General features: G+C 67.7%; 97 protein-coding genes, 3 tRNA genes and 1 other RNA gene (2 of these 101 cut by a window edge). 23 read left to right on the forward strand and 78 right to left on the reverse strand.

Annotated features, from left to right (window positions below):
• The 8 genes from trxA to HD599_RS13660 form a co-directional block, all read right to left on the reverse strand.
• Positions 1-18: the 5' portion of a thioredoxin gene (gene trxA / locus HD599_RS13625; protein WP_184238473.1), read on the reverse strand. Its footprint begins 483 nt before the window's first position; 18 of the gene's 501 nt are visible here — the first part of the coding sequence; the start codon lies at positions 16-18; its stop codon lies beyond the left edge, outside the window.
• A complete protein-coding gene (gene clpB, locus HD599_RS13630; RefSeq protein WP_184238475.1) occupies positions 15-2,648 on the reverse strand; it encodes an ATP-dependent chaperone ClpB in 2,634 nt (877 codons plus the stop codon). Before clpB ends, trxA begins: the two co-directional genes overlap by 4 nt.
• The gene (locus HD599_RS13635) at positions 2,639-2,965 is read right to left on the reverse strand and encodes a chaperone modulator CbpM (RefSeq protein ID WP_184238477.1); all 327 of its coding nucleotides are present in this window, start codon (positions 2,963-2,965) and stop codon (positions 2,639-2,641) included. Before HD599_RS13635 ends, clpB begins: the two co-directional genes overlap by 10 nt.
• Positions 2,962-3,924 (reverse strand): DnaJ C-terminal domain-containing protein, encoded by a 963-nt coding sequence (locus HD599_RS13640; protein ID WP_184238479.1) that lies wholly within the window; start codon positions 3,922-3,924, stop codon positions 2,962-2,964. The genes HD599_RS13635 and HD599_RS13640 overlap by 4 nt, the downstream gene beginning before the upstream one ends.
• Positions 3,924-4,427: a nucleotide exchange factor GrpE gene (locus HD599_RS13645; RefSeq protein WP_184238481.1), complete on the reverse strand. Its 504-nt coding sequence runs from the start codon at positions 4,425-4,427 to the stop codon at positions 3,924-3,926. The genes HD599_RS13640 and HD599_RS13645 overlap by 1 nt, the downstream gene beginning before the upstream one ends.
• 11 nt (positions 4,428-4,438) lie before the next feature.
• The gene (dnaK, locus tag HD599_RS13650; RefSeq protein ID WP_184238490.1) at positions 4,439-6,337 is read right to left on the reverse strand and encodes a molecular chaperone DnaK; all 1,899 of its coding nucleotides are present in this window, start codon (positions 6,335-6,337) and stop codon (positions 4,439-4,441) included.
• Positions 6,338-6,464: 127 nt separating this feature from the next.
• Positions 6,465-7,322 carry an MEDS domain-containing protein gene (locus HD599_RS17820; protein ID WP_221420509.1) on the reverse strand — a complete coding sequence of 286 codons (858 nt, stop codon included), beginning with the start codon at positions 7,320-7,322 and terminating at the stop codon, positions 6,465-6,467.
• A gap of 107 nt (positions 7,323-7,429) precedes the next feature.
• On the reverse strand, positions 7,430-8,428 hold the full coding sequence (locus HD599_RS13660; RefSeq protein WP_184238492.1) for a hypothetical protein: 999 nt from the start codon (positions 8,426-8,428) through the stop codon (positions 7,430-7,432).
• A 34-nt stretch (positions 8,429-8,462) separates the two neighbouring features.
• Between HD599_RS13660 and HD599_RS13665 the strand changes: the two genes are divergently transcribed.
• A complete protein-coding gene (locus HD599_RS13665; RefSeq protein ID WP_184238494.1) occupies positions 8,463-8,726 on the forward strand; it encodes a type 2 periplasmic-binding domain-containing protein in 264 nt (87 codons plus the stop codon).
• Positions 8,727-8,759: 33 nt separating this feature from the next.
• Here the strand turns inward: HD599_RS13665 and HD599_RS13670 are convergent, their stop codons facing one another.
• A complete protein-coding gene (locus tag HD599_RS13670; protein WP_343062163.1) occupies positions 8,760-9,083 on the reverse strand; it encodes a winged helix-turn-helix transcriptional regulator in 324 nt (107 codons plus the stop codon).
• A gap of 64 nt (positions 9,084-9,147) precedes the next feature.
• Here HD599_RS13670 and HD599_RS13675 point away from each other — a divergent pair, with 64 nt between their 5' ends.
• Positions 9,148-10,317 carry a trans-sulfuration enzyme family protein gene (locus HD599_RS13675; RefSeq protein WP_184238498.1) on the forward strand — a complete coding sequence of 390 codons (1,170 nt, stop codon included), beginning with the start codon at positions 9,148-9,150 and terminating at the stop codon, positions 10,315-10,317.
• A gap of 539 nt (positions 10,318-10,856) precedes the next feature.
• On the opposite strand, the gene HD599_RS13680 is transcribed toward HD599_RS13675, so the two are convergent.
• The 7 genes from HD599_RS13680 to HD599_RS13710 form a co-directional block, all read right to left on the reverse strand.
• Positions 10,857-11,015 carry a hypothetical protein gene (locus HD599_RS13680; protein WP_184238500.1) on the reverse strand — a complete coding sequence of 53 codons (159 nt, stop codon included), beginning with the start codon at positions 11,013-11,015 and terminating at the stop codon, positions 10,857-10,859.
• Positions 11,016-11,626: 611 nt separating this feature from the next.
• On the reverse strand, positions 11,627-12,430 hold the full coding sequence (locus HD599_RS13685) for an aldo/keto reductase (RefSeq protein WP_184238502.1): 804 nt from the start codon (positions 12,428-12,430) through the stop codon (positions 11,627-11,629).
• A gap of 91 nt (positions 12,431-12,521) precedes the next feature.
• On the reverse strand, positions 12,522-13,835 hold the full coding sequence (locus tag HD599_RS13690) for a DUF2254 domain-containing protein (protein ID WP_246376789.1): 1,314 nt from the start codon (positions 13,833-13,835) through the stop codon (positions 12,522-12,524).
• A 74-nt stretch (positions 13,836-13,909) separates the two neighbouring features.
• Complete coding sequence (locus HD599_RS13695; RefSeq protein WP_184238506.1) at positions 13,910-15,103, reverse strand: alcohol dehydrogenase catalytic domain-containing protein; 1,194 nt, start codon at positions 15,101-15,103, stop codon at positions 13,910-13,912.
• Entirely contained in the window at positions 15,100-15,459 is a 360-nt protein-coding gene (locus tag HD599_RS13700; protein WP_184238508.1) for a hypothetical protein, read from the reverse strand. Before HD599_RS13700 ends, HD599_RS13695 begins: the two co-directional genes overlap by 4 nt.
• 125 nt (positions 15,460-15,584) lie before the next feature.
• The gene (locus HD599_RS13705) at positions 15,585-16,154 is read right to left on the reverse strand and encodes a type 1 glutamine amidotransferase domain-containing protein (protein ID WP_184238510.1); all 570 of its coding nucleotides are present in this window, start codon (positions 16,152-16,154) and stop codon (positions 15,585-15,587) included.
• A 131-nt stretch (positions 16,155-16,285) separates the two neighbouring features.
• The gene (locus HD599_RS13710) at positions 16,286-17,440 is read right to left on the reverse strand and encodes a glutathione-independent formaldehyde dehydrogenase (RefSeq protein WP_184238512.1); all 1,155 of its coding nucleotides are present in this window, start codon (positions 17,438-17,440) and stop codon (positions 16,286-16,288) included.
• A gap of 165 nt (positions 17,441-17,605) precedes the next feature.
• Here HD599_RS13710 and HD599_RS13715 point away from each other — a divergent pair, with 165 nt between their 5' ends.
• Complete coding sequence (locus HD599_RS13715) at positions 17,606-18,628, forward strand: helix-turn-helix transcriptional regulator (protein ID WP_184238514.1); 1,023 nt, start codon at positions 17,606-17,608, stop codon at positions 18,626-18,628.
• Positions 18,629-18,743: 115 nt separating this feature from the next.
• On the opposite strand, the gene HD599_RS13720 is transcribed toward HD599_RS13715, so the two are convergent.
• From HD599_RS13720 to HD599_RS13765, 10 genes are all read right to left on the reverse strand, one after another.
• On the reverse strand, positions 18,744-19,043 hold the full coding sequence (locus HD599_RS13720; protein WP_184238516.1) for a putative quinol monooxygenase: 300 nt from the start codon (positions 19,041-19,043) through the stop codon (positions 18,744-18,746).
• A 421-nt stretch (positions 19,044-19,464) separates the two neighbouring features.
• Positions 19,465-20,580, reverse strand: a complete 1,116-nt coding sequence (locus tag HD599_RS13725; protein ID WP_184238518.1) for a Gfo/Idh/MocA family oxidoreductase — start codon at positions 20,578-20,580, stop codon at positions 19,465-19,467.
• A complete protein-coding gene (locus tag HD599_RS13730) occupies positions 20,577-21,548 on the reverse strand; it encodes an ABC transporter permease (RefSeq protein WP_184238520.1) in 972 nt (323 codons plus the stop codon). The genes HD599_RS13725 and HD599_RS13730 overlap by 4 nt, the downstream gene beginning before the upstream one ends.
• Entirely contained in the window at positions 21,545-23,065 is a 1,521-nt protein-coding gene (locus HD599_RS13735; protein ID WP_221420510.1) for a sugar ABC transporter ATP-binding protein, read from the reverse strand. The genes HD599_RS13730 and HD599_RS13735 overlap by 4 nt, the downstream gene beginning before the upstream one ends.
• The gene (locus HD599_RS13740) at positions 23,058-24,248 is read right to left on the reverse strand and encodes a levoglucosan dehydrogenase (RefSeq protein WP_184238522.1); all 1,191 of its coding nucleotides are present in this window, start codon (positions 24,246-24,248) and stop codon (positions 23,058-23,060) included. The genes HD599_RS13735 and HD599_RS13740 overlap by 8 nt, the downstream gene beginning before the upstream one ends.
• A gap of 95 nt (positions 24,249-24,343) precedes the next feature.
• Positions 24,344-25,510, reverse strand: a complete 1,167-nt coding sequence (locus HD599_RS13745) for a substrate-binding domain-containing protein (protein WP_184238524.1) — start codon at positions 25,508-25,510, stop codon at positions 24,344-24,346.
• A gap of 60 nt (positions 25,511-25,570) precedes the next feature.
• On the reverse strand, positions 25,571-26,389 hold the full coding sequence (locus HD599_RS13750; protein WP_184238526.1) for a sugar phosphate isomerase/epimerase family protein: 819 nt from the start codon (positions 26,387-26,389) through the stop codon (positions 25,571-25,573).
• Positions 26,390-26,515: 126 nt separating this feature from the next.
• Positions 26,516-27,802, reverse strand: coding sequence for a LacI family DNA-binding transcriptional regulator (locus tag HD599_RS13755; protein ID WP_343062076.1), 1,287 nt, complete (start codon positions 27,800-27,802; stop codon positions 26,516-26,518).
• A gap of 319 nt (positions 27,803-28,121) precedes the next feature.
• The gene (locus HD599_RS13760; protein ID WP_184238528.1) at positions 28,122-29,135 is read right to left on the reverse strand and encodes a sugar phosphate isomerase/epimerase family protein; all 1,014 of its coding nucleotides are present in this window, start codon (positions 29,133-29,135) and stop codon (positions 28,122-28,124) included.
• A complete protein-coding gene (locus HD599_RS13765) occupies positions 29,132-29,368 on the reverse strand; it encodes a hypothetical protein (protein WP_221420511.1) in 237 nt (78 codons plus the stop codon). Before HD599_RS13765 ends, HD599_RS13760 begins: the two co-directional genes overlap by 4 nt.
• Positions 29,369-29,577: 209 nt before the next feature.
• On the opposite strand from HD599_RS13765, the gene HD599_RS13770 reads away from it, so the two are divergent.
• Positions 29,578-30,015, forward strand: a complete 438-nt coding sequence (locus tag HD599_RS13770; protein WP_184238530.1) for a tyrosine-type recombinase/integrase — start codon at positions 29,578-29,580, stop codon at positions 30,013-30,015.
• A gap of 15 nt (positions 30,016-30,030) precedes the next feature.
• Here the strand turns inward: HD599_RS13770 and HD599_RS13775 are convergent.
• The 11 genes from HD599_RS13775 to HD599_RS13825 form a co-directional block, all read right to left on the reverse strand.
• Positions 30,031-30,106: transfer RNA gene (locus HD599_RS13775), tRNA-Thr, on the reverse strand.
• Between the two features lie 40 nt (positions 30,107-30,146).
• Entirely contained in the window at positions 30,147-30,794 is a 648-nt protein-coding gene (locus tag HD599_RS13780; protein WP_184238532.1) for a TetR/AcrR family transcriptional regulator, read from the reverse strand.
• Between the two features lie 65 nt (positions 30,795-30,859).
• Positions 30,860-32,293 (reverse strand): alpha/beta fold hydrolase, encoded by a 1,434-nt coding sequence (locus tag HD599_RS13785; protein ID WP_184238534.1) that lies wholly within the window; start codon positions 32,291-32,293, stop codon positions 30,860-30,862.
• Positions 32,293-33,459, reverse strand: a complete 1,167-nt coding sequence (locus HD599_RS13790) for a DNA polymerase III subunit delta' (RefSeq protein WP_184238536.1) — start codon at positions 33,457-33,459, stop codon at positions 32,293-32,295. The genes HD599_RS13785 and HD599_RS13790 overlap by 1 nt, the downstream gene beginning before the upstream one ends.
• Before the next feature lie 9 nt (positions 33,460-33,468).
• A complete protein-coding gene (gene tmk / locus HD599_RS13795; protein WP_184238538.1) occupies positions 33,469-34,089 on the reverse strand; it encodes a dTMP kinase in 621 nt (206 codons plus the stop codon).
• Positions 34,089-37,031 (reverse strand): type I DNA topoisomerase, encoded by a 2,943-nt coding sequence (gene topA / locus HD599_RS13800; protein ID WP_184238540.1) that lies wholly within the window; start codon positions 37,029-37,031, stop codon positions 34,089-34,091. Before topA ends, tmk begins: the two co-directional genes overlap by 1 nt.
• A gap of 82 nt (positions 37,032-37,113) precedes the next feature.
• Positions 37,114-37,509, reverse strand: coding sequence for an Rv3654c family TadE-like protein (locus HD599_RS13805; RefSeq protein ID WP_184240627.1), 396 nt, complete (start codon positions 37,507-37,509; stop codon positions 37,114-37,116).
• On the reverse strand, positions 37,509-37,943 hold the full coding sequence (locus tag HD599_RS13810; protein WP_184240702.1) for a TadE/TadG family type IV pilus assembly protein: 435 nt from the start codon (positions 37,941-37,943) through the stop codon (positions 37,509-37,511). The genes HD599_RS13805 and HD599_RS13810 overlap by 1 nt, the downstream gene beginning before the upstream one ends.
• Positions 37,927-38,136 (reverse strand): DUF4244 domain-containing protein, encoded by a 210-nt coding sequence (locus tag HD599_RS13815; protein ID WP_184238542.1) that lies wholly within the window; start codon positions 38,134-38,136, stop codon positions 37,927-37,929. Before HD599_RS13815 ends, HD599_RS13810 begins: the two co-directional genes overlap by 17 nt.
• A 121-nt stretch (positions 38,137-38,257) precedes the next feature.
• Complete coding sequence (locus tag HD599_RS13820) at positions 38,258-39,145, reverse strand: type II secretion system F family protein (protein ID WP_343062078.1); 888 nt, start codon at positions 39,143-39,145, stop codon at positions 38,258-38,260.
• 50 nt (positions 39,146-39,195) lie between these two features.
• Entirely contained in the window at positions 39,196-40,194 is a 999-nt protein-coding gene (locus HD599_RS13825) for a TadA family conjugal transfer-associated ATPase (RefSeq protein WP_184238544.1), read from the reverse strand.
• A 344-nt stretch (positions 40,195-40,538) separates the two neighbouring features.
• Here HD599_RS13825 and acs point away from each other — a divergent pair, with 344 nt between their 5' ends.
• A complete protein-coding gene (gene acs / locus HD599_RS13830; protein WP_184238546.1) occupies positions 40,539-42,512 on the forward strand; it encodes an acetate--CoA ligase in 1,974 nt (657 codons plus the stop codon).
• A gap of 112 nt (positions 42,513-42,624) precedes the next feature.
• Here the strand turns inward: acs and HD599_RS13835 are convergent, their stop codons facing one another.
• The gene (locus HD599_RS13835; RefSeq protein WP_184238548.1) at positions 42,625-43,086 is read right to left on the reverse strand and encodes a RidA family protein; all 462 of its coding nucleotides are present in this window, start codon (positions 43,084-43,086) and stop codon (positions 42,625-42,627) included.
• A gap of 3 nt (positions 43,087-43,089) precedes the next feature.
• Positions 43,090-43,248: a Sp36 family protein gene (gene sp36 / locus HD599_RS13840; RefSeq protein WP_184238550.1), complete on the reverse strand. Its 159-nt coding sequence runs from the start codon at positions 43,246-43,248 to the stop codon at positions 43,090-43,092.
• A gap of 53 nt (positions 43,249-43,301) precedes the next feature.
• On the opposite strand from sp36, the gene HD599_RS13845 reads away from it, so the two are divergent.
• The 3 genes from HD599_RS13845 to HD599_RS13855 all read left to right on the forward strand — a co-directional run bounded on the left by HD599_RS13845 (position 43,302) and on the right by HD599_RS13855 (position 46,971).
• Positions 43,302-45,902 carry a transglycosylase domain-containing protein gene (locus HD599_RS13845; RefSeq protein WP_221420512.1) on the forward strand — a complete coding sequence of 867 codons (2,601 nt, stop codon included), beginning with the start codon at positions 43,302-43,304 and terminating at the stop codon, positions 45,900-45,902.
• Positions 45,902-46,867 (forward strand): metallophosphoesterase, encoded by a 966-nt coding sequence (locus HD599_RS13850; RefSeq protein WP_184238552.1) that lies wholly within the window; start codon positions 45,902-45,904, stop codon positions 46,865-46,867. The genes HD599_RS13845 and HD599_RS13850 overlap by 1 nt, the downstream gene beginning before the upstream one ends.
• A gap of 30 nt (positions 46,868-46,897) precedes the next feature.
• Positions 46,898-46,971: transfer RNA gene (locus HD599_RS13855), tRNA-Pro, on the forward strand.
• Positions 46,972-47,092: 121 nt separating this feature from the next.
• On the opposite strand, the gene HD599_RS13860 is transcribed toward HD599_RS13855, so the two are convergent.
• Both HD599_RS13860 and HD599_RS13865 read right to left on the reverse strand, forming a co-directional pair.
• Positions 47,093-48,415: an SLC13 family permease gene (locus tag HD599_RS13860; protein ID WP_184238554.1), complete on the reverse strand. Its 1,323-nt coding sequence runs from the start codon at positions 48,413-48,415 to the stop codon at positions 47,093-47,095.
• An 84-nt stretch (positions 48,416-48,499) separates the two neighbouring features.
• Positions 48,500-49,864: a homoserine dehydrogenase gene (locus tag HD599_RS13865; RefSeq protein WP_184238555.1), complete on the reverse strand. Its 1,365-nt coding sequence runs from the start codon at positions 49,862-49,864 to the stop codon at positions 48,500-48,502.
• A gap of 145 nt (positions 49,865-50,009) precedes the next feature.
• On the opposite strand from HD599_RS13865, the gene otnK reads away from it, so the two are divergent.
• Genes otnK through HD599_RS13880 form a run of 3 tightly spaced genes read left to right on the forward strand, consistent with a single transcriptional unit; the run spans position 50,010 to position 52,713 of the window.
• Positions 50,010-51,260 carry a 3-oxo-tetronate kinase gene (gene otnK / locus HD599_RS13870; RefSeq protein WP_246376202.1) on the forward strand — a complete coding sequence of 417 codons (1,251 nt, stop codon included), beginning with the start codon at positions 50,010-50,012 and terminating at the stop codon, positions 51,258-51,260.
• Positions 51,257-51,892: a class II aldolase/adducin family protein gene (locus tag HD599_RS13875; protein ID WP_184238557.1), complete on the forward strand. Its 636-nt coding sequence runs from the start codon at positions 51,257-51,259 to the stop codon at positions 51,890-51,892. The genes otnK and HD599_RS13875 overlap by 4 nt, the downstream gene beginning before the upstream one ends.
• A 38-nt stretch (positions 51,893-51,930) precedes the next feature.
• Positions 51,931-52,713 (forward strand): DeoR/GlpR family DNA-binding transcription regulator, encoded by a 783-nt coding sequence (locus HD599_RS13880; protein WP_184238559.1) that lies wholly within the window; start codon positions 51,931-51,933, stop codon positions 52,711-52,713.
• 111 nt (positions 52,714-52,824) lie between these two features.
• Here HD599_RS13880 and HD599_RS13885 read toward each other — a convergent pair whose 3' ends face one another.
• The 5 genes from HD599_RS13885 to HD599_RS13905 form a co-directional block, all read right to left on the reverse strand.
• The gene (locus HD599_RS13885) at positions 52,825-53,490 is read right to left on the reverse strand and encodes a thymidine kinase (RefSeq protein WP_184238561.1); all 666 of its coding nucleotides are present in this window, start codon (positions 53,488-53,490) and stop codon (positions 52,825-52,827) included.
• The gene (locus HD599_RS13890; protein ID WP_343062079.1) at positions 53,491-54,123 is read right to left on the reverse strand and encodes a response regulator transcription factor; all 633 of its coding nucleotides are present in this window, start codon (positions 54,121-54,123) and stop codon (positions 53,491-53,493) included.
• A gap of 43 nt (positions 54,124-54,166) precedes the next feature.
• Positions 54,167-55,333, reverse strand: coding sequence for a hypothetical protein (locus HD599_RS13895; protein ID WP_184238565.1), 1,167 nt, complete (start codon positions 55,331-55,333; stop codon positions 54,167-54,169).
• Positions 55,330-56,475, reverse strand: a complete 1,146-nt coding sequence (locus HD599_RS13900; RefSeq protein WP_184238567.1) for a sensor histidine kinase — start codon at positions 56,473-56,475, stop codon at positions 55,330-55,332. Before HD599_RS13900 ends, HD599_RS13895 begins: the two co-directional genes overlap by 4 nt.
• Positions 56,476-56,678: 203 nt before the next feature.
• Positions 56,679-58,160 (reverse strand): malate:quinone oxidoreductase, encoded by a 1,482-nt coding sequence (locus HD599_RS13905; RefSeq protein ID WP_343062080.1) that lies wholly within the window; start codon positions 58,158-58,160, stop codon positions 56,679-56,681.
• A 103-nt stretch (positions 58,161-58,263) separates the two neighbouring features.
• On the opposite strand from HD599_RS13905, the gene HD599_RS13910 reads away from it, so the two are divergent.
• On the forward strand, positions 58,264-59,046 hold the full coding sequence (locus HD599_RS13910) for a TSUP family transporter (protein ID WP_184238569.1): 783 nt from the start codon (positions 58,264-58,266) through the stop codon (positions 59,044-59,046).
• Positions 59,047-59,087: 41 nt separating this feature from the next.
• Positions 59,088-60,341, forward strand: a complete 1,254-nt coding sequence (locus tag HD599_RS17825) for a hypothetical protein (protein ID WP_221420513.1) — start codon at positions 59,088-59,090, stop codon at positions 60,339-60,341.
• Positions 60,342-60,349: 8 nt separating this feature from the next.
• On the opposite strand, the gene HD599_RS13920 is transcribed toward HD599_RS17825, so the two are convergent.
• On the reverse strand, positions 60,350-61,027 hold the full coding sequence (locus tag HD599_RS13920) for an SGNH/GDSL hydrolase family protein (protein ID WP_184238571.1): 678 nt from the start codon (positions 61,025-61,027) through the stop codon (positions 60,350-60,352).
• A 194-nt stretch (positions 61,028-61,221) separates the two neighbouring features.
• Between HD599_RS13920 and HD599_RS13925 the strand changes: the two genes are divergently transcribed.
• Positions 61,222-61,566: a hypothetical protein gene (locus HD599_RS13925; RefSeq protein WP_184238573.1), complete on the forward strand. Its 345-nt coding sequence runs from the start codon at positions 61,222-61,224 to the stop codon at positions 61,564-61,566.
• Positions 61,567-61,631: 65 nt separating this feature from the next.
• Here the strand turns inward: HD599_RS13925 and HD599_RS13930 are convergent, their stop codons facing one another.
• The 7 genes from HD599_RS13930 to HD599_RS13960 all read right to left on the reverse strand — a co-directional run bounded on the left by HD599_RS13930 (position 61,632) and on the right by HD599_RS13960 (position 75,552).
• Entirely contained in the window at positions 61,632-62,690 is a 1,059-nt protein-coding gene (locus tag HD599_RS13930) for an aspartate-semialdehyde dehydrogenase (protein WP_184238580.1), read from the reverse strand.
• 170 nt (positions 62,691-62,860) lie between these two features.
• On the reverse strand, positions 62,861-64,123 hold the full coding sequence (locus tag HD599_RS13935; RefSeq protein WP_184238582.1) for an aspartate kinase: 1,263 nt from the start codon (positions 64,121-64,123) through the stop codon (positions 62,861-62,863).
• A gap of 94 nt (positions 64,124-64,217) precedes the next feature.
• Positions 64,218-64,817, reverse strand: coding sequence for a recombination mediator RecR (gene recR, locus HD599_RS13940; RefSeq protein WP_184238584.1), 600 nt, complete (start codon positions 64,815-64,817; stop codon positions 64,218-64,220).
• A gap of 3 nt (positions 64,818-64,820) precedes the next feature.
• Positions 64,821-67,247, reverse strand: coding sequence for a DNA polymerase III subunit gamma and tau (locus HD599_RS13945; RefSeq protein WP_184238586.1), 2,427 nt, complete (start codon positions 67,245-67,247; stop codon positions 64,821-64,823).
• A gap of 145 nt (positions 67,248-67,392) precedes the next feature.
• Positions 67,393-68,625, reverse strand: coding sequence for an HTTM domain-containing protein (locus tag HD599_RS13950; protein WP_184238588.1), 1,233 nt, complete (start codon positions 68,623-68,625; stop codon positions 67,393-67,395).
• A 2-nt stretch (positions 68,626-68,627) separates the two neighbouring features.
• Complete coding sequence (locus tag HD599_RS13955; RefSeq protein WP_184238590.1) at positions 68,628-69,410, reverse strand: DUF5819 family protein; 783 nt, start codon at positions 69,408-69,410, stop codon at positions 68,628-68,630.
• Positions 69,411-69,570: 160 nt separating this feature from the next.
• Positions 69,571-75,552: a choice-of-anchor G family protein gene (locus tag HD599_RS13960; protein ID WP_184238592.1), complete on the reverse strand. Its 5,982-nt coding sequence runs from the start codon at positions 75,550-75,552 to the stop codon at positions 69,571-69,573.
• A 566-nt stretch (positions 75,553-76,118) separates the two neighbouring features.
• Here HD599_RS13960 and HD599_RS13965 point away from each other — a divergent pair.
• A complete protein-coding gene (locus HD599_RS13965; RefSeq protein WP_184238594.1) occupies positions 76,119-78,698 on the forward strand; it encodes a helix-turn-helix transcriptional regulator in 2,580 nt (859 codons plus the stop codon).
• Between the two features lie 70 nt (positions 78,699-78,768).
• On the opposite strand, the gene HD599_RS13970 is transcribed toward HD599_RS13965, so the two are convergent.
• The 4 genes from HD599_RS13970 to HD599_RS13985 form a co-directional block, all read right to left on the reverse strand.
• Entirely contained in the window at positions 78,769-80,574 is a 1,806-nt protein-coding gene (locus tag HD599_RS13970) for a beta-galactosidase (protein WP_184238596.1), read from the reverse strand.
• An 83-nt stretch (positions 80,575-80,657) separates the two neighbouring features.
• Positions 80,658-82,001 carry an ABC transporter substrate-binding protein gene (locus HD599_RS13975; protein WP_184238605.1) on the reverse strand — a complete coding sequence of 448 codons (1,344 nt, stop codon included), beginning with the start codon at positions 81,999-82,001 and terminating at the stop codon, positions 80,658-80,660.
• Between the two features lie 104 nt (positions 82,002-82,105).
• Positions 82,106-83,047 (reverse strand): carbohydrate ABC transporter permease, encoded by a 942-nt coding sequence (locus tag HD599_RS13980; RefSeq protein WP_184238608.1) that lies wholly within the window; start codon positions 83,045-83,047, stop codon positions 82,106-82,108.
• Between the two features lie 2 nt (positions 83,048-83,049).
• Complete coding sequence (locus HD599_RS13985; RefSeq protein ID WP_184238610.1) at positions 83,050-83,964, reverse strand: carbohydrate ABC transporter permease; 915 nt, start codon at positions 83,962-83,964, stop codon at positions 83,050-83,052.
• Between the two features lie 152 nt (positions 83,965-84,116).
• Here HD599_RS13985 and HD599_RS13990 point away from each other — a divergent pair, with 152 nt between their 5' ends.
• A complete protein-coding gene (locus HD599_RS13990) occupies positions 84,117-85,145 on the forward strand; it encodes a LacI family DNA-binding transcriptional regulator (RefSeq protein WP_184238612.1) in 1,029 nt (342 codons plus the stop codon).
• 189 nt (positions 85,146-85,334) lie between these two features.
• Here the strand turns inward: HD599_RS13990 and HD599_RS13995 are convergent, their stop codons facing one another.
• The 6 genes from HD599_RS13995 to HD599_RS14020 all read right to left on the reverse strand — a co-directional run bounded on the left by HD599_RS13995 (position 85,335) and on the right by HD599_RS14020 (position 90,705).
• Positions 85,335-86,525: an acetate/propionate family kinase gene (locus HD599_RS13995; RefSeq protein ID WP_184238614.1), complete on the reverse strand. Its 1,191-nt coding sequence runs from the start codon at positions 86,523-86,525 to the stop codon at positions 85,335-85,337.
• The gene (gene pta, locus HD599_RS14000) at positions 86,525-88,696 is read right to left on the reverse strand and encodes a phosphate acetyltransferase (RefSeq protein ID WP_184238616.1); all 2,172 of its coding nucleotides are present in this window, start codon (positions 88,694-88,696) and stop codon (positions 86,525-86,527) included. The genes HD599_RS13995 and pta overlap by 1 nt, the downstream gene beginning before the upstream one ends.
• 187 nt (positions 88,697-88,883) lie before the next feature.
• Positions 88,884-88,980: signal recognition particle sRNA small type (ffs, locus tag HD599_RS14005), an RNA gene on the reverse strand.
• A 74-nt stretch (positions 88,981-89,054) separates the two neighbouring features.
• A tRNA-Ser gene (locus tag HD599_RS14010) sits at positions 89,055-89,142 on the reverse strand.
• A gap of 43 nt (positions 89,143-89,185) precedes the next feature.
• Positions 89,186-90,193, reverse strand: coding sequence for a hypothetical protein (locus HD599_RS14015; protein WP_184238618.1), 1,008 nt, complete (start codon positions 90,191-90,193; stop codon positions 89,186-89,188).
• 2 nt (positions 90,194-90,195) lie between these two features.
• A complete protein-coding gene (locus HD599_RS14020) occupies positions 90,196-90,705 on the reverse strand; it encodes a septum formation family protein (RefSeq protein WP_184238620.1) in 510 nt (169 codons plus the stop codon).
• A 316-nt stretch (positions 90,706-91,021) separates the two neighbouring features.
• On the opposite strand from HD599_RS14020, the gene HD599_RS14025 reads away from it, so the two are divergent.
• Complete coding sequence (locus HD599_RS14025; protein ID WP_184238622.1) at positions 91,022-91,645, forward strand: hypothetical protein; 624 nt, start codon at positions 91,022-91,024, stop codon at positions 91,643-91,645.
• On the opposite strand, the gene menC is transcribed toward HD599_RS14025, so the two are convergent.
• From menC to HD599_RS14090, 13 genes are all read right to left on the reverse strand, one after another.
• Entirely contained in the window at positions 91,642-92,745 is a 1,104-nt protein-coding gene (menC, locus tag HD599_RS14030) for an o-succinylbenzoate synthase (protein WP_184238624.1), read from the reverse strand. The genes HD599_RS14025 and menC overlap by 4 nt on opposite strands.
• A gap of 4 nt (positions 92,746-92,749) precedes the next feature.
• Entirely contained in the window at positions 92,750-93,283 is a 534-nt protein-coding gene (locus tag HD599_RS14035; RefSeq protein ID WP_184238625.1) for a WHG domain-containing protein, read from the reverse strand.
• On the reverse strand, positions 93,280-94,560 hold the full coding sequence (locus HD599_RS14040) for a saccharopine dehydrogenase family protein (protein WP_184238627.1): 1,281 nt from the start codon (positions 94,558-94,560) through the stop codon (positions 93,280-93,282). The genes HD599_RS14035 and HD599_RS14040 overlap by 4 nt, the downstream gene beginning before the upstream one ends.
• 17 nt (positions 94,561-94,577) lie before the next feature.
• Entirely contained in the window at positions 94,578-95,219 is a 642-nt protein-coding gene (locus HD599_RS14045; protein WP_184238629.1) for a phosphatase PAP2 family protein, read from the reverse strand.
• Positions 95,216-96,334 carry a hypothetical protein gene (locus HD599_RS14050; RefSeq protein ID WP_184238631.1) on the reverse strand — a complete coding sequence of 373 codons (1,119 nt, stop codon included), beginning with the start codon at positions 96,332-96,334 and terminating at the stop codon, positions 95,216-95,218. Before HD599_RS14050 ends, HD599_RS14045 begins: the two co-directional genes overlap by 4 nt.
• Positions 96,334-97,503: a sensor histidine kinase gene (locus HD599_RS14055; protein ID WP_184238633.1), complete on the reverse strand. Its 1,170-nt coding sequence runs from the start codon at positions 97,501-97,503 to the stop codon at positions 96,334-96,336. The genes HD599_RS14050 and HD599_RS14055 overlap by 1 nt, the downstream gene beginning before the upstream one ends.
• Positions 97,504-97,572: 69 nt before the next feature.
• On the reverse strand, positions 97,573-98,802 hold the full coding sequence (locus HD599_RS14060; RefSeq protein WP_246376204.1) for a multidrug effflux MFS transporter: 1,230 nt from the start codon (positions 98,800-98,802) through the stop codon (positions 97,573-97,575).
• Positions 98,803-99,269: 467 nt separating this feature from the next.
• Complete coding sequence (locus HD599_RS14065; RefSeq protein ID WP_184238637.1) at positions 99,270-100,280, reverse strand: LacI family DNA-binding transcriptional regulator; 1,011 nt, start codon at positions 100,278-100,280, stop codon at positions 99,270-99,272.
• The gene (locus HD599_RS14070) at positions 100,277-101,467 is read right to left on the reverse strand and encodes an ROK family transcriptional regulator (RefSeq protein ID WP_343062084.1); all 1,191 of its coding nucleotides are present in this window, start codon (positions 101,465-101,467) and stop codon (positions 100,277-100,279) included. Before HD599_RS14070 ends, HD599_RS14065 begins: the two co-directional genes overlap by 4 nt.
• A gap of 76 nt (positions 101,468-101,543) precedes the next feature.
• Positions 101,544-103,874, reverse strand: a complete 2,331-nt coding sequence (yicI, locus tag HD599_RS14075; protein WP_184238647.1) for an alpha-xylosidase — start codon at positions 103,872-103,874, stop codon at positions 101,544-101,546.
• Positions 103,874-104,767 (reverse strand): carbohydrate ABC transporter permease, encoded by an 894-nt coding sequence (locus HD599_RS14080; protein WP_184238649.1) that lies wholly within the window; start codon positions 104,765-104,767, stop codon positions 103,874-103,876. Before HD599_RS14080 ends, yicI begins: the two co-directional genes overlap by 1 nt.
• Complete coding sequence (locus HD599_RS14085) at positions 104,767-105,741, reverse strand: carbohydrate ABC transporter permease (protein WP_184238651.1); 975 nt, start codon at positions 105,739-105,741, stop codon at positions 104,767-104,769. The genes HD599_RS14080 and HD599_RS14085 overlap by 1 nt, the downstream gene beginning before the upstream one ends.
• Positions 105,742-105,795: 54 nt before the next feature.
• Complete coding sequence (locus tag HD599_RS14090; protein ID WP_184238653.1) at positions 105,796-107,109, reverse strand: ABC transporter substrate-binding protein; 1,314 nt, start codon at positions 107,107-107,109, stop codon at positions 105,796-105,798.
• A 192-nt stretch (positions 107,110-107,301) separates the two neighbouring features.
• Here HD599_RS14090 and xylA point away from each other — a divergent pair, with 192 nt between their 5' ends.
• The 3 genes from xylA (at position 107,302) to HD599_RS14105 (ending at position 111,514) form a co-directional block, all read left to right on the forward strand.
• Positions 107,302-108,492, forward strand: a complete 1,191-nt coding sequence (gene xylA / locus HD599_RS14095) for a xylose isomerase (RefSeq protein WP_184238655.1) — start codon at positions 107,302-107,304, stop codon at positions 108,490-108,492.
• Between the two features lie 93 nt (positions 108,493-108,585).
• Positions 108,586-110,040, forward strand: a complete 1,455-nt coding sequence (gene xylB, locus HD599_RS14100; RefSeq protein ID WP_184238657.1) for a xylulokinase — start codon at positions 108,586-108,588, stop codon at positions 110,038-110,040.
• A complete protein-coding gene (locus HD599_RS14105; protein ID WP_184238659.1) occupies positions 110,033-111,514 on the forward strand; it encodes a family 43 glycosylhydrolase in 1,482 nt (493 codons plus the stop codon). The genes xylB and HD599_RS14105 overlap by 8 nt, the downstream gene beginning before the upstream one ends.
• On the opposite strand, the gene HD599_RS14110 is transcribed toward HD599_RS14105, so the two are convergent.
• Positions 111,511-112,512, reverse strand: coding sequence for a LacI family DNA-binding transcriptional regulator (locus HD599_RS14110; RefSeq protein WP_343062085.1), 1,002 nt, complete (start codon positions 112,510-112,512; stop codon positions 111,511-111,513). The genes HD599_RS14105 and HD599_RS14110 overlap by 4 nt on opposite strands.
• A 150-nt stretch (positions 112,513-112,662) precedes the next feature.
• On the opposite strand from HD599_RS14110, the gene HD599_RS14115 reads away from it, so the two are divergent.
• The 3 genes in view from HD599_RS14115 to HD599_RS14125 are tightly spaced (at most 2 nt apart) and all read left to right on the forward strand, a layout consistent with a single transcriptional unit that may run on beyond the window.
• Positions 112,663-113,943, forward strand: a complete 1,281-nt coding sequence (locus HD599_RS14115; RefSeq protein ID WP_221420516.1) for an ABC transporter substrate-binding protein — start codon at positions 112,663-112,665, stop codon at positions 113,941-113,943.
• Positions 113,944-113,945: 2 nt separating this feature from the next.
• Entirely contained in the window at positions 113,946-114,932 is a 987-nt protein-coding gene (locus HD599_RS14120; RefSeq protein ID WP_184238663.1) for a carbohydrate ABC transporter permease, read from the forward strand.
• Position 114,933: 1 nt separating this feature from the next.
• Positions 114,934-115,343 carry the start of a carbohydrate ABC transporter permease gene (locus HD599_RS14125; protein ID WP_184238665.1) on the forward strand. 442 nt of this gene lie beyond the right edge of the window, so only the first 410 of its 852 coding nucleotides appear in the window; it begins with the start codon at positions 114,934-114,936; its stop codon lies off the right edge, out of view.

A 115,343-nucleotide genomic window follows, 5' to 3' on the forward strand; every position in this document is an offset into this window, starting at 1 on the left:
ATGCGCGGTCGTCGTCACGCTACTGCCTCACTGTGGTGGTCCGCCGCCGGTACGACGGTGAGCTCTCCTGCATGGAGATCGACGACGATCGTCGAGTCATCGGGAAGATCGCCGCGCAGAAGCGCCCGCGCCACCCGGGTCTCGACCTCGCGGGAGATGTACCGCCGCAGTGGACGGGCCCCGTACGCCGGGTCGAAACCCTGTTCCGCGATGAAGCGCCGAGCTCGTTGTGTGGTGTCGAGCGCAATCCTCTGCTCCGCCAGCCGCTCCCGCAGCTCGGTGAGCTGCAGGTCGACGATGCGTTCGATTTCGGCGAACGTCAACGGTTTGAAGAGAACGATCTCGTCGATCCGGTTCAGGAACTCGGGTCGGAAGTGTGACCGCAGCGAGCTCATCACCAAGTTCTGCGCATCGGACGTCGTCTCGCCGTTCGGGCCGATACCCTCGAGCAGGTGCTGGGACCCGATGTTGGAGGTCATGATGATGACCGTGTTACGGAAGTCGACTGTACGACCGTGGGAGTCGGTGAGACGCCCGTCGTCGAGCACCTGGAGCAAGATGTTGAAAACATCAGCGTGGGCCTTTTCGATTTCGTCAAGCAGGACGACCGAATAGTGCTTCCGCCTGACTGCCTCGGTCAGCTGCCCTCCCTCTTCGAATCCGACGTACCCGGGAGGGGCCCCGACCAGCCGGCTGACAGTGTGCGGCTCCTGGTACTCGCTCATGTCGATGCGGACGATGTTCTCCTCGCTGTCGAAAAGGGTTTGGGCGAGGGCCTTGGCGAGTTCGGTCTTGCCGACTCCTGTCGGTCCCAAGAAGATGAAGGAGCCGATCGGACGGGTCGGGTTCTTGATTCCGGAGCGCGCTCGGACGACCGCGTCGGTCACCAACTGCACCGCTTCGTCCTGACCGATCACTCGTTCGTGGAGTACCTCGTCAAGGCGTAGGATTTTCCCCCGCTCGCCCTCTTGGAGACGGCTCACGGGGATACCGGTCCACCGGGCCACGATGGAGGCGATCTCGTCGGCTGTGACGATTTCACGGAGTAGTCGCCTCCCTCCCTGTTTGGTCTGGAGCCGCTCCTCGCCGGCCACGAGCCGACGCTCGAGTTCGGGCAACTTCCCGTGGCGCAGGCTGGCCGCCCTGCTCAGGTCATATTCCCGCTCGGCCCGTTCGCTCTCCAGCCGCACCTGCTCGATCTCCTGCCGGAGCGCCTGGACCTCGCGAAGCGCTTGGCGTTCCGCTTCCCACTGGGCACGCATGGCGTCGGCTTCCGCTTTCAGGTCCGCGAGTTCCTTCCGTAGTTCTTCGAGGCGACGACGGCTGGCAGGGTCCGTCTCTTCGGCAAGCGCGGCCTCCTCGATCTCCAGGCGAGTGACGCGCCGGGTGAGCTCGTCGAGCTCCGCTGGCATCGAGTCGATTTCCGTGCGCAGCATGGCACAGGCTTCGTCGACCAGGTCTATGGCTTTGTCTGGCAGGAACCGGTCCGAGATATAGCGGTGGCTCAGGGTCACAGCGGCCGCCAGAGCAGCGTCGTAGATCTTGACGCCATGGAAGACTTCGAATCGTTCTCGCAATCCACGGAGAATTGACAGAGCGTCTTCGACGCTCGGTTCGTCGACGACAACCGGCTGGAATCGACGCTCGAGGGCCGCGTCCTTCTCAATATGGGTGCGGTACTCGTCGAGCGTCGTGGCGCCGATCATGTGCAGTTCGCCGCGGGCCAGCATGGGCTTCAGCATCTGGCCCGCGTCCATGGCCCCGTCGGATGCGCCAGCTCCAACTACGGTGTGCAATTCGTCGACGAATAGCAGAATCTTCCCTTCCGCAGCCAGTACTTCGTTGAGTACGGCCTTGAGTCGTTCCTCGAATTCGCCGCGGTATTTCGCGCCGGCGACGAGGGAACCCATGTCCAGGGCGAAAAGAATCTTGTCCCTCAAGCCCTCGGGTACGTCGCCGTTATGGATCCGCTGCGCCAGGCCTTCGACAATGGCTGTCTTCCCAACGCCGGGCTCACCGATCAGCACCGGGTTGTTCTTGCTCTTGCGGGACAAGATCTGGACTGTGCGGCGGATTTCCGAGTCCCGGCCGATCACCGGCTCCAGTCGCCCCGCGGCCGCCTCCGCGACGAGGTCGCGACCGTACTTGGCGAGGGCTTCGTAGGTCCCTTCCGGAGTGGCAGATGTGATCCTCTGGGCTCCTCTCACTCCGGCCAGCATCTGCAGGAATGAGTCGCGAGTCACGCCGTGCCGCGCCAGAAGCCGACCGGCTGCCGAGCCGGATTCTTCGTCGAGGAGCGCAATTACGAGGTGTTCCACGGACACGTATTCGTCCTTGAGCCTGCGGGCCTCCCTATCGGCAGCATCCAGGAGGCGGTTCAACCGCTGGGTGACGTACACCTTCCCGGGCTCGGCGCCGGAACCCGTCACGCGGGGGCGTTTCTCGAGCTCGTCAGCCAGGTCTTCCCGGAGTTGGTCTACATCCGCCCCCGATCGGCCGAGCAGCGGCAGCAATAGCCCATCGCTCTGCTCCACCAGAGCCAACAGCAGATGCTCGCCGTCGACCTCCTGATGGCCGAACCGGAGCGCCGTTGTCTGCGCATCGTGTAATGCTTCCTGCGACTTCTGCGTGAGCCTGTTCATGTCCATGGGATTCCCCTATCTGAGCGCGTTCGCCGTTGCAATCTCTCGAGGTCGGAAATCCGCTCGAGCAGATCCATCACCAGACCAAGCGACGCGTAAGAGAGGTTCAGCCGTAGGTGGAGCCGTTGGATCGTCGCCATCTCGCGCACCTGGGACGGGTCGAACCAGAGTCTCCCCTCCGCGTCCCGGCTGATTTCGAGCAAGCCGAGCGCGACTAGCCGCCGGACCAGGTCGGGGTGCACACCGGTTATCCGGGCGTAGCTGTCAAGACTCAGGCGATAGGGCCGTGCCAGTGGCGAGTTCGTCCCACCGGTCTCGGTCACGACGAGCTCCTCGGGTCGAATGTGGAAACCTTGCGGAGCTCCTCGAACAGCTCGCGCTCCTCCGCGGACGGCGATGGAGGCACCTTGATCTGGGTTTCGGCGAAGAGGTTTCCCGGCATTCCGCCTTTGTTCGGCAGCCCTCGCCCTTTCAGCCGCAGCCGCCGGTGGCTCGATGTGCCTGCAGGTACCTTCACAGTGGCGCGGCCGCCGGGAGTCTCGACGGGGACCGACGAACCGAGTGCTGCTTCCCACGGACTGATGGGCAGAACCACGTGCAGGTCGCGGCCCTCCAGCCGGTAGCGGGGATGCGGCTCGATATGGACGACGAGGTACAGGTCCCCCGCGGGGCCACCACCTGTTCCCTGTCCGCCCTGAGCGCGCAGCCTGATTCGCTGCCCGTCCACGACGCCGGCGGGGATAACGACATCGATGGTGCGCGGCCCATCCGAGTCGCGGAGCGACAGTGTTCGCCGGGTCCCGGCGAAAGCCTCCTCGACCGTCAGGTTCACCTCTGTTTCGTGGTCGGAACCGGAGACTGGCCCCCATCCGCTTCTGCCGCGTCCACGAGCGCCGAAAATGCCGCCGAGCAGGTCGTCGAGATCGATGTCGTCGCCGGCGCCAGAGTAGTTGAACCCGCCAGCGCCGTCTCCGCCCCACCCGCCGGACCTCCTGCCAGCAGCGCCGGCTCCCGCATAGGCGCGCTCCCGGCGGTAGGCGTCTGGATCCACGTCGGCACCGACCCGTCGGAAATTCTCGCCGAACGCGTCGTATCGTTTACGTTGCTCGGGGTCGGAGAGCACGTCGTACGCCGCGGAAAGATCCTTGAACCTGTCTTCCGCGCCCGGGTCCTTGTTGACGTCGGGGTGCAGCTTTCGGGCGAGCCTGCGATAGGCGCGTTGGATCTCCGACTGGTCGGCATCGCGGGAGACCCCGAGGACTTCATAGGCGTCGAGCGGCATTACTCGCTCCTGGTCGCTACTACGACCGACGCGGGGCGCAGGATTTCGCTGTCTTGCCCATAGCCAGCTCGGAGTACGTGAGCCACGGTGCCGGGGGCGAGTTCCTCGTCGACGAGTGTGCTGACCGCTTCGTGGCGGGCGGGGTCGAATGCTTCGCCGATTTCGTCCTCCCGCCGCGGGTATCCCAGTCCGGCGAGGACCGTGAGGGCCTGCTCGTGCACGGCGCGGAGCCCGTCGACGACCTGTTCGGGGTGCGAGGTAGCGTGTTCGAGTGCTCGCTCGAGGTTGTCGAGGACGGGCAGCCAACGGGATGCCACGGAGGCACGTTCCTGCCGGCGAGCGCTAGCTACGTCCTTTGAGAATCGTTTGCGGAGGTTGTCCAGTTCCGCGGCGGTGCGGCGCCACGCGTCATCGAGTTCGGCGATCTGGCTCGCTGCCTCGGCGGCGCCGTCATCAGTTCCGTCGTCGGCCGTCTGGGATTCGGTATCTTCTTGTCCGGACATGACGTCGTCGATCAGTGTGCCGTGAACTCGGCGTCGATCACATCGTCGGAGTCGTCGCTAGGACGGGGTTCGCCGGTGTCTGCCGAGGGGTCGGCGGAGCGGGCACTGTTCTGGCTCCGCGCAGTCGCGCTCAGGGCTTGCGCCATCTGGTGCAGTTCGCCCGTGAGAGACCGTAGACGGTCGACCGGCTCCTGCTCTTCGATGGCACTCCGTGCGTCGTTGATCAGAATCTCGGCGCGGGCGCGGTCGTGCTCTTGGACTGCATCCCCGGCCTCGGTGAGTGCCCGTCGCACCTGGTAGGCGACGGAGTCGAGTTCGTTTCGGGCATCGACGAGTTCCCGGAGCTGGGCGTCTTCGCTTCGGTGCGCCTCGGCATCGGAGACCATGCGCTCGACCTCGTCCGGTGCGAGCGTCGACGTCTCACTGATGGTGACTTGTTGCTCGGTGCCCGTGTCCTTGTCCTTCGCGGAAACGTGCAGGATGCCGTTGGCGTCGATGTCGAAAGTGACCTCGATCTGGGGTTCGCCCCGGGGCGCAGGTCTGATGTCCTCGAGTCGGAAGCGGGCGAGAGAGCGGTTGTCGCTTGCGAGTTCGCGCTCTCCCTGGAGGACTACAACGTCCACCGCCTGCTGATCGTCGCCGGCCGTGCTGAAGACTTCGGTGCGACGCGCGGGGATGGTCGTGTTGCGTTCGATGACCGTGGTCATCACCCCGCCCTGGGTTTCCAGCCCGAGCGAAAGCGGTGTGACGTCGAGCAAGAGCACGTCCTTGACGTCCCCCTTGATGATCGCCGCCTGGACGGCTGCGCCGAGCGCGACGACTTCGTCCGGATTGACGGTCATGTTGGGGTCCTTGCCTCCGGTCATCCGACGGACCAGATTCTGCACCGCGGGTATACGCGTGGAACCGCCGACGAGGATGACCTCGTCGATGTCGTCGGAGGTTGCTCTCGCGTCATCCAAAGCCTGCTTCACCGGGCCCATACAGCGTTCGACGAGGTCCGCGGTCAGTTGGTCGAATGTCGACCGCATGAGGTTGACGTTGAGGTGCTTCGGTCCTGATGCGTCGGCCGTCACGAATGGGAGGTTCACCGCGGTCTGGGCGACGGACGACAGTTCGACTTTGGCCTTCTCTGCCGCCTCGAAGAGGCGTTGCAACGCTTGCGGGTCCTGGCGTAGGTCGATGCCGATTTCCTTCTTGAATTCGTCCGCGAGGTAGTCGACGACGCGGCGGTCGAAGTCGTCCCCTCCGAGATGAGTGTCACCGGCCGTCGAGCGGACCTCGACGACGCCTTCACCGACCGTGAGGAGGCTGACATCGAAGGTTCCCCCACCGAGGTCGAAGACGAGGATGGTTTCGTTCTCCAGTTTCTCCATCCCATACGCCAGAGCGGCGGCAGTGGGTTCATTGATGATGCGGAGGACCTCGAGGCCCGCGATCTTGCCCGCGTCCTTGGTGGCCTGCCGCTGGGCGTCGTTGAAGTGCGCCGGCACCGTGATCACGGCCTCTGTGACCCGCTCGCCGAGCGCCTTGCTCGCATCGTCTGCCAGCTTGCGCAGAATCTGCGCCGAGATCTCTTCAGGCGCGTACAGCTTGCCGTGGACCGAGAACCGGACCGCTCCGTCCGGCCCGGAAACGACGTCGTAGGACACGGTGTGGATTTCGCTCTGTACTTCGTCGTAATTTCGTCCGACGAACCGTTTGGCCGAGTAGATCGTGCCCTTAGGGTTGAGGATCGCCTGACGTCGGGCCATCTGGCCAACGAGGCGTTCACCGGTTTCAAGGAAGGCAACCACTGATGGAGTGGTCCTGTTCCCTTCGATATTGGCGACGACTTGGGGCTGGCCGCCCTCCATCGCGGCGATGACCGAATTTGTCGTCCCCAGATCGATACCCACTGACCTGCCCATGCTGTGCTCCTTCGCTCGATGCCTGCCTTCGCCATGCTTCCGCTGCGCAGAGCCCGCGACATCCCCTAAACAGGGGATTTCGGTGGGACGCGACGATTCGGCCGCGGCAGGAAACGCGCAGCGGCTGTCAGGCGGACGACGGGAAGTGACGGAACGCGAACACGGCGAGTTCCGCCCTCGTGTGAATGCCGAGTTTCTGGTAGATGTGTTTCATATGCGTGTCCACGGTGTGGGTCGACACTGTCAGCTGCAGCGCCGTCGCCCGGTTCGTCATTCCGTTGCCCACGAGTCGCGCTACCCGGTCCTCCGCGTTGGTCAGAGACCGCCACCGGTCGCCGCCGTCCACGGTGCGTGTGCGCGACGGGGCCGACGGATGAGCAGGGTCGTCGTCGGCTTCCATGCCCGGGTCGTACACCGGGGCCAGGCTGAGAGGGTTCTGGAGCACCGTGCCGTCGACCATCACCATGGAGTGAATCTTCAGCACGCCCGCGAGGGTGCCCGCGTCGAGAAGCTCGATGTCGTACATGCAGAGGAAGACGGCGGGGAGCTCGGAGAGTATTCGTATGACGGCGGTTTCGTGCAGGAAAACGTTCTTGGCACCAGACTCGATCGGTCCTCGGGACATCTGTCCGGCGGCGCGAAGTAGCGGGAAAGCGCCGACCACCGACGATCCGTCGTCGACGGGAAACGGCGTCGACTGTGCGGGGGCGGGTTCGCGAGTTCGAATGTACGTGTCAGGCGCTGAGAAGAAATCGATGTTCCGACGGGCGCTGTCGGACGCTGTTGTTCCCGTCACGCGCTGCCGCATGGTCCCAGACCCGAGTCCGTCGATGAGGAAGACGCATTGGTCGCCGTGACGCAATCCCTCCTGCATGAATGACACCAGCAGCAGGTCTCTCTCGAGGGTTCCCGAGAACAGGGCGCAGACATGAAGCCCCGGATGAACTTCGCCGACTCCAGGGATTCCCATGAGAAGCGCATTCACCGGGGAATCGCCTTCTCGTGGCCCCATTTGTCGACCATACGCGCGTCACCATGCCGCGGTCAACGGGGCCGGAGGTCAAAGACGACTTTTTATCGGGATTGCCCCTTCTAAGGACGCTCGTCAGCAAGTCGGGCGCGGCGCTCTTCCTCGCGTTTCGAGTACGCGGCGGCACGAATCGCTTCGTCCGATTCCAATCCCGTGCCGAGCGCACCCCCGATTGTCGCCGCGGAGGCGACAAACCATACGAGCACGAACAGATCGCCGTAATCGAGCGACGAGCCGAGCGAATCTCCCATCACGGCAGGGTCGAGGATAAAAAGCGCCCACGCGAGGTTGACGACGTAGAGCGCCAAATAGCAGATGAGCACCCCGATCGTCAGCGTCACGAGTGTCGAGGTGTTGTAGAGACGTGATCTATCCCGCGCCTCGGTCGAACCGTCGGCGGGGCGGTCCCATAGTTCTCCGTCGACCACGATCCACCCCACGACTATCGAGATCGAGGCAATAGTCGCGACGCCGAGGCGCCAGCCCGACAAGGACCCGGCCAAAAGCCAAACCGTGGAGTCGACCGTGGCCACAGCTCCGGTTGCCAAGGCTGCGACGAGTGCGGACTTGAGCCCCGAGGCGAGGAGCCACGGTCGGTTGGCGAGCACCATGCCAGCGAGCACCCGCCCGCGGCCGCTAATGCCGGGGAGGGGCACGCGCTCCTCATCGTGCGACGAGTCTTCGGTCATACCGCTCATGAGCCCGAGCACGGCGTGGCGTGCACGCGTGCGCACGCGCAGCCCTCCGAGCGCGGGTAGCGACAAGACTGCAGTGGCTCGCTGCGGGTCGATGGCGGCCAGAAGATACCGGCCGTCGTCGGCGCGCAGGGGAAGTTCCGTCACCCCGATGACGAGGTCCCATTCGTGCTGTATGGCACGGGCTCTCAGTCGCGCCAGCGCGGTTTCGACATCCTCGTATCCCAAGGTGAAAGGCTCACTCAGGACCTCGATATCCCAGCCGTCGCGGTCATCGCCGTCCAGCGGCCGGAGATCGGTCATCGCGCGCGCCATGGCCGTGGGCGAAGCGGGATCGGCCACGAGACCCACGCGGATCTGGTTCATCTCCGCAGCTTACACACACAGTCAAAATGCCAGTATGACTTTCCCCACCGGGCGGAGACGACGATTGGGCGCTGCGATGGCCGCGTCCGATGGCACGGGCGCATTCGAGAAGATATGTTGCTACTTAGCGGGGGGTGACGTGGCCGCGCCCGAAGTGAGTGGACGTCCAGTCGAGATCTCTCTGCGCGTCGATTTCTTTGATCAGCCCGAGCATCTCACGGCTGTTCTCGACCCAGTAGTGCTTGATGGTCGTCGCGCGGCCATTGATCTCGTCGAAGTGCTGGTCAGGCGCTGGTGAAGGACGGCAAACAGGTGGCCGAACTCGGGATCGTCATAGATCCGAGCAAACGCTGGCGATCATTGATTCGTCGTCGCGGCGAGCCTCAGACCAGAGCTTGAGCTGCCTGACCGTCTGGTGAGGAGAGAGCCCGAGGTCGGTGAGTTCGTAGGTCACTGTTACTGGGACGGTCGCTGTCGCAGTCCGGTCGATCAGACCGTCGCGTTCTAGCGATTTCAACGTCTGCGACAGCATCTTCGGGCTGACACCGGCTAGGACCCGCGCCAACTCGGAGTAGCGCATCGGTCGCGGATCGTCGTCGCAGTCAGGTCCGCTACTCAATGCGGAGAGCACCAGAGTCACCCACTTACCGGACACCAGCGCGAGCAACTGCTGACTCGCACACGCGGCGAGGCCGTTTGTGGGTGTTTAGCATTGGAGCATGGCCAATGACGAGACGCGACCGGAGAGCATCGCCGCACAGGCTCTCGGCTGGATAGACCAGACCACCCGGGCAATCAACCCACCCATCCACATGTCGAGCACCTTCCTGCGCGACGCGGACAACCAGTACAGCTCGGGCCGCGTGTACATTCGCGACCAGAACCCGGCATTCGATCAGGCCGAGGCCGTTATCACCGCCCTCGAGGGCGGACACGAGACGCTTCTGTTCGCGAGCGGCATGGCGGCGGCGACCGCAGTGTTCCAAGGCCTGCGGCCGGGCGACCACGTGCTCGCACCGCACGTCATGTACTGGAGCCTGCGTAACTGGCTGCTCGGGTTCGCCACCTCGTGGGGACTCGAGGTCGAGCTGATCGACATGACCGATCCGTCTTCGGTAGCTGCGGCGCTGCGCCCCGGTCAGACAAAGCTTGTCTGGGTCGAGACCCCGGCCAACCCCCTATGGACCATCACCGACATTGCGGCAACCGCGGAACTCGCGCACGGTGTCGGCGCCCTGCTCGCGGTCGATTCGACGGCCGCGACCCCGGTGCTTACGAGGCCCCTGGAACTCGGCGCGGACCTCGTCATGCACTCGGCGACCAAGTACCTCAATGGTCACTCAGACCTCACCGCCGGAACCGTGACGACACGAGCAGAGAACGAACACTGGCAGCGGGTACGCGCCGTGCGGGCCCAGAACGGCGGGACGCTCGGTTCGTTCGAATCCTGGTTGCTCCTGCGCGGGCTACGCACTCTCTACCTGCGCGTCCGTGCGGCAAGCACCTCTGCACAACTTATCGCCGAGTACTTCTACGGTCACCCGTTGGTTGCCGAGGTGCTCTACCCCGGGCTCGCCTCGGCCCACGGCCACGAGATCGCATCGCGGCAGATGCACGACGGCTACGGCGGGATGCTGTCGATCAGAACCGCAGGAGGCGAGGCGGCAGCGATTGCCACCGCTGCCACCACCACCCTCTGGAAGCGCGCCACCTCTCTCGGCGGCGTGGAAAGCCTCATCGAGCACCGTGCCAGCGTCGAGGGCCCCGGCTCGCCAGTGCCCGCCGACTTGCTGCGGCTCTCCGTTGGCATCGAGCACGTCGACGACCTCATCACCGACCTCGAACACGCTCTGACAGTTGCCCACAACGGCATCGAACTCCGCGTCTGATGGGACAAGCGGGGCTCCCCCACCAGAGCACCTCCTACCGAGGGGTTCCCGGCGCACGCCCGGGGCAGCCTCTCAGCCAGAGAACCCTCATGACACGTCTTCGCGACGCAGGCATCAACCTCCGCGCAGCGCACAACGCAGCCATGCGCGCTCTGGTGCTCGACATCCCGCCACGGTCACAGAATCACCTGGTCGGCGAAACCTGAGGGCAGCCTTGGCCCGACACCGGCCGAACTCGAACTGTGTCGGCAGCCGATACGCCGGTCATGAATACGCCGGTCCGTCGCTGATTGCTGACGCGTCCGTGGCTAGTGCAAGCTGGCCGGCCCTCTCCACTTAACTGCTAAGTCGCGGCAATAGTTGAGTCTGGGCAGAGGCGAATGCGTGACCCGGGCCGATTGAGAAGAGCACTGAGGACTAGCAGTAGAACCGCCTGTCTGGGGGCTCCGGGACGGAGCACCCGCGCCCTCGGTGCGGATCGCACAGAGCACTTGAAGGCCGACTCGACGGGTGCCGGCTCTGTATTACGCGACTGATTCTCAGACGAAGAAGCGCCCACAGAACTCATTCCAGACGCCCCGAACATCGAAAACGGGATCGCGCAGCCACGCGAGCTCTAGGCCCTGCCAGAACGAATAGAGCCCGACGGCGGCGGAGAGCGAGTCCGGCATCCACGCGAGCGTCTCCGTGAGGGTCACACGGACGTTCCTCGGTCGTCCCGCGAAGAACCGATGAGCGGGGTGTTCAGGAGTAAGGGCCACGGCACTGAGGATCGACGTCTAGGCGGCCGGGCCGGAAGTCTCTGTGAACCGGGGCAGTGGCACACAAGCGCGATCAGCGCGCCGACGAATATTGCAAGCCGACGATCTCCGAAACTGGCGAGCGACGCAAGCGCTACCGAATATCAGTAGCCACGCGGATTTTTGTCGAGCCGCCTGTCAGAATCGAACTGACGACCTTCTCATTACGAGTGATTTCCAGGCTCTCAAGACGACTGCGTCCCGTACACCGATCCCAATAAAACACTGGTATCGAGGCCCTAGATGATCATGTGAGAACGGCCTTGATTTTCCTCAAGTGTGGGCAAAATGTGGGCAAATCTGAGGGCTCGCGCAACGCAGTCTCGAGCCGCCTACTCAAGGGTCAGCGCTGGGCTCTGGCCCCCGCAGATTGTGCAGCAACTTGCTGCACCGCTCGGCAGCAGGCGCTCACCTGGCGGATCCGTAGATAGCGCTGCTTCAACAATCGACGTTGTCGAGAGAGGTCAGAGCATTTCCAGCGGCTCCTTGCTAGACGGCGGTGGGAAGATCTAGTCGAGCTGTTTCAGCTCGTCGTTACCGAAGCTGATCTCTATCGCGGCGCGGTTCTCCTCCACCCGTGCCGGGGTGGACGCTTTCACGATGGCAAAGACGTCGGGATGTCTAAGCACCCAGGCCAGCGCCAACTGAGCTGGGGTTACTTCCTTTGCGCCGGCCATGTCGTGGACCATGGGGTGTTCGAGCAATCGGCCGTGGTCGACCGGGGAGTAGGCCATCAACGGAATCCCAGCCTGGCGGCATCTCGGAAGTAGGTCGTACTCAGGCCCGCGGCGGGCGAGGTTGTAGAGCACCTGATCGGTCTGCGCCCGCGATCCGCCCGGCACCGAGGCCAGTTGGTCGAGGTCATCGGTGTCGAAATTGCTGACGCCCCAACTGCGTATCAGCCCCGCCTGCACTAGTTCTTCGAACCCCGCCACTGTTTCGGCCAGCGGCACTCGTCCGCGCCAGTGCAGCAGGTACATGTCGAGGTAGTCGGTGCCCAACCGCCGCAGACTGGCTTGACAGGCTTCTACCGTCCCTCGTCGTGTGGCGTGGCTGGGCACGACCTTGCTGACGAGGTAAATACTGTCTCGCTGTCCCGCGATAGCCTCACTGACGAGCTCCTCTGCGGCGCCGTCGCCGTACATCTCGGCAGTGTCGATCAGCGTCAAGCCGTTCTCGATGCCTGTGCGCAGGGCGGCTAGCTCCGTCGGGCGCTGGTCGGGTCGCTCGCCCATGTACCAGGTGCCCAGACCCAGGGCCGGGACAGTGCCTGCGTCGGGCAGAGACACGGCACGGATGGTTGGTGTACTCATGTACCGGTGCCTCCGGGGTGTGGCGGACCTGAGGCCGCAAGAGAGCGCTTCCGATGATTTAGACAAGGCGGTTGCAAGTTCGGCGGCGTCGTCATGGGCTGCGCAGGGGGTCGGGTGCCGCGTGAGAGCCGCTCATGCCTCCGCCGTGGATCAGGTCGGGTCCGGAGCCAAGGCCTTGCTGGTCGGCATTGAGGGCGTTGGTGATGTCGCTGTCGTTGTCGAAGGACCGTTGCACGTCGAGGGTCAGCAGTTCGAGCTGCCGGTTGAGTTCGGGTTGGCGCGGCGCGGGGGCGACGGTTTGGAGGTCTTCCAGCGCTGCACGGAGCCGGCGGGCGACCTGTGGGGAGCCGGCTCCGGCTATGCGGATCTCGTCGAAGGCGAGGCGGACGTATCCGGTCCAGTCCAGGGCGGGGGTGACGAGGCGCAACGTCCCGAGCTTGTCGTGGTGGTCTCCGGTGGGGATTGTGCGGGTGGCGAGTTGGCGCAGCGCGTCGTGCAGCCGGTCGACAGCCTGCACCGTCGTGGTGGGGTCGCTGAACGGGTCGCTGACGCCGCGTTCGGCGATGTCCACGAGCTGACGGAATCCGTACGCTGGGTCGTCGCGGTAGGAGCGTTCGTCTCCGAGAAAGACCAGGCTGGCGATGTGCGGGGCGTCCGCGCGGACGTGCTCGTTGCCGTCGATGAGCAGCAGCGGTGCGTTGGCGCAGACGAAATCGCCCATGGCGGGGAGCAGCCGCAGCGTGCAGCCGGCGTCGGTGGCGGCCGAGACCAGGCCCGGAACGTCGATCTGGACGACGACCCCCGGCTCGGGGGCCAAGATCACTCGCGGGTCCAGGTCGGCGGGAGCCGTGGGATTGGCGGGGTAGGCGCGGTTCAGTTCCTCGTGCAGGTGGTCACCGACCAGGTCGATCAGGCCGGCGACCCGGAGGGTTTGCCCGGCGTGGTGCACGTAGAGCACGAGAGCGACGATGCTGGCCAGCATGAGAAGGTAGGCGAGCAGCATGGTCAGCCCGGGCACGTGGCCGCCGTCGGCGGAGTCGTCCACTTGGGGGATCGCGAGCAGGGCGTAGACGAGAGTAGCCGCGAAGAGGCCGTGGGTGTACTGGCTGAGGCGGTCGTGGAGCAGCGCCCCGACGATCCGTGGCGAGAATTGTCCCATCGCCAGTTGCACGGCGACGGTGATGACGGTGAGCACCAGCGTGATCAGCGTGACGAGCGATGTGACGATTGTGCTCAGTACGGTCTGTGCGGCGCTGGGGGTGCCCGTCAACCAACTCGGGACCAGTGCGTTGCCGGTGGCCCGGTCGATGGTGGCGGCGCCGACGCAGAGACCGGCGCCGCCGATCATGCACAGCAGCGGCACCAGCCACAGGCTGTCCCGCAGAGCAAGCAGTACCTTCTGCATCGTCACCGGGGTCCTTCCGGACGGCCGGGACCGTCGGCCCGGCCGCCGTGCCGGCATGCCCAGGGCAGGCTGAATCATGTCGGGGAGCTGGTTGCCCCGTTGGGCTGGAACACAGCCCGGACGCAGCCGTCCTTCTTGTTCTTGAACATCTGATAGCCCTGCGGGCCCTGGTCCAGCGGCATCACGTGGGTGGCGAGGTGCTCGGTGCTCAGTTCTCCGTTGTCGATGTGCTGCAGGATTCGGGGGATGTAGCGGTGTCCGTGTTGTTGCGCCCCGCGGACGGTCATGCCCTTATTCATGATCGCGCCGACAGGAAACTTGTCCACGACCCCGCCGAAGACTCCGAGGATGAACATGTTGCCGCCCTTGCGGCAGGCGTAGATGGCTTCGCGGAGTGCGGTGGGCCGATCGGATTGCAGCCGCAGCTGTTGCTTCACCTGGTCGTACAGGTACGACGGTCCGGTGCCGTGCGCTTCCATGCCGACGGCCTCGATGACGACGTCCGGGCCGCGGCCGCCGGTGCGCTCCTTCAGCTCGGCGACGATGTTGTCGTCGGTGTAGTCCAAGGTCTCAGCGCCGATGTGCTGGCGTACCTGCTGGAGGCGTTCGGGGAGCCTGTCGATGACGATTACTTGCTCGGCGCCCATGAGCATCGCGCCGCGGGCGGCCATCTGACCCACCCCGCCAGCCCCCCAGACTGCGACGGTGTCGCCTGGGGTGATGCCAGCGCCGTCGGCGCCGGTCCATCCGGTGGGGGCGGCGTCGGAGGCGAACAGCGCCGCCATGTCGGACACCCCGTCCGGGACGGTGAACGCGCCCTGGTCGGCGTAGGGGACCCGGACGTACTCGGCGTGGCTGCCGGCGAACCCGCCCAGCAGGTGGCTGTAGGCGAAGCAGCCGCCGATCGCGCTGCCCCACATTCCCTCGGTCAGTGCCGGGTTGGGGTTGCCGTTGTCGCAGAGCGAGAACAGCTGCTGCGAGCAGTACCAGCACTGCCCGCAGGCGATAAACGAGCACACCGTGACCCGGTCGCCGATGGTGTGTCTGCGGACGGCATTGCCGACTTCTACGACCTCGCCCATGAACTCGTGGCCGAGCACATCCCCGGCGCGCATGCCCGGGATGTAGCCGCCGAGCAGATGCAGGTCGGAGCCGCATGTCGTGGTCAATCGCACTTTGACGATGATGTCCCGGTCGTTGAGGATGGTTGGGTCATCTACCGTCTCGACGGCGGTCTTGTTGATTCCAGTCCAGCACAGAGCTTTCACAGCACTCCCTCCCCGGGCGCAAGTTCGGTGGCGAATTCGACGAGTTTGCCGGCCGGGGTCGGCGGGCGGCGCCCGTGCGGGGCCGGGTCGACGCGCAACACCTCTCCGACCTCGATCACCTGCTTGGCTTCACGCAAAGCCGCTCGGACCCGCTGGCGTGGGTCGTCACCGGACAGCCGGGCGGCCGCGGACGCCGCCCCAGTCGGTTCGGGGTTGCGCAGCCGGGCACGCACCTCGCTGCCCTTGCCGCCCGGTGCAGGCCGCACCTCCACTTCGACCAGGTCGCCGAGCTCGGCCAGCGGCCGGGGAAGGCGGTCCTCAGGCATGACGTCTGCGGGCCCGCGGTTGATGGTCACCGCCCGCCACCTCGGTTCAGTCGCTTCGCGGGCACCTGCGGCCGGCCGACGTTGCAGCTGTCTAGCGACCACGAACGCGCCTGCTCCGACCACCAACACCCCCACCACGCGGTTTCTGGGACGAGTCACCGGGCACCACCGGCGGCAGCACCGACGGAAGCGAACGCTTCCACGATCGCTTCGCAGAACGCGGGCAGGTCCTCGGGGGACCTGCTGGTGATGAGATTGCCGTCGATGGCGACCTCCTCGTCGACCACGGTGGCGCCGGCGTTGCGCAGGTCGGTGCGGATGCTGGGGAACGACGTCAGGGTCCGGCCGGACACGACGCCCGCTTCCAGGAGTGTCCAGGGGCCATGGCAGATCGAGGCGACGGGTTTGCCGGACGCCACGAAGTCGCGCACGAAGTCCACCGCTGCTTGGTCGACGCGCAGTTTGTCGGGGTTGACCGTTCCGCCCGGCAGCAGTAGTGCGTCGTAGTCGTCAACCGCAGCGGAACGCACCAGCGCGTCGACGTCGAACGTGCCGGCCGCATCGAGGTCGTTGGTGCGCGCCTGGATCTGCCCGTCGTGCAGCGAGAGCAGTTCGGTGACCGCGCCGGCCTCATCCAGCGCCTGCCGGGGTTGTTCCAGTTCGACGCGTTCCACACCGTCTGCAGCCAGGATCGCCACCCGCTTGCCGTTCAGTTCGTTTGCCATGATTTCTCCGTTATTCGTGGGGGACGGCCGCAGCTGAGCGCGACCGGAGGGTGCAGGGCGCTATCGATGCGGTGCGTTGGGCGGCGGTTTTATCCGCCGCCCGCATCAGCACCCCGACGAGTCCCTGCCTGTCAGGCGGTGGCCCGAGTCGGGTTGAGCACGACCTTGGTCCAACCGTCGTTGCGCTCATCGAAATTCAGGTAGGCCTCGGGCGCTTCCTCGAGCGGCAGATTGTGGGACACGATCCACGACGGCGTGGCCTTGCCCGCCGCGACCAAATCCCGCAACCGCCGGTTGTACTTCTTCACCGGGCACTGCCCGCTGCCGAGCGTCTGGCCCTTGAACCAGTGCAGACCGTAGTCGAAGGCAATCTCGCCCTGCTTGGCCAACTTGTCCGCGCCGCCCGGGTCCTGCGGGACGTACACCCCGACCGAACCGATGCCGCCCGTGAACCGCACCGACTTCACCAGGTTGTTCAGCGTCATGTTCGGATGCTCGGTGCCTTCCGGGTCGTGAGCTTGGTAGCCGACACACTCACAACCGCGGTCGGCGCCCAGACCCATCGTCTCCTCGAGAACGAACTGGACAGGGTCGACCTTGGAATCGTCGATCGCGATAGCGCCGATCTGCTCAGCGAGCCGCAACCGATCCGGGTGGCGGTCAACGACCATCACCTTTGAAGCGCCCTTGATCGTCGCCGACAGCGCCGCCATCAACCCGACCGGACCAGAGCCGTAGATCACCACGGAGTCGCCCGGGACAACGCCTGCCAGCTCGGTGGCGTGGTAGCCGGTAGGGAAAATGTCCGCGATCATCACGTAGTCGTTTTCCTTGTCGACCGAGTCCTCACCGAGCCGCAGACAGTTGTGATCGCCGTACGGCACACGCAACAATTCCGCCTGCCCGCCCTGCCACGGACCCATGTCGGCGAACCCGTACGCGGCGCCAGCAAAGTGCGGATCCGGTTGCGTGGTCAGGCAGTAGTTCGTGAACCCTCGCTCACAGTTCTTGCAGAATCCGCACGAAACATTGAACGGCAGCACTACCCGCTCACCGACTTTGACCTTGTCCACGCCGTCGCCGACCTCGATGACTTCGCCCAAGTTCTCGTGCCCGAACGTGCGACCGGTCTCAAAGTCGGTGCGTCCCTCATACATGTGCAGGTCCGAGCCGCAGATGTTGGTGGCGGTGATGCGCACCAGCACGTCCGTGGGTCGTTCGATCTTCGCGTCCGGCACGTCTTTCACACTGACCTGCCGCGGTCCGTCATACACCACTGCCTTCATTTCAGCTCCCGTCTTAGGCTCTTCCCCCCATCTGGGGGGCATCGGCAGTACGATTGCCAAGTACCGCGGCCTCTGAAGCGCCAGTCAACCCCCAACCCGTGCCGCGGCGCATCGGCAGAACGACCGACACGGCCAGCTGGCGCAGCGGCAGATACAGCGGGTGCCATGCACCGACCAGCAGACGCAGGACCGATCTCAGTCGAGGTCTCCCACATCGCCGCAACCCGGGATAGCCCGGCCGAACACGCTACAGCGCTGCTAGAGCCGCTCCATCAGCTGCTGCCGTTCGACGGGGCGTGGCTCGCGCTCCGCGACGAGGACACCCGCGGACACCACTCGCTGGTCAGCACCGGCTGGGACAACCGCACCGCCGCATACTTGGACGGGCCGGTAGTGGTCGACGAGATCGAACAACTAGGGATGACCCGGTCCCACACCCCGCTGCGGGTCGCGGACCTCTCGACACCGATCAGCGAAATGCGGTCGTGGGCCGAGTGCCTCTCACCCGCCGGCTTCCGCGAAGGCCTCGGCATGTGCCTGTTCGCCGCCGACGGCCGGCTCCTCGGCTTCCTCGGCCTGTTGACCGGCAGTCCCACCGTCCCAGCGCCCGCCGACCGAGACCTGCTCGCCGCCCTCGGGCCGGCGCTGGGCCGCGCCATCGACCCCCTCCGATCGGCCACCGCAGCCGCGCAGCTCGTCCACGCCGCCACGGCTGGCGTGATTCTCACCCTGTCACCAGATGTTCTGGCCCTGCCCGGGCTGCCCGACCACGCCGCGCTGCGTGCCGGCTCACCTGTACTGGTTGCCGCCCGCGAGACGCTCGACGGTCCGCAATCCTCGTTCCTGGCCCCCGCGCCAACAGAGCCCGGCGGCTACCTGCGCGTCACCGTCCTGGAGGTGCCCGACAACGTCCCACACCACCTCACCGCGATCGTCGTGCTGTCCCCGAGCCACGACCTGCAGGGATTGACCCACCGCGAGTTCGAAGTCCTCGGCCTGCTCATCGCCGGCTATCACAACACCGAAGCCGCCCAACGGCTCAACGTCACGCCACGCACCATCGCCACCCACATCGAACACATCCTCATCAAGCTGGACGCCTGCTCCCGAGCACTTGCCGCCGTCCGCGCCCAACGACGCGGGCTATACATCCCACCCGCACTCCTGGCGCACCCGGGCAGCGCATAGTTAGTAGCCCAACATGGCCCGACGCCGCAATCCCCGTAGGGCTCGTCAACCGAACTCGCCGCCCCTTGATGGTTTGGAGAGGGCGGCGCGGGGGGATCGCGAGCAGCGAGGGCGGCTAGCCCGGGACCTTCTCGGCGAGAATGTCGATCTTCTCGATCTGCGGTTCGGAGAACAGGACTCCGGTGTTCGGCCCGAGTGCTTGGCCGACACCCCCGGCGAGGTGGGCATCGCGCGCTTCGTCATCGGGGAAGACGTCGTACACGCCGAAGGTCGACGGGCCGAACTGGATGGCGAACCAGGCGACGGTGCCCGGCTCCTCCATCACGATCGCACGTGCATTCTTGAGGAAGTCGGACAGCTCTATCTCCTTGCCCGGCAGGGCCTCGAGACGCACCAAGAGGGCTTTGGTCAACATGGACGGACTCCTTCACTGCGATCAGTGCGGCCGCGGAAGGACCAGCCACCACCTCAACGTACTCCCGTTAGTGAGCCGTGAACAGGGAGGTGCTGAGTGCATGGTCAGGCGCTTGGAAGCCGCGCCTCAGGCGTAGGTCGAAGATGGGCGAGATGGAGTGGAGCGATCGCCGTGAGTGCCGCTCCACGCGAAAAGCTCGATTGCACCCGACGCCCCGGGCATAGTCGTCAACCCGTGGCGACGCTAGGCAACCAGGCAGTGGCCTCGGTGATCGAACAGTTCGGCCCGCTGGTGCGTCGCGCGGAACGCGCGCGCTTCAGCCGCGATGGCAGTTGCTCGCAACCGGCGACGCAGAAGATGCGGCGACCGTGACCTATGACATCTGGCACGACCTGCCCGCTGACGACGACGGAGCGAGGAACTAGCTCCGTATGAGCTCGAGGTGTCGCGTCGGCGCGACATCGACCCATCCACCGGACCGTGCAGAGGCAATCACTGCCTCCGTCAAGGCGGCGGCGCGTACTCCATCGCTGAAGGTGGGCAGTCCCGGGACCTGCTGCCCTTCAATCGTCCTCGTGACGTCACGCATGAAGAGGGAGAAGCAGTCTTGATAGCCCTGCGGATGTCCGGAAGGTACCGTCACATAGGACTTCGCTGCCTCATGGTTCAACGTCTCCTGCCCCTTCAAGAGCACCGAGACTCCGACCGTTGAACCGGTCCACAGGTCGTTCGGGTTCTCCTGGTCGAAGGCATACGAATGCTGCGCGCCGTCGAGCGACAGCCAGAGCCGGTTCTTGCGTCCCGGTGTCGCTTGCGAGATGGCGACCGAGCCAGTTGCTCCCTTGTCGGTCTGAAACAGCATGGTGACGCCATCCTCAGTCGACACCGGAACCTCACCGTGCTCGGTATACCGAGTGTCGTGCAGCCGCGGCTGAAGCGCGATCAGGCGCTGAATACGGTGGCCAGACATGAACTCGAAGAGGTCACACCAGTGCACGCCGATGTCCGCGAAGGCGCGAGAGTCCCCGTCTGCCACACGCCAGTTGTAACTCGACTGGTCCGAAAGCCAGTCCTGCAGGTAGTGCCCGTGCGCGAGCCAGATACGCTCACTGGTTTCAGCAAGACGAGCTCGCACCTCGCGCACGGTGGGATAGAAACGGTAGATGAACGGCACTGCCGCCACCACGCCCGCGTCGCGTGCCGCATCCGCCAGGCGCACGGCGTCATCCAACGTGAGGGCGAGTGGCTTCTCGCAGATCACGTGCTTTCCCGCGGAGATCGCGGCGAGAGCGAGGGGCAGGTGGTGTGCGTTCGGCGTGCAGATGTGCACGAGATCAATGTCGGGGCGCTCGATCAGTTCGTCCGGCGTCAGCGCGAGGGGCACATTTTCCTCATCTGCTGCGTTGCGGGTACGAACGAGATCACGGCCGGCGTACGCAACCATGATGCCGCCGTTCGACCGCACTGCGCGAGTGTGGACCTGCCCCATGAAACCTGTTCCAATGATGCCGCTGCGGAGAACGGCGCGGGCTGTCACTTCTTCCTCGACAGTGCGACCGCAGCGATGATGATTGCCCCACGCACGACTTGCTGCTGCGCAACGTCAAGTCCGGCGAGGATGAGGCCGTTGTTGATGAGTCCCATGAAGAGTGACCCGAACAGGGTGCCGATGATTGCCCCGCGACCGCCGAACAGGCTCGTTCCACCCAGGATCACTGCAGCGATGACGGTCAGTTCGTCACCCTGCCCCCATTGGAACCGTCCTGATTCCAGCCGGCCCGCGTATAGCATCCCCGCGACGGCCGCGGCCACTCCTGACATGAGCAACACGGTGAATTTGGTTCGTGCAGTGTTGATCCCCGTGTACGCGGCCGCGGTGGGGTTGCCGCCGGTGGCGAGCACCTTGCGCCCAAATGCGGTCCGATTCATCACGACCCAGCCCAATACAACAGCCACCACCGTCCACACGAGCAGACCGGGTACTGGGCCGAAGTCGCCGCCGCCGAAGATCATCACATAGAGGCGGTCGGTGATCGGCTGCGGCGCCGACGCGGTGATCCACTGGGCAAGGCCAGCCGCAAGGCCTAGCATTCCGAGCGTCACCAGGAACGAGGGGATCTTCAGGAGCGCGACGAGCCCTCCGTTGATGGCCCCGATGACGGCACCGGCGAGAAGGCCCGCCAGGATTCCGGGAACGAGGCCGAACTCCATTGTGGCCATTGCGGTCACCACCGACGCCAGGCCCGCGATCGACCCGACACTCAGGTCGATCTCGGCGGCTGCAATGACGAAGGTCATTGCCACGGCCATGATCGAGATCGTCGCCGTTTGCCGGACGATGTTCAGCATGTTGTTCGTGGACAGGAACCCGTCGTTGCCTAGCATGATGGCGAAGAGGATGAACACCACGACGAACGCGATGTAGATGATGTTGCTGCGCCAGTCGAGCTTGCTGAGGGCGCGGGACAACAGGGAAGGCCGGGTGGCTGGTGCGACGGTGCTCATGCTGGGGCTCCTTGGATAATGAGTTGAAGCTGTTCCTCGCTTGCGACGTCAGCTTGGGTGAGTTCTTGAACTGAGCGTCCCGATCGCATTACGACGATCCGGTCTGCGACCGCCAACAGTTCCGGGAGTTCAGAGGAGATGAAGAGGACCGCATTTCCTTGAGAGGCGAAGGAACGCACGATGTCGAGAATCTCCGTCTTGGTGCCGATGTCGACGCCCGAGGTGGGCTCGTCCATCACCAGGATTCGCGGCTCGGTGTTAATCCATTTCGCCACCACGACCTTCTGCTGGTTGCCCCCCGAGAGGTGGCTCACCGGGGCGTACGGATCGGCGACCTTCACGGCAAACCGCCCGACGAGTTGCTCCGTGAGTGCGTGGAGCTTCTTTGTCGACAGCAGGCCGCGGGACTTCACGCGGTCGAGTACCGGCAACGTCAGGTTGTCTGACACGGAGTGCTCGAGTACCAGGCCTTGCTCGCGCCGATCTTCGGGGATGAGTGCGACACCGGCCTCCTGCGCAGACAGGGGTGACGCGAAGCGCACCTCGACGCCGTCGATCGCCAGGTGCCCACGAGACGGCCGGTCCATCCCCGCCACAACGCGGGCGAACTCCGTTCGTCCACTCCCCATCAGGCCTGCGAGCCCCACAATTTCGCCCGCCCGGATGGTGAGCGACACGGACTCCAGGATCGTGTTGCTAGCGATGTCCTTCGCCTCCAGCAGCACGGGCGCCTCGTCATCGAGCCCTCGGTCCTGGTACACGAGATCGGAGGCGAGCCGTCGGCCGATGATCGCTTCGATGATCTTTGCCGCGCTCAATTCGGCCACGGCCGAGGCAAGCACAACACGGCCGTCACGGAGGACGGTGATGCGATCTGCGATGCGCCGGATCTCGTCCATGCGATGCGAGATGTAGACGACCGCGATCCCGCGATTCTTCAAGGTGTGGATCAGGGCGAACAGGTTTTCGACTTCATGCTTGGCGAGGCTTGCAGTGGGCTCATCCATCACAAGAACACTCGCCTTCTTGGCGATGGCTTTGGCAATCTCGACGAGCTGCCAATAGGCCGTTCCGAGGTCTTCGACCCTGGAGCGTGGGTCGATCGTGACGCCTAGGCCGTCGAATATGTCCTTCGCCGCTCGTTCGGCAGCGCGGTCATCGACCATGCCGCCCACTCCCCTGAATTCACGGTTCAGGAAGATGTTCTGCGCCACCGTCATGCTGGGGATGAGGCTGAACTCCTGGAAGACCATCCCGATGCCTGCGCGCTCTGCGTCAGCAGTGCTGCGGATGTCAACCGGCTCGCCGTTCACCGCGATGGTGCCCGAGGTGATCGGATGAACACCTTGGAGCACCTTCATCAGGGTGGACTTGCCCGCGCCGTTCTCGCCGGCCAGCGCGTGGACCTCGCCCGCAATGATGTCCATGTCCACGGACTTGAGCACCTCGACCGGTCCGAAGTTCTTGACGATCGCCCTCATCCGAACTGCGGGTGTTTCGCCGTCCGTGTCAGCCATGTGCCGCACCGCTGCCGGTGGCATTCGGCACGTCGACCCACTGCCCCGTCCGGCCCGACTCGAGAATGGCGTCGTCGACGAGTGCCGCCTGGTAGCCGTCCGCGAAGTTGGGCTCCACCGTCGTGCCCTCGACCACGGCCTTCAGGAAGTCGTGCGCCTCAATGATCTTCGTCTCGCCGTATCCGATCCCGAGTGCCGGGATGGGCCACAGCGATTGCCCGTATGGCGTGTTCGGGCCGGTGTAGATCGTGCGGAATCCGCGCCGATCGGAGGGATCGTTCTTGAATGCGACCTGGAGCTCGTCGCGGTTCTCGTAGTTGAAGAAGATCGAGCCTTCCGTGCCGTGGATCTCGAAGGTGATGAAGTTGTTTCGTCCCCAGGCATTGCGCGTGGCCTCGATGGATCCGACTGCTCCGTTGTGGAAACGAACCAACGACATCGATTCGTCGTCCACGTCAACCGCGCCGCGAGGGCCATCGCTCTTGGCCGCTCCGCCCAAGGCGTCGAGGCCGCCGGACTGAATCGGGCGGTCATGGATGAAGGTCGACACAAGCGATGTGACCGCCGAGATCTCGCCGACGAGATACCGTGCGAGATCGACCACGTGGGAGCCGATGTCGCCGACGGCACCAGACCCGGCGATGTTCTTCTGAAAGCGCCAGCTCAGAGGCGAGTTGGCGTCTGCGCTCCAGTCCTGGAGATACGTCCCGCGGAAGTTGAGGATCTCGCCGATCGCGCCCTCGTCGATGTATTTCTTGGCCAGTGCGACCGCGGGGGTGCGGCGGTAGTTGAAAGCGACTGCGGTGACCACACCTGCACGCTTCGCCGCCTCATACATCCGTCCCGCCTCTTCTGCGGTGGGGGCCAGTGGCTTCTCGCAGATGATGTGCTTTCCTGCCTCGGCCGCCGCGATGGCGATCTCCGCGTGCAGGTTGTTCGGCGTCGCGATGTCGATGACGTCAATGGACGGGTCGTTCACCACGTCGCGCCATGAGGAGGAGAACCCCTCCCACGCATATCGGTCTGCTGCAGTGCGCGCGAGCTCATCGGTGACGTCTACCACGATCTTCTTGACCGGGCGGGCGGGCGACGGCCAGAAGAACATGGGCATCGCGGCGTACGCGAGAGAGTGTGCCTTGCCCATGAACCCGCCGCCGATCATGGCGATATTGATGTCCTGCATGGTGTGCCTTTCGTGGTGCTCTCAGTGGTCCTGTAATGGTCTCTATGGGGCGACCGGAGTTGTCGCCCCATAGAGCGGTCCAAGTGACGGGTGGGTCAGTCGGCGTACGCGTCCCGAACCGAGTCGGGCGCCTCGGAGTGATACACGAGCTCCCAAGCCTCGAGCACATTCTCGTGGTCGACCGGAAGCGAACTGAGCGCGACGTAAGCAGGAACGTCCTCGCCGAGGAAGCTCAGTGCCGCAAGGTCGGCCTCGGCAACTCCCTGGTCATACGGGAGTTGGGCTCCGAGCCCTACGACCATTTCATCCCTCGCGAGAGCGATAGCGACGTTGGTTCCGAGGTCTTGGGTGGCGATTTTGATGTCGCTGCGGCCGGTCTCCCGCGCGGCCGCGAGCACGCCTTCCGCTGGCACGTCCCACACCGCCCAGATCCCATCGAGGTCAGCGTTGCGTGTCAGCATTGCGTTGGCGACCCCCTGAGCGTCACCCGCAAAATCTGGCCCCGCGATGCCCTGTTCCTGCACAATCTCGATGTCAGGGAATTCCTCGGTGATCGTCGCGCGGAAGCCGTCGAACCGCTGCTGCGTCACGAAGAAGTCCGCCTCGTGGTAGATGATGCCGATCTGACCGGCGCCACCGATTTCCCGCGCCAGGAGGTACGCCGACGTCACTCCGTTTCCGTAGTTGTCGGCCGACACCATTGAGACGTAATCCTCGCCCGCGACGAAACCTTCTGGAACGTTGTCCATGAAGACGAGCTTCACGCCCTGGTCGACCGCCTTGCGGTAGGCGCTCGCGGTTGCCACGGTGTCGGTGGGGATGGAGACGATGATGTCTGGGTCCTGCGTAAGAACCGTCTCGATCTGCGACACCTGCGTCGCGGGATCGAAGTCTGCATCCGTCGTAGCGATCACCTCGATGCCCAGGCGGTCAAACTCTGCGTTCAACCCCGCGATCTGAGCGTTGGCCCAGTCGTTGCCGCCGTAGTGCATCACGATGGCCGCTGTGAGTCCGAGGCTGGCGACTTCGGCGGCTTGTTCGTCAGTCACCTGCGTGCTGTCGACTGACGATGGCTCCTCGCCATTCGGGCCCGTGCTCAGCACCTGCCCGGTGATCTCTTCCAACGCCGCATCGATCTTCGCGACGACGACGGGATCGATCTCTGCCTGATCGCTCGTTCCTTCACCGGCGGGCGTGCATCCTGCGAGTGCAACCATCCCGAATGCGGCCACCATGATGGCCGCAGCTGCTCTAGTTCTCATCCCTCTTGCTCCTTTGCGAATTGGTATGTCGGCTCGTCAGGTGACGGCCGTGTCTGATGGCTATCTGATGTGCTCCTGCATGTACCGGAGGCTGTGCCTGGCCGCCTCGTTCTGGTCGCCCGGGTACCCATCCAACTCGACCGTGATCCAGTCGTCGTAGCCGGCCCTGGACACCGCGTCGATGATGTCGACGAGCTTGAGGTCTCCATCGCCGAGCGGCAGGAAGCCGTTGGAGGCGAGGTCGAGGTCTTTGAGGTGCACATACACGAGGCGCTCCTGGTACCGATCGATGAAATCAACCGGGTCACCACCGCCTGCGGCGATGTGGGCAACGTCAGCACACACTCCGATCGAGGTGCGGTAGAGGAGCTTGTCGATCTGCTCGGGCGACTGGGCGAGGCTGCCCAGGTGCGGGTGATACGACGCGATCAGTCCCGCATCGGCGGCGCGCCCGGCGACGACGTCGAGCAACTCACCGGCAACCGTGTAGTCCTCGTCGCGTCGGCCGCTAGACCGTATGGCGCCACCCCCGATCACGTAGTGGCGCGCACCGACCGCAGCGGCAAGGCCGATGGATCGGTCGAAACGGGCCAGTTCGTCTTCGTGTGCGTCGGGGTAGATGAACTGCCCTCCGCTGTACACGCCCGCCACCTCGAGGCCGCCGTCGCGCACGATCGATGTAAAGTCGGGGATGGTGTCTTCGAAGGGAAGCAGGTTCCCGTCGAACAGTTCGAGCCCCGTGTACCCGGCCGCGGCGATGGCCTTGACGGTCTCGCGAATGTCGCCGGGCGTCTCATAGAATCCGGAACCCAGATTCGTCACGGCGCCGGAGGTGCCGATAACGCCGCCCCACGCATTCGCTTCATAGGCAAACTTCATGTCCTACCTCCTCGTAGTCACCTCGACGCGTTCCGTGACCGGTCACGGAACTCACTAATCGTGACCGGTCACGGTGCTCGTGTCAAGCTTCGCGGTGAAAGTACCGAAGTTGTCGAGCGATGGCCGTCAGCGGGCGCGGTGTTGGGCGGGCGCGGCGCTCCTGCGCGCTACCAGTGTTGGCTCGCTGGGGGCACGATTCACTTCGCGGCCCTCAATTGCTCCCAAGAGCACTTCAATGCTCGCGTGGGCCAGGGATGCGAAATCTTGCCGCACGGTGGTGAGCGGGGGAAGGAAGAACTCCGAACCTTCGACATCGTCAAACCCGACGACGCTGACATCCTCAGGGACTCGAATTCCGGACTCTGCGAACGCACGGATGAGGCCCAGGGCTGTGTGGTCGCTGGCCGCGAAGATGGCCTGCGGAACGTTGCCCTCTTCGATCAGCTGAAGCGCGGTGTCGTAGGCCGACCGTGGGCTCCAATCGCCCTCCAGACACAGCCCCAGTTCGAGCCCTGCGTCGCGAAGGGCGGCCTCCCAGCCGCTCTTTCGCACGCGCCCGTCGAACCAGTCCATGGACCCGGCAATATGGGCGATGTCGGTGTGGCCGAGATCGATGAGGTGCTGAGTCGCCATGCGAGCCCCAAGCTCCTGGTTTTCGGAGTATGTGAAGAGGTTCGGCGTCGACGAGGCACCAGCGGCGATCATCTCCACGGGAACCCGTATGGTCGCGGCCCTGACGGCTTCGGCCATGGAAAGGAGCGGCGCGATGACGATGATGCCGTCGACCTCTATCCCGTCCAGGGTGTCCAGGCCCTTCGGAATCGAATCCTCGTAGGGTTCCTCGACTGTGACGACGGTGGTGAAGTAGCCCTTCTCCCGTGCAACTTTCTCGAGCGCAAGGAGGGTTCCGACGGGACCGAAGCGCGGTGACCCGTCGGTCAGGATGCCGATCGCCGTGGACCGGCTGGTCGAGAGCGCGGTCGCCGTCCTGCTCCGGCGATACCCCATGTCTTTGATGACCTGCTGGATTCGCTCTCGCGTTGCCGCACTGACGTCTGGGGCGTTGTTCAGCACCCGGGAAACCGTCTGGTACGAGACGCCCGCGGTCTGGGCGACGTCGCTGATGTTCGGTTTGCGCTGCTTGGATGGATGGGCAGACGCCACATTTGCGCCGCTGCCTTGCGCTGATCCCGCCACCGACTCCCCTGCCTCACCGCCACTGACCTCCAGCGGAGGCTCAAGTCGTGACAACTTTACGCGGCCATGCCGTGATGCCGAAGCCCCACACAATTTCGCGGCAGGCGCGGAATCATCTGGAGACGAGACCGAGGGCATCACGAAGGATTCGACGCGCCACAAATCCGCTCGCATGTGCGAAATCTCGAACAAACCGGCGGATCGAACGATCAGCACCAGGCCGCCACCGCGAAAAACACACAGGAACGATAAAACCCTCCCGGGATCACCCGGGAGGGTTTTCGTATTGGACAGTTCTTAGAACGGCCCTTTTTGTCGGGCTGGCAGGCTTTGAACCTGCGACCTTCTGATGTCTTGATCACGTCAAGGATTTGCCATGCCTGAATCGACAACTCGAGCTCGGACGAAGTGCTGGTCACTAGGGTTTTTCCAAAACCAGATTCCTTATGTTGCGATTCTCAATTTTGTTGTCATTGGACAATCTCGACCCCTCTCGATCCCTTCGTTTTCGCGCGTCTTTGTGAGCGGTGAACCGTTACTGCGTCGCGAACGCCGTATCGAAGCGGCTCGTCGGGCGTTCCCATAGCAGGTTGCGGACGAATCGCTGTGCTTCGGCGGCGCCGTGCAGGCGGTCCATCCCTGCGTCTTCCCATTCGACGGAGAAGGGGCCGCTGTAGCCGACGGCGCGGAGGGCGCGGAAGGCGTCCTCCCACGGCACGTCGCCGTGCCCGGTGGAGACGAAGTCCCAGCCGCGGCGGGGGTCTCCCCACGGCAGGTGGGAGCCGAGAACCCCGGCCCGTCCGTCGCCCGGGCGCAGGCGTGTGTCCTTGCAGTCGACGTGGCAGATGCGGTCGCGGAAGTCCCAGATGAATCCGACGACGTCGATGCCCTGCCACATCATGTGCGACGGGTCCCAGTTGACGCCGAACGCGTGACGGTTGCCGACGGCTTCGAGCGAACGGACGAGGGACCAGTGGTCGTAGGCGATTTCCGACGGGTGCACCTCGTGGGCGTACCGGACGCCTTCGTCGTCGAAGACGTCGAATATGGGGTTCCAGCGGGCGGCGAAGTCCTCGTACCCTTCGTCGATCACGCTGTCGGGAACCGGGGGGAATTGGGCGACGTACGGCCAGATCTTCGATCCGGTGAAGCCGGTGACGACGTCGGCGCCGAGACGGCGGGCGACTCGGGCTGCGCGTTTCATGTCCTCGGCAGCGCGTTGCCGGACGCCTTCGGCAACGCCGTCGCCCCAGGTATAGGGGCGGAGGATGGCTTTGTGCCGGAAGTCGATCGGGTCGTCGCAGACGGCTTGGCCCGCCAGATGGTTGGAGATGGCGTAGACCTTGAGCCCGTGCCGGTCGAGGATGTCGAGCCGGCTCTGCACGTAGTCGGGCTCGTCCTCCGCGCGTTTGAGGTCGAGGTGGTCTCCGGATGCGGCGATTTCGAGGCCGTCGTATCCCCAGGATGCGGCGAGGCGGGCGATCTCCTCGAAAGGGAGGTCGGCCCACTGCCCGGTGAATAGCGTCACCGGCGGGGTGTTCTCTGTCATTCGGTTCGTCCTTCTTCTGCGAGCGGGTAGTCGACGTAGGCGAAAGCCGAGCCGTCGGGCGCCCAGCTTGGCACATTGATCGTCCCCTGGCCGCCGTTGAATGCGGCCAGCGTCGTCGGTTCCTGCCACCGGTCGATGGCGACGAGGCGGACCTCGGCGGGCAGGTCGGCGGGGTGCCTTGTAGCGCCCGCCGGGTAGCTGAGGTAGACGACGACGTCGCCGGTCGGTGCCACGTGCGGGAACCAGTAGACCCGTTCGTCGAACGTGAGTTGCTCGAGCTGGAAGGAGGTCTTCGGCGCGAAGTCCTACTACGTCGAATCGAGCGTGCCGCCATACTCCGAGTGGACCCGCGTCGCGACATCGCCTCGACGTCGCAGAAGCGGTCACAAAGCCGAAGGGCGCAATTATCTGGGGCACTCCCAAGAACCATGAGCGTCGATCCGTGCCATATCCGAGTTTTCTCGACGGCGAGCTCGAACTGCTGTGTGCCGACAAGAGTTCAGTTGACACCGTGTTCGCTTCGCCGAACGGTCAGGTCCTCCGCGCGGGCAACTTTCGAAGGAACACGTTCGATGCTGCCGTCGCCAAGCTTCGCGAAAGCTATCCGGAGTTGCCGCTAATCACACCGCATTCCCTGCGGCATACTGCCGCGTCTTTAGCGATTTCATCGGGTGCGTCTGTTTTGTCGATCCGGAGGATGCTGGGTCACTCTTCAGCGGCGATGACGCTCGACGTCTACAGCGATCTATTCGATGACGACTTAGACGCGGTTGCTGACGCGCTCGATCAGCGCGCCCGGAATACGAATGTGGGCAAAATGTGGGCAAACGCACGATCTGCGAAGCAGGCAAGCGATTCGAGCACTGCCGGATCCCTGTGATTGCACGGGTTTTCGTGGAGCCGCCTGTCAGAATCGAACTGACGACCTTCTCATTACGAGTGAGATGCTCTACCGACTGAGCTAAGGCGGCGTGTCAGGTTTCCCTAGGCACAGCAAGCAAGCTTAGCCGATTATTTTGCCGAAGCAGAAACCAGCAGGGTGCCGAGCTGGTCGAACGACGAGCGCACGCGTTCGGAGAGTTCGAGGTGGGTTCCGCCGGTCTCCGCCCAGCTCGACCAGGCGTGCCGCATCGCCGCGAAGGCGACGAGGGTGACGAGGTGCGCGCGCTGCTCGAGGGCAGCCGGGTCGGCGGCGAGCTCCGCATCGTCGTTCGCCAGACGGCGGGTGACGATCTCGCCCAGTTCCTCTTCGAAGTGGCGCATCGTGGCCATTCTCAAAGCGAACAGCTGGGGGTTCTGCTTCATCAGCTCGCGGCGCAGCTGCAACATCTCGAAATCGATGGGGGTGTTGTCGCCGGCGACGGCGATCATCTCGCCGATGCCGGTGAGCAGGTCGGCGTCGGGGCCGGCGTTGACGAAGTCCTCGACGTGCGCCGTGTCGGGCAGCGACGGTGCCTCGCCGATGATGGCCTCCTCTTTCGAGGAGAAGTAATTGAAGAACGTGCGGGGCGACACGTCGGCGATGCGGCTGACCTCGTCGACGGTGACGTTCTCGAGACCGCGGTCACGGACGAGTTCGAGAACCGCCAGCTGGATGGCTCGTCGAGTGGCGAGGCGCTTGCGCTCGCGCAGGCCCAGGTCGGCGACATCCATATTCATGTCAATATTCTTTCACAGTGCGCAAGTTTGCGCGGGTTCGTGGCTATGTTTCAGCTAGCGCCGCGTCAGCACAGAGGGTCGGAGGACGGCACAGCGCCGTCGATGAAGTAGTCGTCGACCGTATCGTCGACGCACGAGTTCGACTTGTTGTAGGCGGTGTGACCCTCGCCCTCGTAGGTGACGAGGTGGCCGCTTTCGAGCTGCACGGCGATCACGGGACGCTCGGTCGACGCCGCGACGGGCCAGCCGAGACACCCGAGGTCGCCGTAGCTCAGCTGCTTGCCGAGCACGGGAGCCGCGGTCGCGAGTTCGGCCGCTTCCTCGCGCATGACCGCGACGTCGCCCTGCGAGGCGTAGTCGAGGCAGTTGATCGCGAGACGCGACTCGAGCGAGTTGTCGATGTAGCTGCCGTCGGGGTTACGGCCGTTGTAGCTGTCGGCCAGGGTGAACGCGATCGATGCGTCGCCCGCCATCACCGAAGCGAAGAGCTGCTGCAAGTACGGCCAGTTGTCCTGGCTGTAGAGCGGCAGCACGATCGCGCTCGTCATTGCGTTGCTGCCGAGCTCGCGCCCGTCGGTGTTGCGGATCGGGCTCACGTCGAGCCGGTCGAGCAGCGCGCGGATCATGGTCATCGAGTCGTCGATGCTGCCGGTGAACGGGCATTCGTCGACGGTCGCGCAGTCGGCCAGGAACGCGCGCATCGCACTCTCGAATCCTTCGGCCTGCGTCAGCGACACGTCGAAGCTGGTGGATGTCGGATCCAACGCTCCGTCGAGCACGAGCCGCCCGGTGTTCTCGGGGTACAGCTCGGCGTAGGTCGCGCCGAGCAGGGTGCCGTACGAGTAGCCGAGGTAATTGAGTTTCTCGTCGCCGAGTACCGCCCGCAGCAGGTCGAGGTCGCGCGCGGCGCTGACGGTGTCGACGTAGCCGAGCAGCTCGCCGGTGTGCTCGAGACACTGCGCCCCGAACGCCGTGTTGGCCGCCTCGGCGGCTGCGATCCACTCGTCGGTCCCCACGACGCCCGGAGTGATGTCGTAGAGGAACGCGTCGAGCTCGGCCGGGTCGTCGTGGCAGGAGACCGCCGACGAGCGGTTTACGCCGCGCGGGTCGAAGCCGACGATGTCGAAGTTCCGTTGAAGAGTGTCGGATGCCGCGTAGTCGACACTCTGCGCGACGAAGTCGTAACCCGATCCGCCCGGTCCGCCGGGGTTCACCAGCACGGAGCCCTTCGGGTCGCCGCCGGTCGCGGCCTGACGGATCAGGGCGAGGTCGATCGAGTCCCGGGACGGGTCTTCCCAGTCGAGGGGCGCGGTGGCGGTTGCGCACTGCATCCCGTCTTCGCACTCGGACCAGGTGAGCACCTGCTCGTAGAACGGCTGCAGGTCGGCGGAGACGTCGCTCGGCACGGGAGTCGACTCGGTCCGCACCGTCGGTCCGGCACAGGCGGCGAGCAGCAGGACGGCCGCGACCGCCGCGGCGACCGTCTTCGCGGCCCGCATCACGCGGTGGCCCCGGTGCGCCGCGCCGAGACGAGCATCGCCTCGAGGGCGAGCGCCGGCGTGACGTTGCTCTCGATACGGCGGCGGGCTGTGGCGATGGCGTCCATGGTGGCGAGGGTCTCCTGGGCGGTCGACTGTTCGCTCGCGGTCACGAGCTTGTTGTAGATGCTGAGGTTGACGAGTTCGGTCTCGACTCCGAGCTGCAAAAGCAGGATGTCGCGGTAGAGCGACAACAGGTCGACCATGACGCGGTCGATGCCGTCGCGCAGGCTGCGCTTCTCTCGGCGCTTCTGGTCTTCTTCGAGGTTCTTCATCTGCGCGCGCAGGGCGGGCGGGATCGTGCCGCCCGGTTCGATGCCGAGGGACCGCAGGGCGCTCGCCCTCTCGTCGGCGTCGCGCTCTTCGGTGAGAGCGCTCGCGTCGGCGCCGGCGATGGCCAACAGTTTGGTCGCGGCGAGCATCGCACCCGAGACGGACCGGATGCCGAGGGCGATGTCGAGCGTCTCGGCCCGACGGGACCGCGCCTCCTCGTTGGTGGCGAGGCGGTGCGCCATGCCGATGTGGCTCTGGGCTTCGCGGGCGGCGCGGGTGGCCGTTGCGTGGTCGACGTCATCTCTGCGGGCAATCAGCTCTGCGACATCCTCGACCGTCGGAATTCGCAGGCGCACCGAACGCACCCGCGAACGGATGGTCGGAAGCAGGTCGGCTTCGCTCGGCGCGCAGAGGATCCACACCGTGCGGGGCGGCGGCTCTTCGAGGGCTTTGAGCAGCGCGTTCGAGCTGCGCTCCATCATGCGGTCGGCGTCTTCGACGACGATCACGCGGTAGCGGCCGACCGACGGTGAGTAGTAGCTGGCGGCGGCGAGCTTGCGCACCTCGTCGACGGTGATGATGATGCGGTCGGTGCTGAGCACCGCGAGGTCGGGGTGGCTACGCGCGGCGACCTGCAGTCGCACCGACTCGTCGCCGTCGACGTTGCCGTCGCTGAGCAGTGCGGTGGCGAAGGCGTAGGCGAGGTTCGAGCGGCCCGAGCCGGGAGGCCCCGTGATGAGCCACGCGTGGGTCATCGAGGAATCGTTGCTGCCGCCGGCGGCGCTGGCCGCGGCCGCGGCCCGGAAGACCGAGATGGCCTCGGACTGGCCGGTTAACTCATCCCAGACTGACATGGGGACAGCCTAAGCGAGCAGTGCGACAACGCGCGTCTGGATGGCGGCCGCGATCGTCTCGATGGGGTCGGTCGCGTCGAGCACGATGAAGCGCCCGGGCTCCGCCTCCGCCAAGGCGAGGAAGGAGTTGCGGACGCGCTCGTGGAAGTCGTTCTTCTCCGCCTCGAGCCGGTCGTACACGTCCCGCGTCGCGGCGATGCGCTCCCGGCCATTCTCGGCGGAAAGGTCGAGCAGCACGGTCAGGTCCGGCAGAAGGCCCTCGGTCGCCCAGAGGGAAATGTCGCGCACCTCGGTGGCGTCGAGTACACGGCCGGCTCCCTGATACGCGACGGACGAGTCGAGGTAGCGGTCCTGGATCACGATGTCGCCACGCTCGATCGCGGGACGCACCTTGGTCGCGATGTTGTGCGCGCGGTCGGCGGCGTAGAGCAGTGCCTCGGCGCGCGGGGCGATGTAGCCGCGGCGGTGCAGGATGATCTCGCGCAGCTCGACGCCGAGGTCGGTGCCGCCGGGCTCGCGCGAGTGCACGACGGTGTGACCCTGGGCGGTGAGCCACTCGGTGAGCAGCGCCGACTGGGTGGACTTACCCGAGCCGTCGCCGCCCTCGAACGTGATGAAGAGACCGGTCACTACTGTGCCGCAGCCTCGGCTGCCGCCTTCTTCGCGGCGGCCGTCTTGGCGCGCGTCGCCGCCGCCTTCGCCTTGGTCGCTTCGGCCTTCGCCGCGGCTTCCGGAGTCAGAGCGGCTTTGGCTGCGGCGGGCTTCTTCGCCGCGGTCTTGGCCGGCGTCTTCTTGGCAGCGGGCTTCTTCGCCGCCGGCTTCTTGGCGGCCGGCTTCTTCTTGACGACGGGGCCCTTGGCGCGCTTGTCGGCGAGCAGCTGGACGGCGCGCTCGTAGTCGACGTCTTCGACGGTCTCGCCGCGCGGGATCGTCGCGTTGGTCGTGCCGTCGGTCACGTAGGCGCCGAAACGGCCGTCCTTGATGCGGATCGGCTTCTCGCTCTCGGGGTCGGGCTTGTCGAACTCCTTGAGCGCGCTCGACGCCGCACGTCCGCCGTACTTGGGCTGGGCGTAGAGCTCGATCGCACCCGCGAGGTCGATCTCGAAGATCTGGTCCTCGCTGGTGAGCGAGCGAGTGTCGGCGCCCTTCTTAAGGTACGGCCCGAACTTGCCGTTCTGCGACGTGATCTCCGCGCCGGTTTCGGGGTCGAGACCGACGACGCGCGGCAGGTCGAGCAGGCGCAGGGCCGTCTCGAGGTCGACGGTCGCGAGGTCCATGGTCTTGAAGATGGATGCCGTGCGCTGCTTGACCGCGACGGTCTTCTTGGCGGCTGGCTTGCGCTTGGGCTTCGCCGCGATGACCTCGCCGGTAGCGGGATCGACGACCTCGGATGCCGCCGCGAGGACTGCTGCCGCGGCATCCGCCTCGGCCTTGGCAGCCGCCTCGGCGGCCACCGCCTCCTCGTCGACCGGGTCGACCTCGGTGATGTACGGGCCGAAACGGCCGTCCTTGGCGACGACGTGCTTGCCGTTGTCGGGGTTCACGCCGATGATGCGGTCGCCGACGACGGGCGCCTCGATGAGCTCGCGGGCCTTGGCGGCGGTGAGCTCGTCAGGTGCGAGTTCGGCGGGGATGTTGACGCGGCGCGGGGTCTCGGGGTCGACGCCGGGAGCCTCGAGGTAGGGGCCGTACTTGCCGATGCGCAGCGTGACGTCGTCGGCGATCTTGATCGAGTTGATCTCGCGGGCGTCGATCTCGCCGAGGTTGTCGATGACGGTGCGCAGGCCGCGGTGTTTCGTGTTTCCGAAGTAGAAGCCGGTGAGCCATTCGACGCGGTCGGCCTCTCCCCCGGCGATGAGGTCGAGGTCGCTCTCCATGCCGGCGGTGAAGTCGTACTCGACCAGGTCGGAGAAGTACTCCTCGAGCAGTCGTACGACGGAGAAGGCGATCCAGTTGGGCACGAGGGCCTGGCCGCGCGGGGTGACGTAGCCGCGGTCGATGATCGTGGAGATGATGGCCGCGTACGTGGAGGGGCGGCCGATGCCGAGTTCCTCGAGCGCCTTGACCAGGCTGGCTTCCGTGTAACGCGGCGGGGCGCTGGTCTCGTGGCCCTTGGCTTCCACCTCGACGAGGGTGAGGGACTGGCCCTCGGTCAGCTGCGGGAGTTTCGCCTCGGCGGGCTCGGCCGCCGCGTTGCGCTCTTCGTCACGGCTCTCCTCGTAGGCGTGCAGGAATCCGCGGAAGGTGATGACGGTACCGCTGGCGACGAACTCGGCGATCGACTTGTCGACGGTGGGGCCGGCCTTGATCGTGACCGTGGCGGTCGATCCCTTGGCGTCGGCCATCTGCGAGGCGACGGTGCGCTTCCAGATGAGCTCGTAGAGCTTGAAGTCGTTGCCGCGGAGCACCGACGACAGCTCGGAGGGCGTGCGGAACGTCTCGCCGGAGGGGCGGATCGCCTCGTGAGCCTCCTGCGCGCTCTTGTTCTTGCCGGCGTAGACGCGCGGCTTGTCGGGGATCGTGTCGGCACCGTAGAGCGCGGCGGCCTGCGTACGGGCGGCGTTGATCGCCTGCGCCGACAGCGTGGCCGAGTCGGTACGCATGTAGGTGATGTAGCCGTTTTCGTACAGGCCCTGGGCGACGCTCATGGTCTGGCGGGCGGAGAAGCGCAGCTTGCGGCCGGCCTCCTGCTGCAGCGTCGACGTGGTGAACGGCGCCGCGGGGCGACGCGTGTACGGCTTCGACTCGACGGAGGCGACGGTGAGCGCGGTCGCCGGGTCGCGCAACTGCGCGGCGAGGGTGGTGGCGCGGGTCTCGTCGAGGGCGACGGCTCCGGACTTTAGTACACCCTTGTCGTCGAAGTCACGGCCCACGGCGATGCGGGCACCGTCGAGTCGGACGAGGCGCGACTCGAACTGCTGCGCGTCGGCGGAAGGGGTGAACTGGGCGATGAGGTCCCAGTAGCTGGCGGCGGTGAACGCGAGGCGTTCGCGCTCACGGTCGACGACGAGACGGGTGGCGGCGGATTGCACGCGGCCGGCGGAGAGGCCGGGACCGACCTTGCGCCAGAGCACGGGCGAGATCTCGTAACCGTAGAGACGGTCGAGAATGCGGCGGGTCTCCTGCGCGTCGACGAGGGCGGTGTCGAGCTCGCGGGTGTTCTCTTTGGCGCGCTCGATCGCTTCTTTGGTGATCTCGTGGAACACCATCCGCTTCACGGGCACCTTGGGCTTGAGCACCTGCAGGAGGTGCCACGCGATGGCCTCGCCTTCGCGGTCCTCATCAGTTGCGAGGTAGAGCTCGTCGGCGCCGGCCAGTGCTTTCTTCAGGTCTGCGACGGTCTTGCGCTTGGCGTCGGATACGACGTAGTACGGCTCGAAGCCGTTGTCGACGTCGACGGAGAACTTGCCGAGCGAGCCCTTCTTCAATTCGGGCGGCAGGTTTTTCGGCTCGATGAGGTCGCGGATATGACCGACAGAGGCCTGGACGATGTATCCGTCTCCCAGGTACTGGGCAATGGTCTTCGCCTTTGCGGGCGACTCGACGACAACGAGCTTCTTCGTGCCAGGCACGTGACTCCTTTATAGGACGTTAGAACGGTGGCTCAATCAGCCCCCATCAGCGACACCATACACAGGTGAAACCGAATCCCACCTATTCAACTCCTTTGCTCCCGCTGATTGGAGGCGGTCCGGCGGTGGCCGATACGCCGATGGCGAACCCGGCGACGGCACCCGACACGGTCACCGTGACGACGAGCCCGTCGACCTGGCAGGCGGTGAGTTCGCCCCCGTTGGCAGCGGCAACCCGCCGCGCGACGGCGCACGGTTCGCCGGCCACGAAACCGACGCGCACGTCGGCCGCGGCGAGCGCCGCCGCGTCGGCGGCACCCGCGAGCGCCTGTTTCGTCGCGAACACCAGATAGAGAGGTACAAGCAGCGCGGTCAGAGCGATCAGGCCCGCGACGATGGCGACCGCGAGAACCGATCCGGCACCGCGCTCGTCTCGCAGACGACCGCCTTGCGATCCGGCCGACCGCGCGCGGCGCATCACTCGCCACCCGCCAGGGCGCAGCTCGACGCGCTGAGCGTGAGGCCGAGCAGCGTGCCGGCCGGCGACCGCGAGCGGGCGCTCAGAGTCGCGCAGACGAGATCGCCGCTCGCGCCCACCGCCACCGCGACACCCGGCACGACGGCGGCGGCGCTGGTGCCGCCGCCTCGTGCCACCGAGCGGGCGACGTCGGCCGCGGCATCCTGCAACCGCAGTTGCTGGCCGGCGATCTGCAGGCAGGCGAGGCAGCAGGCGAGCAGCAGCACGACGGCCGGGACGACGGCCGCGAACTCGGCCGTCACGCTGCCCCGCTCGCGGCCGCCTCGCCCGTGGTCGCCTCGCCCGCGGTCGCCGTGACCGTGGTCGCCGTGCCCGCCGTCGCCCTGCGCCCTGCCGGCCAGCGCGCCGAGCCGCCAGTCAGATCGAGAGCGCACTGCGGATGATGCCGAGCAGCAGGCCGCGCACCTCGTTCGACCGCAGAATAACGACGAGCAGCCCGGCGAAACCGACCGCGGCCATCGTGGCGATCGCATACTCGGCGGTGGCCGCTCCCTCCTCGTCGGCGACGAGTTTTGCGCGCCTCCAGCGCCAGCGCGGGGGTGTGGTGGTGGGGTCGTTGATGGTCATGTGTTCCTCCTGATCGGTGTGGGTACCAATGAACGGCTCCAGTGTCATCGCGCGGTGGTCGACGTGGGGCGCGGTCGAGGGATCGGTGGAGTCCGGCTCCGCGAAGGCGGGTGGGGAGGGGTCAGAATCCGGAGACGGTGGAGGTGATGACGGCGATCAGCAGCGGGGCGACGCCCAGGAGCAAAAAGGCCGGCAGCACGCACAGGCCGAGCGGCAGCATGAGTCGCACCGCCAACACCGACGCCTTGGCTGCGGCGTCCGCGCGGGCGCTGCGTCGCGCTTCCTCGCCCTCGCTGCGCAGCAGCTCCCCCGCGGGCACACCCGCCCGGCGGGAGAGCGCGAGCACCGCGTCCACGCCGAGCTCGTCGCCGACGTCGTCGAGACCGGTCGACCGCAGCGCTACCGCGACGGCCGTCGAGGCGCGATCGATCGATCCGCCGCCGGAGACGGCGATCGCCATCAGCTCGTAGCGCAGCCCGGGCGTCAAGTCCCGCGGTTGTGCGGATGCGACGAGACGCCGGTTCCAGGCCGCGGCCGTCAGCATCAGGGCAACGCCGAGCCCGAGGCAGGCGAGCCCCGGCCCCGTGGTGAACAGGATGCCGAGGGTGTCGAACCCGAGCACGAGCCCGAAGAGCAGCCCGACGAGCGGCAACACCATCACGAGCCGCGCGGTCGCCACGGGCGCCGCGAGGGCGACCGCGATCTCGCGCTGGGCATTCGCGAGCGACCGGAGAGACACGGCGAATTCCCGCAGCGTGGGCGCCAGCCCTGCCCCGGTCTCCGTGGCCACCCGCCACGCGGCGGCGAGGCCGCGCCACGCCTGCCGCTCCGCCGGCCCGACGATCTCGAGGTGCCCGACGAGCGCCTCCGCGACCGGGGACCCCTCGACGGCACGCTCCGCCACCGCGGCGACGATCGGTGACGACTCCGGCGCGAGGTAGGTCCACGCGCTCGACGGCGGCACCCCCGCCGTCATCAGCACCGCGAGCCGCTGGACCACCGAGGCCACCGGTTCCAGCCCCGGCGACGCCCGCGACCGCGATCTCGACAGCGGGTTTCTCACGGCGTCACCACCCTGAGCCGTCCGGCGTCGTCCAGCGCGAAGCGTCCGGTCTGCGCGAGCACACGCTGCGTGCCGCGGCGTTCGAGGTGCAGCACGGTGCCGATGGCGCTCACGGTCTGCCGCGCGATCGCGGTGGGCGTCATCCCGGCGAGCGCACCGAGCGCCTCGAGCCGGGCCGGCACGTCCTGCAGCGAATTGGCGTGCAGCGTTCCCGCGCCGCCGTCGTGGCCGGTGTTGAGAGCGGCGAGGAGCTCGCGCACTTCGGCGCCGCGGCATTCGCCGAGCACGAGCCGGTCGGGGCGCATCCGCAGCGCTTCGCGCACGAGCCTCTCGAGACTGATCTCGCCGGCTCCCTCGAGGTTCGCCTGCCGGGCCTCGAGCGACACCACGTGCGGGTGGTCGATGCGCAGCTCGGCGACGTCTTCGATCGCGACGATGCGCTCGGCGGGCGACGCGGCGCCGAGGATCGCGGAAAGCAGCGTGGTTTTGCCGCTGCCTCCCGCGCCGGTGACGAGCAGGTTCTCACGGCGGGCGACGAGGGCGCGCAGCGAGGCGAGGGCGCCCGCGGGGAAGAACCCGTCGGCGTCGAGATCGTCGAGCGAGAGGCGGCGGATGCGCGGCAGCCGGATGGAGAGCAGCGTCCCCCGGGTCGACACCGGCGGCAGCACGGCGTGCACGCGGATGCCGTCGTGCAGCCGGGCGTCCACACACGGAGTCGCCTCGTCGATGTGGCGGCCGCCGAGCGACATGAGCCGCACGGCGAGATCGCGCAGCGGCGCCTCCTCGATCGTCACAGCGGTGGGCACCGCTCCCGTGCCGCGGTCGACCCAGACGGAGCCCGGTCCGTTGACGAAGACGTCGGTCACCGTGGCGTCGGCGACGAAGCCCGCGAGGGGCCCGAATTCCACCGGGAAACCGCCGTCGCTGCCGAGGCGTTGAGCGGCCGCGGGTGGCGCGCCGGGGCGCTGCGCGACGAACGCCTCGATAACTTCCATGCGAGGAGGTTAAGTGGGAGCGATCGGCCTGCCCGCGGCATCCATAAATCTGTGCAATTCGCGGGCTGTGGACGATAGTCGCCTTAAAGAGAGAGGGGCGGCGCCTATTGGGGGGAACAGGCGCCGCCACAGCAGTGCCGATTGGGGGGAATCGATATGCACTGCCATCATCAAGCTCTCGCGAGAGCGTCGGCCCGATGGGAATTAGTGTACATCCGCACGACCCCCACGCAAGGGCCATTTGGCGGGGTTGACAGTCCACTCTCAGCGACCGGTTAGGATCGATGGCAGCACTCGCGCCAACGGCGGAGCCACGTGCGGCCGCATGCATGACAGGGATAACGATGTCCACTAATTCGATCGACAGCCTCCTCTCGGAAACGCGCAGATTCGCACCGAGTGCGGAGTTCGCGGAGCACTCGGTTGCCGACCGCGATATCTACGACCAAGCCAAGGCCGACCGCCTCGGATTCTGGGCCGACCGGGCCCGCGAACTGCACTGGCACGAGCCCTTCACAGAGACCCTCGACTGGTCGAATCCCCCATTTGCGAAGTGGTTCGCCGACGGCCGCATCAACGTGGCGTACAACTGTCTCGACCGCCACGTCATCGCCGGCAACGGCGACCGAGTCGCACTGCACTGGGAGGGAGAACCGGGTGACAGCCGAACCTATACCTATGCCCAACTCACCGCCGAGGTGAAGCGAGCGGCCAACGTGCTCACCGGCCTCGGCATCGGCCAGGGTGACCGCGTCGCCATCTACCTCCCGCTTGTGCCGGAGGCCGTCATCTCGATGCTCGCCGTCGCGCGCATCGGGGCGGTGCACTCGGTGATCTTCGGCGGGTTCAGCGCCGACAGCATCCGGTCTCGGGTGGCCGACGCCGACGCGCGCCTGGTCATCACCGCCGACGGCGGCTGGCGGAAGGGCAAGGTCTTCCCGCTCAAGGCTGCGGTCGACGCCGCCCTGGCACCGGCGGACGGCGAAGAGCCCACGAGCGTCACCGACGTGCTCGTGGTGCGTCGGGGTGAGAACGTCATCGACTGGGTCGACGGCCGCGACCACTGGTGGCACGAGGCGATCGCCGACGCGGAGCCCGAACACGAGGCACAGGGTTTCGAGGCGGAGAACCCGCTGTTCATCCTCTACACGAGCGGCACGACCGGCAAGCCCAAGGGCATCCTGCACACGAGCGGCGGCTACCTCACCCAGGCAGCCTTCACTCATAAGAACGTCTTTGATCTGCACCCCGAGACCGACGTCTACTGGTGCACGGCCGATGTCGGCTGGATCACCGGGCACTCCTACGTCGTCTACGGCCCGCTCGCGAACGGCGCCACGCAGGTGCTCTACGAGGGAACACCCGACACCCCGCACCCCGGGCGCTGGTGGGAGATCATCCAGAAGTACGGCGTGAGCATCTTCTACACCGCGCCCACGGCGATCCGGTCGTTTATGAAGATCGGCCGACAGGTTCCGAACGAGTTCGACCTGTCGAGCCTGCGCGTGCTCGGCTCGGTGGGCGAACCGATCAACCCCGAGGCGTGGATCTGGTACCGAGACGTGATCGGCGGCGGCGAGACCCCGATCGTCGACACCTGGTGGCAGACCGAGACCGGCGCGATCATGATCTCCGCGCTGCCCGGCATCACCGAGGCGAAACCCGGCAGCGCGCAGACCCCGATCCCGGGCATCGTGATCGACGTGCTCGGCGACGGCGGCAAGCGCGTCGACCCGCCCCACGGCGGGCTGCTCGTGGTCTCCGAACCCTGGCCGTCGATGCTGCGTGGCATCTGGGGCGACCCCGACCGCTTTATCGAGACCTACTGGTCGAAATTCTCTAAGGACGGCGTCTGGAAGTACTTCGCCGGCGACGGCGCCCACGTCGACGCCGACGGCGACATCACACTGCTCGGCCGGGTCGACGACGTGATGAACGTGTCGGGACACCGGCTGTCGACGACCGAGATCGAGTCGGCGCTGGTCTCGCACACGATCGTGGCCGAGGCCGCGGTCGTCGGGGCGGCCGACGACGCCACCGGTCAGGCGGTCGTCGCGTTCGTCATCATCAAGAGCAACCAGGCCGACGCGCAGACCGCCGACGAGGCGAGCGCGATCCTCCGGTCGCACGTGGCCGACCGCATCGGCGCGATCGCCCGCCCGAAGAAGATCTTCATCGTGGCCGAACTGCCCAAGACGCGGTCGGGCAAGATCATGCGTCGACTGCTGCAGGATGTCGCGGAAGGACGAGCGGTCGGTGACACCACCACTCTCGCCGACACCAGCGTGATGCAGATCATCACGGACAAGATCCGTTAGACGACAACGGTGGCTGAGTAGGTCGCCCAGCGACCGTATCGAAATCTATCCGCGAGAGCGGGTTTCGATACGGGCCGCAGACGGCCCTACTCAACCACCGGGGTTGTGGTGCTTAGGCGAACTCGACGACCAGCTCGACCTCGACGGGCGAGTTGAGCGGCAGAACCGCGACGCCGACGGCGCTGCGGGCGTGCACGCCGATGTCGCCGAAGATCTCGCCGAGAACATCGGAGGCTCCGTTGATGACGCCGGGCTGGCCGGTGAACGACGGGTCGGACGCGACGAAGCCGACGACCTTGACGATGCGGGTGACGCGGTCGAGCGAACCGATGACGGAGGCGGCGGCGGCGAGGCCGTTCAGCGCGCACTGGCGGGCGAGCTCACGGCCCTCGGCATCAGAGACCTCGGCACCGAGCTTGCCGGTCGCGGGCAGAACGCCGTCGACCATGGGCAGCTGACCCGACGTGTAGACGAGGTTGCCGGAGATCACGGCGGGGATATACGTGGCCACGGGCGGCACGACGGTCGGCAGGGTGATTCCGAGTTCGGCGAGACGGTCGTCGATGCTGGTCATAGGTCAGTCTTCCTTTGTTTCGCGCTTGAGATACGCCACGAGCCCGCCTTCGGGACCGGTGACTACCTGCACGAGTTCCCAGCCCTCCGATCCCCAGTTATTGAGAATCGCGGCCGTGTTGTGGATCATCAGAGGTGTGGTGAGGTATTCCCACGTCGTCATTTGTCGGCTTCCGCTCAGCTAGGTACGCGGGATCGTCGCGTACCATGCATTCTATGTCTGCCCAAAACTCCCGACCTAAAGGCGTGCTCAGCGGCGTCTTTGGAATGTTCGGCTTCAGCGTCATAGCCGGGATTCTCGTGACGGTCATGGTCACCCCCGCACTCGCCGTTACCGGCGTCACAGCTTCTAACGGCATCGGAATCTTCGACAGCCTCCCCGAGTTCATCGAGATCGGCAACCAGCCGCAGCAGAACCAGATCTACGCTGTCGTCGGCACGAACCCCGACGGCTCGTACGCCTACTCCCCCATCGCACAGGTCTACGACCAGAACCGCCAGGAAGTGCAGTGGGACAACGTCTCGCAGTTCCTCAAGGACGCCACCGTCGCCGGTGAGGACCGCCGCTTCTACGAGCACGGCGGAGTCGACCTCCAGGGCACCATCCGCGCCGCGATCGGCAACATCTCGGGCGGCGACACGAGCGGTGCGTCGACCCTGTCGATGCAGCTCGTCAAGAACATCTACATCCAAGAGGCTCTGCAGAAAGACACTGAAGAAGCCCGGGATGCCGGAGTCGAGGCCGCGCAAGCTGGCACCTTCGATCGCAAGATCAAAGAGATGAAGCTCGCGATCGGTCTCGAGAAGCGGTACACCAAGGACGAGATCCTCCTCGCGTACCTGAACATCGCCGGCTTCGGCGGCAACAACTACGGCATCGAGTCGGCCGCCCAGCGCTACTACGGCGTCTCCGCGAAGGATGTGACGCTCGCGCAGGCGGCGAGCCTCATCGCCATCGTGCAGGAGCCGGGTGCCCGCGGCCTCGACAGCGCCGACAACTACGAGGCGAACAAGTCCCGCCGCGACGTGATCCTGCGCAACATGCTCGTCGAGGGAATGATCGACCAGGCGCAGCTCGACGAGGCACTGGCCGTTCCGGTCGACGCCACCACCGTCGTGCTCAAGCCGTATTCCAACGGCTGCATCGCCGCGTACACCTACGCGACCTACTTCTGCGACTACGTCACCACGATCATCGACGAGCTGCCCGCGCTCGGCGCGACGGCGGCAGAGCGCCAGGCCAACTGGAAGCTCGGCGGCTACCAGGTGTACACGAGCCTCGACATCCGCCTGAACACCGTCAATCAGGACGTCCTCGCCGCGCAGGCACCCGCCAACGAGACGAGACTCTCGCTCGGTGCCGCTGCGACCAGCGTCGAGGTCGGCACCGGCCGTATCCTCGCCATGGCGCAGAACAAGACGTACAACAACACCGAGGCGGCGGTCAGCGACCCGACCCTGACGTCGGTCAACTACAGCACCGACTACTTCAACGGCGGGTCGAACGGCTTCCAAGTCGGATCGACCTACAAGGTGTTCACGCTGCTGAACTGGCTCGAATCGGGCCGAGGACTCAACGAGGTGGTCGACGGAAACGCGCGCACCCTCTCCCAGGCCGCCTTCACCAACAGCTGCACCGGCAACAGCACCGACGGCATCGACGGTGCGAACGACGGACCGTTCGGCGGCTCCTGGCCGTTCTCGAACTCCTCAGGCGAGCGGGGTAACCGCACCGTCATGGCCGCGACCGCCCAGTCCATCAACGGCGCCTACGCGTCGATGGGCCTGGAGCTCGACCAGTGCCGCACGAAACAGATCGCGCAGGCGCTCGGCGTGCACCCCGCCGCCGGAATCGACATCGTCAACCCGGACCAGCCCAAGGTCGACGAGACCAAGCTGATGTCGAACCCGTCCGCCATCCTCGGCACAAACTCCATCGCGCCGCTGACAATGGCGGCCGCCTACGCCGGTATCGCCAACCACGGCACGTACTGCAAGCCGCGCGCGGTCGACAGCATCACCGACTCCGAGGGCAACGTGCTCCCCGGCCAGGCTCAGGAGTGCGCCGCGGCGATCGACCCCGAGGTCGCCGCCACGGCCGTGTACGCCCTCGAGAACGCGATGGACGGCTACCGCGGCAACCCGCGCGACGGCACCCCGATGTTCGGCAAGACCGGTACCACCGACAGCTCGAACCAGACCTGGCTGGTCAGTTCCAGCTCGCGCGTGACTACCGCGGTCTGGTTCGGCAACATCGTCGGCAACTACAAGATCTCGAACTACCCGGGCGGCATCAACAACCGGCACAACATCTCGAAACCGATCAACGCGAACACCAACGTCTTCTATCCCGGCGGCGCGCTCGACGAACCGGCCTCGCGGCTGCTGAACGGCGCGGCGATCGCGGTGCCCGAACTCACCAACGGATCGGCGGCCAACGCCCAGTCGATCCTCGAGGGCCTCAAGCTGACCTACGCCGACGGCGGCGCGATCGACTCCGACCTGCCCGCCGGCACAGTGACGAGCACCGACCCCGCCGCCGGCACCTCCATGGCGCGCGGTCAGACGGTCACGGTCTACACGAGCAACGGTTCGTTGACCACGATGCCGGATGTCGTGTCCGGCGCCCCGCAATTCGACGATGCCAAATCGACCCTTCTCAATTCCGGGTTCACCTCGGTACAGGAGAAGTGCGTACGATTGCCCGCCGACGAGTCGGACGACGCCGGCAAGGTCTTCTCGAGCAACCCCGCCGCCGGAGCCTCGGCCCGCCTGAGCGACCCCGTCGTCCTCGGCGTCGGCCGGGTGAAGTGCTAGTGGGCCATACCGCTGTGAAGACGGCGGCCACCGCGCTCGGCGCGGTGGCCGCCGTCGGTGCGGGGGCGTTCGCCTGGGGCAGCCTGGTGGAGCGCAACCGGTTCACGGTGCGCCACGAGGTCCTGCCGATTCTCGAGCCGGGTGCCCGCTCCCTCACGGTGCTGCACCTCGCCGACATCCACCTCGCCCCCTGGCAACGCGGCAAGCAGGAGTGGATTCGCTCGCTCGCCGACCTCGAACCCGACCTGGTCGTCAACACCGGCGACAACCTCGGGCACGAGGACACCTACGAGGCCCTCGAGTACACGCTCGCACCGTTCACCGGTGCCGGCGTGTTCGTCAACGGTTCGAACGACTACTTCGGTCCGACGTTCAAGAGCCCCCTGCGCTACTTCAGCGGGCCGAGCGAGCACAAGCAGCGCTCCGTGCCGCTCGATACCGCCCGACTCGAGAACTTCTTCGAGAACGAGCTGGGCTGGCTCAGCCTGAACAACACCGCCCGCGCGATGTCGATCAAGGGCTCGCGCCTCGAGTTCTTCGGCGTCAATGACGCTCACCGCGACTGGGACAAGCTCGGCGCTCTCCCCGGCGCGATCGAGGAGATGCAGGAGAACGTCGAGTGGCCCGCCGGCCGCCCCGGCCAGGAGTCGATCTCGATCGGTGTGACGCATGCGCCGTACCAGCGCGTTCTCAACTCGTTCGTGACCAACGGCGCGAACATGATCTTCGCCGGCCACACGCATGGCGGACAGGTCCGCGTGCCCGGTCTGCCGCCTCTCGTGACCAATTGCGATATTCCTCGCGATCAGGCCCAGGGGCTCAGCGTGTGGAATCACGCCCGTCGTGCCGCGTATTTGAACGTGTCGGCGGGTCTCGGAACCTCGATTTATGCGCCGGTTCGCTTCGCATGTCGGCCCGAAGCGGTCGTAGTGACATTAACCGCCGGAGATTTCAGCTATTCTTGATAGGTTCACGTCGTTAGCGGCGGGAAAGATCGGGGTGTGGCGCAGCTTGGTAGCGCGCTTCGTTCGGGACGAAGAGGTCGTGGGTTCGAATCCCGCTACCCCGACACAACACAGAAACGCTCTCCCTCACGGGAGGGCGTTTCTGCGTTAAGCGGTTCGAGCCTGTCGAAGCCCTTAACGCACGAACGCCCTCCCCGAGCGGGAAGGGCGTCGTGGCGATGGGTGCTATCCCCCGAGGAACGGGATCACGAACAGGCCGATCGTGACGACCGGGCCGATGATGACCATCGACAGACCCCATGCCATGAGGTGGCGGTAGAGGCGCGGACGCTCCTCCTCGACCCCGGAAGCCACGATCGTGGCGCCCGTGGTGCCGAAGGGCGCACAGTCGACGAGCGACGCCGAGATGGCGAGCGCGAAGATGAAGCCGGTCATCTCGAGTCCGCCGCCGGGGACGAGCAGCGGCACGGCGAGCGGGATGAGCGCGCCGAGGATACCGATCGTGGAGGCGAAGGCCGAGACGAGCCCCGCGATGACACAGATGACGAACGCGGCGATCAGCGGCTCGTTGACCGAGCGGGCGGCCTCGCCGAGCTGGTCGATGGCGCCGAGGCGGGTGAGCACGCCGACGTAGGTGATGATTCCGCCGAGGAGCAAGATTGTTCCCCAGTCGATGCGCGTCATGGCCTTGCGGCCGACATCCGGCTTGATGAAGGCGAGCACGAGGGCCAGCGTCAGAGCGACAGCACCGAGGTTGAGGTCGATGTCGAGGAGGGTGATCGTGAAGAATCCGATGACCAACACGGGGATCGACGCGAGAACGATGGCCTGGTAGCCGGTGAGCGGCTTGAGGACGGTCTCGGTGAGCACCGCGGTGCCTCCGGTACCGCCTGCCGCGCCCGAGCCGTTGCCCGCCGCGACGCTGGCCGCGAGAGCCGTGCGGCGGCGGGTCATGAGCTCGCGTCCGCCGAACATGAAGAAGGCGACGAGCACGACGAGGGTATTGATGCCGACCGAGAGGCCGAACATCAGGCCCGGGTTGTAGTCGATGCCGGCGGTGCGGGCGACGGTCATGACCGTGATGCCGTTGATGCTCGTCGGTGCGAGCGCGCCTCCGACGATCGCCGAACTCATCACGATGCCCATCATCGTGGAGTGGATGCGATGTTTGGCCGCCAGGCTCATCGCGATCGGCACGATGGTGAAGGCCGCGTGCGAGGTGCCGAGGCAGGCGACGAGCGTGCCGATGACGAACATCGCCCACGGGATCAGCGCGACCCGGTCGCCGATCAGCCGCACGGAGCGGTCGACCAGCCAGTCGATCGTGCCGGTCTCGCGCGCGATGCCGAACAGGTAGGTGATGCCCAGCAGGATCAGCAGGGCGTCGACCGGGAAGCCGCCGAGCACGTCGTCGAAGCTTTCGCCGACGATGAGCACGCCGACGATCAGGGCGGCGACGAGCGCGAGCGCACCCATGTGGATGTTGCGGATCGCGGAGATCGCGAAGACCGCGACCAGGACGATGAGCGCGATGACCTCGACGTTCACGAGCGCACCGCCGTTGCGGTCAGGGTGTGGATTACGGGCATCTTCGTCGATCTCCTAGAACTGGGTGGTGGGGGCGAGGGAGGGTCAGACCCCGAGCGCGAGGCCGGAGCGGTAGGCGGCGAGCGCCGCGGCGGGCACATCGGCGAGGTCGGAGATGCGCACGAGGTCGCCCGCGGCGACGCCGGAGACGAGTCGGGCGCCGGAGAGCAGGTAGTACGGCGCGATCTCTCCGCCGTCGGGGTCGATGAGCACGGGGGCGACGCCGGCGATCTCGTGGTGGTGCCCCTCGACGCGGAACGTCGTTCCGGGTTCGAGCGCCTCGGGAGCGCGCGCGGCGAGCACGGTGTGCTGGCGCGGTTCGGCGATCACCGAGGTGTCGTCCACTGCGGCGGCGATCGTGATCGGCGTCTCGACGCCCATGAAGTGGTACGGCCAGTAGATGCACGCGTACTTGCCGTCGCGGCTCACGACGTGGCCTTTACCGGCGAGGATGTCCCAGGTGACCGCGTCTCCGGTGCGCACGATGACGAACACACCGCCCGCGAAGCTCGCCTCGCCGGGGAGACGCAGCATCGAGAAGACGTCGATCGAGCCGGTGCGGCCGATCAGTCCGCCGTCCTCTCGGGCCGCGTAGAGGTCGGCGAGTTCGTCGGGGCGGGCGACCGGGTAGTGCATGCCCTCCACGTCGGAGATCGCGCCGGTGTAGAGCGAGACGACGTTCATCTCGCAGTAGTCGGCGGCGGCGGAGCGCTTGAGGGCCGCGACCTGCGCGGACCGGGCGGCGACCGTGGCGGCGAGGTCGTCGCCGAGCTCGAGCAGGTCGGCCAGGCCGGGGGCGTCGATCGTGACGCCGTTCTGGTTGACGACGCCGGTCGCCGGGTCGAAGGCCAGGTCGTACTCGCTGGACTTGCCGAGCGCCACGATGTCGAAGCCGACCTCGAGCACCCACGCGGTGAGACGCAGCAGGTTGGCGGGCTGGTCGCCGTCGCCCGGGAGGTAGCGGAGGCCCTTCTCGCGGGCTTTGGCGCTGAGGGCGACCCCGGCGACCGACTCGATCTCCTTGCTCACCATCACGACGTGCACACCGGAGTCGAGGGCGGTGTCGGCGTAGGCGTGTCCGGCCTCGACGCGTCCGGTCGCTTCGACGAGCACCTCGACGGAGGCCCAGTCGATGGCGGAGGCGTCGGCCACCACGGCGGTCTTGCCCGCGGCGATGGCTGCGGCTGTCTCGTCGGCGGAGGCCGGGACGGCGATCAGGTCGTCGGCTACTCCGAGCTCGCGCAGCATGCGGGTGACTCCGGCGACGTCGGGATCCACCAGCTGGGTGGCCGTCATGTCGGGCAGGCGGCGCAGCTGGTCGAGCAGCGTGCGGCCGTATCCCCCGTTGGCACCGGTCAGCAGGACGCGGATGGGAGTCGCGCGTTGGGGAGTCGAGCTCTGGATCACCATTGTTCCTATCGTTCACACGCCGGCACACCGCCGGAGGCAGGGCAATCGTATCGAGACTTCTCAGATTGTCAAAAATGTTCCCAAAGAATCACATAAGCTGTGATTGTCGAGCTCGACGAGAGTTCCCTGACCGACAACGAAGACGATGAAGAGGTTCACCATGCAGATCGGCGCCGTAGCCGACGACTTCACGGGAGCGACCGACCTCGCGACGACTCTGCGTCGTCGCGGCATGTCCGCCGCCGTGGTCATCGAGAACCAAGAGATCGCCGCCGACCGACTGGCCGGCCTCGACGCCGTCGTCGTCGCCCTCAAGTCCCGCACCGCTCCCGTCGGCGTCGCGGTCGCCGACTCGCTCGCCGCGCTCGAGCGCGTCATCGGCTGGGGTGCCGAGCGCGTCTACCTCAAGTACTGCTCCACCTTCGACTCCACCGACGAGGGCAACATCGGCCCGGTACTCGACGCGTTCGTCGACCGCCTCGCCGTCGACCGCACGGTCGTGGTGCCCGCGTTCCCCGCGAACGGCCGCACCGTCGAGAACGGCACCCTCTACGTCAACGGCGACCTGCTCGAGAATTCGTCGATGCGCCATCACCCGCTCACCCCGATGACGAAGAGCCGCCTGAGCGAGATCCTCGCCCCGCAGACGCACGCCGCCATCAGCGAGATCCCGCTCGACGTCGTGCGCGAGGGCGTGGACGCGCTCCGTGCCGCGGTCGACGCCGCCGCCCCCGGCTACCTCGTGGTCGATGCGACCGACGACGCCGACCTTCGCACCATCGCGCTGGCGACCGCCCACCTGCGGCTGCTCAGCGGCGGCGCGGGGCTCGCCACCGGCCTCGACGCCACGGGCACCGCCTCCCCCGACGACTTCCCGCGGTTCGGGGCACGACGCCTCGTCGTCTGCGGGTCGGCCTCCGCCACGACGAGGGCCCAGATAGCGGATGCCGCCAGCAAGCACCCAACCCGCAAAGTCGATGTCTCCGCCGCCGTCGCCGACCCCGCGGCCGAGGTCGACGCGATCGCGCAGTGGGTGCGCTCGCTCGACGCGTCCGCTGTGCCGGTCGTCTACTCGGTGGGCGAGCTCGCGGACGTGTTGCCCGGCGAGGCCGGTGCTGCCGCGGCATCCGTCGTCGAATCGGTTCTGTCGGCGGTCGTCGCACGACTCGTCGACGACGGCACCGTCGACCAGGTCATCGTCGCGGGCGGCGAGACGAGCGGGGCCGTGGTCAAAGCGCTCGGTATCTCGCTGCTGACGATCGGCCCGCAGCTCGCCCCCGGCGTGTGTTGGAGCGCCGCGGATACCGCGGGCGGGCACGAGGTCGCGCTCGTGCTGAAGAGCGGCAACTTCGGCGCCGTCGACCTGTTCACGAGCGCGTGGGAGGTGCTCGTATGAGCGCCGAGGCGCGGCTGATCGCCGCCGGCCGCGCGCTGGTCGAGGCCGGGCTCAGCCCCGGCAGCTCGGGCAACGTGAGCCTGCGCGACGGCGACCGCATCCTGATGACCGGCACCGGCACGCGTCTAGGCCTGCTCGAACCGACCGACATCGCCGTGCTCGACGGGGAGGGGAACCAGCTCTCCGGCCCGAAGCCGTCGAAGGAGGTGGCCCTGCACCTCGCGCTCTACGCCAAGAATCCCGACCACCGGGCCGTGGTGCACGTGCATTCGCCCTTCGCCGTCGCGGTCTCCTGTCTCGCGCCGTGGTCGGAGCACAGCGCGATCCCGCCGCTGACCCCGTACTCGCTCATGCGCGTCGGCCAGGTGCCGCTGCTGCCGTTCGCCGCTCCCGGCGACCCCGCGATGGGCCGACTGATCACCGACAGCGCGTTCCCGTTCCGCGGGGCACTGCTCGCGAACCACGGCGCGGTGGTCAGCGGCGAGGACATCGAACGGGCCATCGACAGCATGGTCGAGTTCGAGGAGGCATGCCGCATCACGGTGCTCACCGACGGCGCCGACCGCCGCCTCATCGCACCCGACCAGGTGCGGGCGATCACCGGCCAGTGGGGCATGCCGTGGTCCGACTGAGCCGCATTAGGATTCAGAGGCACGAGAAAGGCTGACCGATGCAGCAGACGGCACCACTGATCCCCGAGCAGCGGCGCGAGAGCATCCTCCGCCACCTGCAGCGCAGCCACGTGCTGAGCTACCGCCAGCTCACCGAGCTGCTCGGCGTGAGCCAGATGACCGTGCGCCGCGACGTCGCCGCGCTCGAAGAAGAGGGCCGCGTCAGCGCCACCCCCGGCGGCGCCAAGCTCGTCTCGCGGCTGATCGAGGAGCCGAGCCGGGCCGTCAAGCAGGCCGCGGGCGTCGCCGAGAAGGCCGCCATCGCCCGCGTCGCCGCCGGCATGGTCAGCGACTCGATGACGGTCTACCTCGACGCGGGAACCACCGTGCAGGCCATGCGCCCGTTCCTGCAGAACGTCAACGACCTCACGATCGTCACCAACGACCTCGCGACCGTGCAGGCGTTCCTCGACCATCCGACCGCCGACCTGATCTGCATCGGCGGCCGCGTCGACAAGGCGAACCTGTCGACCATGGGGCGGCTGACCCGTCTCGCGCTCTCGGAGCTGTCGCTCGACGTGGCGTTCATCTCGTCGAGCTCGTGGGATCTCGCCCACGGCGTCACCACCCCCGTCGAGGCCAAACTCGAGGCGAAGCGCGCGGCGATCGCGACCGCGGAGACCTCGGTACTCATGGCCGACAGCTCGAAGTACGGGCGCTTCGGCCGCTACCGCGCGCTGCGCCTCGACGAACTGAGCACCGTCGTCACCGACAGTTCATTGCCGGATGCCGCGGCCGACGCCCTGCGCGGGGCCGACGTCGACCTGATCCTGGCCGAGTAGCGGCCGGTGGTCGAGTAGCGCGTCTGCGGGGCGTATCGAGGCCCGGCAGCCGTAAGAGGGGTTTCGATACGGCCGCGGGCGGCCCACTCAACCACCGCACCTACCGCTGGATCAGGCGAAGTCGGCGTCGGGGCCGGCCTGGTAGCTCAGCTCGACGCGCTCGCGACGGCCGTTGTTGAGAACACCCTCGCTCTCCTCGAGGTAGCAGGCTCCGCAGAGCGACTGGTACCCGACATCCTGCCCGTCAATCGCCACCTGGGCACCGTCGAAAATGAAACGTCCGTCGACGGTGCGCGCGTTGAAGACGGCCTTGCGACCGCAGCGGCAGATCGTCTTGAGCTCTTCGAGCGAGTGGGCGATCTCGAGGAGGCGGCGGCTGCCGGGAAACGCGACCGTCTGGAAGTCGGTGCGGATACCGTACGCGAGAACGGGCACGCCCTCGAGGATGGCGATGCGCAGAAGATCGTCGACCTGCGACTCGGAGAGGAACTGCGCCTCGTCGACGAGCAGGCAGCTGACGTCGACACCGGTGGATCGCAGCACGCGCGCCCGCTCGGTGGCGAAGGCGACGTAGATGTCCTCGTCGGGGCCGACCGTGAAGTCGACCGGACGCGTCACGCCGAGGCGCGAGACGATCTCGTTGTCACCTTTGGTGTCGATGTCGGGCTTCGCGAGCAGCACCTGCTGGTCGCGTTCCTCGTAGTTGAACGCGGCCTGGAGGAGAGCGGTGCTCTTGCCGCTGTTCATCGCGCCATAGCGAAAGTAGAGTTTCGACATTTAGAGCAGGTATCCGTCCTCAGCGGCCCGACGAATCAGTTCCGCTTTTTTGCTGGCCGGCCGGTTGGCTTTGGCGTATTTCTCGCGCACGCGGCGCAGGTAGGTCTTGGCGGTCTCGTACTGCACGTTCATCTTGGTGGCGACCTCGACGGTGCTGTACCCGGAGACGTAGAGACGGAACGCCTCGACCTCGCCGGCGCTGAGTTTGGGGCGCGACTGGCTGGTGGCGCCGACCGGCAGCGGACGCCAGTCCCGCTGCACGACGGTGTTGGGGCGCACGCCCATGATCTGGCGGGCGGCGTCCATCACCTCGCGCATGGGGAGCGACTTGGAGAGGAATCCGGCGGCACCGGCGGCGAGCGCCCGGTCGCGGGACTCGCGGCTGTCGAGGCTGGTGAGCACGATGACCTTGGCACCGGCTGCGCGGCAGGTGCGCACGCGCGCCTCGATCGACACGGGCTCCTTGAGCTGGAAGTCGAGGAAGACGAGGTCGGTCGGGAAGTTGTCGCTGTGCACGAGCTCGATCCAGGTGCTGGCGCTCAGCACGAGGTCGAAGTCGGGGGCGTTGGCGAAAATCCAGCTGCTGAGGCTGTCGAGCAGCACTTCGTGGTCGTCGAGAATCGCAAGGCGCACTCGAGTCGGGTCGGGCGTATTACCCCCGGCAACCTGCCTGCCCTCAACGCTGGTCATATGAAAACCTTAGTGTCAGGGCAGGAGGATCGTGTTCAACCTGCAGATCGCTGAAGATCACGCGCATCACCGCGAGAAACGGTGCTATGTCGGAGCGTTGGGCTCCGTCATCCGCCTCTAAGACGGCCTGGATCGCCACGTCGCAGCGTGCGCCGTCCTGCGCGAGGCTCACGGTCATCTCTTCGGGTTGGAAGGAGCGGTCGCCGTGCAGAGCCACGATGAGCGCCCGAACGGCGGTGCGCTCGTCGGCGGACATGTGCTCGGCGAGGCGGTGCCGGTCGCGCACGGTGGCGTGCAGCGCGCCGGTGCCGCCCGGCGCGAAGCGCGCGAGGCCCTCCACGACACCGTCGAGCCAAGTGCGCTCGGCCTCGGCGACGATCACGGCGCGGATGGCGTTGGAGATCTCCCGGGCACGTTCACGGGTCTCCTCGGTGACGGTGGCACCCTCGAGCAACTCGCTGAAGAACGGCACGACCTCCTGGTTGAGGATCGTCACGCGGTCCTGCTGCACGGAACGGGCGATCGACTCGCCGCGCTCGTCGGCCAGCGAGGTGAACGCGCGCCGGGCGCGCACCTGCCAGCGGTCGAGGCTGCGCACGAGCACGTCGGCGAACGCGGCGGCACCGAGCGACGCCGCGAGCACCGGCGTCATCGCCACGATCACGAACGCGATGGGCGGCAGCGGGAGGGCGAAGCCGTCGGCGTGCACGACGACCACGAAGCCGACGAAGATCGCGGAGAGCACGCCGGACGTCGCGATCTCCTTGGCCGGACGGTAGGGCGCGAGCGAGAGGATGTAGAGGCCGACGGCGGGCGCACCCCAGTCGTCGCGCACGTAGGCGTCGTGCGACCCCATCGCCACGGAGCTCGCCACCATCGCCGCCAGGGCGCTGATCACGATGACGGCGTGGGTGCGGGCGGTGAGCGGAGCGCGCAGCGGCCCCGACTGCAGCACCAGCACGACCGCGCCGACGCCGATGAGCACGAGGGACAGCAGTGCGAGCGGGACGCTCTCGATGTCGTCGCGGTTGTTCCAGGTCGTGAAGGCGGCGAACAGAGGCACACCGATGGCCGCGAGGTAGCTGGTGGGGCGCCCGACGAGCGCGCCGAGCGGGTCGCGCTGCTGCAGGGTACGTTCCTCGCCCGGGTTCACGATGCGGCCTCGAGCACGGGGTCGGACTCGCTGACCGGCAGGCTGATGAGCACCGACGTCCCGGTGCCCGGCGTCGACCACACCTGCACGGTGCCGCCCACGGACTCGATGCGACGGCGCACCGACTGGCGCAGCCCGAGCCGGTCGACGCTGGTCTCGCGTTCGATGAACCCCTTGCCGCCGTCGATCACCATCACGGTGATCTCGGTGCCGGCACCGTAGATCACGACTTCGGCCCGGTCGGTGCCGGCGTGCTTGACCACGTTGACGAGACACTGCTTCACCGCGAGCGCCACGGCGAGGCGCCGGGGCGCGGTCAGCCGGGAGATCGCGTTGCGGTCGCCGGTGAGCACGACTTCGAGCCCGAGGTCGCGGGCCTCGTCGATCGATTGGAACAGCCGGCTGGCCGACCACCCGTCGTGCCCCGCGGCATCCTCGTCGGTGTTGTCGTCGACGAGCCATTCCTCGCCGACCAGGATCCCGAGATCCCGTTCCACCCGATCGCGCAGTTCGGGGCGCAGCTCGCCGTCGGGGGACGCCGACACCGCGGCGAGGTGGTTGAGGATCGTGTCGTGCATCATGGCGGCCGCGCGCAATTCGAGCTGGTGCCGGATGTCGGAGAGATGTTCGTCACGCGCAGCCCGGTGCAGCCCCGGTTGCGCCCGTTGCACGCGCTGGCGGCTGAGCCCGATGATCGCGAGCAGAAGGACGACGCCGATGAAGACGACGGTCGCGGTGACGTCGGGGGTGATGATCGCGCCGGTCTGCAGCGCGGCCGCGACGGTCGCGCTCTCGCCGAGCACGAACCCGGCCGCGCTCCAGGCGATCACGCGCAGCACGCCGAAGCCGGTGCCGCCCACGAAGATGAGCGCGATCTTGGCCATTGTGAAGATGAACGAGTCCGTCGTCGCCTCGCCCGGGAACTGCGCGCTGCCGACGAGCACCACCCAGTAGAGGCTGACAGTGCCGATGAGCAGGTAGGTGACGCTGAAGAACCAGCTGCGGTAGTTCTCGAGCAGCCAGAGTGCCGCGAAGATCGGCAGCAGACCGATCATCGCGGGCCAGAGGAGCACCGTCGGCGCGACGCTCTGCAGCAAGAGGATGAGGCTCAGCGCGGCGGTGAGGCAGACAAGTGCGATCACGTGAGAGGCCCGCGCGAGCGCGCGGCTCTCACTATGCGGCGCGAGATGCCCAGGTAGTCCGAGCGACATCTCAGATCCCCCCTCAACTGGACGGTGGTATCCACGACGCTACAGACAAGCGTTGGGTATCTCTCACCCCAGTTCGGGCGGTTTCGTCAGCCGCGGCATCCGATTTCTTCGATTTGAGGGCGTTTGACGCCAAATTAACGCGGAATACGCAACGATTCGGCGGTGCGGGTCATGATGGCGTCGGCGAGCTGCGGGTCGTCGGAGAGTTTCGTGCCGAAGCTCGGCACCATCTCGGTGAGACGCGGACGCCACGCTTCGATGCGGTTCGGGAAGCACTTCTCGATGAGGCCGAGCATGATCGGGGCGGCGGTGGATGCTCCGGGCGAGGCGCCGAGCAGACCGGCGATGGTGCCGTCGGCGGAGGCGACGACCTCGGTGCCGAACTGCAGTACGCCGCGCTTGACGGCGTCTTTTTTGATGACCTGCACGCGCTGGCCCGCCGTGATGCGGTACCAGTCCTTCTGCTCGCCGCGCGGGAAGAACTGGCGCAGCTCGTCGAACTTCGTGCTCTTCTTCGCCACCAGCTGGCCGACGAGGTACTTGACCAGGCTGAGGTTGCCGAGGCCGGCCGCGACCATGGGCACGAGGTTGTGCGGGCGTACCGACTTGAAGAGGTCGAACCACGACCCGGACTTGAGGAACTTGGGGCTGAAGCCCGCGTACGGGCCGAACATGAGGCTCGTGTTGCCGTCGATGACGCGGGTGTCGAGGTGCGGAACCGACATCGGCGGTGCGCCGACGGCCGCCATGCCGTAGACCTTGGCCTGGTGGCGGGCGACGATCTCGGGGTTGTCTGTGCGCAGGAATTCGCCGCTCACCGGGAACCCGCCGTAGCCGCGGATCTCGGGGATTCCGCTCTTCTGCAGCAGGTTGAGTGCGTTGCCGCCGGCACCGACGAAGACGAATCGCGCCAACTGCACGAACGGGGTGTCGCCCACTTCGCGGCGGTAGGAGATGCGCCACAGGCCGTCTTTGCGGCGCTTGATGTTCGTCACGCGGGCGTTGTAGGTGATCTCGGCGCCGCCCTCTTCGAGGTTGCCGATCAGGCTGGAGGTGAGCGCGCCGAAGTTGACGTCGGTGCCCGCGGCGATGCGGGTGGCGGCGATCGGCTGCGACTTGGCGCGGCCGGGGATGAGAACGGGCGCCCAGCTGCGGATGACGCGGGCGTCTTCGCTGTACTCGAGCCCCTCGAACAGCGGGTGGTCTTTCAGGGCGTCGAAGCGCTTGCGCAGGAACGCCACATTGTCGTCTCCCCAGACGAAACTCATATGCGGCGTGGGGTTGATGAAGCTCGTGGGTTCGGGCAGCTGACCGGTCTCGACGAGGTGCGACCAGAACTGGCGCGACACCTGGAACTGCTCGTTGACCTTGACGGCGCCCGCGATGTCGATGGTGCCGTCGGGCCGCTGCGGAGTGTAGTTGAGTTCGCAGAGGGCGGAGTGGCCGGTGCCCGCGTTGTTCCACGGGTTGGAGCTCTCTTCTGCGGCATCCCCCAGCTTCTCGAAGATCTGGATCGACCAGTCGGGTTCGAGCTGCTTGAGCATCGTGCCGAGGGTGGCACTCATGATGCCTCCGCCGATCAGGGCCACGTCTATGGGGGTTTCTGGGGAACTCACCCGCCCAGCTTACGGGTCGCCCGCCAATCGGGGTGAGGGCATAAAGGCCCTTGTTCACAGTCTCAGAACACGGCATACGGGGAGGAGTGGTTCACTGGACGATGTGAACAAAGCCCCCGGCGCCCGCTACTGGATCATCCTCGTGGCGATCGGCGTGATCGGCGGCCTGCTCTCGGGAGCGTTCGGCATCGGCGGCGGCATCGTGATGGTTCCCCTGCTCATCACTCTCGGCGGCCTCGACCAGCGTGGCGCCGCCGCGACATCGCTCGTGGCGATCGTGCCCACCTCGATCGCGGGCTCAGCCACCTATCTCGCCAACGGCGAGATCGATCTGATTGCGGGATGCCTCGTGGCCGTCGGCGCGGTCGGTGGCACCCTGATCGGCACGAGGTTGCTCCGTCGCATCCCCCTGGTATGGCTGCAGTGGCTGTTCATCGCCCTCGTCGTCGTGGTGGCGGTGCGCATGCTGGTCGTCGCGCCGGAGCGCGGGGACGCCGTCGACCTCACCCTGTGGGTGGCTCTGGGCTACATCGCGCTCGGGCTGCTCATGGGCATCGCCTCGGGGCTGTTCGGCATCGGCGGCGGGGTCATCGCCGTGCCCGGCCTCATCGCGATCTTCGGCATGAGCGACCTCGTGGCCAAGGGCACGTCGCTGCTGGTGATGGTGCCCACCGGCATCGTCGGATCGGTGGCGAACGCGCGGGCCGGACTGGTGCGGGTGAAAGCGGGGCTGGTGGTCGGCGTCGCGGCGACCGTGGCGTCGGTTCCCGGCGTCGCTCTCGCGCTGGTGATGCCGCCGCGGCTCTCGGGCATCCTGTTCGCGGCCCTGCTGCTCGGGGTCGCCGTGCAGCTGACGGTGCGGGCCATCCGATCGGCTCGGAAGTAGCGCCTCGTACACTGGGGGTTGCCGACTTTAAGGGGAACCCAGTGACGACATCGCGTATACGCGGACTCGCAGCGACAGCGGCCGTCAGCATGATCGTGCTGGGGTCGGTGGCGCTGGGGGCCGGGGCGGCGCAGGCGGTCGTGTGCACGGACCCGCCGACCAACACCGCGCCCGTCGGGTGTACGCCGCTCGAAGACGTCGTTCCGGTGGATCCGCCCGTCGAAGAATCGAGCCCGGAGCCGACCGAAACTCCGACGGCAACGCCGACACCTACGCCGACCCCCACTCCGACTCCGACTCCGACGCCCACCCCGACGCCGGAGCCCACCGTCGAGCCGACGCCCGAGCCGACCGTCGCCCCGGAGCCCACGCCGACTCCCACCCCCACCCCGACTCCGACGCCCACCCCGACGCCCACCGAGACCGCGGTCGTCGTGCCTCCCGTGGTCACGCCGACCGCGACGCCGACACCGTCGGCGACGCCCACGCCCGACGCGATCGTGCCGACCTCGTCAGACTCGACCCGCACCGCGGCCCTGCTCGTCACGATCCTCGTCATCGTCGTGCTGCTCGCGGCCGCCATCTTCGGTCTGGTCGTCGTGCGCCAGAAATCCGCGCGTGACCGCAATGCCGCGAAGACCGGGCCGGTCACCGCGCCCGCCGCGGGCCCCGAGGTCGCCGGGGTCACCGGACTGCAGTCGCTCTGGCCCCCGATGGAGCCCACGAACACGAACGCCCCGACCACCGCCTATCAGCCGCCGGCCGACAATACCCGGGCATTCAGCGCGACGGACTACCCGACGACGAATCTTCCGGCAGCGTCATCCGCCGAGACGGCCTTCTTGCCCGTGCCGGGCGCGCCCGCTTCTCCCCCGCCCGTGCCGTCCGCCGACGCGCCGACTGAGGCGTTCCGCCCGCTGCAGGAGCCGGCACCGACGGAGGCTTACACGCCGCCGGCGGATCTGCCGCCGACCGAGGCGTTTTCGGCCCCGCCCGTCGTGCCGCCGACGGAGGCGTTCACGGCTCCGCCCGTCGTGCCGCCGACCGAGGCGTTCTCTCCCCCACCCGTTCTGCCTCCGGTCGCCCCGACGCCCGCCGCTCCCGCGGTGCCGCCGGCGAACGACGCGCCCAAGGTCGCCGCGAGCTGGCCGTTCGCTCCGACGCAGCCGCCCGCTGCACCCGTCGCCCCGACTGAGGCTCCGACCCCGCCCGCGTCGAAGACGGCCGAGGACGACATCTCCTACCTCAACAGCCTGCTCAATAAGGACAACCCCGACAAGCGCCCGCGCAAGTAACTGACCGCTTAGAGGCCGAGCTTCTCGAGTTCCTCGTTCATGCGGTCGGCCATCGCCGCGTAGCCCTCGTCGTTGGGGTGGAGGCCGTCCGCGGCCATCCACTCGGGGTGACCCTCGATCCAGTGGGAGGCGCCGGAGATATAGTCCGCGTCGGCGTCGGCCGCGGCATCCTTCACCCAGTCAATGATGACGCCGACGGATTCGGGTCGGTCGTCGGTGTACCAGAACGGCTCGACGACGATGAAGCGAGCGTCGGTCAGGGCCTCGGTGAGGCGGGCGAAGTCATCGTCGATCTGCGCGTGGATCTCGTCGGCCGCGCGATCGTAGGAGAAGTTGTCGTTCAGCCCCATCGTCACGAAGACGATCTCGGGGTCCGAGTCGATGACCAGGTCGGGCAGGTCGCCCTCGCCGAACGTGCTGCGGTTGTTGATGAAGCCGAGGCCGTTGACGCTGGGGTTGAACTCGTTCCAGTTGCGCTCGCTGCTGACGATGGTCGACCAGCGCTTCTCGGGCGAGCTGGCGCCGGTGCCGAGCGTGTAGGAGTCGCCGTAGAAAGCGACACGGGTGCCGGTGCCGGTGCCCGCGGTCGGGGTTTCGGGCTTCGATGCGATCACTGCCACTGCTACTCCGATCGCGACGACGGCGCACAGCGCGGCTGCGATGATCAGTTTCACGCGTGTGCTCATGCCGTCTATTCGACACCCTATCGGTCAGGGTTTGGTCGGGATGGCGGTGCCTGCCGGGTTTCGGGACGCCTGCGGGGCGGCGCGCACCCGCAGTCGCCCCGCCGACCCGCCTCCGCCGGGCCGGAACTCGCCCGGCCCGCCTAGTCCCGCCCGCCCGACAGGATCGTTTCGCGCTTTCGCCCGACCCCAGCGCCATGTCGGGCACGGAGACGCGGATGCGTCTCGCGCTCGTCCGCGCCGGGTATCGCGTCGAGACCCAGGTCTACGTCGAGGGCGTCGGGCAGGTCGACATCCTGATCGACGGTTGGTACATCCTCGAGCTGGACAGCAAGGAGTTCCACGATGGAACACCTCAGCAGACGACCGACCGGCGACGTGATGGCAATTCCGTGATCGCGGGCTACGGTCACGACCGCTTTATGTGGAGTCAGGTTCGCTACGACATGGACTGGTGCCTCGCGGTCGTCGCGGCTCGAATCAGCGACGGGCGCCCCGACCGCGCACCGATCGACAGGATCAGCACCCGTCGAACGGGCTGATGGTCCTGTTGAACGCGCGGCTGGGTCGATGCGTCTTGTTGAAGGCGCGTACCGCCGGCGGCTGGTTAAGCGGAGACGAGCTTCGCGGCGACCAGCTCCGCGATCTGCACCGCGTTGAGGGCGGCACCCTTGCGCAGGTTGTCGTTGCTGATGAACAGCGCGAGGCCGCGGCCGCCGGGGACACCCTCGTCCTGCCGGATGCGTCCGACGTAGGACGGGTCCTGGCCGGCCGCCTCGAGCGGGGTCGGCACGTCGGTAAGCACGACACCGGGGGCTTCGGCGAGCAGCTCCTTGGCGCGTTCGACCGAGAGGGCGGAACCGAACTCCGCGTTGATCGCGAGCGAGTGGCCGCTGAACACGGGCACGCGTACGCAGATTCCGCTCACGAGCAGCTCGGGCAGGCCGAGGATCTTGCGGCTCTCGTTGCGCAGCTTCTTCTCTTCGTCGGTCTCGAAAAGGCCGTCGTCGACGAAGTTGCCGGCCTGCGGGATGACGTCGAAGGCGATGGTCTTCGGGAAGGTCTTCGCCTCGCCGAAGTCGACCGACGAGCCGTCGTGCACGAGCGAACGGGGGTCCTGCTCGATGGCAGCCTTGGTCTGGGCGTAGAGCTCCTCGCCGCCGACGAGACCCGCACCGGAGACGGCCTGGTAGGTGGAGACGATGAGGCGCTCGAGGCCGGCCTCGTCGTGCAGCACCTTGAGCACCGGCATCGCAGCCATGGTGGTGCAGTTCGGGTTCGCGACGATGCCCTTGCGCGCGTCGGCGATCGCCTCGGGGTTGACCTCGCTGACGACAAGCGGCACGTCGGGGTCCATGCGGAAGCCGCTCGAGTTGTCGATCACGAGCACGCCGGCCTCGGCGAAGCGCGGCGCCTGCGCCTTCGAGGTGGTGGCGCCGGCGGAGAAGATGGCGATGTCGAGCCCGGACGGGTCGGCGGTCGACGCGTCCTCGACGACGATGTCCTCGCCGCGGAACGGGAGCGTCGTGCCGGCACTGCGCGCCGACGCGAAGTAGCGAATCTCGGCGACCGGGAAGTCGCGCTCCTCGAGGAGGCGACGCACGACGGCGCCCACCTGACCGGTGGCGCCCACGACGCCGATTCGTACTCCGTTGTTGTCGCTCATAGTGTTCCGCTCGTCGATCGGTGCCCTGACCGGGCCGCTGCAATTCTAAAACGTGGAGGCGCCGGAGCGCCGGGTGGGTTTCGACAGGGTCAACCCGCGAAAGTCTGCGAAAATTCGCGGAAACGTGGTTTCGATACGGCCGTGGACGGCCTACTCGACCACCGGGCCGACTAGCGCCCCGTACCGCCGTGCACGACCGCCTCGGTCTCTCCGTCGAGGCCGAACGCCTTGTGCACGACGCGCATGGCCTCGTTCACTGTGTCGGCCCGCGTGACGACCGAGATGCGGATCTCGCTGGTGGAGATCATCTCGATGTTGATACCGGCGTCGAACAGCGCGGTGAACAGCTTCGCCGTGACTCCCGCGTTCGTGCGCATGCCCGCACCGACCACGGCGAGCTTGCCGATCTGGTCGTCGTGCTGCAGCGAGTCGAATCCGACGTCCTCCTTCTCGGCGGTGAGCGCCGTGATGACGGTCGTCGCGTCCGACTTGGGAAGCGTGAAGGAGATGTCGGTGAGACCGCTCGCGGTCGACACGTTCTGCACGATCATGTCGATGTTCGCGTTGGTCTTGGCGACGATCGTGAAGATCTGCGCGGCCTTGCCCGGAATGTCGGGAACGCCGACGACCGTGATCTTCGCTTCGCTCAGGTCGGCGGCAACACCGGTGATGATTGGCTCTTCCACGATCTCTCCATCCTTCGGGTTGGTGACCAGCGTGCCCTCGTTGTTGTTGAACGACGAGCGCACACGCAGGGTCACCCCGTGACGCCGGGCGTATTCGACCGCCCTGATGTACAAAACTTTGGCCCCGGATGCCGCGAGCTCGAGCATCTCCTCGCTGGAGATCACATCGATCTTCTTCGCGGCAGGCACCACTCGGGGGTCCGCGGTGAAGATGCCATCGACATCCGTGTAAATCTCACAGACCTCTGCGCCGAGGGCAGCGGCCAATGCGACGGCAGTGGTGTCGGAGCCGCCACGGCCGAGCGTCGTGATGTCGCCGGTGCCGCGGTTGAAGCCCTGGAATCCCGCGACGATGGCGACGTAGCCGGCGTCGAGGGCGTCGCGGACGCGCTTCGGCGTCACGTCGACGATGCGGGCGGAGCCGTGCTGGGCGTCGGTGATCATTCCGGCCTGGCTGCCCGTGTACGACCGGGCCTCGACGCCGAGGCTCTTGATCGCCATGGCGAGGAGCGCCATCGAGATGCGCTCTCCCGCGGTGAGCAGCATGTCGAGCTCGCGCCCGGACGGGACCGGGACGACCTGTTCGGCGAGGTCGAGCAGTTCATCCGTCGTGTCGCCCATGGCGCTCACAACGACGACGACCTCGTGGCCAGCCTTGCGGGTCTCGACGATGCGCTTGGCGACTCGCTTGAGGCCCTCAGCATCGGCCACGGAGGATCCGCCGTACTTCTGTACGATCAGGCTCACGTGGTTCTCCTGCTTTTGTGGGACGTGGGCTCGATTGCGGCCCAATGAGCGATTCTAGTGGGCGTTTCGGGCGTGTTACGTCGCCGTCGCGAGACTAGTTCTCGACGAGCCGGCGGCCCTCGAACGCGCGGCCGAGCGTGACCTCGTCGGCGTACTCGAGGTCGCCGCCGACGGGGAGCCCGGATGCCAGACGCGTCACCCGTAGGTTGGGCTGCTGCAGCAGGCGTGTGAGGTACGTCGCAGTGGCCTCGCCCTCGAGGTTGGGGTCGGTCGCGATGATGACCTCGGTGACGACGCCGTCGCTCAGCCGCTGGAGCAGCTGGCGGATGCGCAGGTCGTCGGGCCCGATGCCGTCGATGGGGCTGATCGCCCCGCCGAGCACGTGGTACAGGCCCTTGAACTCGCGGGTGCGCTCGACGGCGACCACGTCTTTCGCCTCTTCGACGACACAGATCGTGGCGGGCGAGCGGCGCGGGTCACGACAGATGCCGCAGGTGTCGGACTCGGTGACGTTGCCGCAGATGCTGCAGAAACGCACCTTCTCGCGCACTTCGGTGAGGATCTCGGCGAGACGGCCGACGTCGAAGCTCTCGGTCTGCAGGATGTGGAACGCGATGCGCTGTGCCGACTTCGGGCCGATGCCGGGCAGGCGGCCGAGTTCGTCGATGAGTTCTTGAACGATTCCTTCGTACACGGGTTAGAAGTCCTTCGGTACGACGCGGGGAGCCACGGCTTGTTCTTCGATGAAACTGGCGCCGAGGATCTCGCGCACGACGGACTCGCCGTAGCGCGCGTCGTCGGCGGTGGGAACGGGCACGACCTTGGCGGCCGGCTTGCGGGCCGCGGCGCGCTGGGCCTGCAGCTCCTCCTCGGTCGGGGCGCTCGGCGGGATGGCGGCGACAGCCCAGCCGCCGGGTTCCACGTCGGGCTCGGTCGGTTCGGGCGCTTCGTCGTCGGCGGGCGGCGGAACGCTCACTGAGCCTGCCGAAGGGCTGCTCGTCGCGGGGCGCGCAACCGGGGCGGCCGGAGCCGTCGGCTGCTGTCCGAGCGGCGCCATGAACTTCACGCGGATGCCGAGCAGGTCGAGGATCGCCGTGCGCAGGATCGTGCTGACGCCCTCGCCGGTCGCGGAGAGTTCCTTGAACTTGCCCTGGTCGGTGTGGTTCGTGAAGACGAGCGTGAGCACGTCGCCGTCGAGCGCCCGCACCTGCGCGTTGAACACGACGGTCCACGCGTTCATGCTGGCCTTCTGCACGGACTCCAGGATCTCCGGCCAGGTGTCCTTCATCTGCTGCAGAGAGACGGATGCCGCGGCGGGAGCCACCTCGACGGGGGCCGGGGTTTCGGCCGCTGAGCTTGTTTCGGTCGCTGAGCTTGTTTGGGCCGCTGAGCTTGTCGAAGGGCTGGGGGCCGCGGCCGTCTCGGCAGGCTCGACCCGCTGGGCCGGCGCATCGTCCGCTACCGGATTCGGTGCGTTGGTGGAGACAGCGGGGGCCGCCTCGAGCTCGGCGACGGCCTCGTCGACCGGCACTTCGGGCTGCTCGACAGGACCATCGTCCCCGGTCGCACGCTCGACAGGAGCATCGGGCGTCGCGGTCGCGTCCTGCCCTGTTGAAGGGGTGGCGGGGGTGGCGCTGGCGGGGATTTCGACAGGCTCGACCCGCTGGGCCGGCTCGGCGGCGCGGGGCGCTCCGGGCACCGCGACCGTCGGCCAGGACGACGTGGCGGGGATCGGTGTGACGGGCGGCTCGACGACGGCGGGAGCGGGGGCTTCGACGGGGGCGACGCGCTGGGCGGGCTCGGGGCGGCGGGTCGGGGTTTCGACAGGCTCGATCCGCTGGGCAGGTTCGGCGACCGGGGCCGGGCGACGGGTTTCGACAGGCTCAACCCGCTGAGGCGGCTCAACCCGCTGCGGAGGCTGGGCCGGACGCGCGACCGGAGCGGACGCGATCGCGCCACCCTCCACACCCACGCGGCGTTCGAGGCGTTCGACGCGCACGAGCGCGCCGCGCTCCGTGTCGTCGCTGGCGGGAACGAGGATGCGCGCGACCATCAGCTCGAGGTGCAGGCGCGGCGACGTGGCGCCGGTCATCTCGGTGAGGGCGGCGTTGACGATGTCGGCGGTGCGCGAGAGCTCGGCCTGGCCGAAGGCGGCGGCCTGCGCCGACATGCGGGTGAGCTCGTCGGCGGGGATTCCGCGCAGCACGGCGGCGGCGTGGTCGGCGGTGGCCGCGACGACGATGAGGTCGCGCAGGCGCTCGAGCAGGTCTTCGACGAAACGGCGCGGGTCCTGGCCGGTCTGGATGACGCGGTCGACGGCGGCGAACACCGCGGCGTTGTCGCGCTGGCCGATCGACTCGACCGCTTCGTTGAGCAGCGTGCCGTGCGTGTAGCCGAGCAGGGCGACGGCGCGCTCGTACTCGACGACCGTGCCTTCCGAGCCGGCGATCAACTGGTCGAGCAACGAGAGGGTGTCGCGCACCGATCCGCCGCCCGCGCGCACTACGAGGGAGAGCACGCCGGGCTCGACGGTGACCTTCTCGCTGTCGCACAGCTGCTGGACGTACTCGAGCATCTGGGCCGGCGGCACGAGCCGGAACGGGTAGTGGTGCGTGCGCGACCGGATGGTGCCGATGACCTTCTCGGGCTCGGTCGTCGCGAAGATGAATTTGACGTGCTCCGGCGGCTCTTCGACGATCTTGAGCAGCGCGTTGAAGCCGGTGGACGTGACCATGTGGGCCTCGTCGAGGATGAAGATCTTGTAGCGGTCGCGGGCCGGTGCGAAGATGGCGCGCTCGCGCAGGTCGCGCGCGTCGTCGACGCCACCGTGGCTGGCCGCGTCGATCTCGACGACGTCGAGCGATCCGCCGCCGTCACGCGACAGTTCGACGCACGACGGGCAGACGCCGCACGGGGTGTCGGTGGGGCCCTCTGCGCAGTTGAGGCAGCGGGCGAGAATGCGCGCCGACGTCGTCTTGCCACAGCCGCGGGGGCCGGAGAAGAGGTACGCGTGGTTGACGCGGTCGGTGCGCAGTGCCGTGCGCAGCGGGTCGGTCACCTGCGACTGGCCGATGAGTTCAGCGAAAGTCTCTGGCCGATAACGGCGATATAGGGCGGTGACCACCCGTCAAGAGTAGCCGTCACCGCCGACAGTCGTCTGCGGCTGTGGATAGCGGCCGCGACTCGGGCACCGATAGGTCGAAAACCTCGCGCAAGGCGAGGCTCCCGGCGTGGAATCCACCGTCGAGCATCCCTTCGGCCCGAGCGGACTACCGCTTCGGTTTGGTGAGGCTGGCCACCCGGCTTGCCCGCTTCTTGCGCGGTTCGTAGAGGTTGTTGTTGCGGCGCGGTGGAGCGGCAGCGAGGCTCGTCGCGGGGACGAGTTCGGGCTCGGCGTCGGCGCCGTCGGACCCTTCGACAGGCTCACGGGCCGGCGTCTCGGCGGCGGGCGCTTCGACAGGCTCAGCGACCGCGACCCGGGGAACCCGACGGTTCACCACGATCTCTTTCACCACGGCGGCGACCTCGCGTACCCACCTCAGCGCGCGCTGCCACGACCCGTCGCGAACGAACAGCAGATCGAGCGAGATCATCGCCAGCGAGAACGGCCACAGCCCCAGGAAGAGTCCGATACCGAAGTGCATGCCGAGCAAGAAGACCAGCGCGGCGATGCGCGTCGGCCGCCAGAGCACCAGCACCGGGAAGGTCAGCTGCACCCAGATCGACAGCCAGGTCGCGATGAACACGAAGATGCTGAACTGCCAGGTCAGGTCGGTGAGCCCGGGGAACGGGCGGAACACGTCGAGCACGACCGAGTAGTAGAACGCGGTGCCGTTGCGCCATTCCTCTCCCTGCAGCTTGAAGATGCCGGAGTTCACGTAGACGAGCATGATCTGGTAGCAGCACACCATGATCGCGGCGTTGTGCGCGGCGTTCGTCGCCCACGACGGCGGCGTGAGACGACGGGGCAACCACGTCGTGCGGGCGACGCCGTACGTGTTCCTCAGCCAGGCATCCACCGACCAGTGCTGCGACAGGTTCGCGAAGATCAGGAAGAACAGCGCAATGCGCATGATCGTGTCCCCGCCGTTGGTCAGCACGGCGCTGTTGACGGACAGCCCCATCCAGAACAGCAGCAGGAACGGCGTGACCACCCGCGTCTGCAGCCCGACCAGGAACAGCACGGCGAGCGCCGCCAGAATCAGGTACGAGAGGTCGAACAGCGTCGCGTTCTCCTTCGAGAACAGCATGCGGAACAGTCCGAAGTGCCCCGCGCGGCTGGCCTCCGGCTCCACCCACTTCGAGGCGACTCCCCAGAGGTACTGGCGGTCGGCGAAGTTCGTGACGAGGAACGCCAGGATCGAGAACCCGAAAATGATCCTCAGCGCGGAGAGACTGTACGTTGCGTGCTGGGCTCGGGTGAGCCATCCCGCCAGCTTATTAAAGAGTGTGACCGGGTTCAGAATTTCGGATGCCGCGGCCGCTGTTGTCGGATTTCCCATGATCAGCGCCCGTACCTTTCGATCACGTCGTCGTAGACGGCGATGGTTTCGGGGTCGATCACGTCGTCGACCTGGCGCCAGCCGAAGGTGACCGCGCGCGGCTCGAACTGTTGCGTCTGCTCGAAGCGGTGGTCGAAGTCGTTCGGCTGGGTGCGCACGATGCGCCAGCGCACGCGCTCGATGTCCTCGGCGAAGTACGCCGTGGTGAAGTTGGTGGCGTATTCCTTCAGCATGTAGTCGTAGCGGAGGAACCGCACGATGTCGGAGGTGTTGTCGCCGTCCGCCTGGAGCTGTTCGATGAGCGGCTCGACGAGCTTCGCCCGGTAGCCGTCGCCCGCACGCTCGATGAACGTGTCGCGCACGATCTCCTGCTGGTCGGGCGTGAGCAGCGCGTACCGCTTGCTGTAGATGAGCGCCGCGTTCCACGACGACTTCTGGATCCGTGACGGGATCGCGTTGCCCGGCACCGCCTGCTGCTCGAGTCCCGTGACGCTGACCCAGTCGCTCTTGACGAGCTCTCCCGCGTCGTTGCGCCACTGCCCCTGGACCTCCATGGTGATGTTGGTCTTCATGATGTTCGGGGCGAAGACGTTCCACTTCTGTGCGAAGTACGGACTCGCGGCCGAGATCAGCGGTGACAGCGCCGAGCGGAAAGCGCTCGTCGGGGCCACGATCACCAGGCTGGTGAACACGTACAGCGCGACCAGCGCGAGGGCCACCCCCGCTGCGATCTTGGCTTTTCTCGGCACCACGGGTGGTGCGTCTGGTTCTTTCGTTGTTGTCACTGCTGGTCCCCTCCCCGGGATTGCGCATGTGTGTTGGTCGACGAGGGTGGTGCGGTGGGCGTCGGCCTAGCGACGCCCACCGCGGTCGGTGAGTGAGTGCCCCCGTCGACACGGGCGGGGGAGAGCCCGATTCTCGTCGTGCGGGCGCACTCATCCCCCTTTAGATCACGCGCGACTTCTGTCGGCGCGTGACACCGATGCCTCCGGCTCCCGCGAGCATGAGCAGCGCCGCAAGGCCGGCGAGCCACATTCCCGTGAATCCGGTGCTAGCCAGAGCCGCTGGCTGTCCTAGTACGACGAAGTCGGTGGTTTCCCGTTCCGTCGGAATGTCGCCGCTGACGCTTCCCACGTAGTCGATGCGGTGGGCACCGAGTTCGAAGTCGGCACCGATCGCGAACGTGAAGCTCACGTTTCCGCTGGCATCGGCGATCTGCGTCGGCAGGGTGAAGGGCGTCGAGCGAACCGTCGCGGTAACCGTCTCACCGGGTTCGAAGCCGGATCCAGTGGTCACCTGGCTGACGCCGGTGCCGCGGACGATCGTGCGCTTCTCCACGGTGCCTCGGGCCAGCTCGCCGACCGGGTCTCCCCCGTCCGCGTCGGTCGCGGCGTCCGTGTCGGTCGCGTCGGCGTCGGTCGCAGCATCGGTGTCCGAGTCCACCTCGATGCCGTCGGCACCCAGGTCGGAATCGGAGGCGTCAGCTGCCGCGTCGGTCGCAGCATCCGTGTCGGCCGCGGCATCGGCTGCCGTTGCCGCATCCGTGTCCGAGTCCACCTCGATGCCGTCGGCACCCAGGTCGGAATCGGCCGCATCGGCGTCTGCGGCGGTCGCGGCGTCGACGTCGGCATCAGCAGCGTCGGCGTCAGCAGCCACGTCTGCGGCGGCATCCGTGTCGGCGGCTGCATCCGTGTCGGCGTCGACCGCGGCATCAGCAGCGTCGGCGTCGGCGGCCACATCGGCAGCGGCATCGGTGTCGGCATCGGCAGCGTCCGCATCAGCAGCCGCGTCGGCGGCGGCATCGACATCGGCAGCTGCGTCTACGTCTGCGGCTACATCGGCAGCGGCGTCGACGTCGGCGGCCACGTCAGCGGCGGCGTCCATGTCGGTCGCGTCCGAGTCGGCGGCCACATCGGTAGCGGCATCCACGTCGGCGTCGGCAGCGTCAGCGTCTGCGTCTGCGTCTGCGTCGGCAGCGTCTGCGTCGACATCCGCAGCAGCATCGGCGTCCACGTCGGCATCGGCATCAGCGGCCACGTCAGCAGCGGCGTCAGCGTCGGCCGCGACATCCGCAGCAGCATCCACGTCCACGTCGGCATCGGCATCAGCGGCCACGTCAGAGGCGGCATCCACATCGGCATCGGCGTCGGCGGCCACATCGGCTGCGGCGTCCACATCGGCATCAGCGTCAGCAGCGACGTCGGCAGCGGCGTCAGCGTCGGCCGCGACATCCGCAGCAGCATCCACGTCCACGTCCACGTCAGCAGCGGCATCAGCGGCCACGTCAGCGGCGGCGTCCACATCGGCATCGGCGTCAGCGGCCACATCGGCTGCGGCGTCCACATCGGCATCTGCATCCGCAGCGACGTCGGCAGCGGCGTCAGCATCGGCCGCGACATCCGCAGCAGCATCCACATCGACGTCGACGTCGGCCGCAACGTCGGCCGCGACATCCACATCGACATCGACATCGACGTCCACGTCGGCGCCGTCGGTATCCGCGTCGACCGCGACATCGACGTCGGCGTCCGCATCCTCGGTGACGGCGACGGTGTCGCTGGCGGTGTTCACGCCCTGGCTGACCACGGCCGTGATCGAGCCGCCCACGTTGGTCGGTACCAGGAAGCTCGAGTCGAACGTCCCGTCCGCCGCGGTGATGACACCCGTCTGGGTTCCGACGATGTTGGCCGGCACGTTGCCGTCGCGGTATTCGATCGTGACGGTGGAGCCGCCGACCCAGCCGGAGCCGCTGAGGGTGATGGTGTCTCCCTCGACGACGGTGGTCTGGTCGATCTCGACGGCGGGCTCGCTGATCGTGACCTCTTCGATCACGGTCACATCGCCCTGCGTCACCGTGACGGTGATCGAGGTCTCTCCGACCGGCACGATGAAGCTGGTGTCGGTGAAGTTGCCGTCCGTGTCGGTCGGTACGTCGACGGGGCTGCCGATGGGGCCGTCCTCGTTGCTGTACACGATGGTGACGGTGCTGGACGGTACCCAGTCGGTTCCGGTGACGGGGATCGTGGTTCCGGGAACCACCGGGTCGGCAGGGACCTGGACGGCGGGGACCAGTACGGTCACGACGTCGGTCAGGCCCGGGTTGCCGTCCTGGCTGGCGGTCACCGTGAGCGATCCTGCGACGGTGCCGACAGGCACCGTGAACGGGATGCTGAACGAACCGTTCGCCAGCGTCGAGAACTGGATGGCGGTGGGGTTCGTCTCGCCGTCGGCGTCGAGGAACGACACCGTGACGAGAGTCGCCGGGTTCCAGCCGGTTCCGGTGAGCGTGATCTGCTGACCGACGACCACCTCGTCCTGCGGGATGACGAAGTTCGTCGGCGGGATGACGGCGAGTGTGTCCGTCGCCGTGTTGTCACCCTGCGTCGCGTTGACGGTGATCGGCCCGGTGATTCCCGCGGGGATCGTCACGGCGACCGCGATGGTGCCGAGGTTGCCCGGTACTGCGGGGTCGTAGACGGTGACCGTCGCGGTCGTCGGAGTCGCGCCGACGATGGGGTCGCCGTTGCCGTCGAGGAACTCGAGTGCTACCGGGGTGCCCACGGTCCAGTTGCCGCCCTGCACGTTCACGGTGCCGCCGGCCAACGGCACGCCGTCTTCGACGACGTTGACGGTCGGGGCCGGGGTGACCAGGACGGTGTCGGCCGCGGTGCTGGTGCCGTTCGTCGCCGTGACGGTCACAGTTCCGAGCTGGCCGAGCGGGACCGTGTAGGTGAAGTCGAACTCGCCCTCGGGGGTGACGCCGACCAGTCGCGAATCGTCGAAGGCCGGGTCGCCGTTGCTGATGGTGACGTTCACCAGCAGCGTTCCGGTCGCCCATCCCTCGCCGTGGACGCTGATCACCTTGCCCTCGGTGACCGTCTCCTCGATGACGTCGAGCAGCGGTGCCGCGGCGACGTTCGCCGTGTCGCTGGCGGGCGGGAAGCCTGCCTGCGCCTGGGTCACGGTCGCGGTGATGACCGTTCCGTCGGGAGTTGTGCCCGGAACCGTGTAGTTCGCGGTGAACGTGCCGCCCGGGCCGGTGGCCTGGACGAACGGTCCGGCGAGCGGTAGTCCGTCAGCGAGGTACGTGATTTCGACGTCGGTGTTGCCGACGATCCCGGTCCAACCCTGGCCGGTGAAGGTCAGCGGGGTACCGGCGACCACCGTGTCCTGCACGATGTTCGCGGTCGGCTGCGGCACGACGACGCTGTCGTCGTTGGTCGCGGCGCCCTGGGTCGCCGTCGCCTGGATGGTTCCGAAGAATCCGGCCGGTACGACGAACGTCGTCGAGAACGAGCCGTCGGGGTTCGCCTGGACGGTGCCGTCGGCGAGACCGGGAACGGGAACGCCGCCGGAGGTGTACTCGATGGTGATGTCGGGACCGGGCACCCACGAGGCGCCGTTCACGTTCACCGTCTGTCCGGCGACAGCGGTCGGTTCGACGATGTCGATCGTCGGGTACGGGGTCACCAGCGCCGTGTCGGCCGCCTCGTCACCGTCGTTCGCGCCGGTCGCGTTCACGGTGACCGATCCGACCGCGGTGAGCGGCACGGTGAAGGTCGTCTCCGGGATGTCGCCGCCGGCGGTCGCCGTGACGGTGTCGGTGCCCAGCTCGACGCCGTTCGCGTCGACGAAGACGAGTCCGACGGTCTCGCCGTTGCCCCAGTCGCCACCGTCGACGGTGATGTCGGAGCCGGCGACGACGGTGCCCTCTTGGATGTTGATGAAGGGCGTGCCCGGCGGGATGACGGCGACCGTGTCGGTGCGGACGTCAGCCCCCTGGGTGGCGCGCGCCGTAAGGGTCGCCGAGGTCCCCGGAGGAGTGGTGAAGGTGACCGCGAAGACGCCGTTGGCGTCGGCGGTCGGCGTCAGCGTGTCGAGAACCGTCGCGCCGTCGAGCAGGTCGACGGTCAGCGCGGTGTTCGGCAGCCAGTTGATGCCGTTGACGGTGATGTCACCGCCGACCGGGACCGAGGTCTCGAGGATGTTCACGGTGGGATTGCCGGTCACGACGACGGAGTCCGTAGGCGCGTAGAGGCCCTGGGTCGCCGTGACGGTGACCGGTCCGACGGTTCCGAGCGGGATCGTCACGGGCGCGAGCGTGAAGGCTCCGCCGACAGCGGTGGCCGGGATGGCGGCACCGAGCGGTCCGCCCGGTGTGCTGAGCTGCACGCTGACGGGGCCGTCGGGGAAGTCCGCGCCGGTGATAGTGATCGTGTTGCCCTCTCGCACGGTGGTCTCGACGATGTCGACCGTCGGAGCCGCCTCGGCCAGAACCGTCGACGAACCGAGCGAGACCTTGGCGAGGGTGGTTCCGGCGACTCCGGGGAGCAGCGTCAGGCTGATGGCGCGCACGGTGCTGGAGCCCGCGCCGAGGTCGCCCGGCGTGGCGACGGGGTTCGACGCCGTGACCGTCTGCGGCTGGTCGTTGATCCGTAGGTCGATCACGCGGTCGAGCACCGGGCCGAGCACGGTGGTGAGGGTGCCGACGACCGGGTTGATCACGCCGTTGAGGGCCGTCGTGATGGCCGGGCCGGACGCGGTCAGGGCGCCGGTCGCGGCCGTTCCGACGGCAGCGACGAGCGGGGTGACCAGGTTCGTTGTGAGAGCCGTGAGCAAGCCACCCAGCAGGGCGTTGACGGCCGGTCCGAGGATGGGACCGAGACCGGGGAGAACCTGGATCTGCGACAGGTCAGGGACGATCGCGCCCGCCGCCAGTTGCTGGATTGTGCCCGTGAGCGTGATCGGGGCGTTGATCACCGTGATGTTGCCGGCAGCGACGGCCCGGAGGTTGATGCTGACGGTGACCGTCGAGTTGTTGATCGCCGTGTTCAGCGCGGTGGTGATCGGTGCGGCAATCTTTCCGAGCGCGTTGGTCACACCCGCGGTCACGAGGCCGATCGTCTCGGCCGTGATGACCTCGGTGTTCGCCGGCAGGCCGTTGAGGTTGGGGCCGCCCGGGTTGACGATTTTGGCGAAGTCGATCGTGACGGTGCCCGTGGTGAGGTTGACCGTGACCGCGTTGTCGTCGCTGACGATCACCGAGTTCGTGCCGAGCGCCTGGTCCACGACCGCGCCGAGGTCGGCGAGGTTGACGGTGATGGTCGGTGTGCCGAGGGTGACCACGGCGACGCCCGGCAGGTCGAGGCTGGTGCCGGCGTTGAGGTTGTTGACCAACGTCTGGAGGGTGCCGCCCGTGCCGACGAGGCCGTTGAGCTGCGTCGTCACGGTCGAGCCGACGCTGACGCCGGCCGCTCGCAGTTGCGTGGTCAGCGATGCCACGAGCGCGCTGTGCAGGTTGGCCTTCAGGTCGCTGACCCGGTACTGGTACACGGGAGCGCCACCCGCAGTGGCGGTGGCGTTCGACGCGACCGCTCCGATCTGCAGGTTGAGCTGGTCGACGATCTGGTCGGTCAGGCCGGCGACACCGAGCTGGCCGAGGAACTGGGTGAGGTTGACCTTCGCGTTGCCGCCGGCGGTGGGCGGTGCCGTCGGGCTGAGCGAGATCGAGCCGTCGTTGCTGACGAGGCCGGATGCCGCGATCGAGGAGGTCGGCGTCGTCGCCGCGTAGTTCTGCACGACGCCGAGCTCGCCGAGGTCGAGCAGACCGGGAGTCGCGCCGCCCGTGACGAGCGGCACCTGGACACCGGGCGCCACCTGGAGGGTGAGAGCGCTGTTGACCGCCGCCGCGTTGAGCGGGTTGGCCTGAGTGCCGGGGCCGGTCGGGCTTCCGGAACTCGCGGTACCGACATCCGCCAACTGCGCCTGCAGCAACGTCGACCCCAGGAACTGTGCGAGGGCCTGCGAATTGTCGGTCGGCGTCGGCAGCGCCTGTGCGGGCACCGACAGCCCCAATACGGAAAGTGCGGTCGCCGTGACCAGAGCTGTTGCCCCCATCAATCCGCGGCGTCGTGTTCGTGCGCTCATCGAAAAGCCCCCTGCTACCCGGTGTCACCCGCCCACTCCGGCGTACTTACGGGTCCGGATGAGCGACAGGCCCGCAAAGCAGAGCGGGCCCGGTACCGACGCTAGGGTCGGCCCCACAGCCAGACAATGCGCGCTGCTACCGAATAACTACGGGGGTAGACCCGCCGCGATACCGAGGAAATCGCGGTCGTCCGAGCGGCGGAATCCACCTCCGGAGGCCGTATATCCCAGCAAAGAGCCGGGCCATCCGGCCTACGCGGTCCAGCTGAGACGCTCTCAGTAGTTGCTACCGAGTTTTGTCGCTACGGACACTCAGCAACGCGACACTTTGTCATACCTGCAGGGGTGAAATTCTGGCCAATCGCTGTCAAAAGGTGGCCATTACCGAGAAGAAAGAGCATGATCGACGCGGGGAGGAAATTGTGAAAGCACTTCAGTATCGAAGGTTTCGCGACGAAGTAGTCGCGCATTACGAGGCTCTTGGCGCTGCTCGCCGATCCGAAATCGACAGGATCGAAAGGTCCCTTCGCAAAGGGATCAGTGTCATTCTCACAGGCCACACAGGAATGGGCAAAAGTTTCGTCGCATCCACCCTGGTGGAGCGCATCGAACCGGGCATGCATGAGGCGAACGACAACTCGGTCATCCGCTGCACACGGTCACGCGACGTCGCGCGACTACTGAGATTGCAGGGCGACCACGGCGAATCGCGAGGGATCGTGACCATCGAGGATGCTCACGTGCTGTCGCTCGAGAACCTCCAGGGCCTCGTCGACTTCGTGGGCAGCACCGACCGTCCCGTCCTGATCACTCTCGACATCAACCCGGTGGGGCCGGCGACCGCGGAGTCCGTGGCGCGCACGCGCACCATCACGTCGTTGTGGGCCGATCTCGGTCTCGAGCGTGTCGACCTCTCGGGGGTCGGATTCACCGAGGCCTCCGCCATGATCGACGACGCCTGCGGACACGAGGGCCTCGACGTCGTCACCCGCGCGCGCATCGTGCACGGCGCGGCCGGCAACCCGAAACTCATCGGCGAGCTCACCCGGGAGGCCCTGCGCAACCCGGGAAGCGTCGACATGGGCAGCGCGTCGCTGATCCTGGGGCCGAACACGCTGCCCCCGCGCATCCTCGACCTCGCCCGTGAGCGTCTTCTCGACCTCAGCGACGTCGACGAGTACGCCCTGATCACGCTCGCCAAGCTCGGTACGATCCCCTACGTCCGCGCCGCGCGGCTCGTCGGGCAGGCCCCGCTGCGCTCGCTGCTGCGACGCGGGCTCGTCAGCCACGAGCCGGGGGCGTCCGAATTCGTCGCCGCCAACCTGCTCTATGCGAGCGCTGCCCAGCTGCTGCGCGAGGTGGAGAACCCGCTCGACGCGGAGCACGCGGTCGAGAAACTGCTGTTGTCCGACCTGCGGATGGGCGAATCGCTCACGTCGTCGGAGTGCGTGGTGCTGTCGACCTACTGGGTGAACAACCCGGACGCGGACCCCCTCGACGGGCTGAGCGCGGAGAAATCCGCGAGCGTCCTCTGCCGCGCCGCCCGTCGGGCCGACGTGTGGGGGCTGCCCGCGGCATCCGAAGTATTCGCCCGTCGTTCGATGGCACTCGCACCCGCGGTGCCGGCCGTCCACTCGCTGTCGCGGGCGCTCGCCGGCCAGGGTCGCGTCAACGCAGCCCTCGACCTGCTCGAGCGGGACACGACGCCCCACACCGTGCCGCGGGAAGACGTCGATCTCGCCATGTGGTGGATCCTGCTGAGCGGCTGGGTGCCCGACAGCGAGCAACGGCGTGGCACCATGGTCGGGATCACCACCGGCTGGGGCACGGTCGACCCCCTGCTTGCCGCCATCGGGGAGCTCACAGAGATGTTCGGCGAACTGATCTCGAGCGATTACGAGGACGGCATCGACGCTCTCAACGCCTTCGCCGCAGACGAGTCGAAGCCGATGCCGTTGCGGCTCCGGGCGCTCACCCTGCTCGTGTCGACGTACTCGCACCGTGGCGAGCCCGCGGAACTCGACAGGGCCTACACCGACGGGCGTGCGCTGGTCGGCGAGATCGCCGCATCCCGCAGCTTTCGCACTTACAGCGACGACCACACGGCCGCCGCGATCTTCATTGCCCGCGCGGGCTTCACGTTGTCGCAGCAGGGCGAGTCGCGGGTGCAGCTCTCCCACGACCTCGACGTCTACGCGCTCCGTGCCGTGCTGGAGGGCAACGAGTTGGAACTCGCCCTCGTCAACGCGGTGTCCGGCTCGCTGAGCCTGTCGTCGCAGAACGCCGCGCGTGCCGAGGTGGAACTGGCCCGCGCCGAGGCCGGCTTGCGATTCAAGACCGAGCCCGAGACCTCGTTCGTCGTACGCCTGTTGCGCGCGGTGTCGCTGTTCGCCCTCAACCGGCCGGACGAGGCGATGGAGATCTTCGGCAGCATGTCGCCGGCGGAACTGACGAGCGAACCGTGGATGGAGTTCTACTCCCGCTACATCCGCATCCTGCTCGACGTGAACCCCGCCGACATGACGAAGACCCACGCGGCGCTGCTCGACCTCGCGGACTACAAAAAAGGCCGCTACCGCCAGGTGAGCATGACCGGCGCGTATCTCGCGTCGCGGGCCGGTGCACCGCTGGACAAGCTGGTCGCGTTGATGGACGGCTTCGAGTCGCTCGGCCACTCGCACATCGCCGACGTCTACGAGGAGCACGTGCGTGCCGAGGCCGCCGGCGACGCGTTCCGCCTCGACGCCGTCGGCTCGAGGCTCGAGGAGTTCGGCCTCAGCGAGGAAGCGGCGTGGGCGTTCTCGCTTGCCATGACCGCTCACCTCGGGCACGGCCGCTCGGCCGAAGCGGTCGTCAGCCGTGCCCGCCGCGACGCGCAGGCGCGTCAGCCGCTCAGCCCGGTGACGGCGGTGGTGCCGGCCAGCAACGCCGCAGCGCGCGACAATGTGGCGCGGCTCACCCGCCGCGAGCTCGAGATCGCCCAGCTCGCCGGCATCGGCCTGAGCAACTCGGAGATCGCCAGCAGGCTGTTCCTCAGCGTCCGCACCGTGGAGTCCCACGTGCTGCAGGCCCGGGTCAAGCTCGGAGCGAGCCGCCGCAGCGAGCTCGGCCTCTACCTCGCCGACGTGGGCAGCAAGGTCTCCTGACCCCTGCCGCGACGTCCGCGCCCGCATATTCGGGCGCGGGCGCCGCTTCGGCGTATCGAGGTCGGCGCCGCTAGAACTCGGTGTGCCCGAGATCGGGCGCGGCGACGAAGCGCGCCATGGGATCCGCGATCGCGAGCGTCTCGAAGACCACCAGCTCGTTGCGCCCGGGGCGCAACAGCGGGCCCGGCACGTAGAGCGTCGACCCCGGACCGCGGCTCCAGTACCGTCCGAGGTTGAAGCCGTTCACGAAGACGTTGCCCTTGCCCCAGCCGGCCGTGCTGAGGAACAGGTCGACCGGCTCGTCGATCTCGAACACCGCACCCGCGAAGGCGGGGCCGCTGACAGGCCCGATGGATGCCGCGGCGAACACGCCCGCGGGCGGCGCATCGAGGTCGATCGGCAGCACGCTCCACGACGTCAGTTCGGTGCGTTCCCCCGTGGCGGTGGCGCCGAGCACCGCGGGACCGAGGAGCCCCTTCGACTCGCCGATGCGCTCGCCGTAGTTCACCCGCCCCTGGTCCTCGACGAGGATCTCGAGCACACCGGGTCCGGGCACGACGAGCGCGGTGTCGTGCTGGTCGCGGCTCAGCACGCCGACCGGCGCACCGTCGAGGAACACCTGCGCGCGGTCGCGCACCTCGCCGAACGAGAGCACGCCGTCGCGGTCGACGGCGGTGCGGTACAGGGCAAACCCGCGGAAGTGGCCGATCTCGTCGAGTGTCGGCAGGTGGTCGTACTCTCCCCACGATCCGAGGGAGGAGGAACCCGATGCGACGGCCGCGGCGAGGGAGACGGTGGTGTCGAGCGCCACCTCGAACACGGGCGCGGGCGCGCTGGCGACGGGCACCTCGTCGGGCACGGGGGCGTACTTCGCGATCACGTCGCGGAAAGCCCAGAACTTCGGTCCGGGCTCGCCGGACTCCGTGAGCGGGGCGTCGTAGTCGTAGGACGTGACGGTGGGCTGGTACACGCCCTTGTCGTTGGCGCCGTTGGTGAAGCCGAAGTTGGTGCCGCCGTGCAGCATGTAGAGGTTGACCGAGGCGCCGGTCGCGAGCAGCTCGTCGAGTTCGGCGGCGGCCTCCTCGGCTCCGGTGGTGTGGTGGTGCGCACCCCAGTAGTCGAACCAGCCGTTCCAGAACTCGGCGCACATGAGCGGGCCGGTGGGCTGGTGGGCGCGCAACGTGGCGAGGCGCTCGGTGGCGCGGGAGCCGAACGACGCGGTCTTGTGCAGTTCGGGAAGGCTGCCGTCGTCGAGCATCTGGTCGGTGGGCTGGTCGATCGTAGTGAACGGCACGGTGATCCCGCCGGCGCGGTTGAGGTCGACGAGCGCGCGCAGGTAGTCCTTGTCGTCGCTGTACGCCCCGTACTCGTTCTCGATCTGCACGAGGATGACCGGTCCGCCGTTCTCGATCTGCCGCTCGGCGACGATCGGCAGCAGGGCGTCGAAGTACTCGGCGATGGCGGCGAGGTAGCGCGGCTCGTTGCGGCGCACACCGACCTCGGGGTCGGTGAACAGCCAGGCGGGCAGGCCGCCGTTGTCCCACTCGGCGCAGATGAACGGGCCGGGCCGCACGATCGCGTACAGCCCCTCGGCGGCCACGAGGTCGAGGAAGCGGGCGAGGTCGAGCCCGCCCGCGGTGTCGAATTCGCCGCGACGGCGGGAGTGCTCGTTCCACGGCACGTAGGTCTCGATCGTGTTGAGCCCCATCAGCTTGGCCTTGTGGATGCGGTCGGCCCAGAGGTCGGGGTGCACGCGGAAGTAGTGCAGTGCCCCGGAGAGGATGCGGAACGGTTTGCCGTCGAGCAGGAAGTCGTGCTCGCCGATGGCGAAGCTGCGGGCCGTCGTGGCCGGGGTCTGTGCTGCCGGGTACGTCACCGGGGCTCCTTGTGTCGTGCGTGGAAATGGTGCGGGCGCTCCCCCTCGGGAAGCGCCCGCGTGTCGTGCATCGTGCTGTGCTGCTACTTCGCGGTGACCGTGAAGCCCTGGTCGTTGCCGTAGTCGGCCGACGCGGTCTCCCACGACTCGAGGCCGCTGTTCAGGTCGCTCTTCGACGCGTAGGACTGGCCCACGGTATCGCCGAAGATGCTGTTCGAGTAGACCTGGAACGGCAGGTAGGTCCAGCCCGGAACCACGTCGGCGATCGACTGTGCGAAGACCTGGTTGATCTGCTGGCCGCCGAAGTACTCGCTCTCGTAGTTCAGGAACTCGTCGGACTCGAGGTCGGCCGTGGTGGACGGGAATCCGCCGCCGTCGATCGAGATCTGGGCTCCGGCGCCCTGGTTCATCCACTGCACGAAGCCGGCGGCGACGAGCTTGTTGTCGCTGCCCTTGAGCACCGCGTCGGCGCTGCCGCCGTTCTCGCTGCTCGCGGGGGTGCCGTCGTAGGTCGGCAGCGGAGCGACGCGCCAGTTGCCGGCGGCCGCGGGCACGCCGGACTCGAGGTTGCCGGGCATCCAGGCGCCGATGTTCAGCGTCGCGATGGTTCCGTCGGCGAGTCCCTTGTACCACTCGTCGCTCCACGACGAGATGGGGGCGACCAGGTCGTTCTCGGTGAGCTGGCTCCACATGTCGGCGAACTTCTTCGAGCCCTCGTCCTGGAGGTCGATCGTCACGTCGGTGCCGTCGGTGGAGTACGGCTGACCGCCGGCCTGCCAGATCATGCTCGTGGTGAAGCCGGCGTCGCCGGTGTCGTTGGTGATGTAGGCGTCGGGGTTGGCCGCGTGGATGGTGTTCGCCGCGGCGATGTACTCGTCCCATGTGGTCGGCACCGCGATACCGAGCGAGTCGAACACCGTCTGGTTGTAGAACATGGCCATGGGGCCGGAGTCCTGGGGCAGCGCGTAGATGCCGCCGTCGAGGCTCACGGAGTTCCACGTGCTGGCCGTGAAGTCGTCTTCGAAGTCGGCGAAACCGAAGTCGGTGAGATCGACCAGGGCGTCGGCGAGCCCGAACTGGGGCATCGCGTAGTACTCGATCTGTGCGACATCCGGACCGCCCGAGCCAGCCTTGATGGCGTTCTGGAGCTTGATGTACTGGTCGTTGCCCGTTCCGGCGTTGACGACCTCGACAGTGACGTTCGGGTATTCGGCTTCGAACCCGGCGGCGAGATCGTCGAGCTGCGGTGCCCAACCCCACACCGTGATGGTGCTCTTCTCCTGCAGTGCCGCTTCGATGTCGGCAGCGGTGCCCGAGTCGGCTCCGCCTCCGGCCGAGGGTGCGCACGCCGCGAGGGCGAGGCCCACGACGAGCCCGGTCGCGACGACGGCCGTCGTGCGACGGACCTTGCTGTGGTGCAACTTCATTGTTCTGCCTTTCACTTCCTTGTAAACGGTGGGCAGGGAATCTGCCCGCGGAGATGTGATTCGTACTCGCGCTGCCGGTCTCCTCCGGCGGCGCACGCTCGTGGTCAGGCCTTGACGCTTCCCGCGGCGAGTCCGGACTGCCAGAACCTCTGCAGGAACAGGAACGCGACGATGATCGGGATGATCGTGAGCAGCGAGCCGGTGATGACGAGGTTGTAGATGGGGTCGCCGCCCGCGGTCGAGGCCTGCGCGTTCCACTGGTTGAGGCCGACGGTGAGCGGGTACCAGGTGGGTTCGCTCAGCATGATGAGGGGCAGGAAGTAGTTGTTCCACGTCGCGACGACGGTGAACAGCAGCACGGTGACGAGACCGGGGGCGAGCAGCTTCAGCGAGATCGTGAAGAAGGTGCGGAACTCGCCGGCTCCGTCCATGCGGGCGGCTTCGAGCACCTCGGTGGGCACGGCGTCGAGCGCGTAGGTCCAGATCAGGTAGAGGCCGAACGGGCTGATCAGCGACGGAAGGATGATCGCCCACGGCGTGTTGGTGAGCCCCATCTGGCTGAACATCAGGAAGGTCGGCACGGCGAGCGCGGTGCCAGGGATGGCGACCGCTCCGATGACGACCGCGAACACGGCCTTCTTGCCCGGGAAGTTGAACTTGGCGAGACCGTAGCCGCCGAGCGCGGCGAGGAACGTCGCCCCGCCTGCTCCGACGACGACGTAGAGCAGCGTGTTGAGGAACCAGCGCACGAAGACGCCGTCGTCGTAGGTGAGCGTGGCGACGATGTTGTCGAAGAACGCGAACGGGCCGCTGAACCAGAGGCCGAACGAGTTGAGCAGTTCGGCCTGGGTCTTGGTCGAGCTGACGAACAGCCAGAACAGGGGCAGCAGGCTGTAGACGACGCCGACGCCCATGATCACGGTGAGCCAGACCGACTTCTTTTTGCTGCGGTCGAGGTGGCCGGTCTTGCGGGCGTAGCGGGGTGCTTTATAGGGCTTGGCGGATGGCGCGGCCGCGACGGGCGCGTCGGAGATCGTTGTCGTCATGATCATGACTCTTTTCTGGAACCGGTGAGCTGCACGACGTAGGCGATGACCGCCGTCAGGAGTCCGACGATGATGGCGATGGTCGCCGAGTAGTTGTACTGCTGGCCGGAGAACGACAGGTTGTAGGCGTACATGTTCGGCGTGAAGTAGGTGGTGATCGAGTTCGGCGCGAGCGACTGCAGGATGTTCGGCTCGTTGAACAGCTGGAAGCTGCCGATGATCGAGAAGATCGTCCCGATGACGATCGCGGGGCGCAGGGCCGGCAGCTTGATGCTGCGGATGATGCGGAAGGCCCCGGCGCCGTCGAGTTCGGCGGCCTCGTAGAGGTCGACCGGGATGACGCGGAGGGCGGCGTAGAACAGCAGCATGTTGTAGCCCACGAACTCCCAGGTCACGATGTTGCCGACGCTCGCCAGTACCCAGGTGTTGGAGAGAGGTGCGAACGCGGTGCCGAGGAAGTCGTTGAGGTCGCCGACGAGACCGAACTGGGTGCCGTAGATGAAGCCCCACATGAGCGTCGCGACCACGGCGGGAACGGCGTACGGCAGGAAGATCGCGATGCGGAAGAACGACGAGATGTAGAGGCGTGCGCTGTCGAGCGCGAGCGCGGCGGCGAGCGCCAGGATCAGCATGATCGGCACCTGCACGACGAGGAACAGGGTGACGCGGCCGAGCGACTCCCAGAAGCGCGCGTCGCCGAGCGCCTGGGCGTAGTTGTCGAGGCCGACGAACGAGTTGCCGCCGATGAGCTGTTCCTTGAACAGGCTCAGGTAGATCGAGTAGATCACCGGGGCGATGAGCACGAGCGCGAAGACCAGCATGAACGGGCCGACGAACTTCCAGCCGGTCCAGTCGAGCTTCTGCTTGTGCCGCTTGGGGGCTACAAGCCCGGGTGCGGGTGGTGACACCGTCGTCATTCGTGAGTACTCACTAATCTCTCGGCCCTGAGGTCATAATTTGGGGGTGCCGATGTTTGCGTAAACATCGCGTTCGCATCACGGTAGCATGTTTACGTAAACATGGCGCACACTGGTGCCAGACTGATGCCACACGGATGAGCGGATCGACGATGACCAGCGACACCTCGGCAATAACGCGGCAGCGACGCGGCCCGTCGATGGCGCAGGTCGCCGCGCTCGCGAACGTGTCGTCGCAGACCGTGTCGCGGGTTGCCAACGGCCTCACGAACGTCGACGCCGCAACGCGTGACCGGGTGCTCGCCGCGATGGACGAGCTGGGCTACCGCCCCAACAGCGCCGCGCGCGCTCTGAAGACGGGCCGTTTCCAGTCGATCGGCGTCATCATGACGACGCTCTCCACCTACGGCAACATGCGCACGCTCGACGCGATCGCGACCGCCTCGGCTCAGGCCGGGTACTCGATCACGCTGATGCCGATCACCGTGCCGACCCAGGGCGAGATGGCGGTGGCGTTCACCCGGCTGTCGGAGCAGGCCGTCGACGGCATCGCGATCATCATCGAGGCGCACACCCTCGACAACTCCGACATCGTGCTGCCCCGCGGCGTGCCCGTGGTGATCCTCGACTCGGACGCCGGCGACCGCTACACCGTCGTCGACGCCGACCAGGCCGAGGGAGCCCGCCTCGCGACGCAGCACCTGCTCGACCTCGGGCACACGACCGTGTTCCACCTCGCCGGCCCCGAGTCGTCGTTCTCCGCCGCCCGCCGCACCGACTCGTGGCGCGCGACCCTGCTCGCCGCGGGCGCACCCGTCGTCGAGCCCGTCGTCGGCGACTGGACCGTCGAGTCGGGGTACCGGGTCGGACTGCAGCTCGACCCCGCCGTCACCGCGGTCTTCGCCGCCAACGACCAGATGGCGCTCGGCCTGATGCGCGCGCTGCACGAGCGCGGCGTGTCGGTTCCCGACGACGTGAGCGTCGTCGGCTTCGACGACATGGCCGAGGCGCAGGCGTTCTGGCCGCCGCTCACCACCGTGCACCAGGACTTCGCCGAGATCGGCAGCCGCAGCATCCAGATGCTGCTGCACGAGATCGAGGACTCCTCGCGCGACGTCGGCACCACGATCGTGCCCACGCGCCTGGTCGTCCGCGCGTCGACCGCGCCCCCGCGCCCCTAGCCCCGCCTCCCCCGCGTGACGACGCTCAGCGTCGTCGCCCACGCGCAGGTTTGTGTCGGGCGCGCGGAGGTTTGTCGCGCCCGCGCAGGCACGAACCGCCGCGCGCGCGACAAAGGTGCGCTGGGCCGGGCGCGTGGAGCGCGCGGGGCCGGGCGCGCGAAGCGGGCGCGAAGCCCTCCCGGGCGAAGGCTACGCCGAGACGACCGACAGCGCCTGGCGCGCGATCTCGAGCTCCTCGTTGGTGGGGATGACCAGCACGGTGACGCGCGCGCCCTCCGGCGAGATCACGCGGGCCTCGCGGGACGGCAGCTCGTTGCGGTCGTTGTCGACCTCGATGCCGAGGAACTCGAGTCCGGCGAGCACACGGCGACGGCCGAGCGAGTTGTTCTCGCCGACGCCGGCGGTGAACACGAGCACGTCGAGACCGCCGAGCTGCGCGAGGTAGCCGCCGATGTAGTGCTTGATGCGGTGGCGCCAGACCGCGAGCGCCGCCTCGGCGTCCGAGTCCCCGGACGACGCAAGGTTCTGCACGTCGCGCATGTCGCCGTTGCCGGTGAGGCCGAGCATGCCGCTCCCCCGGTTCAGCAGCGAGTCGAGCTCGTCGAAGCCGAGGCCGGCCTGGCGGTGCAGGTGGAACAGGATGGCGGGATCGAGGTCGCCCGAACGGGTGCCCATCACGAGACCCTCGAGCGGCGTGAGACCCATCGACGTCTCGACCGAGCGGCCGCCGTCGATGGCCGCGACGGACGCGCCGTTGCCGAGATGCAGCACGATCGTCTTGAGCGACTCCAGCGGACGGCCGAGGAACTTCGCGGCCTCCTCCGACACGAACTTGTGCGAGGTGCCGTGGAACCCGTAGCGGCGGATCTTGTGCTTTGCGGCCAGATCGCGGTCGATCGCGTAGGTGTACGCCTCGGGCGGCAGAGTCTGGTGGAACGCGGTGTCGAACACGGCGACCTGCGGCACCCCCACGAAGATCGCGGCCGCGGCACGGATTCCGGCCAGGTTCGCCGGGTTGTGCAGCGGTGCCAGAGCGGAGAGCTCGTCGATGTCGGCGATCACCTGGTCGGTCACGAGCGTCGGCCCGGTGAACAGCGATCCGCCGTGCACGACGCGGTGGCCGATGACCGTCGGCGGGGAGAACGCGAGGTCGGGGCCGTACTCGGCGAAAGCCTCGGTGAGCACGCGCAGCGCGGCGGTGTGGTCGGCGATCGTGCGGCGCGTCTCGTGCTTCTCTCCCCCGGTCGTGTGCACGACCGCGCTCTCGGCCTCGCCGATGCGGTCGATCGCGCCCGAGGCCAGGGTCTCTTCGCCGTCGAGTTCGATCAGCTGGTACTTGAGCGACGACGAGCCGCTGTTGACGATGAGCGCGAGGGACATTAGTTGGACTCCGAAGTGGTGGGCCCGGCGACCGCCGGCGACGTGGGTGTGGGGGCGGATGCCGCCTGGATAGCCGTGATCGCCACGGTGTTGACGATGTCCCGGACGAGCGCGCCACGGGAGAGGTCATTGATCGGCTTGTTCAGCCCCTGCAGCACCGGTCCGACGGCGACGGCACCGGCGGAGCGCTGCACCGCCTTGTAGGTGTTGTTGCCCGTGTTCAGGTCGGGGAAGATGAACACCGTCGCACGTCCGGCGACCTGCGAGCCGGGCATCTTCGACTTGCCGACCGCGGCGTCCGCGGCGGCGTCGTACTGGATCGGCCCGTCGACGAACAGGTCGGGGCGGCGCTCGCGCACCAGCTCCGTGGCCGCGCGCACCTTCTCGACATCGGCGCCCGCTCCCGACGAGCCGGTCGAGTAGGACAGCATCGCCACACGCGGGTCGATGCCGAACTGGTCCGCCGTGCCCGCCGACGAGATCGCGATGTCAGCGAGTTGTTCGGACGTCGGATCCGGCACGACCGCGCAGTCGCCGTAGACCAGCACCCGGTCGGAGAGCGCCATGAAGAACACGCTCGAGACGACCGAGACGCCCTTCATGGTCTTGATGATCTCGAAGCCGGGCTTGATGGTGTGGGCCGTCGTGTGCGCGGCACCGGAGACCATCCCGTCGGCCAGGCCGAGGTGCACCATGAGCGTGCCGAAGTACGACACGTCGGTCACGATGTCGCGCGCCGTCTCGACGGTCATGCCCTTGTGGGCGCGCACGCGGGCGTACTCCTCGGCGAAGCGCTCGCGCAGTTCGCCGTCGAGAGGGTTCAGGATGGCGGCTGCCGAGATGTCGACGCCGAGGCCGGCCGCGCGGGCGCGGATCTCCGCCTCGTCGCCGAGGATCGTCAGGCGGGCGACGTTGCGGCTGAGCAGGGTGCCGGCGGCCCGGAGGATGCGGTCGTCGGTGCCCTCCGGCAGCACGATGTGCTTGCCGGCGGCACGGGCGCGCTCGATCAGCCCGTACTCGAACATGAGCGGGGTGACCGCGCCGGAGCGACCGACGCTGAGCGCGTCGAACAGCACGCGCGAGTCGACGTACTTCTCGAACAGGGCGAGCGCGGTGTCGCGTTTGCGCTCGGAGTCGGCGGCGAGGCGGCCCCGCGTCTGGGTGATGCGCTGCGCCGTCGGGTAGGTGCCGAGCTCGGTGGTGATGATCGGCAGCGACGCGTCGAGACCGGCGATGAGGCGCTTGATCACGGGCGAGAGCTCGAAGCCGCCGTTGAGCACGATGCCGGCGAGCGACGGGAAGGTGTCGGAGGAGTGCGCGGTGAGCGCGGCGAGGATCATCTCGCTGCGGTCGCCGGGGATGACCACGATGCCGCCCTCGATGAGACGCGGCAGCACGTTCTCCATCGACATGGCGGCGATCACGACGCCCAGCGCCTCACGGGCGAGCAGGGCGGGGTCGCCTTGCAGCAGGTGGCCGTCCACCGCGGCCATGATGCCCTCCACGGTGGGGGCGACGAGGAACGGGTCTTCGGGGATCGCCCACGCGGGGATCGACGGGGCGTCGACGATGCCGGCTTCGGCGAGTGAAGTGTCGGCGACCGTCGACAGCACGGTCGCGATCTCGGCGAGGTGCTCCTCGTCGGCGCGGTTGGCGACGATGGCGAGGATGCTGGCGTGCGCGACGGCGAGCTCGGGCACGGTGAGCTCGGCGATCTGGCGCATCTCGTCGGCCGTGCGGCCGCGGGACTCGTCGACGCTGCGGCCGGTGAGCACGAGCAGCACCGGCGCGCCGAGGTTCGCGGCGATGCGGGCGTTGAAGCTCAGCTCGGTGGGGCTGCCGACGTCGGTGTAGTCGCTGCCGACGATGACGACAGCGCCGCACTTGGCCTCGACCGCCTTGAACCGCTCGACGATCTTCGAGAGGGCGGCGTCGGGATCGTCGTGCACCTCGTCGTAGGTGACGCCGACGCACTCGTCGTACTCGAGGTCGACGCCGTCGTGCGCGAGGAGCAGGTCGAGCACGTAGTCGCGCTCGTCGATCGAGCGCGCGATCGGGCGGAAGACGCCCACGTTCTCGATTTCGCGACTGAGAGTGTCGAGAACTCCGAGCGCGATGGAAGATTTGCCGGAATGTCCCTCGGCGGAGGTGATGTAGATGCTGCGAGCCACGTAGGACACCCTAACCGGGCCACCTGAACGCACCACAGGGGCTTTGGTCCCGGCTCAGCGAACGCGCCACAAAGCCGAGCTTTCGCGTCCCACTCTCGCGGCAGAATATCGAGCGAAGCGAGATGTCGGGCGATCCGCCCCACGTTCAACGGCTCTTCACGCGCAACTGGCGGATCTTGCCCGAAAAATGAATGACCCCCCGCGCACCCGCCAGAGCCCGGTTACCCTTGCTACGTTTCCGTCCTGGGGGAGTTGGCCTGGATGGCGCCACGCGGGGAGCCGGATACAAATATACAGGAACGCGCCCGACCGGTGGTTCAATGCGAAAAGCCCCGGCTTGAGACCGGGGCTTTCACGATGGCGGTGACGGAGAGATTCGAACTCTCGGTTGTTTGCACAACACACGCTTTCCAAGCGTGCCTCTTCGGCCACTTGAGTACGTCACCAACGCCTGCCAATCTTACACGACGCGGGCAGCCGCCTTTGCCGCTACCGCAGGTCGAAGCGCACGAGGCCGGCCGGCGCCACACGTCCGAGCAGGTCGACGAACTCGGCGTAGTCGGGAAACACCGACGTGCGCGCGGTCGATCCGGCACCCAGGGCGTAGGTCGTGCGTTGCCCGGTCTTCTCGACGAGGGTCATCGAGCGGAAGTTGCCGCTGTACCCCGGCGGCGTGAGTTCGACGGTCTGCAGCTGGGCGAAGTACGTCGCCCGCCCGTCCACCTGGATGGTCGACCCGGTCACCGCGATGCGCGACGGGATCTTCGACGCCCGGCGGCGGCCCGAGACGTAGACGATGGCCACCACGATCACGGTGAACAGCGCGATCGCCGCGATGAAGTACAGCGCTTCCACGTCGGCCGAGGGCTCCGTCGCGATGAAGTACGCCGCTATGGCGAGCGCCACCACGAACCCGACGATCAGCACGGTGACGATCACCCGCGGCACGGGGCTCAGCCGGGTCGCGCGCGGGTCGAGCGTGAAGTCCCGCGTCGTCACGGACGGCACATCCGGGGCAGGCATCGCCGAGACCGGTGCGACGTCGGCCATCAGGTCGTTGAACGCCGACGCCGAGAACCACCGGGCCGGCACCTCGACGCGTTCGGTCGGGGTGACCGCGATCAGCGTGCGCGTCGATCCCGACGGGATGCCGTTCGTGCTGTTGCGCACCACGAGCGACGAGAAGACCGTGCCGGCACGCGACCACTCGTTGGTCACGCGCAGACCGCGACGGAGTCGCACGGTGGCGGCATCCGTCTCGAATTTGATCGGACCGGTGACGAAGACGTGCACCAGCACCCACAGCCAGCCGATCACGAGGATGCTCACGCACACCGCGATGAGGATCTTCGAATCACGGATGTCGAGCCAGTTGTTCAGCACGAGCAGCGGGAACCCGATACCCACGAGCGGCACGGCGAGCACACCGACGACGAAGGCGCCGATCCGTCCGCCGAGCCCGCTCGCGTAGGAGCGAGTGGTGGGGGTGGTGATCATCGTCAGCGTGCTGCGCCGGCGAGGGTCCCCGTCGTCTGGGCGGCGATGTCGTAGACCGAGCAGATCACTTCGCGGTCACCGGCTTCCCAGGTCTCGGCGGTCGGCTGGATCGGGAAGTAGTCGATCTGGGTGGAGACGTCGTACTCGACGCCGATGAAGGCGGCGAACTGGGCGAGGCAGCCGGCGTCGGACTGCGCGTCGATGTCGGCGGGGAACTCGTCGCCCGGCAGGTCGAAGAGGTAGTAGATCTCGTTGTCGTGCGGCTCGGTGCAGGGCACGGCGGGCAGGTCGCTGATCTCGCTGCTGTCGCCCTCGTCGTTGAAGCAGTCGCCGACGGCGACCTCGAAGACGTCCTGCTGGCCGCCCTCCGATATCTCCTGCGTCTCGTCGTCGCGCTCGGCCTGGGCCGGGAAGATGTTCTCGAGAACCGAGCAGCCGCTGAGCACGGCGATGGCGGAGATGGAGACGACGGCGGTCAGGGCGAAGCGGGCGGGGGCGCGGAGTGCGGTCATTGGTCGGCTTTCTTGAGTCTCGGTCACGCCCCGTGTCCGGGGGCCAGTTCCGATCCTAGCGATATTGAGGTTGCCTCCGCTCGACCGATTCAGGCACGGGATGCCGCGGGCTGCGCCCTCCGAGCCTCGGGCGAAAGAAGTTCATTCGTTACGGTCGCCGGGGCCGCGCCATCCGAAAATCACCAGATCGGCGGGATAGGGTGAAAGGGTCTGAGGGGCGGCCATCCTGGCTCCGTCCCGGGGGAGAGACCACCGTGGCGGAATACAGCGAGACGATTCGGCAGCGCCGATCGTCGCGCACGCCGTCGAGGCCGTGGTGAAGCCGCCGAGCGAGGCGGTGCGGCTGGATCCCCACCGCTGGCTCTTCCGTCAGGCCCTTCTCGCCACCGCCGCATTCCTGGTGCCCGTGTTCGCGGTGCTGTACTTCCTGACGATTCCCGCCGGCCCGTGGCTCGCCGTGCTGATCGTGCAGGTCGTGGCGAGCCTGCTGTTCGCGTACGCCGCCCGGTCGTTCCGCCGCGTCGCCGTCTGGGTCTCCCGCGACGGCATCGCCGAGCGGGGGTTCTTCGGCCGGCTGGTCTACCTCCCGGTCACCGACATCGGCTCGCTCGTGCTCGTGCACACCTATCACGGCGGCGGCGCCGACAGCCTGCCCCAGCTGTTCGTCTGCAGCCCCGCCGGCAAGCAGGTGATCCGCCTGCGCGGACAGTTCTGGTCGCTTGAGAACATGCGCTTGGTCGGCTCGACCCTCGGCGTGCAGATCACCGAACTGGGCGAGACGGTGTCGGCGCGCGAGCTGCTCGAGCAATACCCGGGGTTGCTGTACTGGTTCGAACGGCGGCCCGCCCTCGCGGTCGTGCTGTTCGCGGTCGCCGTCGTCGCCGGCGGGGTGCTGCTCTACGTCGGGCTCGCCTGGCTCGGCGTGACCACGACGACCTAGGTCAGTTCGAGCGGCGGGCGCGACGCCCACGCGCGGAGCAGGTCGGCGCGAACCTCGACCCCGCTGCCCGGCCCGGTCGGCACCGCCAGCCGGCCGTCGACGAGCACGAACGGCTCGGTGAGGTCCTCGGCGAAGTAGCGGTTCGACGCGGAGGTGTCGCCCGGCAGGGTGAAGTTCTCCATCGCCGCGAGTGCGACGTTGGCGGCCCGGCCGATGCCCGTCTCGAGCATGCCGCCGCACCACACCGGCACGCCCAATTCGGCGCAGACGTCGTGGATGCGCGCGGCCTCGAGGTAGCCTCCCACGCGCCCGGCCTTGATGTTCACGATGCTCGTCGCGCCGCGGCCGATCACGTCGAACGCCAGCTCGGCACTCACGACCGACTCGTCGAGGCACACCGGGGTCTCGATGGCCTCGGCGAGCGCGATGTGGGTGAGGATGTCCTCCTCGACGAAGGGCTGCTCGATGAGCAGCAGGCCGAACTCGTCGAGCAGGCCGAGGTGTTCGATGTCGGCGCGGGTGTAGGCCGTGTTGGCGTCGACCTGCAGCAGCGTGTCTCCGATGAGCTCGCGCACCGCCCGCACGGGTTCGAGATCCCAGCCCGGCTTGATCTTCAGCTTGATGCGCCGATAGCCCTCGTCGACGTAGCCCGCAACCTCGGCCAGCAACTCCTCGACGGCCGGGGCGATGCCCACGGAGACGCCGCAGTCGACGAACTCGCGGTCGGCGCCGAAGTACTCGCCGAAGCTCACCCCGGCGGCCCGGGTCTGGGCGTCGAGCACCGCGGTCTCGACGGCGGCCTTCGCCATCCGGTTGCCGACGACGAATGCGAAGAGCGCGGCGATGCCCTCCGCCGCCACCTCCCCCGCTGCCAGCAGCGCGGGAGCGAGGTAGTGCCGGATGACGGCCTCGCAGCCGTCGACGTATTCGCTCGAGTAGACCGGGTCGGCCATGGCGACGCACTCGCCCCAGCCGTCGCCGACGGTCGTGCGCACCCTGACCAGCAGCACGTCGCGCGCGGTCTGGCGACCGAACGAGGTCTCGAACGGGCGCACGAGCGGCATCGCCACCCGGTGGAGTTCGACCGCTTCGACGCGCATGGTTCTACTCGACCGCCGCGACGGAGTCGATCATGGTGTCCCACATGGCGTCGAGGTCGAGCTCCGGCGGGAATCGTCCGGCGAGTTCGAGCACGAGGATGCCGTGGCCCCAGGCCCAGAAGCTCATGCCGACGGTGAGGCTGGGGAACAGCGTGCCGTAGTCCATGGTGGTGGCCTCCCCCACGGCGCGGATGAGCTGCGCGCCGAGGAACGGGCGCTCGTTCATCAGTCGGAACAGCTGCGGGTTGGCCCGGCCCAGCGACCGGTAGGCCGCGGCGATGACCCAGATGTGGTCGCGCCGGGTCGCCCCGGACGGCAACGACGCGGTGGCCGCGGCGAGTTCCTTGGCCCAGAGCCGGAATCCCACGTCGGCGAGCTGCTGCTCGATGTCGGCCTTGCTCGCGAACTGCTTGTAGAGCGAGGGCGGCTTGATGCCGGCGCGGCGGGAGATCGTGCCGACGCCGAGGTTCTCCAGACCCTCTTCCTCGAGCACCTCGAGGGCGATCGCGAGCAGTTCGTTGACGCGGGGTTCGCTCACGTGGTCACCAGCCGGTCCTCGAGGCCGAACGGCTGGCCGTAACCGCCGTCGGCGACGGGCCGCGACATGAGTTCGAGGAACGGCGCGGCGTCGAACGCCTCGGGACCGAGCACTCCCCTGCCGGTCCAGGTGCCGGCGGCGAGCAGTTCGAGGGCGATCACCGGGTTCAGCGCCGTCTGCCAGACGACGCACTGGCTCTCGTACTCGGTCATCGTCCACTCGTTGTCGGCCACGTGGTACAGGTAGACCTCGCGGCGCGCACCGTCGTTACCCACGCCGGTGACCCACAGACCCGCGCAGGTCTTGCCGGTCATCAGCGGACCGATGCTGGCGGGGTCGGGAAGGCCGGCGGCCACGACGTCGCGCGGTGCGACCTGCACCGGCCCGTTCGGGCTGCGCACCGTGAGCGGCTCGGTCTTGTCGAGGCCGAGCTGGTGCAGGGTCTTGAGGATGCCGATGAACTCGTTGCCGAGCCCGTACTTGAAGGTGACCCGCTTCGCGTCGATCCAGCGGGGCATCAGCAGCACTTCCTCGTGCTCGACGTTCACGCACTCGACCGGGCCGATGCCCTCGGGGAACACGAACACCTCGGGCTCGCTGAACGGCTCGGTCGTGAACCAGCCCTTGTCCTTCTCCCAGACGACCGGCGGATTGAGGCATTCCTCGATGGTCGTCCAGATAGAGAAGGATGGCGCGAAGATCTCGTTTCCCGCCTCGTCGCGCACCACGAGGTTCGCACCGTCGCGGGTACCCAGCTCGTCGATCTCGCTGAACAGGTGGTCGGCGGCATAGCGCGCGAACACGTCGCTCAGCCCGGGCTCGACGCCCATGCCGACGAGCGCCAGCCGGCCCTCGGTCTCCCAGTCGGGTGCCTGCGCGAACTGGTCGTCGCCGAGCTTCACGCCGGTCTGCGAGTGCGGGTAGGTGTGGTGCGGCTCGGAGAGGCTCATCGCCATGTCGAGGTAGTCGGCGCCGGCGGCGAGCGCACCGGCGAACACCGTCGGCACGAACTTCGGTTCGACCGCGTTCATCACGTGGGTGACACCGTGCTCGCGCGCGACGGCAGCGACGTCGTCGGGGTCCGAGGCGTCGATGCGGGCCGCCGCGAAGCGGGAGGCGACCGTGACCCCGTGTTTGGCGGCGATCCAGGAGATCGTGCTCTGCGCCCGCGCGATGTCGTAGTCGCTCACCACGAGCTTCTCGAAGAATGTGCGGCGGGCAGCGATTTTGGCGATAGCGTTTCCGACCCCACCGGCACCGACGAGCAAAATTCTCATACGACGACGGTACCGCGTCAGGCTGTGCTTTCCACCCTGAGTCGCTTGGCCATTGGCGCCCAGATAATGAGCGCGACCGCCGCACCGAGCAGCGCGCCGGCGATGGTGTCGGTGATCCAGTGCGCCCCGAGATAGGTGCGGCTGAGCATCATCAGCACCACGTAGGCGACTCCGGCCACCCACACCCAGGCACGCCAGAGGATGATGCCGAGGCAGACCACGAGGGTCGCCGCGTTCGCGCTGTGCCCGGAGGGGAACGAACCGAAGTCGGCGGTCACGAGCATGTCCTCGGGGCGGGGTCGGCCGAAGATGCTCTTCAGCAGCTGCACGAGCAGCGCGCTGGCCACGCTCGACACGGCGAGGAACAGAGCACTCCAGAACCGGCGGAGCACGCACAGCACGATCGCGATCACCGCGGGGAGCAGGAACGAGAACCAGCCGCCGCCGAGGAAGTTCATCAGCAGCGACGGCACCTCCCACAGCGGGCTGCGGTGCTCGACGATCTCCTGCATCCATTCGGCCTCGTCCTCGAAGGGCAGGTTGCCGCGGATCAGGATGAGCGCACCGAGCGCGACCGCCAGCACGAGCGCGATAGCCCCGCTGACGACGGGCCACCGCCGCGAAACAGTGTTGACCACCGGCTGTTCGTTGTCGCTCATTGCTGCTCCTCGTTTGCCGTCGGGTCAAAGGTCAGCGTAACCGTGAGGATGTCGCCGTCGAGACGCCACGCGACGGAGTCGAACACACTGCGCCCGACCGCGATGTACGGCGCGAGTTGGACGCGCGGGTTGCTGCCCGCAACACGGTCGACCGCGATGGTGCATGACGCCTCGTACCGGGTGCCGTCGAGCGTCAGGCGCATCCGGTCGCCCTTGAATGCCTCGCTGCCGCGCAGGTGGGAGACGACGGCGCGCACGTAGCCGCGTTCGGCCGCGGTCATGCGGTCGGCGTACCGCTGCGGATCGGTGGTCTGGTGCACGAGGCGCATGAGCCAGCTGCGCTCGGCGTCGAGCACCATCAGGGTGCGGAGCTCGCGGGCCAACAGTCGCGCGCGCTCGCCGTCGTCGTCCGTGAGCTCGGTCTCCGTGGAGACCCGCTGCAGGAACGGGAGCACCTGGCGCTCGAGGTGGACGAGGTGGCTCGCGGTCGCGTGCACGGGCGGCTCGGGGATGTCCGCGGCCGCGGGTGCGGACGCGGCGGCGCGCCAGTCGAGGATGCTGCGCACGAGGCTCGAGGCGAAGACCGAGGCGGCGAGACCGCAGGCGAGCACGGGGGTCGCCGGGAGGATCGCGAAGACCGCGGCCGGGACGTCGGCGGCGAAGGTGTCGGCCTGCAGGTAGGCGAGGCCGCCGATGAGCAGCGCGGAGACGAGGGTGCAGGCGAGGATCTCCCGGGCGGGGATGTAGGAGCCGAAGGTGAAGAGCAGGATGGCGAGGGTCACCGGAGCCCAGTCGTCGCGCACCACCTCGTTGGTGCCCCACTGGGCGAGCGAGTTGAACAGCACGGCGAGCAGCGAGAGAGCGCAGACGACCGCGTGCGCGAGGCGTGGGAAGGGCGCGCGGAACGGGCTCGTGGCGCGGATGTAGTACACCCCGGCGGCGCCGAAGGAGAGCAGCGCCGCCACCTCGAACGCCGGGGTGCTGATCTGGTCGAGCGTGTTGAGGCTCTCGCTGACCGCCACGACGTAGGCGACGGCGACCGCGATGATGACGAGCAGGCGGGCGGTGATGCCACCCAGGGGATCGAGCTCCTGGGCGCTGCGGCTCTCGCCCATCACGAGCGGGGCACCAGCATCGAGACGGCCGTGCCGGCACCCGGGGAGGTCCAGACCTGCACCGATCCGCCGATGTCGGCGATGCGGCCGCGCACCGAGTGGCGCAACCCCAGGCGGTCGGGGTGCGTGTCGGCCTCGACGAAACCGACGCCCGAGTCGATCACCATGACGCACAGTTCCTCGTCGGTCGCGATGACGGTGAGCTCGGCCGAGTTCGTGCCGGAGTGCGCCGCCACGTTGGTCAGGCACTGCAGCACGGCGAGGCCGAGGGCCATCGAGATGCGCGGGCCGAGCGAGTCGATCGCCGAGACCTCGCCGGCGATGGTGACCTCGAGGCCCTGCGCTCGCGCCTCCTCGACCGCCGCCGCCACGTCGCCGGCGAGCACGCCTTGCGCCGCCTGCGGCGACCGCGCCACGTCGGAGCTGACGAGCGCCACGCTGCGCTGGATCTGGGCGCGGGCGGCGTCGCTCAGCCGGCCGGGGGCGATGGTGCCGATCACCGACAGTTCGTTGAGCACCGTGTCGTGCACCATGGCCGAGGAGACGTGTTCGGCGCGGGTGATCTCGCCGGCCACGAGCTCGTCGCGGCTGGCGCGGCTGAGCACGGGCTCGCTCGTGCGGGAACGCTTCCGGCTCAGGTCGAGCAGCGTGAGGATGAGCAGGAAGATGAGCGCGCAGCCCACCGCGGGGACGTCGAGCGAGTAGCCGTGGCCGAGCTGCAGCGAGAGGAGCGCGACGGGGATCTCGGCGATGGCGGCCGCGACGATGATCCCGACCGCGCCGGATCGGCTTCGGCCCACGATCACGCCGAAGTTGATGATCGCGATCTTCGACAGCGAGAGGAAGATCGAGTCGCTGGAGTCGCCCGTGCGCAGGAAGGGAAGAAGCGCGCCGGCGAAGACGACGTTGCCCACGAGTGCCAGGGCGCCGGCGAGCACGAGCACCGGCACGCGGTCGCCCGCCGGGATGGCGACGAGGATTCCGGCCGTGGCGACGGCGAACAGGCCGAGGAATACCGGCCAGACGATGACGGCCGAGCGGTCGAGTTGGATCAGCAGAAGGCTCGCGAAAGCGGAGGAGAGGCACACCATCCCCATCCACAGGGCACCCCGGGAGAGAGCCAGATTGGTGGTTCTCGCCGCCAAGCTGTTGGGGAAGACCAAAGACATGTGAGGAGCCTTTCTCCCCACAGGATAGCGGTGATAACGCAGCCCCAGAATTGGGGCTGCGCGGCCGCGTCAGTGCACGAGCGCCGGCACCGTGCGGGGGCGCACGACGACCAGCATCACGGTGAACGAGACCGCGGCGGTGATGGCCATGACCGCGCCCATCGGCACGGCGTCGTGGATGCCGAACAGCCCGACGATCGGCGAGATGAGACCGGCGAGACCGAAGTTGACGGCACCCATGACCGAGGCCGCGGTCGCCGCTTCCCCGCCGTGGTTCATCAGGCCGAGCACCTGCTGGCAGGGGAACGCGAACCCGCACGAGGTGATGAAGAAGAACAGGGGGACGAGGATGCCGGCGAGCCCGACGTTCGCCAGGTCGAGTGCGACGATCGTGAGGGCCGACACGAGCATGCCGGTGATCGCGCCGAACAGGATCCACTGCGGGCCGACCCACTTGGCCAGACGCGAGCTGGCCTGCACGCCGAGGACCACACCGACCGAGTTGACCGCGAACAGCACGCCGAACTCCTGCGGGTTGAGGCCGTAGATGTCCTGGAACAGGAAGGACGATGACGAAAGGTACGCGAATAGCCCCGAGAAGGTCATGCCGGCGATGATCGTCACGCCGACGAAGACGCGGTCGGTGAACAGCGCCTTGTAGCGCTCGCCGACGGAGCTGTGCCCTCGGTCCGACCGACGCTCGGCCGGGAGGGTCTCGACGAGGAAGAAGATCGCGGCGAGGATCGCGAGGATGCCGTAGGCGGCGAGGAACCAGAAGATTCCGCGCCAGTCGAGCACGATGAGCAGTTGCGACCCGATCAGCGGCGCGAGGATCGGCGCGAGGCCGCTCACCAGCGCGAGGCGCGACAGCATACGCACGAGAGGCAGGCCGCCGAAGAGGTCGCGCACCATGGCCATCGCCACCACACCGCCGCCGGCGGCGCCGACGCCCTGCAGCACGCGGAACACGCCGACCCACATGACGTCGGGGGCGAAGGCGACGCCGAAGCTCGCGACGATGTGCACCGCGGTCGCGATGATGAGCGGCACGCGGCGCCCCACCTTGTCGCTCCACGGGCCGACGAGCAGCTGGCCGAGCGCGAATCCGATCGTGGTCGCGGTCAGCGTGAGCTGGATCGCGGCCGCCGACACCCCGAGCTCCGCCGAGATGACCGGGAAGGCCGGGAGGTAGAGGTCGATCGTGAACGGGCCGAGCGCGGTGAGAGCACCGAGCACAACGACATAGACGATTCTCTGGCGGCGCGACAGCGAGTCGCCGGGGTGCACAACGGTGGTCAAAGGATTCCTAGGAGAACGAGGCGAGCGAGGCAGAACGCTCATGGCCGCACCCGGGTCGGCGGGCGGCGCGGACGGCCCCTACCTGCGAACCCCCGCTGACAACCCTATAACCAACGGATGTCGCACGCGCGGGCCCCGCGCCCGGGTTGTGCGGCGCTCAGCGACGTCTCGTTCGCGGCGGGTTGTTCCGCACGCGCAGGTTCGTGCGGGTGTGCGGCGCTCAGCGACGTCTCGTTCGCGGCGGGATGTTCCGCACGCGCAGGTTCGTGCGGCAGCGTGCGAGACAAAGCTCCGCGCGGCGTCCTGCGCGCGGGCGTAGGCGCGGGCCGCGCACCGGGTTTCGCGGCGGGCTCCGACCGCCCAACAGGATGGATCGCCGTCGCCACCCACCCAACAGGACGGATCGGGCAGATCGGGCCCGCACATCCTGTCGGCGGGCGGGCGAGAGCGCGCGGCGACCAGCGCGGCTACGGCCGCGGCGGCGCCGTCGACGCGCGCGGCACCAGCGCCGGCGGCGTCGTCGACTCCGGTGCGGCGACCAGCGCGGGGTCGATCTCGGCGAGCAGCCTCTCGACGAGCACGCGGCCCTGCTGGGCGTAGTCGACGCGCACCGTGGTGAGCGGCGGCCGGTAGAAGGCCGCCTCCGGGATGTCGTCGAACCCGGTGACGCTGACCCGGCCGGGCACGTCGACGCCGCGCTGTTCAAGGGCGAGCAGCGCGCCGAGCGCCATCTGGTCGTTCGCCGCCACGATCGCGGTGACCCCCGTGTCGAGCGGCATGGCGAGCGCGGCCGCGTGGCCCGACGCGGCACTCCAGTCGCCGGCGATGCTGCCGAGCGAGACGAGGCCGTGCGCGGCGAGCGCGTGTTCGTAGGCGAGCTCGCGGTTGCGCGCCGCCGCCCAGTCGCGCGGACCGGCGAGATGGAAGAACCCGCGGTGTCCGAGACCGGCGAGGTGGTCCACGACCAGCGAGAGCCCGGGCCCGTTGATGCCGTCCGGCTCCCGTTCCGGTTCGGCCTCGGTGATGACCGGCGCGGTGAGCGGGATGCTCGCGAGCGACAGCGCGATCAGGTCGACGGGGGCGAAGGCGAGGATGCCGGCGAGATCCTGCTGCCCGAGCTGGCCGAGCGCTCCCTCTACCGCGCGGTCGTCGGCCGGGTCGAGGTTCACGATGTCGAGCAGGTACCCGGCCCGACGCGCGCGCTCGCTCGCGCCCTGGATGGTCTTGCTCGGCCCGACCTCGGTTAGCTCGTAGACGAGCGCGCCGATGCGGTGCGACCGGCTCGTGGCCAGGGCGCGCGCCGCGAGGTTCGGCCGGTAGTTGAGTTCGGCGAGCGCCTCTTCGACGCGCTGACGGGTGGCCGGTTTGAAGCCCTCATGCCCGCGCAGGAAGAGCGCGACGGTCTGGTGCGAGACGTTCGCGAGCTTCGCGACGTCGTAGATGGTGGCGGGCCGGGATGCCGGCGACGGGACGGTCAAAACGTGGCGGGGTCGGTGAGCACGGAGGCGAACGCGAGTTCGGCGGCGCCGATCATCAGCAGGTTGGCGCCGAGGGCCGCGCGGCCGATGGTGACGCCCTCGCGGGAGGCGCGCAGCGGCTGGTGGGCGACGAGGGCGTTGAGGTGGGCGGGCGCGACCGCGTAGAGCGAGCCGAGGAACCCGCCGAGCAGGATCGTCTGCGGGTTGAGGGTGTTGATCGCGTTGCGCAGGGCGACCGCGAGGAAGTCGAGTTGGCGGTGCACCTCGGTGAGCACGACGGCCGACGACGACGCCAGCAACGCGCTCTCGAGCTCGTCGCTGTCGGCGTCGGTGAGGCCGACCAGTTCGAGTAGCGGTGCCCGCCTGACCTCCGTCTCGAGGCAGCCGACCCCGCCGCAGTGGCAGACGACGCCGGCGGAGTTGACGAGCGTGTGCCCGAATTCCCCCGCGTAGCCCGCGGCGCCGGCGAGGGTCGAGCCGCCGGCGATGACCCCGCCGCCGATGCCGCTCGCGCCGCCGTTGAGGTAGATGAAGTCGCTGAGGTCGCGCCCGGCGCCGAAGGTGCTCTCGGCGAGGGTGCCGAGACGCGCGTCGTTGCCGGCGACCACGGGGTAGCCGGTGGCGGCCGCCAGCATCGCGGCCACCGGTTCGTCGACCCAGCCGAGGTGCGGGGCGAGACGCACCACCCCGTCGAGCGAGCGCACGAGGCCGGGCACGGCGAGACCGACGCCGACGACGCGGTGCCCCGCCTCGAGCTCGGCGCGCATGCCGTCGATCACGGCTGCGCAGATGTTGACCGCCTCGCGCGCGGTCGGTTCGTGGTCGGTCGCGTAGCGGATCCGCTTGATGACCTCGCCGCCCAGCCCGACGACGGCGATGGTGACGGCGTCGATCTCCGGGTTGATCGCGATCACCACGGCGAGCGGCCCCGGCTTCACGATGGGGCTCGGCCGCCCCACCTGGGCGCGCACGTCGGAGTCGACCTCGAGCACCAGCCGCCGCTCGACGAGCTCGCCGACGAGGGCCGCCACGGTCGACCGGTTGAGCCCGGTGGCGCGGGTGAGCTGCGAGCGGGAGATGCCGCCGGCGTGGTGCACGAGTTCCAGCACGACCGCGAGGTTGTGACGCCGCAGCGAATCGGTGCTGTTGCCCCGTCCTGCCGGCTGGTTCCCCTCAGCCACGCTCACTACCGCCACCTATCCGTGACCGTCGGTCACCGAATCGCCACACCGTTTGGTGCCACCATATCCCGGCCGGGCACCGTCACAGCGACACGTCGGCCCGGCCGCCCGTCGCCCGCACGCTCTCACCGCCCACGACCGTCACCGTGAAATCGGTCAGGTCCGCGGAACTCACGGTCGCCACCCCGCCCGACCTGACGACGGTGATGACGGCGGCTGCGCCATCCGGGCTCGTCACATGGATGTCGCGGGAGCCGTCACCGGACGCGGGGTACAGCCGCAGTTCGAGCCCGTCGAGGTAGTCGTAGTCCGGCCGGTCGTCGCGCGCACCCACCGCGAGCACCGCACCGTCGCGCACGTAGAGCGGCAGGGTGTCGAAACCGTGGGTCTCGGTGCGCCATCCCGGGCCCGTGACGGTCTCGCCGGTGAAGTAGCTGGTCCAGAGGCCGGCGGGCAGGTAGAACTGCACCGCGCCCGACGCCGTGAACACGGGGGCGACGAGCAGGTCGGGTCCGAGCAGGTACTGCGTGTCGAGGTGGCCGACCGCCGGGTCCTCGGGGAACTCGAGCTGCATCGGCCGCAGCACCGGGGTGCCCGTCGCGGTCGCCTCGAGGCCGGCGGCGTAGAGGTAGGGCATCAGCCGGAGCTTGAGCTTCGTGAAGGCGCGGGTGACGGCGACCGCGCTCTGCGGGTCGGTCCCTGAGCCTGTCGAAGGGCCGTCGTCGTCGAACACCCACGGCACCCGGTACGAGTCGCTGCCGTGGAACCGGCTGTGGCTCGACAGCAGGCCGAACGCGGTCCAGCGCTTGAACACCCCGGCGTCGGGCGTGCCCTCGAAGCCGCCGATGTCGTGGCTCCAGAATCCGAACCCGCTGAGCGCGAGCGACAGCCCGCCGCGCAGAGTCTCGGCCATCGACTCGTAGCTCGACGTGGAGTCGCCGCCCCAGTGCACCGGCATCGCCTGGCCGCCGACGGTGGCCGAGCGCGCGAACAGCACCGCCTCCCCTTCGCCGCGTTCCTCGACGAGCAGGTCGAACACCGCCCTGTTGTAGAGCTGCGTGTACCAGTTGTGCATCCGCTCCGGGCTCGAGCCGTCGAAGTAGTCGACCCCGAGCGGGATCCGCTCGCCGAAGTCGGTCTTGAACGCGTCGACGCCCTGCCCGAGCAGCACCCGCAGTTTGTCCTGGTACCAGCCCACGGCATCCGGGTTCGTGAAATCGACGAGGGCCATGCCGGCCTGCCAGAGGTCCCACTGCCAGACGTCGCCGTTGGGCTTTTTCACCAGGTACCCGGCCGCTTCCGCCTCGGCGAACAGCGGCGAGCGCTGCCCGATGTACGGGTTGATCCAGACGCAGACCTTGAGGCCTTTGTCGTGCAGCCGCGAGAGCATGCCCACCGGGTCGGGAAACACGCGGGCGTCCCACTCGAAGTCGCTCCAGTTGAACTCGCGCATCCAGAAGCAGTCGAAGTGGAAGACGCTGAGGGGCAGGTCGCGCTCGGCCATGCCGTCGATGAAACCGGTGACGGTCTCCTCGTCGTAGTCGGTGGTGAAGCTGGTCGAGAGCCACAGCCCGTACGACCAGGCCGGCACCGCCGCGGGACGTCCGGTGAGCGCGGTGTAACGCTCGAGGATCTGCCGCGGGTTATCCCCGGCGATCACGAAGTACTCGAGGCTCTCCCCCGGCACCGCGAACTGCACGCGCTCGACCGACTCGGAGCCGACCTCGAACGAGACGTGGCCCGGGTCGTTGACCAGCACGCCGTAGCCGCGGTTGGTGAGGTAGAACGGCACGTTCTTGTAGGCCTGCTCGCTCGACGTGCCGCCGTCGGCGTTCCAGACGTCGACGCTCTGGCCGTTCTTGACCAGCGGCCCGAACCGCTCGCCGAGACCGTACACGAGCTCGCCGACGCCGAGCGACAGCTGCTCGTGCACGTAGGACTCCGCGATGCCCGCCCCGACCGGGCCGGCGTCGACGTGGGCCCCGGGCGCCACCCGCACGTACCCGGCCGAGTGGTGGCCGCTCGAGGTGAGCACACGGCCCCCGCTCTCGAAGCTCAGGCCCCACGGCGCTCCGGCGGTGACGCGCGCGGTCAGATCGCCGCTCGTGATCGAGCCGCCGTCCTCCCCCGCCGAGACGACGCCGTGACCCTCTTCCGCACCGACCAGGTCGAAGCCGCCGCGGCCGGTCGCGCCGCGGAAGTGCTCGATGCGCACCCCCACGATGCCGGGCAACGGCGAGCTCAGCGTCACCGTGAGGGTCGGGCGGTTGAGGGTGGCACCGCGGGTGGCGATCACCGCCGTCGGGGCGGTGACCGTCAGGTCGTGCGGCCCCGCGACGATGTCGTACGCCTCCTGGGCGTAGAGCGCGCTGACGCCGGGGCGCAGCTGCCAGAATCCGTCGGTGAATTTCATTACTTGACTGCTCCGGCCGTGATGCCCCGGGTGAGGGTGCGTTGGAAAATCAGGAAGAAGACGAGCGTCGGAATGAGACCGAGCAACGCGGAGGCACTCGTGGTCGTGACATCCATCAGCCTGTCGCCCTGCAGGACGGCGATCGAGACGGGCACCGTCTGGTTCGCGTTGCTGACGAGGAAGGTCAGCGGGATCAGGAACTCGTTCCACGTCCAGATGAAGAAGAAGATGACCAGGACGGCGAGGGTCGGCCGACTGATCGGCACGATCACCCGGGTGAGGATCTGCCACCGGCTCGCCCCGTCGAGGCTCGCGGCCTCGAGGATCTCCTTCGGGAACGTGCCGTAGACGCTCGACAGCAAGTAGGTGCCGAACGCGCTCTGGATCACCGTGAAGATGATGATCACGCTCCACACGTTGTCGTACAGTCCGACCTGCTTGAACATGTAGTACAGCGGGTAGAGCAGGGCCTCCTGCGGCAGCATGTTGGCGAGCAAGAAGAGCACGATGATCCACGTGCGCCCGCGCACCCGGCCGATGCCGATCGCGAACGCGTTGAACACCGAGATCACGACGGCGAGTATCGCCACCATGCCGCTGATGAAGAAGCTGTTCCACAGCTTCTCGGGAAAGTTCACGCGTTCCCAGAAGGCGGCGATGCCGTCGAAGTAGAGATTGCTGGGCAGAGACAGGGGCCCGGATGTCGCGTAATCCGCCGGGCTCTTGAACGAGTTGATCAGAATGATGACGAACGGCGCCGCGATGAGCGCGCCGAACACCACGGCCGCGGCCAGGATCAGCCAGTCGGAGACCGTCCGGCGGGTCTTGCGTTGGCGCAGCTTGAGCGGGTGTTCCGGCTCTGCCACGGTCAGTTCGGGGGCGATGACAGCCATCAGCGCTCACTCTCCGCTCGTTCTGCCCGGTTCTGGGCCTTGATGAAGACGACGGTCAACAGCACGATGACCACGGTGAGCGCGGTCGCGATCGTGGCGCCGTAGCCGACCTGCTGGTTCTGGAAGAACTCGCTGTACGAGTAATAGCTCGGCACGATCGTGCTGGTGCCGGGCCCGCCGCGGGTGAGCGTGTAGATCGGGCCGAAGACCTTGAGCGCGGCGATGGTGCAGGTGAGGGTGACGACGAAGATCTCGGGGCGGATGATGCTGACCGTGATCCAGCGGAACCGCTGCAGCCAGTTGGCGCCGTCGAGTTCGGCGGCCTCGTACAGTTCGGGGTCGACGCGCTGGAGCGCCGCCATAAAGATGACCACGGGGTAGCCGAGCTGGACCCAGACCATCACGAACATGATGCTGAGCAGGGCCGTGTCGGGGCTGCCGAGCCAGTTGTGCTGCAGGTCGCCGAGGCCGATCGCGGCGAGCACGGTGTTGAGCGCGCCGTTCTCCGGACGCAGGATCCAACCGATGACGATCGCGGCCACGGCCACGGGCAGCACCTGCGGCAGGTAATAGGTGGCGCGCAGGAAGCTCGCGACCCGGCCGCCGAACTTCTTGCCGACGAGGTCGAAGAGCATGGCGGCGAGCAGGAGGCCGAGCAGCGTCGGCACGATCACCATGGCGATGATCATCGCGATACTGTTGCCGAACGAGGTCCAGAACTTGGTGTCGCCGGCCAACTCGACCCAGTTGTCGAGGCCGATGAACTCGGGCGGCTTGATGCCGCGCCACTCGGTGAAGCTGAGGTAGATGTTCCACACCAGCGGGATGAGGATCACCACGAGGAAAAGCGCGAACCCGGGGATCAGGTAGAGCCAGAAGCCCGCCCTGCCGCCGGAGCCGCTGTTGGGGAGGAGCGACTGCTCGTCCGTCGATCGTGTCGCCCGACTCCGCGCGACCACGGGCACTACGGCCATGGTGAAACCTCTCGTGAAGCTGTGGCCGCGGGCGGGTGCCCGCGGCCACAGGGACTACTTGATGTCGTCGACGCCGGACTGGTAGTCGTCGCCGAGCTGCGTGAGCACCTCGTCGGTGGACTTCGTGCCGTTGACCAGCTCCTGCAGACCGGCGTTCAGCTGGTCGTAGAAGGTCGGCGCGGGCCAGTCGGGGTAGAACGCCAGACCGTCCGCCTCGGTGAGCGCGTTGAAGTTCGCGATCAGCTCCTGGCTCTTCGGGTCGGTGATGTCGGCGGCGTCCGCGGCGACGGGAATGCCGCCGTTGTTGCCGATCAGCGCCTGGATCTCGGGGCTCATCGTGATGTCGATGAATTTGTAGGCGAGGTCCTTCTCCTTGGAGTTCTCCGGCACGACCCACAGGTTGCCGCTCGAACCGGGCGACATCGCCGCCTCGGGGAACAGGAACGTTCCCCAGTCGAACGTGGTGATGTCGGTCACCATGCGCCCGTACCACCAGCTACCCGAGTAGAAGATCGGGTTGGTGCCGTTGATGAACGCGACGCCGGCGTCCTCGGCCTTGAGACCCGTCGAGTCCTTCGAGATGTATCCCTTGTCGACCCAGTCGGCGATCGTTTCGGCGGCGAAGGTGAAGTTGTCGTCGTGCCAGTCGACCGTGCCGGTGTAGAGCTGGTAGTCGTTTACCCACTCGCGCGTCGCGTCGTAGAGGGCGAGCTGGTAGAACAGCTGCCCGAGCGGATACTCGGCCACCGACTCGGCGAGCGGCGTGACGCCGTTCTCCTTGAACGTGGCGAGCGCGGCCTCGAACTCGTCGAAGGTCGTCGGCACCTCGATGCCGTACTGCGCGAAGGCGTCTTTGTTGTAGTACACCTCGACGAACTCGCCGTAGTTCGGGATGCCGTAGTAGCCACCCGACCCCATCACGCCGTCCTCGTCGTAGCGCGTGGTGGTCTGCAGAGACTCGGCGAGCTTGTCGTCCCAGCCGTAGGCCTCGACGGCCTCCGTCATGTCGGTGAGCAGACCCTGGCTGGCGAGCAGGCCGGCGGTCGCGTTTCCCTTGTTGTATTCGAGGATGTCGGGGCTGGCGTCCGAGTTGAGGACCTGGCTCGCGGTGGAGCGGATCTGCTCGAAGCTCTTCTCTTCGAACTCGACGGTGGCACCCGTCTCCTCCTCGAACTTGTCGATCGCGGCATCCCACGCCACACCCATGGCGCTGGTCTCGCTCTCGTAGTGCCAGAGCGTCAGCGTCTTGCCCTCGCCGTCGGGGTCTTTCACCAAAGGTCCGTCGTCGGCCTGGCCGCCGGTGCAACCCGCGAGCAGCAACGCCGCTGTCGCGAAGATGGCCCCTGCCGCAATGTGTTTCTTGCGCATCTTTTACCTCCTCGTAGAAGGAGCGCCGCCCGGTGCAGGCTGGCAGCCACTCCGATGCCAAATGTTGTAGGCGACAACATACACACAGTGTTACCGGTAAAGCTAGACCTTCGTCCGCGCGCTTCCCTCCGGGGCGGGAAATGGGATATGTTGTCTCGCAGAACAATTCACCAATGAAGTTGGAGTTTACCCATGGCAGCGACGCCCACCCGCGACGACAAGTTTTCCTTCGGCCTCTGGACCATCGGCTACAACGGCGCCGATCCGTTCGGCGGCCCGACGCGTGCCCCCCTCGACGTCGTACACGGGGTGGAGAAGCTCGCCGAGATCGGCGCTTACGGCCTGACCTTCCACGACGACGACCTCTTCGCCTTCGGCTCGACCGACGCCGAGCGCCAGACGCAGATCGACCGCCTGAAGCGGGTCCTCGCCGACACCGGCATCATCGTGCCGATGGTCACCACCAACCTGTTCAGCGCCCCGGTGTTCAAGGACGGCGGGTTCACCTCGAACGACCGCGCCGTGCGCCGGTTCGCCCTGCGCAAGGTACTGCGCAACCTCGACCTCGCCGCGGAACTCGGCGCCAAGACCTTCGTGATGTGGGGCGGGCGCGAGGGCGCCGAGTACGACGCCGCGAAGGACATCCGCGGTGCGCTCGAGCGTTACCGCGAGGCCGTGAACCTGCTCGGCGACTACGTCACCGACAAGGGCTACGACATCAAGTTCGCGATCGAGCCCAAGCCGAACGAGCCCCGGGGCGACATCCTGCTCCCCACTCTCGGCCACGCGCTCGCCTTCATCGAGACGCTCGAGCGCCCCGAGCTGGTCGGCGTCAACCCCGAGGTCGGGCACGAGCAGATGGCCGGGCTCAACTTCACCGCCGGCATCGCGCAGGCGCTGTATCAGGGCAAGCTGTTCCACATCGACCTGAACGGGCAGCGCGGCATCAAGTACGACCAGGACCTCGTGTTCGGCCACGGCGACCTGCAGAACGCGTTCTCGCTCGTCGACCTGCTCGAGAACGGCGGCCCGAACGGCGGCCCCGCGTACGACGGCCCGCGTCACTTCGACTACAAGCCCAGCCGCACCGAGGACGAGTCCGGCGTGTGGGACTCGGCCAAGGCCAACATGCGCATGTACCTGCTGCTCAAGGAGCGCGCCGCGGCATTCCGCGCCGACCCCGAGGTACAGGCGGCGCTGGCCGAGTCGCAGGTGGAGCAGATCAACACCCCGACGCTGAACGCGGGCGAGAGCTACGACGACCTGCTGGCCGACCGCGCGTCGTACGAGGCGTTCGATTCCGGCGCCTACTTCGACGGCAAGGGCTTCGGCTTCGTGCGCCTGCAGCAGCTGGCCGTCGAGCACCTGATGGGTGCGCGCTAACCAACCACGTGATCCCACGATTGTGCAGTTGTGCACGGTTTCGACACCCGATTCCGTGCACAACTGCACTCTCGCGTCTCAAGAAAGGCCCCCATGACCCTCGTCGCCGGCGTCGACTCGTCCACCCAGAGCTGCAAGGTCGTCGTGCGCGACCTCGAAACGGGCGCGACGGTGCGCACCGGGAGGGCGTCGCACCCGGACGGCACCGAGGTCGATCCCGCGGCGTGGTGGACCGCGCTCGTGGCCGCGATCACGGACGCCGGGGGCCTCGACGACGTGGCGGCGATCTCGATCGCCGGGCAGCAGCACGGCATGGTCGTGCTCGACGGCGAGGGACGCGTCATCCGCCCCGCCCTGCTCTGGAACGACACCCGCTCGGCCGGTGCCGCCGCCGATCTGATCGCCGAGTTCGGCGCCGCGGACCTGGCGGAGCGCACGGGATCGGTGCCCGTCGCGAGCTTCACGCTCACCAAGCTGCGCTGGCTGCAGCAGAACGAACCGCAGAACGCCGCGCGGGTGGCCGCGGTCGCCCTGCCGCACGACTGGCTCACCTGGCGGCTGCGCGGCTACGGCCCGGCCGGCGAGAGCCCGCTCGGCCCGGTGCTCGCCGAGCTCACGACCGACCGCTCCGACGCGAGCGGCACCTCCTACTGGAGCCCCGCGACGGGGACCTACGACCGCGCCCTGCTCGACGCTGCTTTCGGAAATTCAGGAAAAGGCCACGAGCTGGTGCTGCCGACCGTGATCGCCCCGGGGGCGCACGCCGGTACCGTGGGCAGACTTCCTGAATTTCCGACACCGGCAGGGGCAGGCGCGACGGGGATCGTCGTGGGGGCCGGCGCCGGCGACAACGCGGGCGCCGCGCTCGGCCTCGGCGCGGCCGCGGGCGATGTCGTCGTGTCGATCGGTACGAGCGGCACCGTGTTCGCCGTCACGGAGACCGCCGTCCGCGACGAGTCCGGCACGGTCGCCGGGTTCGCCGACGCGACCGGTCTCTTCCTGCCGCTCGTCGCGACGCTCAACGCCGCGCGCATCCTCGACGTCGTCGCGGGGCTGCTCGGCGTCGGCCACGAGGAGCTCGGCACCCTCGCACTCACCGCGGAACCCGGCTCGGGCGGCCTGGTACTGCAGCCCTACTTCGAGGGCGAGAGGACCCCGAACAGGCCGGATGCCGCGGCCACACTCTTCGGAATGACCCTGGCCTCGACGACCCGCGAGAACCTCGCGCGCGCGGCGGTCGAGGGCCTGCTCTGCGGTCTCGCCGACGGTCTCGGCGCGCTGCGGGACCGCGGCGTCTCCGCGTCGCGCATCCTGCTCGTCGGCGGCGCGGCGCAGAACGCGGCCGTCGGGGTGATCGCGAGCGAGGTGTTCGACGTGCCGGTATCGATCCCCGAACCCGGCGAGTACGTGGCGGCGGGCGCGGCGCGGCAGGCCGGCTGGGCACTGACGGGCGAGCTGCCCGCGTGGTCGACGGCGATCGCGGTCGAGCACCCGGTGCGCACGGCGGCGGTGATCGGCGAGCAGTACCGCGCGGTGGCGAGTGCCTAACCCCGTCCTGGCCGGCACCTACCCCGACCCCAGCGTCGAACGGGTCGGCGACGACTACTACCTCGTCACGTCGACGTTCGAGTATTTCCCCGGGCTGCCGGTCTTCCACAGCACGGACCTCGAATCGTGGAGGCAGGTCGGGCACGTCATCGACCGTGCCGACCAGCTCGATCTCTCCACGGTGCCGTCGTCGGGCGGCCTGTTCGCGCCGACCATCCGGCACCACGGGGGCATCTGGTACGTCGTGTGTACCGTGGTCGGCGGAACCGGGCGCACCGGCAGCTTCGTCGTGACCGCCTCGGATCCGGCGGGGACGTGGTCGGATCCGGTGTGGCTGGGCGACGCGACATCCATCGACCCTTCTCTCTTCTTCGACGACGACGGACGGGTCTGGCTCACCGCCGCTCGTCCGAGCGCCGAGCCCGCCTGGCCCGATCAGACCGACGTCTGGGTGCGTGAGTTCGCCCCCGCGACGCTGACGCTCGTCGGCGACGAGACGGTGCTCTGGCACGGCGCGCTCGTCGGCGCGGTCTGGGCCGAGGGCCCGCACCTCTACCGCCGCGGCGGCTGGTACTACCTGCTCGCCTCCGAGGGCGGAACCGAGTTCACCCACGCGGTCTCGGTGGCGCGCAGCCGCGACGTCGTCGGCCCGTACGTCGGCAACCCGGCGAATCCCGTGCTCACCCACCGCCACCTCGGCCGCGACTACCCGGTCGCGAACGTCGGGCACCCGGACCTCGTAGTGGCGCCAGACGGCGACTGGGTCGCGCTGCTGCTCGCCTCCCGGCCGTACGGCGGGCACCACGCGAACCTCGGGCGGGAGACGTTCCGCGTGCCGGTGTCCTGGGAGGACGACTGGCCGGTCTTCGCGCCCGGCACCGGTGTGGTCCCGGCGGATCCACCCCGTGCCGTGGCCCTGCACATGCCCCGTACCCTCGAGTGGACGCAGCTCCGCACCGGCGATCCCGCCTTCGCCCGCGTCGACGTGACCGCCCGCCGCGTCACCCTCCGCGCCAGTGCCGCGCCGCTCGCCGAGATCGGCACACCCGCGTTCGTCGGCGTGCGCCAACGCCACATCGACTGCAGCTTCGGCGCGACCGTCGACGGCGACATGCTCAGGGGCACGGATGCCGCGGGCCCGGCCGTGCGCCAGAGCGAGTCCGACCACCTGACCTTCACCCTCGCCGCCTATCCGCTGCGCCGGGTGACCCTGACCCGCACGCGGCGAGGCGTGGCCGAGGTCCTGGGCGAGGTGGCGGTAGGCCCGGGACCGGTGACGCTCTCGGTCGAGACCCACGGGCAGCGCTACGAGTTCTGGGCGGCGCAGGGCGCCCGGCGCGAGCTCTGCGCCGCGGTCGACGGCAGCTTCCTCAGCTCGCAGTCGGCCGGCGGGTTTCTCGGCGTGTGGCTCGGGCTGTTCGCGCGCGGCGGCGGCCCGGTCGTCTTCGACGAGGTCGGCTACGCGGCCGGTTAGACCGGCGCCCCGCCGACCGGCGCGGTGCTGTCGCGTACCACGAGCCGGGTGGCGAGGTCCATGCGGGGCGTCGACTCCGGCTCTGCTGCCGCGAGGCTGATCACGATGCGCGCGGCCTCCTCCGCCATGCGGGTGAGCGGCTGGTGCACGGTGGTCAGCGCCGGGCTCGACCACTGGGCGAGCTGCAGGTCGTCGTAGCCCACGACCGAGAGCTCGGCCGGCACCGCGATGCCGAGCGACCGGGCGGCGTCGAGCACGCCGAGTGCCTGCAGGTCGCTGCCGGCGAAGATCGCGGTGGGGCGGTCGGGCGCACTCAGCATGGCCCGCGCGTTCTCACGGCCGCCGTCGACGTGGAAGTCGCCGTAGGCGACGAGGCTCTCATCCACTGGCAGGCCCGCGGTGTTCATCGCCGACCGGAAGCCGTCGAGGCGCGCGTGCGAGCACATCATGTCGTCGGGTCCGGTGATCGCCGCGATGCGCGAGTGGCCGAGCTCGATCAGGTGGCGCGTCGCCTGGAGCCCGCCCGACCAGTTGGCGGAGCCGACCGACGGCACGTCGGGTGCCGGGTCGCCGGCCGGGTCGACCACGACGAACGGTATGGCGCGTGAGCGCAGCTGCACCTTCGACTCCTCGGCGAGGTCGGAGAACACCAGCACGACGCCCACCGGGCGGCGGCGCAGCACGCCCGCGATCCAGTCGGGCGCCGGCGAGTGCCGGGTGCCCGACTCGGTGACCACGACGCTCAACCCGTTCTCGCGCGCGACGTTCTCGACGCCGCGGATGATCTCCATCGCCCAGACGGTGTCCAGATCGGGGAACACCAACTCGACGAGGGTGCTTCGTCCGACCGGACCGGTGCGGCGCTGGTAGCCGTGCCGGTCGAGGATGCTCTCGACCCGCGAGCGGGTGGCGGCCGCGACATCCGACCGCCCGTTCAGGACCTTGGACACGGTGGACAGGGATACGCCCGCCTCGTCGGCCAATTCGTTGAGTTTCACTCGCCCGAGTGGGGCGTCGGCAGCGGTCATCTTTACTCGATCTCGTATTTGTTGTGCAAAACAACTTGTGCGGAACACACGGTACTGCCTAGACTCCGGATCATCCTAATCACTTTCGACATTGTTGTCGAAACTTTCGAGAGGCGTTCAATGATGAACACGCGCAGCATCAGGAAGCACGTGGCGGTGGGAGCGGTGGCCGTGATGTCGATCGGCGCGCTGTCCGCCTGCAGCGGGGGCGACGACTCCGGCGACGGCACGACCGAGCTCACCTTCTGGCACAACGGCACGGCAGACCCGCTCCTCGGCATCTGGCAGGACGCGGTCGACGAGTACGAGGCCGAGAACCCCGACATCAGCATCGAGGTGGTGCCGATTCAGAACGAGGACTTCGCGACGAAGATCCCTCTTGCCCTGTCCTCCGACAACCCGCCGGACATCTACTTCAACCAGGGCGGGGGGCTGCTCGCGACCCAGGCGCAGTCGGGCCAGGTCGCCGACATCACCGACCTGACCAAGGACTGGATCGACGGCTTCGGGCCGGCCGCCGCCAACTGGCAGGTGGATGGCGCGCAGTACGGCATCCCCTATGCGATGCACGTCGTCGGCTACTGGTACCGCACCGACCTGTTCGCCCAGGCCGGCATCACCGCGGTGCCGACGACGATGGAGGAGCTGGACGAGGCGGTCGACAAGCTCAAGGCCGCCGGCATCCCCCCGATCGCGGTGGGCGGCAAGGACCGCTGGCCCGACGCGTTCTACTACAACGCCTTCGCGCTGCGGGAGTGCGGCGAGGACGTGCTGAAGAAGGGCCTGGCCGACGCCGACCTCTCCGACGACTGCTTTACCAAGGCCGGCCAGGACGTGATCGACTTCATCGCGACCGAGCCGTTCCAAGACGGATTCAACGGCACGCCGGCACAGCAGGGCGCGGGCAGTTCGGCCGGCCTCGTGGCAAACGGCGAGGTGGCCATGGAGCTGCAGGGCACCTGGGACAAGTCGGTCATGCAGGGTCTCACCGACACCGACCTCGACCCGCTGCTCGGCTGGTTCCCGTTCCCCGCTATCGACGGCGGCGAGGGCGACCCCAGCGCGACGGTCGGCGGCGGCGACGGTTTCTCCTGCACGCAGGAGCACGTGGAGGAGTGCGTCGACTTCCTGCACTTCCTCTCCAGCGACGACATCCAGAAGAAGCTCGTCGAGGCGAGCGTCGCGACGATCCCCGTGAACGAGGCTGCGGCCGAGTCGATCACCGACCCGGTGGTCAAGTCGATCTACGACTTCAACACCGACGCGGCCTACGTGCAGGTCTACTTCGACATCGCCCTGCCGACCGGGGTCGGCTCCGCGCTCAACGACGCGGTCGCCAACCTGTTCAACGGCGAGGGCACCGCGACCTCGGTGGCCGAGGCCGTAGAGGCGGCCCGGTAACGATGAGCGCCACCACCGCCGCCGCGACGACCGACGTCGCGGCGGCGGCGGGCTCGCCGTCGACCTCCTCGACGACGCCTCCCCGCCGCCGTTCCCACCTCCGCAAGCGGCTCGAACTGCTGATCCTGATCGGGCCGGCGACCGTGCTCTTCGTCGCCTTCGTCTTCCTGCCGCTCATCGCGGCCGGCTACTACAGCCTCTTCGACTGGAACGGCTTCGGTCCTCTCGTCGACTTCGTCGGTCTCGACAACTACACCAAGGCGCTCGGCGACCCGCTCTTCCAGGGCGCGATCGGACACAACCTGTTCATCGTCGTCGCGTCGCTCGTCGTGCAGTTGCCGCTGAGCATCGCGCTCGCCCTGCTGCTGAACGGCAAGATCCGCGGTCGCACCGCGCTGCGCCTGCTCGTCTTCACGCCCTACGTGCTGTCGGAGGCGGTCACCGCCGTCATCTGGCTGTCGCTGCTCCAGCCGCACGGCGTCGTCGACGGGCTCCTCGAGGGCGCCGGCCTCGGCGGCCTCGTACAGCTCTGGCTCGCCGACCAGAACGTCGTGATGTTCACGCTGTTCGCGGTCATCACCTGGAAGTACATCGGCTTCGGCATCATCCTCTTCCTCGCGGGGCTGCAGGGAGTTCCCGACGAGTTGCGGGAGGCGGCATCCATCGACGGCGCCAGCGGGTGGCAGACCACCCGGCTGATCGTGCTGCCGCTGCTCGGACCGACCATCCGCATCTGGATCTTCCTCTCGATCATCGGCTCGCTGCAGCTCTTCGACCTGGTCTGGATCATGACGCTCGGCGGACCGGGCGGTGCGTCGACGACCATGGCCAGCTACCTGATCGACCGCGGCTTCCGCCGCTACGAATTCGGTTTCGGCAGTGCCGTCGCGATCATCCTCTTCGTCATCTGCTTCGTCTTCGCGCTGTTCTACCAGCGCTTCGCCCTCCGCCGCGACACGCAGGGCGCCATCACCGGAAGGGTCGAGTGACATGACCGCCACCACCGTTTCCCCGGCCTCCCGGCGGTTCACCTCCATGACGCCCGTGCGCTACCTCGCCGCACTGCTCATCGTCGGCGTCACCGTCGCGCCTCTGCTGTTCGTGATCCTCGGCGGGTTCCGCACCAACGCCCAGATCAACAGCGACCCGGCGGGCCTGCCGTCGCCGTGGGTGTTCACCAACTACGCGAACATCCTCGGCTCCGAGTCGTTCTGGCGCTTCCTCGGCAACAGCGCGCTCGTCTCGGTCTCGTCCACCGCCGTCGCGGTCGACCTGGGCTCGATGGCCGCGTTCGCGCTCTCCCGCTACCAGTTCCGCGGCCGGGAGGCGATCTACTCGATGTTCACGGTCGGGCTGCTCTTCCCGCTCGGGGTGGCGATCCTTCCCGTCTACCTGTTGCT

The sequence above is a fragment of the Conyzicola lurida genome, from assembly GCF_014204935.1.
Lineage (GTDB): Bacteria > Actinomycetota > Actinomycetes > Actinomycetales > Microbacteriaceae > Conyzicola > Conyzicola lurida.

Coding starts and splice junctions, on each gene's coding strand:
- HD599_RS13880 (WP_184238559.1), top strand. CDS start 51,931: ATGCAGCAGACGGCACCACTGATCCCCGAGCAGCGGCGCGAGAGCATC.
- HD599_RS14045 (WP_184238629.1), bottom strand. CDS start 95,219: ATGAGCGACAACGAACAGCCGGTGGTCAACACTGTTTCGCGGCGGTGG.
- HD599_RS13745 (WP_184238524.1), bottom strand. CDS start 25,510: ATGAGAACTAGAGCAGCTGCGGCCATCATGGTGGCCGCATTCGGGATG.
- HD599_RS13750 (WP_184238526.1), bottom strand. CDS start 26,389: ATGAAGTTTGCCTATGAAGCGAATGCGTGGGGCGGCGTTATCGGCACC.
- HD599_RS13975 (WP_184238605.1), bottom strand. CDS start 82,001: ATGAAGTTGCACCACAGCAAGGTCCGTCGCACGACGGCCGTCGTCGCG.
- HD599_RS13675 (WP_184238498.1), top strand. CDS start 9,148: ATGGCCAATGACGAGACGCGACCGGAGAGCATCGCCGCACAGGCTCTC.
- HD599_RS14055 (WP_184238633.1), bottom strand. CDS start 97,503: ATGTCTTTGGTCTTCCCCAACAGCTTGGCGGCGAGAACCACCAATCTG.
- HD599_RS13985 (WP_184238610.1), bottom strand. CDS start 83,964: ATGACGACGGTGTCACCACCCGCACCCGGGCTTGTAGCCCCCAAGCGG.
- yicI (WP_184238647.1), bottom strand. CDS start 103,874: ATGAAATTCACCGACGGATTCTGGCAGCTGCGCCCCGGCGTCAGCGCG.
- dnaK (WP_184238490.1), bottom strand. CDS start 6,337: ATGGGCAGGTCAGTGGGTATCGATCTGGGGACGACAAATTCGGTCATC.
- HD599_RS13760 (WP_184238528.1), bottom strand. CDS start 29,135: ATGACAGAGAACACCCCGCCGGTGACGCTATTCACCGGGCAGTGGGCC.
- HD599_RS13660 (WP_184238492.1), bottom strand. CDS start 8,428: ATGAACCAGATCCGCGTGGGTCTCGTGGCCGATCCCGCTTCGCCCACG.
- HD599_RS14090 (WP_184238653.1), bottom strand. CDS start 107,109: ATGCGCAAGAAACACATTGCGGCAGGGGCCATCTTCGCGACAGCGGCG.
- HD599_RS13960 (WP_184238592.1), bottom strand. CDS start 75,552: ATGAGCGCACGAACACGACGCCGCGGATTGATGGGGGCAACAGCTCTG.
- HD599_RS13990 (WP_184238612.1), top strand. CDS start 84,117: ATGACCAGCGACACCTCGGCAATAACGCGGCAGCGACGCGGCCCGTCG.
- HD599_RS13710 (WP_184238512.1), bottom strand. CDS start 17,440: ATGAAGGCAGTGGTGTATGACGGACCGCGGCAGGTCAGTGTGAAAGAC.
- HD599_RS13690 (WP_246376789.1), bottom strand. CDS start 13,835: ATGCAGAAGGTACTGCTTGCTCTGCGGGACAGCCTGTGGCTGGTGCCG.
- xylA (WP_184238655.1), top strand. CDS start 107,302: ATGGCAGCGACGCCCACCCGCGACGACAAGTTTTCCTTCGGCCTCTGG.
- HD599_RS14050 (WP_184238631.1), bottom strand. CDS start 96,334: ATGGGCGAGAGCCGCAGCGCCCAGGAGCTCGATCCCCTGGGTGGCATC.
- HD599_RS14040 (WP_184238627.1), bottom strand. CDS start 94,560: ATGAGAATTTTGCTCGTCGGTGCCGGTGGGGTCGGAAACGCTATCGCC.
- HD599_RS13735 (WP_221420510.1), bottom strand. CDS start 23,065: ATGGCTGACACGGACGGCGAAACACCCGCAGTTCGGATGAGGGCGATC.
- HD599_RS13965 (WP_184238594.1), top strand. CDS start 76,119: ATGGGCAAAAGTTTCGTCGCATCCACCCTGGTGGAGCGCATCGAACCG.
- HD599_RS13805 (WP_184240627.1), bottom strand. CDS start 37,509: ATGCGCCGCGCGCGGTCGGCCGGATCGCAAGGCGGTCGTCTGCGAGAC.
- HD599_RS13720 (WP_184238516.1), bottom strand. CDS start 19,043: ATGTTGACCAAAGCCCTCTTGGTGCGTCTCGAGGCCCTGCCGGGCAAG.
- menC (WP_184238624.1), bottom strand. CDS start 92,745: ATGCGCGTCGAAGCGGTCGAACTCCACCGGGTGGCGATGCCGCTCGTG.
- HD599_RS13815 (WP_184238542.1), bottom strand. CDS start 38,136: ATGACCATCAACGACCCCACCACCACACCCCCGCGCTGGCGCTGGAGG.
- HD599_RS13825 (WP_184238544.1), bottom strand. CDS start 40,194: ATGGAAGTTATCGAGGCGTTCGTCGCGCAGCGCCCCGGCGCGCCACCC.
- HD599_RS13980 (WP_184238608.1), bottom strand. CDS start 83,047: ATGACGACAACGATCTCCGACGCGCCCGTCGCGGCCGCGCCATCCGCC.
- HD599_RS14020 (WP_184238620.1), bottom strand. CDS start 90,705: ATGACCGCACTCCGCGCCCCCGCCCGCTTCGCCCTGACCGCCGTCGTC.
- HD599_RS14015 (WP_184238618.1), bottom strand. CDS start 90,193: ATGATCACCACCCCCACCACTCGCTCCTACGCGAGCGGGCTCGGCGGA.
- HD599_RS13740 (WP_184238522.1), bottom strand. CDS start 24,248: ATGCAGGACATCAATATCGCCATGATCGGCGGCGGGTTCATGGGCAAG.
- HD599_RS13995 (WP_184238614.1), bottom strand. CDS start 86,525: ATGTCCCTCGCGCTCATCGTCAACAGCGGCTCGTCGTCGCTCAAGTAC.
- HD599_RS13715 (WP_184238514.1), top strand. CDS start 17,606: ATGCACCGACCAGCAGACGCAGGACCGATCTCAGTCGAGGTCTCCCAC.
- HD599_RS13950 (WP_184238588.1), bottom strand. CDS start 68,625: ATGGGAAATCCGACAACAGCGGCCGCGGCATCCGAAATTCTGAACCCG.
- acs (WP_184238546.1), top strand. CDS start 40,539: ATGTCCACTAATTCGATCGACAGCCTCCTCTCGGAAACGCGCAGATTC.
- HD599_RS14085 (WP_184238651.1), bottom strand. CDS start 105,741: ATGGCCGTAGTGCCCGTGGTCGCGCGGAGTCGGGCGACACGATCGACG.
- HD599_RS14080 (WP_184238649.1), bottom strand. CDS start 104,767: ATGGCTGTCATCGCCCCCGAACTGACCGTGGCAGAGCCGGAACACCCG.
- HD599_RS14115 (WP_221420516.1), top strand. CDS start 112,663: ATGATGAACACGCGCAGCATCAGGAAGCACGTGGCGGTGGGAGCGGTG.
- sp36 (WP_184238550.1), bottom strand. CDS start 43,248: ATGACGACGTGGGAATACCTCACCACACCTCTGATGATCCACAACACG.
- HD599_RS13845 (WP_221420512.1), top strand. CDS start 43,302: ATGTCTGCCCAAAACTCCCGACCTAAAGGCGTGCTCAGCGGCGTCTTT.
- HD599_RS13930 (WP_184238580.1), bottom strand. CDS start 62,690: ATGAGCGACAACAACGGAGTACGAATCGGCGTCGTGGGCGCCACCGGT.
- xylB (WP_184238657.1), top strand. CDS start 108,586: ATGACCCTCGTCGCCGGCGTCGACTCGTCCACCCAGAGCTGCAAGGTC.
- HD599_RS13705 (WP_184238510.1), bottom strand. CDS start 16,154: ATGGCAAACGAACTGAACGGCAAGCGGGTGGCGATCCTGGCTGCAGAC.
- HD599_RS13645 (WP_184238481.1), bottom strand. CDS start 4,427: ATGTCCGGACAAGAAGATACCGAATCCCAGACGGCCGACGACGGAACT.
- HD599_RS14120 (WP_184238663.1), top strand. CDS start 113,946: ATGAGCGCCACCACCGCCGCCGCGACGACCGACGTCGCGGCGGCGGCG.
- HD599_RS13865 (WP_184238555.1), bottom strand. CDS start 49,864: ATGGTGATCCAGAGCTCGACTCCCCAACGCGCGACTCCCATCCGCGTC.
- HD599_RS13790 (WP_184238536.1), bottom strand. CDS start 33,459: ATGTCAGTCTGGGATGAGTTAACCGGCCAGTCCGAGGCCATCTCGGTC.
- HD599_RS13685 (WP_184238502.1), bottom strand. CDS start 12,430: ATGAGTACACCAACCATCCGTGCCGTGTCTCTGCCCGACGCAGGCACT.
- HD599_RS13885 (WP_184238561.1), bottom strand. CDS start 53,490: ATGTCGAAACTCTACTTTCGCTATGGCGCGATGAACAGCGGCAAGAGC.
- HD599_RS13925 (WP_184238573.1), top strand. CDS start 61,222: ATGTCGGGCACGGAGACGCGGATGCGTCTCGCGCTCGTCCGCGCCGGG.
- HD599_RS13780 (WP_184238532.1), bottom strand. CDS start 30,794: ATGAATATGGATGTCGCCGACCTGGGCCTGCGCGAGCGCAAGCGCCTC.
- HD599_RS13785 (WP_184238534.1), bottom strand. CDS start 32,293: ATGCGGGCCGCGAAGACGGTCGCCGCGGCGGTCGCGGCCGTCCTGCTG.
- HD599_RS13835 (WP_184238548.1), bottom strand. CDS start 43,086: ATGACCAGCATCGACGACCGTCTCGCCGAACTCGGAATCACCCTGCCG.
- HD599_RS13730 (WP_184238520.1), bottom strand. CDS start 21,548: ATGAGCACCGTCGCACCAGCCACCCGGCCTTCCCTGTTGTCCCGCGCC.
- HD599_RS13875 (WP_184238557.1), top strand. CDS start 51,257: ATGAGCGCCGAGGCGCGGCTGATCGCCGCCGGCCGCGCGCTGGTCGAG.
- HD599_RS13920 (WP_184238571.1), bottom strand. CDS start 61,027: ATGAGCACACGCGTGAAACTGATCATCGCAGCCGCGCTGTGCGCCGTC.
- otnK (WP_246376202.1), top strand. CDS start 50,010: ATGAAGAGGTTCACCATGCAGATCGGCGCCGTAGCCGACGACTTCACG.
- HD599_RS13640 (WP_184238479.1), bottom strand. CDS start 3,924: ATGCCGCTCGACGCCTATGAAGTCCTCGGGGTCTCCCGCGATGCCGAC.
- HD599_RS13665 (WP_184238494.1), top strand. CDS start 8,463: ATGACTTTCCCCACCGGGCGGAGACGACGATTGGGCGCTGCGATGGCC.
- clpB (WP_184238475.1), bottom strand. CDS start 2,648: ATGGACATGAACAGGCTCACGCAGAAGTCGCAGGAAGCATTACACGAT.